The sequence below is a fragment of the Flintibacter sp. P01028 genome (genome assembly GCF_041925235.1).
Lineage (GTDB): Bacteria > Bacillota > Clostridia > Oscillospirales > Oscillospiraceae > Lawsonibacter > Lawsonibacter aceti.
Window position 1 is genome coordinate 1 of the sequence record NZ_JBHEVC010000006.1, and the last position, 115343, is coordinate 115343.

Annotated in this window: 106 protein-coding genes and 2 tRNA genes (1 of these 108 running past the window's edge); 77 read left to right on the forward strand and 31 right to left on the reverse strand. The window is 56.1% G+C overall.

Features of this window, described 5'->3' with window-relative positions; translation table 11 throughout:
- Nucleotides 1-797 precede the first annotated feature (797 nt).
- The 4 genes from ACEVJK_RS10275 (at nt 798) to ACEVJK_RS10290 (ending at nt 3573) form a co-directional block, all read left to right on the forward strand.
- Entirely contained in the window at nt 798-1232 is a 435-nt protein-coding gene (locus tag ACEVJK_RS10275; RefSeq protein ID WP_105310305.1) for an RNA polymerase sigma factor, read from the forward strand.
- Nucleotides 1217-1459, forward strand: a complete 243-nt coding sequence (locus tag ACEVJK_RS10280) for a helix-turn-helix domain-containing protein (RefSeq protein ID WP_118213098.1) — start codon at nt 1217-1219, stop codon at nt 1457-1459. Before ACEVJK_RS10275 ends, ACEVJK_RS10280 begins: the two co-directional genes overlap by 16 nt.
- 491 nt (nt 1460-1950) lie before the next feature.
- On the forward strand, nt 1951-2157 hold the full coding sequence (locus ACEVJK_RS10285; protein WP_105310303.1) for a helix-turn-helix domain-containing protein: 207 nt from the start codon (nt 1951-1953) through the stop codon (nt 2155-2157).
- Between the two features lie 24 nt (nt 2158-2181).
- The gene (locus ACEVJK_RS10290) at nt 2182-3573 is read left to right on the forward strand and encodes a site-specific integrase (protein ID WP_166462229.1); all 1392 of its coding nucleotides are present in this window, start codon (nt 2182-2184) and stop codon (nt 3571-3573) included.
- Between the two features lie 196 nt (nt 3574-3769).
- Here ACEVJK_RS10290 and ACEVJK_RS10295 read toward each other — a convergent pair.
- Nucleotides 3770-3846: transfer RNA gene (locus ACEVJK_RS10295), tRNA-Arg, on the reverse strand.
- Nucleotides 3847-3868: 22 nt separating this feature from the next.
- Between ACEVJK_RS10295 and ACEVJK_RS10300 the strand changes: the two genes are divergently transcribed.
- The 12 genes from ACEVJK_RS10300 to spoIIR all read left to right on the forward strand — a co-directional run bounded on the left by ACEVJK_RS10300 (nt 3869) and on the right by spoIIR (nt 16037).
- Nucleotides 3869-4237, forward strand: coding sequence for a hypothetical protein (locus ACEVJK_RS10300; protein ID WP_374740507.1), 369 nt, complete (start codon nt 3869-3871; stop codon nt 4235-4237).
- A gap of 288 nt (nt 4238-4525) precedes the next feature.
- On the forward strand, nt 4526-6139 hold the full coding sequence (locus ACEVJK_RS10305) for a recombinase family protein (protein WP_374740508.1): 1614 nt from the start codon (nt 4526-4528) through the stop codon (nt 6137-6139).
- Nucleotides 6140-6547: 408 nt separating this feature from the next.
- Nucleotides 6548-7603 (forward strand): TAXI family TRAP transporter solute-binding subunit, encoded by a 1056-nt coding sequence (locus ACEVJK_RS10310; RefSeq protein ID WP_147571449.1) that lies wholly within the window; start codon nt 6548-6550, stop codon nt 7601-7603.
- Nucleotides 7604-7636: 33 nt separating this feature from the next.
- A complete protein-coding gene (locus ACEVJK_RS10315; protein ID WP_147571448.1) occupies nt 7637-8134 on the forward strand; it encodes a DUF1850 domain-containing protein in 498 nt (165 codons plus the stop codon).
- Between the two features lie 162 nt (nt 8135-8296).
- Entirely contained in the window at nt 8297-10270 is a 1974-nt protein-coding gene (locus tag ACEVJK_RS10320; protein WP_262668844.1) for a TRAP transporter permease, read from the forward strand.
- A gap of 251 nt (nt 10271-10521) precedes the next feature.
- Complete coding sequence (locus ACEVJK_RS10325; protein ID WP_147571446.1) at nt 10522-11001, forward strand: Lrp/AsnC family transcriptional regulator; 480 nt, start codon at nt 10522-10524, stop codon at nt 10999-11001.
- The gene (locus ACEVJK_RS10330; RefSeq protein ID WP_374740509.1) at nt 10998-12188 is read left to right on the forward strand and encodes an aminotransferase class I/II-fold pyridoxal phosphate-dependent enzyme; all 1191 of its coding nucleotides are present in this window, start codon (nt 10998-11000) and stop codon (nt 12186-12188) included. The genes ACEVJK_RS10325 and ACEVJK_RS10330 overlap by 4 nt, the downstream gene beginning before the upstream one ends.
- A 92-nt stretch (nt 12189-12280) precedes the next feature.
- On the forward strand, nt 12281-12880 hold the full coding sequence (gene thrH / locus ACEVJK_RS10335; RefSeq protein ID WP_374740510.1) for a bifunctional phosphoserine phosphatase/homoserine phosphotransferase ThrH: 600 nt from the start codon (nt 12281-12283) through the stop codon (nt 12878-12880).
- Nucleotides 12881-12954: 74 nt separating this feature from the next.
- Nucleotides 12955-13146 (forward strand): hypothetical protein, encoded by a 192-nt coding sequence (locus ACEVJK_RS10340; protein WP_374740511.1) that lies wholly within the window; start codon nt 12955-12957, stop codon nt 13144-13146.
- Between the two features lie 15 nt (nt 13147-13161).
- Nucleotides 13162-14454: a DUF1015 domain-containing protein gene (locus ACEVJK_RS10345; protein ID WP_262668848.1), complete on the forward strand. Its 1293-nt coding sequence runs from the start codon at nt 13162-13164 to the stop codon at nt 14452-14454.
- Between the two features lie 38 nt (nt 14455-14492).
- Nucleotides 14493-15344, forward strand: a complete 852-nt coding sequence (gene ispE, locus ACEVJK_RS10350) for a 4-(cytidine 5'-diphospho)-2-C-methyl-D-erythritol kinase (RefSeq protein WP_262668849.1) — start codon at nt 14493-14495, stop codon at nt 15342-15344.
- Nucleotides 15345-15419: 75 nt separating this feature from the next.
- Nucleotides 15420-16037 carry a stage II sporulation protein R gene (gene spoIIR, locus ACEVJK_RS10355; RefSeq protein ID WP_262668850.1) on the forward strand — a complete coding sequence of 206 codons (618 nt, stop codon included), beginning with the start codon at nt 15420-15422 and terminating at the stop codon, nt 16035-16037.
- Nucleotides 16038-16103: 66 nt separating this feature from the next.
- Here the strand turns inward: spoIIR and ACEVJK_RS10360 are convergent, their stop codons facing one another.
- From ACEVJK_RS10360 to ACEVJK_RS10370, 3 genes are all read right to left on the reverse strand, one after another.
- The gene (locus ACEVJK_RS10360) at nt 16104-16832 is read right to left on the reverse strand and encodes an amino acid ABC transporter ATP-binding protein (RefSeq protein WP_147571702.1); all 729 of its coding nucleotides are present in this window, start codon (nt 16830-16832) and stop codon (nt 16104-16106) included.
- A 4-nt stretch (nt 16833-16836) separates the two neighbouring features.
- The gene (locus ACEVJK_RS10365; RefSeq protein WP_147571703.1) at nt 16837-17568 is read right to left on the reverse strand and encodes an amino acid ABC transporter permease; all 732 of its coding nucleotides are present in this window, start codon (nt 17566-17568) and stop codon (nt 16837-16839) included.
- Between the two features lie 129 nt (nt 17569-17697).
- Nucleotides 17698-18573 carry an ABC transporter substrate-binding protein gene (locus ACEVJK_RS10370; RefSeq protein ID WP_147571440.1) on the reverse strand — a complete coding sequence of 292 codons (876 nt, stop codon included), beginning with the start codon at nt 18571-18573 and terminating at the stop codon, nt 17698-17700.
- Between the two features lie 390 nt (nt 18574-18963).
- On the opposite strand from ACEVJK_RS10370, the gene ACEVJK_RS10375 reads away from it, so the two are divergent.
- Entirely contained in the window at nt 18964-20790 is a 1827-nt protein-coding gene (locus ACEVJK_RS10375) for an LTA synthase family protein (RefSeq protein ID WP_374740512.1), read from the forward strand.
- A 90-nt stretch (nt 20791-20880) separates the two neighbouring features.
- Nucleotides 20881-21567, forward strand: coding sequence for an RsiV family protein (locus ACEVJK_RS10380; RefSeq protein ID WP_374740513.1), 687 nt, complete (start codon nt 20881-20883; stop codon nt 21565-21567).
- Nucleotides 21568-21581: 14 nt separating this feature from the next.
- On the opposite strand, the gene ppk1 is transcribed toward ACEVJK_RS10380, so the two are convergent.
- The 3 genes from ppk1 to ACEVJK_RS10395 form a co-directional block, all read right to left on the reverse strand.
- The gene (ppk1, locus tag ACEVJK_RS10385; protein WP_374740514.1) at nt 21582-23744 is read right to left on the reverse strand and encodes a polyphosphate kinase 1; all 2163 of its coding nucleotides are present in this window, start codon (nt 23742-23744) and stop codon (nt 21582-21584) included.
- A complete protein-coding gene (locus ACEVJK_RS10390) occupies nt 23741-24646 on the reverse strand; it encodes a phosphatase (protein WP_262668854.1) in 906 nt (301 codons plus the stop codon). The genes ppk1 and ACEVJK_RS10390 overlap by 4 nt, the downstream gene beginning before the upstream one ends.
- A gap of 107 nt (nt 24647-24753) precedes the next feature.
- The gene (locus ACEVJK_RS10395; protein ID WP_374740515.1) at nt 24754-26157 is read right to left on the reverse strand and encodes an alanine/glycine:cation symporter family protein; all 1404 of its coding nucleotides are present in this window, start codon (nt 26155-26157) and stop codon (nt 24754-24756) included.
- 192 nt (nt 26158-26349) lie between these two features.
- Here ACEVJK_RS10395 and nrdR point away from each other — a divergent pair, with 192 nt between their 5' ends.
- Nucleotides 26350-26805 carry a transcriptional regulator NrdR gene (nrdR, locus tag ACEVJK_RS10400; RefSeq protein WP_147571434.1) on the forward strand — a complete coding sequence of 152 codons (456 nt, stop codon included), beginning with the start codon at nt 26350-26352 and terminating at the stop codon, nt 26803-26805.
- Between the two features lie 288 nt (nt 26806-27093).
- On the opposite strand, the gene ACEVJK_RS10405 is transcribed toward nrdR, so the two are convergent.
- Nucleotides 27094-29208, reverse strand: a complete 2115-nt coding sequence (locus ACEVJK_RS10405) for a glutamine synthetase III (RefSeq protein WP_374740642.1) — start codon at nt 29206-29208, stop codon at nt 27094-27096.
- A gap of 209 nt (nt 29209-29417) precedes the next feature.
- Here ACEVJK_RS10405 and dapF point away from each other — a divergent pair, with 209 nt between their 5' ends.
- From dapF to gdhA (ACEVJK_RS10435), 6 genes are all read left to right on the forward strand, one after another.
- Nucleotides 29418-30209, forward strand: coding sequence for a diaminopimelate epimerase (gene dapF, locus ACEVJK_RS10410; RefSeq protein WP_147571432.1), 792 nt, complete (start codon nt 29418-29420; stop codon nt 30207-30209).
- 92 nt (nt 30210-30301) lie between these two features.
- Nucleotides 30302-31525 (forward strand): LL-diaminopimelate aminotransferase, encoded by a 1224-nt coding sequence (locus ACEVJK_RS10415; RefSeq protein WP_374740516.1) that lies wholly within the window; start codon nt 30302-30304, stop codon nt 31523-31525.
- A gap of 132 nt (nt 31526-31657) precedes the next feature.
- Nucleotides 31658-32254, forward strand: a complete 597-nt coding sequence (locus ACEVJK_RS10420) for a sugar O-acetyltransferase (RefSeq protein WP_340405515.1) — start codon at nt 31658-31660, stop codon at nt 32252-32254.
- A 332-nt stretch (nt 32255-32586) separates the two neighbouring features.
- Entirely contained in the window at nt 32587-34422 is a 1836-nt protein-coding gene (gene glmS / locus ACEVJK_RS10425; RefSeq protein ID WP_147571429.1) for a glutamine--fructose-6-phosphate transaminase (isomerizing), read from the forward strand.
- Nucleotides 34423-34787: 365 nt separating this feature from the next.
- A complete protein-coding gene (gdhA, locus tag ACEVJK_RS10430) occupies nt 34788-36134 on the forward strand; it encodes an NADP-specific glutamate dehydrogenase (protein WP_147571428.1) in 1347 nt (448 codons plus the stop codon).
- Nucleotides 36135-36146: 12 nt separating this feature from the next.
- Entirely contained in the window at nt 36147-37490 is a 1344-nt protein-coding gene (gene gdhA, locus ACEVJK_RS10435; protein WP_186851963.1) for an NADP-specific glutamate dehydrogenase, read from the forward strand.
- A gap of 46 nt (nt 37491-37536) precedes the next feature.
- On the opposite strand, the gene ACEVJK_RS10440 is transcribed toward gdhA (ACEVJK_RS10435), so the two are convergent.
- The 3 genes from ACEVJK_RS10440 to ACEVJK_RS10450 all read right to left on the reverse strand — a co-directional run bounded on the left by ACEVJK_RS10440 (nt 37537) and on the right by ACEVJK_RS10450 (nt 39180).
- On the reverse strand, nt 37537-37956 hold the full coding sequence (locus ACEVJK_RS10440) for a hypothetical protein (RefSeq protein WP_374740517.1): 420 nt from the start codon (nt 37954-37956) through the stop codon (nt 37537-37539).
- A 150-nt stretch (nt 37957-38106) separates the two neighbouring features.
- Nucleotides 38107-38487, reverse strand: coding sequence for a DUF4363 family protein (locus ACEVJK_RS10445; protein ID WP_147571427.1), 381 nt, complete (start codon nt 38485-38487; stop codon nt 38107-38109).
- Nucleotides 38488-38499: 12 nt separating this feature from the next.
- The gene (locus tag ACEVJK_RS10450) at nt 38500-39180 is read right to left on the reverse strand and encodes a DUF421 domain-containing protein (protein ID WP_374740518.1); all 681 of its coding nucleotides are present in this window, start codon (nt 39178-39180) and stop codon (nt 38500-38502) included.
- Between the two features lie 237 nt (nt 39181-39417).
- Here ACEVJK_RS10450 and ACEVJK_RS10455 point away from each other — a divergent pair, with 237 nt between their 5' ends.
- The 4 genes from ACEVJK_RS10455 to guaA (ACEVJK_RS10470) all read left to right on the forward strand — a co-directional run bounded on the left by ACEVJK_RS10455 (nt 39418) and on the right by guaA (ACEVJK_RS10470) (nt 46166).
- Nucleotides 39418-40500 carry a carbamoyl phosphate synthase small subunit gene (locus ACEVJK_RS10455; RefSeq protein WP_147571425.1) on the forward strand — a complete coding sequence of 361 codons (1083 nt, stop codon included), beginning with the start codon at nt 39418-39420 and terminating at the stop codon, nt 40498-40500.
- Entirely contained in the window at nt 40500-43709 is a 3210-nt protein-coding gene (gene carB / locus ACEVJK_RS10460) for a carbamoyl-phosphate synthase large subunit (protein ID WP_186851966.1), read from the forward strand. Before ACEVJK_RS10455 ends, carB begins: the two co-directional genes overlap by 1 nt.
- Nucleotides 43710-43833: 124 nt before the next feature.
- Nucleotides 43834-44367 (forward strand): hypothetical protein, encoded by a 534-nt coding sequence (locus ACEVJK_RS10465; protein ID WP_262668862.1) that lies wholly within the window; start codon nt 43834-43836, stop codon nt 44365-44367.
- Nucleotides 44368-44624: 257 nt separating this feature from the next.
- Nucleotides 44625-46166 carry a glutamine-hydrolyzing GMP synthase gene (gene guaA / locus ACEVJK_RS10470; protein ID WP_374740519.1) on the forward strand — a complete coding sequence of 514 codons (1542 nt, stop codon included), beginning with the start codon at nt 44625-44627 and terminating at the stop codon, nt 46164-46166.
- Nucleotides 46167-46342: 176 nt separating this feature from the next.
- Here the strand turns inward: guaA (ACEVJK_RS10470) and ACEVJK_RS10475 are convergent, their stop codons facing one another.
- Nucleotides 46343-46900 carry a helix-turn-helix domain-containing protein gene (locus tag ACEVJK_RS10475; protein ID WP_227603260.1) on the reverse strand — a complete coding sequence of 186 codons (558 nt, stop codon included), beginning with the start codon at nt 46898-46900 and terminating at the stop codon, nt 46343-46345.
- Between the two features lie 166 nt (nt 46901-47066).
- Here ACEVJK_RS10475 and ACEVJK_RS10480 point away from each other — a divergent pair, with 166 nt between their 5' ends.
- From ACEVJK_RS10480 to ACEVJK_RS10520, 9 genes are all read left to right on the forward strand, one after another.
- A complete protein-coding gene (locus ACEVJK_RS10480; RefSeq protein ID WP_087225147.1) occupies nt 47067-47255 on the forward strand; it encodes a MarR family transcriptional regulator in 189 nt (62 codons plus the stop codon).
- Nucleotides 47256-47268: 13 nt separating this feature from the next.
- A complete protein-coding gene (locus ACEVJK_RS10485; protein ID WP_374740520.1) occupies nt 47269-48345 on the forward strand; it encodes a tyrosine-type recombinase/integrase in 1077 nt (358 codons plus the stop codon).
- Between the two features lie 3 nt (nt 48346-48348).
- On the forward strand, nt 48349-48669 hold the full coding sequence (locus ACEVJK_RS10490; RefSeq protein ID WP_087225153.1) for a hypothetical protein: 321 nt from the start codon (nt 48349-48351) through the stop codon (nt 48667-48669).
- A 3-nt stretch (nt 48670-48672) separates the two neighbouring features.
- Nucleotides 48673-49827: a helicase RepA family protein gene (locus tag ACEVJK_RS10495; RefSeq protein ID WP_227603259.1), complete on the forward strand. Its 1155-nt coding sequence runs from the start codon at nt 48673-48675 to the stop codon at nt 49825-49827.
- Between the two features lie 460 nt (nt 49828-50287).
- Nucleotides 50288-51451 (forward strand): plasmid recombination protein, encoded by a 1164-nt coding sequence (locus ACEVJK_RS10500; RefSeq protein WP_227603311.1) that lies wholly within the window; start codon nt 50288-50290, stop codon nt 51449-51451.
- Nucleotides 51452-51539: 88 nt separating this feature from the next.
- Nucleotides 51540-51854: a helix-turn-helix transcriptional regulator gene (locus ACEVJK_RS10505; protein WP_087232425.1), complete on the forward strand. Its 315-nt coding sequence runs from the start codon at nt 51540-51542 to the stop codon at nt 51852-51854.
- A gap of 92 nt (nt 51855-51946) precedes the next feature.
- Nucleotides 51947-52948 carry a permease gene (locus ACEVJK_RS10510; protein ID WP_374740521.1) on the forward strand — a complete coding sequence of 334 codons (1002 nt, stop codon included), beginning with the start codon at nt 51947-51949 and terminating at the stop codon, nt 52946-52948.
- Between the two features lie 19 nt (nt 52949-52967).
- Entirely contained in the window at nt 52968-53309 is a 342-nt protein-coding gene (locus tag ACEVJK_RS10515) for a thioredoxin family protein (RefSeq protein WP_087240027.1), read from the forward strand.
- A 3-nt stretch (nt 53310-53312) separates the two neighbouring features.
- The gene (locus ACEVJK_RS10520) at nt 53313-53726 is read left to right on the forward strand and encodes an arsenate reductase ArsC (protein ID WP_087225167.1); all 414 of its coding nucleotides are present in this window, start codon (nt 53313-53315) and stop codon (nt 53724-53726) included.
- 597 nt (nt 53727-54323) lie between these two features.
- Here the strand turns inward: ACEVJK_RS10520 and ACEVJK_RS10525 are convergent.
- Nucleotides 54324-55397, reverse strand: a complete 1074-nt coding sequence (locus ACEVJK_RS10525; protein WP_374740522.1) for a tyrosine-type recombinase/integrase — start codon at nt 55395-55397, stop codon at nt 54324-54326.
- 43 nt (nt 55398-55440) lie between these two features.
- Nucleotides 55441-56046 (reverse strand): helix-turn-helix domain-containing protein, encoded by a 606-nt coding sequence (locus tag ACEVJK_RS10530; protein WP_374740523.1) that lies wholly within the window; start codon nt 56044-56046, stop codon nt 55441-55443.
- Between the two features lie 203 nt (nt 56047-56249).
- On the opposite strand from ACEVJK_RS10530, the gene ACEVJK_RS10535 reads away from it, so the two are divergent.
- The 9 genes from ACEVJK_RS10535 (at nt 56250) to ACEVJK_RS10575 (ending at nt 62502) form a co-directional block, all read left to right on the forward strand.
- Nucleotides 56250-56456, forward strand: a complete 207-nt coding sequence (locus tag ACEVJK_RS10535; protein WP_374740524.1) for an ICEBs1 excisionase — start codon at nt 56250-56252, stop codon at nt 56454-56456.
- Nucleotides 56443-57615: an AAA family ATPase gene (locus tag ACEVJK_RS10540; protein ID WP_374740525.1), complete on the forward strand. Its 1173-nt coding sequence runs from the start codon at nt 56443-56445 to the stop codon at nt 57613-57615. Before ACEVJK_RS10535 ends, ACEVJK_RS10540 begins: the two co-directional genes overlap by 14 nt.
- Nucleotides 57616-57715: 100 nt before the next feature.
- Nucleotides 57716-57970, forward strand: a complete 255-nt coding sequence (locus ACEVJK_RS10545; RefSeq protein WP_374740526.1) for a complexin-2 — start codon at nt 57716-57718, stop codon at nt 57968-57970.
- A gap of 394 nt (nt 57971-58364) precedes the next feature.
- A complete protein-coding gene (locus ACEVJK_RS10550; RefSeq protein ID WP_374740527.1) occupies nt 58365-59594 on the forward strand; it encodes a plasmid recombination protein in 1230 nt (409 codons plus the stop codon).
- A 177-nt stretch (nt 59595-59771) separates the two neighbouring features.
- Nucleotides 59772-60089, forward strand: a complete 318-nt coding sequence (locus tag ACEVJK_RS10555; protein WP_374740528.1) for a hypothetical protein — start codon at nt 59772-59774, stop codon at nt 60087-60089.
- Nucleotides 60090-60181: 92 nt separating this feature from the next.
- Nucleotides 60182-61441 (forward strand): hypothetical protein, encoded by a 1260-nt coding sequence (locus ACEVJK_RS10560; protein WP_374740529.1) that lies wholly within the window; start codon nt 60182-60184, stop codon nt 61439-61441.
- Between the two features lie 214 nt (nt 61442-61655).
- Entirely contained in the window at nt 61656-61985 is a 330-nt protein-coding gene (locus ACEVJK_RS10565; RefSeq protein WP_178254828.1) for a DUF6442 family protein, read from the forward strand.
- Entirely contained in the window at nt 61982-62188 is a 207-nt protein-coding gene (locus ACEVJK_RS10570) for a helix-turn-helix transcriptional regulator (RefSeq protein WP_343248099.1), read from the forward strand. Before ACEVJK_RS10565 ends, ACEVJK_RS10570 begins: the two co-directional genes overlap by 4 nt.
- An 11-nt stretch (nt 62189-62199) precedes the next feature.
- A complete protein-coding gene (locus ACEVJK_RS10575; protein WP_374740530.1) occupies nt 62200-62502 on the forward strand; it encodes a hypothetical protein in 303 nt (100 codons plus the stop codon).
- Between the two features lie 166 nt (nt 62503-62668).
- Here ACEVJK_RS10575 and ACEVJK_RS10580 read toward each other — a convergent pair whose 3' ends face one another.
- The 4 genes from ACEVJK_RS10580 to ACEVJK_RS10595 form a co-directional block, all read right to left on the reverse strand.
- The gene (locus tag ACEVJK_RS10580; protein WP_374740531.1) at nt 62669-62917 is read right to left on the reverse strand and encodes a DUF6061 family protein; all 249 of its coding nucleotides are present in this window, start codon (nt 62915-62917) and stop codon (nt 62669-62671) included.
- Between the two features lie 391 nt (nt 62918-63308).
- Nucleotides 63309-66950, reverse strand: coding sequence for an S-layer homology domain-containing protein (locus ACEVJK_RS10585; protein WP_374740532.1), 3642 nt, complete (start codon nt 66948-66950; stop codon nt 63309-63311).
- Between the two features lie 40 nt (nt 66951-66990).
- Nucleotides 66991-68121, reverse strand: a complete 1131-nt coding sequence (locus tag ACEVJK_RS10590) for a zinc-ribbon domain-containing protein (protein WP_374740533.1) — start codon at nt 68119-68121, stop codon at nt 66991-66993.
- Nucleotides 68122-68571: 450 nt separating this feature from the next.
- Nucleotides 68572-69417, reverse strand: coding sequence for a tyrosine-type recombinase/integrase (locus tag ACEVJK_RS10595; protein WP_374740534.1), 846 nt, complete (start codon nt 69415-69417; stop codon nt 68572-68574).
- Between the two features lie 380 nt (nt 69418-69797).
- Here ACEVJK_RS10595 and ACEVJK_RS10600 point away from each other — a divergent pair, with 380 nt between their 5' ends.
- Complete coding sequence (locus ACEVJK_RS10600) at nt 69798-73895, forward strand: SdrD B-like domain-containing protein (protein ID WP_374740535.1); 4098 nt, start codon at nt 69798-69800, stop codon at nt 73893-73895.
- Between the two features lie 124 nt (nt 73896-74019).
- Here the strand turns inward: ACEVJK_RS10600 and hslO are convergent, their stop codons facing one another.
- The 3 genes from hslO to ACEVJK_RS10615 are packed head-to-tail and all read right to left on the reverse strand — an operon-like array spanning nt 74020 to nt 75949.
- Nucleotides 74020-74898 carry an Hsp33 family molecular chaperone HslO gene (hslO, locus tag ACEVJK_RS10605; protein WP_374740536.1) on the reverse strand — a complete coding sequence of 293 codons (879 nt, stop codon included), beginning with the start codon at nt 74896-74898 and terminating at the stop codon, nt 74020-74022.
- A gap of 5 nt (nt 74899-74903) precedes the next feature.
- The gene (locus ACEVJK_RS10610) at nt 74904-75656 is read right to left on the reverse strand and encodes a class I SAM-dependent methyltransferase (protein WP_262670144.1); all 753 of its coding nucleotides are present in this window, start codon (nt 75654-75656) and stop codon (nt 74904-74906) included.
- The gene (locus ACEVJK_RS10615) at nt 75656-75949 is read right to left on the reverse strand and encodes a YerC/YecD family TrpR-related protein (protein WP_147571416.1); all 294 of its coding nucleotides are present in this window, start codon (nt 75947-75949) and stop codon (nt 75656-75658) included. Before ACEVJK_RS10615 ends, ACEVJK_RS10610 begins: the two co-directional genes overlap by 1 nt.
- 237 nt (nt 75950-76186) lie before the next feature.
- Between ACEVJK_RS10615 and ACEVJK_RS10620 the strand changes: the two genes are divergently transcribed.
- Both ACEVJK_RS10620 and ACEVJK_RS10625 read left to right on the forward strand, forming a co-directional pair.
- Nucleotides 76187-76744: an RNA polymerase sigma factor gene (locus tag ACEVJK_RS10620; RefSeq protein WP_186851982.1), complete on the forward strand. Its 558-nt coding sequence runs from the start codon at nt 76187-76189 to the stop codon at nt 76742-76744.
- A complete protein-coding gene (locus ACEVJK_RS10625; RefSeq protein ID WP_374740537.1) occupies nt 76741-78417 on the forward strand; it encodes a hypothetical protein in 1677 nt (558 codons plus the stop codon). The genes ACEVJK_RS10620 and ACEVJK_RS10625 overlap by 4 nt, the downstream gene beginning before the upstream one ends.
- Nucleotides 78418-78453: 36 nt before the next feature.
- Here ACEVJK_RS10625 and ACEVJK_RS10630 read toward each other — a convergent pair whose 3' ends face one another.
- From ACEVJK_RS10630 to ACEVJK_RS10640, 3 genes are all read right to left on the reverse strand, one after another.
- Nucleotides 78454-79770: a helix-turn-helix domain-containing protein gene (locus tag ACEVJK_RS10630; RefSeq protein WP_374740538.1), complete on the reverse strand. Its 1317-nt coding sequence runs from the start codon at nt 79768-79770 to the stop codon at nt 78454-78456.
- A gap of 131 nt (nt 79771-79901) precedes the next feature.
- On the reverse strand, nt 79902-81230 hold the full coding sequence (locus ACEVJK_RS10635) for a putative ABC transporter permease (protein ID WP_147571412.1): 1329 nt from the start codon (nt 81228-81230) through the stop codon (nt 79902-79904).
- 9 nt (nt 81231-81239) lie between these two features.
- Nucleotides 81240-82388, reverse strand: a complete 1149-nt coding sequence (locus tag ACEVJK_RS10640) for an alanine--tRNA ligase-related protein (RefSeq protein ID WP_317246518.1) — start codon at nt 82386-82388, stop codon at nt 81240-81242.
- A 227-nt stretch (nt 82389-82615) separates the two neighbouring features.
- Here ACEVJK_RS10640 and ACEVJK_RS10645 point away from each other — a divergent pair, with 227 nt between their 5' ends.
- A complete protein-coding gene (locus tag ACEVJK_RS10645; protein WP_262670140.1) occupies nt 82616-82786 on the forward strand; it encodes a hypothetical protein in 171 nt (56 codons plus the stop codon).
- Between the two features lie 95 nt (nt 82787-82881).
- On the opposite strand, the gene ACEVJK_RS10650 is transcribed toward ACEVJK_RS10645, so the two are convergent.
- Entirely contained in the window at nt 82882-84210 is a 1329-nt protein-coding gene (locus ACEVJK_RS10650) for a sodium-dependent transporter (protein WP_147571411.1), read from the reverse strand.
- 124 nt (nt 84211-84334) lie between these two features.
- Here ACEVJK_RS10650 and ACEVJK_RS10655 point away from each other — a divergent pair, with 124 nt between their 5' ends.
- The 9 genes from ACEVJK_RS10655 to ACEVJK_RS10695 all read left to right on the forward strand — a co-directional run bounded on the left by ACEVJK_RS10655 (nt 84335) and on the right by ACEVJK_RS10695 (nt 92100).
- Entirely contained in the window at nt 84335-84769 is a 435-nt protein-coding gene (locus ACEVJK_RS10655) for a DUF5655 domain-containing protein (RefSeq protein WP_147571410.1), read from the forward strand.
- 79 nt (nt 84770-84848) lie between these two features.
- Entirely contained in the window at nt 84849-86231 is a 1383-nt protein-coding gene (locus ACEVJK_RS10660) for a DUF512 domain-containing protein (RefSeq protein WP_374740539.1), read from the forward strand.
- 172 nt (nt 86232-86403) lie between these two features.
- Nucleotides 86404-87729 carry a ribosome biogenesis GTPase Der gene (gene der, locus ACEVJK_RS10665; protein WP_186851989.1) on the forward strand — a complete coding sequence of 442 codons (1326 nt, stop codon included), beginning with the start codon at nt 86404-86406 and terminating at the stop codon, nt 87727-87729.
- A gap of 2 nt (nt 87730-87731) precedes the next feature.
- Nucleotides 87732-88421 carry a glycerol-3-phosphate acyltransferase gene (locus ACEVJK_RS10670; protein WP_374740540.1) on the forward strand — a complete coding sequence of 230 codons (690 nt, stop codon included), beginning with the start codon at nt 87732-87734 and terminating at the stop codon, nt 88419-88421.
- Nucleotides 88422-88558: 137 nt separating this feature from the next.
- The gene (locus tag ACEVJK_RS10675) at nt 88559-89560 is read left to right on the forward strand and encodes an NAD(P)H-dependent glycerol-3-phosphate dehydrogenase (RefSeq protein WP_340405543.1); all 1002 of its coding nucleotides are present in this window, start codon (nt 88559-88561) and stop codon (nt 89558-89560) included.
- A gap of 131 nt (nt 89561-89691) precedes the next feature.
- Complete coding sequence (locus ACEVJK_RS10680) at nt 89692-90087, forward strand: spore cortex-lytic protein (protein WP_147571405.1); 396 nt, start codon at nt 89692-89694, stop codon at nt 90085-90087.
- A gap of 9 nt (nt 90088-90096) precedes the next feature.
- Nucleotides 90097-91344 carry a peptidoglycan-binding protein gene (locus ACEVJK_RS10685; RefSeq protein WP_147571404.1) on the forward strand — a complete coding sequence of 416 codons (1248 nt, stop codon included), beginning with the start codon at nt 90097-90099 and terminating at the stop codon, nt 91342-91344.
- Complete coding sequence (locus tag ACEVJK_RS10690) at nt 91341-91910, forward strand: peptidoglycan-binding protein (protein ID WP_147571403.1); 570 nt, start codon at nt 91341-91343, stop codon at nt 91908-91910. Before ACEVJK_RS10685 ends, ACEVJK_RS10690 begins: the two co-directional genes overlap by 4 nt.
- Before the next feature lie 113 nt (nt 91911-92023).
- Nucleotides 92024-92100, forward strand: a tRNA-Pro gene (locus ACEVJK_RS10695).
- A 367-nt stretch (nt 92101-92467) separates the two neighbouring features.
- Here ACEVJK_RS10695 and ACEVJK_RS10700 read toward each other — a convergent pair.
- Both ACEVJK_RS10700 and ACEVJK_RS10705 read right to left on the reverse strand, forming a co-directional pair.
- Nucleotides 92468-93364 (reverse strand): ribokinase, encoded by an 897-nt coding sequence (locus ACEVJK_RS10700; protein WP_262670534.1) that lies wholly within the window; start codon nt 93362-93364, stop codon nt 92468-92470.
- A 57-nt stretch (nt 93365-93421) separates the two neighbouring features.
- Nucleotides 93422-94252: an IclR family transcriptional regulator gene (locus tag ACEVJK_RS10705; protein WP_186852134.1), complete on the reverse strand. Its 831-nt coding sequence runs from the start codon at nt 94250-94252 to the stop codon at nt 93422-93424.
- Between the two features lie 289 nt (nt 94253-94541).
- On the opposite strand from ACEVJK_RS10705, the gene ACEVJK_RS10710 reads away from it, so the two are divergent.
- From ACEVJK_RS10710 to ACEVJK_RS10745, 8 genes are all read left to right on the forward strand, one after another.
- Complete coding sequence (locus ACEVJK_RS10710) at nt 94542-95426, forward strand: dihydrodipicolinate synthase family protein (RefSeq protein ID WP_186852135.1); 885 nt, start codon at nt 94542-94544, stop codon at nt 95424-95426.
- Nucleotides 95427-95491: 65 nt separating this feature from the next.
- Nucleotides 95492-96520: a tripartite tricarboxylate transporter substrate binding protein gene (locus tag ACEVJK_RS10715; RefSeq protein ID WP_147571178.1), complete on the forward strand. Its 1029-nt coding sequence runs from the start codon at nt 95492-95494 to the stop codon at nt 96518-96520.
- Between the two features lie 80 nt (nt 96521-96600).
- On the forward strand, nt 96601-97065 hold the full coding sequence (locus ACEVJK_RS10720; RefSeq protein ID WP_147571177.1) for a tripartite tricarboxylate transporter TctB family protein: 465 nt from the start codon (nt 96601-96603) through the stop codon (nt 97063-97065).
- Between the two features lie 32 nt (nt 97066-97097).
- Entirely contained in the window at nt 97098-98627 is a 1530-nt protein-coding gene (locus tag ACEVJK_RS10725; RefSeq protein WP_262670533.1) for a tripartite tricarboxylate transporter permease, read from the forward strand.
- Nucleotides 98628-98705: 78 nt separating this feature from the next.
- Nucleotides 98706-99668: a bifunctional 4-hydroxy-2-oxoglutarate aldolase/2-dehydro-3-deoxy-phosphogluconate aldolase gene (locus ACEVJK_RS10730; RefSeq protein WP_374740541.1), complete on the forward strand. Its 963-nt coding sequence runs from the start codon at nt 98706-98708 to the stop codon at nt 99666-99668.
- A gap of 14 nt (nt 99669-99682) precedes the next feature.
- Nucleotides 99683-100675: a dihydroxyacetone kinase subunit DhaK gene (locus tag ACEVJK_RS10735; protein ID WP_374740542.1), complete on the forward strand. Its 993-nt coding sequence runs from the start codon at nt 99683-99685 to the stop codon at nt 100673-100675.
- Between the two features lie 12 nt (nt 100676-100687).
- Complete coding sequence (locus tag ACEVJK_RS10740) at nt 100688-101323, forward strand: dihydroxyacetone kinase family protein (RefSeq protein WP_186852137.1); 636 nt, start codon at nt 100688-100690, stop codon at nt 101321-101323.
- Between the two features lie 12 nt (nt 101324-101335).
- Nucleotides 101336-102358 (forward strand): sugar kinase, encoded by a 1023-nt coding sequence (locus ACEVJK_RS10745; RefSeq protein WP_186852138.1) that lies wholly within the window; start codon nt 101336-101338, stop codon nt 102356-102358.
- A gap of 214 nt (nt 102359-102572) precedes the next feature.
- Here the strand turns inward: ACEVJK_RS10745 and ACEVJK_RS10750 are convergent, their stop codons facing one another.
- Entirely contained in the window at nt 102573-102788 is a 216-nt protein-coding gene (locus tag ACEVJK_RS10750) for an integrase core domain-containing protein (RefSeq protein ID WP_374740543.1), read from the reverse strand.
- A gap of 450 nt (nt 102789-103238) precedes the next feature.
- On the opposite strand from ACEVJK_RS10750, the gene ACEVJK_RS10755 reads away from it, so the two are divergent.
- The gene (locus ACEVJK_RS10755; protein ID WP_374740544.1) at nt 103239-103403 is read left to right on the forward strand and encodes a recombinase family protein; all 165 of its coding nucleotides are present in this window, start codon (nt 103239-103241) and stop codon (nt 103401-103403) included.
- Between the two features lie 625 nt (nt 103404-104028).
- Here the strand turns inward: ACEVJK_RS10755 and ACEVJK_RS10760 are convergent.
- Both ACEVJK_RS10760 and ACEVJK_RS10765 read right to left on the reverse strand, forming a co-directional pair.
- Complete coding sequence (locus ACEVJK_RS10760; RefSeq protein ID WP_340405554.1) at nt 104029-104991, reverse strand: P1 family peptidase; 963 nt, start codon at nt 104989-104991, stop codon at nt 104029-104031.
- Nucleotides 104992-105004: 13 nt separating this feature from the next.
- A complete protein-coding gene (locus ACEVJK_RS10765) occupies nt 105005-105634 on the reverse strand; it encodes an ECF transporter S component (RefSeq protein ID WP_186853095.1) in 630 nt (209 codons plus the stop codon).
- A gap of 216 nt (nt 105635-105850) precedes the next feature.
- Here ACEVJK_RS10765 and guaA (ACEVJK_RS10770) point away from each other — a divergent pair, with 216 nt between their 5' ends.
- Entirely contained in the window at nt 105851-107140 is a 1290-nt protein-coding gene (gene guaA / locus ACEVJK_RS10770) for a glutamine-hydrolyzing GMP synthase (RefSeq protein WP_340405556.1), read from the forward strand.
- A gap of 177 nt (nt 107141-107317) precedes the next feature.
- On the opposite strand, the gene ACEVJK_RS10775 is transcribed toward guaA (ACEVJK_RS10770), so the two are convergent.
- Nucleotides 107318-107875 carry a helix-turn-helix domain-containing protein gene (locus ACEVJK_RS10775; RefSeq protein ID WP_004010378.1) on the reverse strand — a complete coding sequence of 186 codons (558 nt, stop codon included), beginning with the start codon at nt 107873-107875 and terminating at the stop codon, nt 107318-107320.
- Between the two features lie 166 nt (nt 107876-108041).
- On the opposite strand from ACEVJK_RS10775, the gene ACEVJK_RS10780 reads away from it, so the two are divergent.
- The 7 genes from ACEVJK_RS10780 to ACEVJK_RS10810 form a co-directional block, all read left to right on the forward strand.
- Nucleotides 108042-108230, forward strand: coding sequence for a hypothetical protein (locus ACEVJK_RS10780; protein WP_004010379.1), 189 nt, complete (start codon nt 108042-108044; stop codon nt 108228-108230).
- Nucleotides 108231-108243: 13 nt separating this feature from the next.
- Nucleotides 108244-109320: a site-specific integrase gene (locus ACEVJK_RS10785; protein WP_004010380.1), complete on the forward strand. Its 1077-nt coding sequence runs from the start codon at nt 108244-108246 to the stop codon at nt 109318-109320.
- A 3-nt stretch (nt 109321-109323) separates the two neighbouring features.
- Entirely contained in the window at nt 109324-109644 is a 321-nt protein-coding gene (locus ACEVJK_RS10790) for a hypothetical protein (RefSeq protein ID WP_004010381.1), read from the forward strand.
- Between the two features lie 3 nt (nt 109645-109647).
- Nucleotides 109648-110802, forward strand: a complete 1155-nt coding sequence (locus tag ACEVJK_RS10795; RefSeq protein WP_031474225.1) for a helicase RepA family protein — start codon at nt 109648-109650, stop codon at nt 110800-110802.
- A 467-nt stretch (nt 110803-111269) separates the two neighbouring features.
- Nucleotides 111270-112436, forward strand: coding sequence for a plasmid recombination protein (locus ACEVJK_RS10800; protein ID WP_004010383.1), 1167 nt, complete (start codon nt 111270-111272; stop codon nt 112434-112436).
- A gap of 372 nt (nt 112437-112808) precedes the next feature.
- Nucleotides 112809-114728 (forward strand): tetracycline resistance ribosomal protection protein Tet(W), encoded by a 1920-nt coding sequence (gene tet(W) / locus ACEVJK_RS10805; protein ID WP_031474227.1) that lies wholly within the window; start codon nt 112809-112811, stop codon nt 114726-114728.
- 50 nt (nt 114729-114778) lie between these two features.
- A protein-coding gene (locus ACEVJK_RS10810) for a class I SAM-dependent methyltransferase (RefSeq protein WP_004010385.1) crosses the window boundary here: on the forward strand, nt 114779-115343 show its 5' portion. 203 nt of this gene lie beyond the right edge of the window; 565 of the gene's 768 nt are visible here — the first part of the coding sequence; its start codon is at nt 114779-114781; its stop codon lies beyond the right edge, outside the window.

Sequence of the window (115343 nt, forward strand, 5' to 3'; positions counted from 1 at the left end):
CATTCAGCTGGAAAAGTATCGTTATCTTTTTCAATGCGCAAAGGAAAGCAATGATTTTGATTCATTTATGAAATTCGCAGTGTAGTTTTGTGCAATTTTTCAAATTTGCTCATTTATAGTATGATATAGCAATCGGATTATTTTACGCAGTTGGTATCTTTATCGGCATTGGTATTTTCTTTGTGGGTGGTCTGATGACAATGTCCGGTACAGGCTGGGGAGCGTCACTATTTGGAGGTTTTTGCTTTGCCCTTGTATTCGGTTTAATATGCCATGCTATTATTACATTAAAACGACATGATTAAAATGAAAAAAGCTGCTTGCGGTTAATAAAAAAACCGTTGTGTGGGCAGCAAAATTTTAATGCAATAAAGAAAAAGCCAAACGGCGGTTTTGACAAAATCAAAGCCGCTGTTTCTTTTTATCTTCTCAAGAAATGACGCGGTACCACTGGTAAAAGCGGCGGCTATAGGAGGAAGCCGCCATGAGCTATAAACCATATCAACAAATTCTTACATTCTTTGACTTATCAAAAAAAGCCCGACTACCACCGGGGATGTTTCTACCCCTGAATATGAACTTTTAAATCATCTAAATACTGCTGTTAATTCCTTTGCGTCTGTCTGCGTCTTGCAGTCAGGCGCTTTTTTCTGTTTATTCGGGACTTCGCAAAATAGCAGGGCCTTTTATAAAATTTTTCTCCGATCTTGGTTGCCAAATTGCGGTTTCCATGATTACCCCTGCGAAAGGGAGGAGAACTATCACCCGCCTTTGCGGCTGCGAAGGGAGGTGAGAAAATGAAAAACTCCTATGAGCAGCGTGTTCAAAATCAGTTTGGCGGTTTTTGTACCAGGGTTTTGAAGAACGAGGCCAACCGTATTCTGAATGAATACGCAAGGCAGCGTGACCGCGAGAAATCTCTGGATGAACTATCGCCGGACGAGCTGGCACAGGCCGCCTCCTATGACAAGTATTTTCAGGACGAATATGTCTTTGAAGTGCTTGGGCAGAAAGTGTTTGTGGTCGGTGATCTGCTGGCAGAGGCTCTGTCACAGTTGCCGGAGGACAAGCGGGATGTAATCCTGCTGTCCTACTTCCTGGGAATGACGGACCGTGAAATAAGCGAACAGCTTAATGTGGTTCGTCAGGCTATCAGTAAACGGCGCAGCGGTATCCTCAAAGAACTGCGTGAGTATTTGGAAAAGGAGGGATTTGAATGGCCCGAAACATAAGAGAGCCCATACCGCTGCCAGTGATCCTGGCAGCCTCAGAGGGTGACGAGAGAGCCTTAAATGCTGTACTCAATCATTACAAGGGCTATATTCGTTTCCTCGCCATGAGACCTATGAAAGATGAATATGGCAACGAACACCTCTATGTGGACGAAGATATGAGGCTTCGCCTGGAGGCTAAACTGCTGTATAGCATTGTAACAGGTTTCAAGGTTCTGCCGGTCTAAGGTACATATTACAGGCGTGTTTTGTCCTCTCTTTCCTCGCCTGGTATTTGAACCGGATCGGAGCCATAAATGCACCTTGACAAAGAAAGTCCGGACGATAACTCCGTGACAGCATAGGACAGGCAGATACATTCTCTTTCGGTGGAGCCATCTGGCAGGTGCGCCATGACCTTTTTAAGCGAGCGATCAATACCATGCCACAAAACAGCTTTGGCAGGCTGTGGGCCATGATACCCAAAGAGGACAATGATACTCCCTTACAGCCATCAGTTCGAGCGTTGATAGCGTCGCAAGCAATGGGTAGGGCCGGATGAGAACCATGCGGGGGTGAAATTCCCGTGGAGCCATGCTAATGGCCGTCTGTTTTGTCCTTTTTAATATGGATAAATCGAAAACTTTTTATTAGCAGCTGACAATTCATATAAAGCGCGGCATAATGATGATAGAAGTTATGTTTTGTATGATTGATCGGCTGCTGAAAGGAGGACATTATGAACCAGGCCGAAAATCGTACACCTGGCAATGTCCCCGAACAGAGAACTTACAAGGTTGAAGATATAGCCGTGATGTTAAATATCGGCCGTACTTCTGCATATAACCTTGTGAAAGAGGGACATTTCAAAACCGTTCGAGTTGGTAATGCCATACGAATTTCCAAAAAATCATTTGACGAATGGTTAGACGCTCAGGCGTTCTAACGGACAAAGAAAGGAAGATCGATCATGGCATCCATCATCAAACGAAAAAAAGCATATTCTGTTGTTTACAACTACATAGACGAAAATGGAGAAACGAAACAAAAGTGGGAAACCTGGCATACCCATAAAGAGGCTCTAAAACGGAAAGCGGAGGTTGAGAACCAGATCAACACCGGTACTTTTCTTCCTCCCAACAATCAGAAAGTATCTGATTTTCTGTATGATTTTGTTTCCACCTATGGGGCAAAACAATGGGGCGTGTCCATGTATGACAGTCAAACCGCCCTGATCGCCAACTACATCAATCCGATTATCGGTGATATGGAGGTTCAGGCAATTACTCCCCGTGTGGTAGATAAATACATTCAGACTCTCCAAAAGACCCCTCCTGTTTGTAAGAGGAACCGAAAACCGAAAACAGAGTTTATTTCCAATCAGAACATTGAGAAGATCATCAAACTTCTCCGCTGTGCCTTTAAGCAGGCTGTCCGCTGGGAGCTGATTGCAAAAAATCCCTTTGAGAATACCGTATTACCGAAAACAGAGTACAAGAAACGTGACATCTGGGACGCCGATACCATCCGTATCGCTCTGGACCAGTGTACTGACAGCAAATTGTATGTTGCTATGAACCTTGCATTTGCGTGTTCTTTGCGGATGGGAGAAATTCTTGGTCTGACCTGGAAGAATGTCCACATTGAGGATGAAAACATAGCGGCGGATAATGCCTATGTTTACATTGAGGCAGAGCTGATAAGGGCTTCCAAACAGGCGATTGAAATGATAGGAGAAAAAGATATTTTCCATATCTTCACTCCGCTTATGCCTAACACCAGCACACGGCTGATCTTGAAAAAACCGAAAACAAAATCAAGTGAGAGAAAAGTCTGGCTGCCGAAAACCGTTGCTTATATCCTCCGTGAATGGAAAAAAGCACAGGATGAGCTAAAGAGCTTCCTCGGTGAGGAATACCAAGATTATGATTTAGTGGTTGCCCTGCCTAATGGCAGGCCATGTGAGAACCGGATTATTGAGAAAGAATTTTCTCTGCTGAAAGAAAAAGCCGGATTGCCTAATGTGGTGTTCCACTCTCTCAGACATTCCAGCACTACTTATAAGCTGAAACTCAACCACGGCGATCTGAAAGCCACCCAGGGGGACACGGGCCACGCTGAAATTGATATGATTACAAAAGTGTACGCCCACATCCTCGACGAGGACCGTAAGATCAATGCCCAGAAGTTTGAGAGTGCCTTTTATGCTAATCCTGATCTGCGGAATGTAAAGCCTCCCCAGGAGCCGGAACAGCCTCAAGCACAAACCTTAGACCTGGCGGCATTGGTGGAACAGCTCCAAAAATCCCCGGAGCTTGCAAGCACCCTGGCAGCATTGCTTACCGCTCAAAAGGCTGGCTAAAATCTCAAATTAGCAAGAAGTCCATTTTTCTTAGCAAGCTCTCCATTTTAGTTCGTTTCCAATTAGCAAAAAATTCATTGTAACGCATAAACAAAAAAGTAACCCTCCAACCCTGGTAGATGGTTTTAACAAAAGGCTGCGGCTGAACAAAAAAAGCTGCAAACCCTTATGAATAAAGGCTTGCAGCGTTGTTCGCTGGCGTCCATGAGAGGATTTGAACCTCCGACCCCACGCTTAGGAGGCGTGTGCTCTATCCAGCTGAGCTACATGGACATTTATCAAAATATTAAGTTTTATGCAAGATTTAGACTCGAACCATCTACCGCTTAGGAGGCGACCACTCTATCCTAAACAACAAAGGAGGATAAAAATAGAAAATATTAAGCTCAATGATCTATCAGGGAGTATTACACTCCAGTTTTTTGAAGCGATGTCTCAGCGGGTACCCATTGCAGCTATCTACGAACTTTATCAGGTTTTAGAGGGGCTATATGAACTGGGGGCAAAGAACGAAGTGGCAATCGTTCTCGATATCTTGATTTTGTGGTCTGACATACAGTACCCGCAGCTGTTTGAGAAAGTTCAAAGAGAACGTTCTCTGACGAAAGATTTTGCGGGCGAAGTACTGACTGATTTGGGGGAGATTCTCAGCGAATACCTGTAAAATTTATAGGTGTGTACCAAGCCGATGGGCTTGGTTTTTTTATGCCTAAATTTTGGGACAAGCAAATCCTCTTTCTTGCAAACATAGGAATAGAGAAAGTATGTGAGAGGAGTGATCTGATTGAAAAGACAAGCGGTACAGGTGCGATACGAGTTTTCCAGAGAAGAGAATGCGAGAGAGATTTTTCTGCGATCCTTTCGACTTTTCCTTACCCGGAGCCTTGCGGAAGGAGTTCAAAACGCGGTACAATTGCAATGATGAATGGCAGCTTATCTCAGGAGGTAGCAAATGTACTTAGAGATAAGCAATCCCATGGAATACCATGCGGCTTTATACATCAGATTATCGAAGGAGGATGAGAGCGAGGGACCATCTCAGAGCGTCCAGAACCAGGAGTCTCTGCTGCGGGAGTTTGTGCAGCAGCACCGGCTGAGCGTCTACGACACCTATGTGGACGACGGTTGGAGCGGCACCAGTTTTGACCGGCCCAGCTTCCAGCGGATGATCGCCGACATCGAGGCCAAGAAGGTCAATATGGTCATTACCAAGGACCTCTCCCGCCTGGGCCGGGACTACATCCTGACCGGCCACTACATGGAGCGGTACTTCCCGGAACACCGGGTGCGGTACATCTCCCTGCTGGACGGCATCGACACCGGTGTGGACTCTACCGCCAATGACATCACCCCGTTCCGTGCCATCATGAACGACATGTACGCCAAGGATATTTCCAAGAAGATCAAGAGTGTCAAGCGGGATAAGCAGCGGAAGGGGCAGTTCATCGGCGGAAAGCCAGTGTATGGCTACAAGATGCACCCCACGGAGAAAAACAAGATTGTCATTGATGAGGAAGTAGCTCCGGTGGTGCGGCGGATCTTTGCATTGGCCCTTTCAGGTATGAGTTGCCGTAAGATTGCGACTACACTCAATAAAGAAGGTATCCCCACACCGGCCACCTACTGCGGCTGGAAGGTTGGAACCCCCGGACCTTACACCGGCTTATGGAGCGGCGAGCGGATTTCTGAAATGCTGAAAAACGAGACTTACATTGGCAATATGGTCCAGGGACGCAGTGTGAAGATCAGCTACAAGTCCAAGAAGTGCCTGAAACAGGACCCGGCCAACTGGGTGATCGTAGAGGGGACCCATGAACCTTTGGTGGATGCGGAGACCTTTCAGAAGGTGCAACTGCTGGTGAACAGCCGCAAGCACACACGGAGCCGGACCTACGATTTTCTTCTGAAGGGATTGATTTTCTGCCACGAGTGCGGCTACCCTTTGGCGGTACTCAACCGAAAAAACGCCAGGGGAGAGGATGTGCTGTACTTCGTCTGCCGGACCTACCAGCGCTTTACCAAAGCGGGTGTCTGTACCTGTCATTCCATCAAGGAGAAGACGGTCACTGATGCGGTCATTCGCAAGGTGAGGGAAGTCTGTCGGGCATATCTGGATCCAGACGAACTGTTGCCCATGGCCCAGGAAGCTGTGGAGCATGCCCAAAAGCAGAGTAGTCTGGAAACGGAGCTCCAGGCCATCCAGGCCAGGATCAACAGTCTTACGGCCAACCTGGACCGGATGTACACCGACCGGCTCAACGGATTGCTGCCCGAGGAGGACTTCCAGCGCATCTTCGGCAGGGTCAAACTGGAGCGGGAGCAGCTGGAGGAAAAGCGGCAGGCCCTGGAGTTTCAGAAAAAAAGCCCCGTCCGCAGTGAGGACAGGGCCAGGGAACTGGTACAGCGATTTATCGAGACGGCAGGAGAGAGCCGGGAACTGTTGGTCAGCCTTATTGAGCGGGTGGAGCTGACCGAGGATAAGGAAGTCATCATCAAATTCCGTTTCGCCCAACTGGATGAGGCAAGCCAGAATTCGCAAGGGATTGCGCCGTTTGAGACGGCGTAATTTTCCGGAGCCAATCGCTTACAGTAGGCGTGTCGCTATGTATCCCGCATTGAAAAGAGGGCTTTAGAAAAGCTGCAGGAGGGGATGGATGGCTGGATGCCATAAAAAAATATCCATAGAAATCATAGGCGTTTAGCTATGGAAATAATAAAGAAACAGGAAAAAATATAGGGAAATTAAGGAGTAAAAAGTAGATGTAATAAATAATTTTTTATACAAAATGTCAAGACAATTAGTGGAGGAGAGGGGGGAGGAAAAAATGATATTGCATTTTTGACATGAATGTAATATAATGGGACCGCAGTATAGGAAGCGGGTCTATGGACCAACCATGAAACGCCCTATAGGGCGTTTGCTCTTTCCAAGTGGAAAGAGCAAACGAAAAAATGGAATTGGAGGAAAGAGAACATGAAAAAGAAACTAGCACTTGCTCTGTCCATGGTCATGATCCTCAGTCTGGCACTGACCGGCTGTGGGAACAATGACAAGGGTAGCAACACCAGCTCCACTAGCGGTGGCAGCAATACCTCTGCCAGCACCTCTACTCCCAACAACGAAACTCCCTCTGGTGAGAAGGTGGATATCACCATCGCCACCGGCTCCACCAGCGCAAACTACTATGCTATCGGTAACGTAATGGCCACCGTCCTCAATCCCGTTCTGACCAAGGGGAACATCGGTGTTACCTCTACCGGCGCCTCCGCCGCTAACGTTCAGCTGCTCCAGGATAATGAGGTCAACTTCGCCATTATCCAGAACGACGTAGCTTACTATGCCGCTACTGGTACTGACCTGTTCGACGGCGAAGACCCCTATGAGGACTGGGGTGCCCTGTGTGCCCTGTATGACGAGGTGGTCCAGGTGTTCACCCTGAATCCCGACATCAAGACCTTCACTGACCTGAAGGGTAAGACCGTTTCCGTCGGCGCTTCCGGTTCCGGCGACAACTTCGCCGCTGGTCAGATTTTTGCTGAGTTTGGCATGACCTTTAACGACGTAAACCCCGTTTACCAGTCCTACTCTGACTCCGCCGAGGGCATGAAGGATGGCAAGATCGACGCCGCTTTCTGTGTGTCTGGCGCCCCCACCACCGCTCTGGTGGACTTGGCTGCGACTGCCAACAAGCCTCTGAATGTCATCACTCTGGAAGACGAGCACATTGAAAACCTGATGGCTGCTTACCCCTTCTATGCTAAGACCGTGATCCCCGCCGGCACCTATGACGGCCTGGACCGCGATACCACCACCGTCAGCATCCGCGCCATGCTGGTGTGCCGGAATGACGTGCCTGAGGATGTGGTGTATGAACTGATGACCGCTATGTTTGACAACCAGGCCAGCTTGGCTGACGGTCACGCCAAGTTTAAGGAGCTCTCCCTGGAAGGCGCTGTCGCTGGCGTCAGCATCCCCTATCATCCCGGCGCTGAGAAGTATCTGACCGAGCAGGGTGCCACTCTGAGCTGAGTGTCTGTTCTTAGACGCGACTGATAACGCTTTGTGAATAAGAACAAAGTTTTGGTAGCCGCGGCCGCGATAGTCTGTCTGGTTATCGCGGCCGCAGTGTTTATGCTCCGCCCGGAAGGCCATCTGGTCATTCGTGATGCGGAGACTGGGGAAACCTACATCTCTTATCCGTTGGAGCGGGGAGAGGAATTTTCCATCACCTTTATCCATTCCGTCAACAAGACGCCTGTGACGGATGTGTATGACGTGGATGAGAGGGGCATAATCATGCTGCGGAAGACCATCTACTATGGGTTTGGTGCCGGGGTGCCCTCTGACTTGGACCCTAAAATGGAGCTGACCTATGAAGAGGGAACAGGCGCCATGGTGGTCTCTAAGATTGATATGGAGCTTCCCAGCTTTTATCTTTTTGTGGGCACAGTATCCGATCACACGCTATCGATTGGCGGAGAGGAGATCAGTCTGCGGGATGTGTGCGGACGGAATACCAAGGTCCACATCAGCTACGAAAATTCGCGTATCTTTCCATAGCGTTTTGGAAGATCAAAGAAGCCCCCAGCTTTACGCTTTGTAAAAATTTGGTTGTGATCTCGGAGAGGGAATGGAAGACGTAGCCGAGTGCGGCCAAAGAGCGGACCTGAAGCAGAGTTTCTTTTATCAAAAGATACGATTTTTAGCAAAGGAGGCATCTCTGTGGAAGATCAGGATAAGAAAACTGTAAACACCGCACCGGCAGAAAATGGCGCAAATGTGCAGGCCGATGTTGATGAGATTATGAAAAAATACGACCGTGAGTCAAACGTTCGTATTTGGGAAGGTGTGCCGAAGTATGTGGTCAGTGGCCTGCTGATCGCATTCAGCCTGTTCCTGATGTGGATGAATCTGGTATCCACCTGGAGCGAAACCAAGCGCCGTCCCCTGTTCCTGGGTCTGGTGATTCTGCTGGTATTCATTGTGTTCCCTATGCGCAAGGGCGCTGTTCAGCGAGTCAACCGTATCCCTTGGTACGATATTATTCTGGCCATCGTTGGGGCCAGCCCCTACCTTTATTTCTTCTTCAATGAGCAGGATCTGATGATTCGCGCTACCCGCATCAACCAGCTGGAGGTTGTGCTGGGCATTGTGGGAGCCTTGATCCTCTTTGAATGCTGCCGGCGTGTGGTAGGCCTGCCCATCCTGGTAGTGGCCACCTGTTTCATCGCCTACGCTTTCTATGATGGAAAGTCGCTGAAGCGCATCGTCTATGACCTGTTTTATACTACCAACGGCATCCACGGCACCCCCATCGGCGTGTGCTCTACTTACATCGCGCTGTTCATCATCTTCGGTGCTTTCCTGGAGGCTACCGGAATTAGTAATTTCTTTATTTCCTGCGCCAATGCTCTGGCTGGCTGGGCCACCGGTGGTCCCGCTAAGGTGGCCGTTATTTCCTCCGCACTGTGCGGCATGGTGTCGGGCTCCTCTGTGGGCAACACCGTGACTACTGGTTCTGTTACCATCCCCATGATGAAAAAGACCGGCTATCCCCCCGAATTCGCGGGCGCTGTTGAGGCGTCGGCCTCCACAGGCGGTCAGATCATGCCGCCCATTATGGGCGCTGCCGCCTTCCTGATGGCGGAGATGGTGGGTGTACCGTACAGCGATATTATCAGACGGGCCATCCTGCCTGCTATTTTGTACTTTACTGGCATCTTCCTCCAGGTGCATCTGCGCGCTAAACGTCTGGATCTGAAGGGTATTCCCAGAAACGAGCTGCCCAAGTGGGGTCAGCTGCTCCCGAAGATCTACCTGCTGATTCCTCTGGTGGTACTGGTGGTCATCATTATGAGCGGTTATACCATGGCCCGCTCCGCTATTATCGCGACCATCCTTTGTATCGTTATCAGCCTGGTGGATAAAGCGGTAGACACCTTCTTCTATCATCAGAAGAACGATACCAGCATCTTCACCTTCCTTCGGGCTTTAGAGAACGGCGCCCGTAACTGTCTGTCCATTGGCATTGCCTGCGGTGTGGCCGGCATCATTGCCGGTGTGGTCACCCTGACCGGCCTGGGCCAGATCTTCATCAGTGCCATCGTGGGTGTGGCCAATGGCCAGCTGATGATCGCCCTGTTCTTCACCATGATCACCTGTATCGTCCTGGGTATGGGCGTGCCTACCACAGCCAACTACATCATCATGGCTACCACTTGTGCCCCCATCCTAGTTACTGGTATGAACATGGACCCCATCGCTGCCAATATGTTCGTGTTCTACTTCGGCATTGTGGCGGACATTACGCCTCCTGTGGCTCTGGCAGCTTACGCTGGTTCTGCCATCGCCAAGGCGAACCCCATGAAGACGGCCTTCCAGGCGACCCGTCTGGCTATCGCCGCTTTCCTGATTCCCTATATCTTTGCTTTGAATCCCGCAATGCTGTTCATTAACTCCACTCCCTTCCAGGTTGTTCAGATCATTATCACCAGCTTTATCGGCATGGCGGGTGTGGCCGCTGGCCTTGAGGGCTATCTGATTAAGAACATGAACGTACTGGAGCGGATCATGGTAGCCGCAGGCGGTCTGGCTATGCTGATTCCCGGCACCGTTACCGACCTGATCGGTGTGGGCTTAGTAGTTGTGGTCATTGTATTCCAGCTCCTGCACAAAGATAAGAAGGCCGTAGCCTAAGCTATCAAGTGATCCCAAAACGCAAGAAAACACGTCTCGGCTAGGATAGTCCATTTGGAAAAGGCCTTTGCCTGTTTGTTATCGCCAGTCAAAAGAACGCCGCCCATACGAAAGTATGGGCGGCGCCTTTTTATCCGCTATTTTTATTCGCAGGATTGTTTTTCTCTCCAGTTACATGTATAATAAACGGGTATTTTAATCTCACGCAGATCCTACCCGGTTGCGGGCAGAGAAACAGGAGGAGAGCGTTCATGGAAAAGCTGTTGGAACTGTTGGAACAGGACTGCACCATGCCGGTGGCCGCGCTGGCTGCGGCTGCTGGAGTGCCTGAGGCAGAGGCAAAGGCAGCCATTCAAACATACGAGGAAGACCGCACGATTTTGGGGTATCAGGCCATCATCGACTGGGACCGGGTACGCAGGGAGAATGTTACGGCTCTAATCGAGGTCAAGGTCACCCCACAGACTATCAGCGGTTTTGACCGTATCGCGGAGCGTATCTACCAATATGACGAAGTGGAGAGCATGTACCTCATGAGCGGCTCCTTCGACTTGACGGTTATCATTTCGGGCCGCACCCTGCGGGAGGTAGCCCAGTTTGTAGGCGAGCGGCTGGCCCCTATTGAGGGAGTCACCGGCACTGCGACTCACTTTATTTTGAAGAAATACAAAGAGAAGCACTTGGTGTTCCGGCCCCAGGATCCGGAGGAAAGGGAGTATATCTTTACATGAATTACGATCATATTCTGAATGAGAAGATCCAAGGGGTCAAGCCTTCTGGTATCCGCAAGTTTTTTGATATCCTGGAGGAGATGACAGACGCAATCTCTCTGGGCATCGGAGAGCCTGACTTTGTTACCCCTTGGCACATCCGGGACGCTGGTATCTACTCCCTGGAGCGGGGACACACCAAGTATACCTCGAACGCCGGTATGCTCCAGCTCCGGCGAGAGATCGCCGCCTATCTTAACCGCCGCTTTGATCTGCAATATGACTACACCGACCAGATTCTGGTCACTGTGGGCGGCAGCGAGGCCATTGACCTGGCCCTCCGGGTACTGGTCAACCCTGGCGACGAGGTCATCGTGCCTGTGCCCTCCTTTGTCTGTTATGGACCGTTGACTGAAATGGCCGGGGGCGTGCCCAAGTATGTGGAACTAAAGGTAGAAAACAATTTCCGCCTGACCCCGGAGGAGCTGAAAGCGGCCATCACAGATAAGACCAAGGTTCTGGTACTGCCGTTTCCCTGTAACCCCACAGGCGGAATCATGGAGCGCAAGGATTTGGAGGCCATCGCTGAGGTCCTCCGCGGCAGCGATATTATGGTCATCTCTGACGAGATCTACGCGGAGTTGACCTATGGCCAGCGCCATGTGTCCCCCGCAAACCTGACCGATATGTATGAGCGGACCGTAGTGGTCAACGGCTTCTCCAAGAGCCACGCCATGACCGGCTGGCGTATGGGCTACGTCTGTGCCCCCAAACCAATCATTGCAGCCATGACAAAGCTCCATCAATTCGGCATCATGTCCGCCCCCACCACTAGCCAGTATGCCGCGGTGGAGGCCATGCGCAACGGCGACGGAGACATCGAGCATATGCGGGAGGAGTACGACCGCCGCCGCAGATACCTGGTGGAAAACCTGAACCGGATCGGTCTGAGCTGCTTCGAGCCCAAGGGCGCCTTCTATGTGTTCCCCGATATCCGCTCCACCGGTCTATCCAGTGAGGAGTTCTGTGAGCGATTCCTCATGGAAGAGAAGGTGGCTGTCATTCCTGGAAACGCCTTTGGCCTTGGTGGCGAGGGCTTTGTCCGGGCCTGCTACGCGGCATCTATGAAGGACATTGCCGAGTCTATCTCCCGGCTGGATAACTTCCTGGTCAACCTGCGCCGCCGGCAGGGACATGTGGGGCAGTAAAGCCCGCTGACGGGGCCCTGGGTAGGTGGACAGATGAGAGCCCATGACTCCAGCGGCCTTCTGAAAAAATAAAAGAGAATGAGGAATCTGCCATGAATGTAGTATGTTTAGATATGGAGGGCGTCCTGGTTCCAGAGATCTGGATCGCCTTTGCCCAAGCCAGCGGAATCCCGGAGCTGAAGCGCACCACACGGGATGAGCCCGACTATGACAAGTTGATGACCTGGCGGTTAGGAGTCTTGAAGGAGCATGGTCTGGGCCTAAAGGAGATTCAGGAGGTCATCTCCACCATAGATCCCCTGCCTGGGGCCAAGGAATTTCTGGACAAGCTGAGGGCCCAGACCCAGGTAATCATTTTGAGCGATACCTTTGAGCAGTTTGCCAAGCCCCTGATGGCCAAGCTGGGCTGGCCCACTCTGTTCTGTAATACCCTGAAGGTGGGGCCGGATGGGGCCATCACCGGCTATCAGATGCGCTGTGAGAAATCCAAGCTTACCACAGTAAAGGCGCTGCAGTCCTGTGGCTTTGACACCATCGCTGCCGGCGACAGCTTCAACGACCTTGGGATGATACAGGCCAGTAAGGCCGGGTTCCTTTTCAAGTCCACGGATGCCATCAAGGCGGCCCACCCGGAGCTGCCCGCATTTGAGGAGTTTGACGAGCTGCTGTCCGCCATCGAGGCTGCCCTCTGATCCGAGGAAAGGAGCGTAGGGGGCGCCGCCCTCGCCGCCCCGCCGGAATGGTGGCCGCCTGTGGCGGCCCCTGCATGAGGAAGAGAGCGTGGACCTGTGTTTGCCAAGTGTGCCCTCGGCGTGCTCCTACTGCTGGCTGTGTTCAGCTGGGTTTTGAATTTAGGGAGATTCTGCTCATTTTCCTGGCGGCCGCAGCGGTGGCGCTGGCCATCTGGTATCTGAAAACAGATGTGATCGGCTGGAGGAAAAGCTGGACCTTCTGCTGAAAGAGATGAGAAAAGATGAAAAAGATTGATCTGCCCTTCCGCCCTGCCAACATCCTGCTGCCCAGAGACTGCGACATGACTCTGTGGTCGGTGGTGGCCTGTGATCAGTACACCTCCCAGCCCGAGTATTGGCAGCGGGTGGAGGAACGGGTGGGAAAAGCCCCCTCGACCTTACGGCTCATCCTGCCGGAGAGCTGCTTGGAGGGGCCCAATGTGGAAACCGATATCATGGAGATCAACAATACCATGACCCGCTATCTTCGGGAAAACCGGTTTGTAGAATACCCTCACAGCATGATCTATGTGGAGCGTGCCATGACCAGCGGCAGGACCCGCCGGGGACTGGTGGGCATGGTGGACCTGGAGCGGTATGACTATGAGCCCGGCTCTGGGGCCATGGTCCGGGCTACGGAGGGGACCGTCCTCTCCCGTATCCCGCCCCGGGTAGCGGTGCGGAAGAACGCCCCCATCGAACTGCCTCACATTATGCTGTTGTCGGATGACCCGGAAAAGACCGTCATAGAGCCCTTAGCTGGCCAGACAGGTGGAATGGAGCTCCTCTACGACTTTGAATTGATGGAGGGCGGCGGCCACATCAGGGGCTGGAAGCTGACTCAGGAGCAGCTGGAGCAGGTGGAACAGGCTCTGGTTGCCCTGGCTGACCCAGTTGCGTTCCGGGAGAGATACGCCCTGAAGGATGCGCTTCCAGTTATGCTCTTTGCTGCCGGGGACGGCAACCACTCCCTGGCCACAGCCAAGGAGTGCTACGAGCGGCAGAAGAAGCTGGTCCCCCAGGATCAGTGGGACAGCCTGCCCTCACGGTATGCCCTGTGCGAGCTGGTCAATCTCCACGATGAGTCCCTGGAGTTTGAACCTATCCACCGGGTGGTGTTCGGTGTGGAGCCGGAGGAGCTGTTGTCCGCCCTGGAGGGATTTTATCCCGGTGCGTTCAGAGGCGGGGAGGCGGATGGCTGTGCACATATCCTGCCCTATATCTGTGCCGATGGGCAGGGACAGGTGGTGGTCCCCCACCCAAGTGCCCAGCTGCCGGTGGCTACGCTTCAGACCTTCCTGGACCAGTACATAGCCGCCAGACCTGGGGTCAAGATCGACTATATCCATGGGGAGCAGGTGGCCAGGGAACTGGCCCGGAACCGGCGGGATGCCATCGCCTTCCTGTTGCCTCCCATGGCCAAGGAGTCCCTGTTCCCCACAGTCATCCACGACGGCGTGCTGCCCAGAAAGACTTTCTCCATGGGCGAGGCACAGGAAAAACGCTTCTATCTGGAGGCCAGAAAGATCCGCTGAAAAAAATGAGGGCGGCGGGAGCCGCCGGGGAGGAAACTATGGAGGTCCAGGCCAACGCAAAACTGAATCTTACCCTGGACGTGCTGGGAAAACGACCCGACGGCTACCACGACATGAGGATGGTCATGCAGTCCATCACTCTCTCTGATACCTTGACGGTAAAGGAGAATGGTGGCCGGGGGCTGCGGGTAGGGACCAACCTCCACTTCCTGCCCAACAACGAAAAAAATCTGGCAGCCCAGGCGGCTCTCCGCTTCTGGGAGGCCAGGGGGATCGGGGTAAAGGGGCTGGATATCACCATCGAAAAGCGCATTCCTGTTTGTGCCGGTATGGCCGGAGGGAGCAGTGATGCCGCTGCTGTCCTCCGGGCCCTGAATCAGATGGAGGGAGAGCCCTTTTCTATTCTGGAACTGGCTAGGATCGGGGAGCGGGTGGGGTCCGATGTGCCCTACTGTGTGCTAGGGGGGACCGCTCTGGCAGAGGGCAGGGGAGAGGTCCTCACCCCTCTGCCCCCTCTGCCCCACTGTTGGGTTGTGGTGTGTAAGCCGCCCTTTCCCATCTCCACTCCGGAGCTGTTCGCCCAGTTGGACCGGGTCAGGGTGACACGGCGCCCGGACACTCAGGGGGTGATGGACGCTCTGGCGGCGGAGGATCTGGAGGGGGTTGCTCGAAGAATGTACAATGTATTTGAGGATGTCTTGCCCGACCGGCAGCGAAGCCGGGTAGCGGACATCAAAAACACTCTGATCCACTGCGGGGCGCTGGGAGCGACCATGAGCGGGACAGGGCCCTCCGCCTTTGGCCTTTTTACCCAGCTTGAGAAGGCAAAGAGTGCCTGCGAGCTGCTGCGGGAGCAGTACCGGGAAACTTTTTTGGCGGAAACGGTTTAAGAACATCAGGGGCCGTCCATACTGTAAGCACTTACTTACAGTGTGGACGGCCTTTTAAGGCCCCAAGGAGGACCTATGGACAGAAAACTGAAGCGGTGGGAGATGGCCCTGATGCTGGGCCTGCTGTGTGCTCTGGTGGGAGGGAGCTGGCTGGGTCAGGAGCAGCACGAGCTGGCGGACAGCGTTATCCGCTTTCATGTGATCGCAAACTCAGACAGCGCCCAGGACCAGGCGTTGAAGCTGGCAGTCCGGGACCGGGTGCTGGAGGAGGCACAAGCGGTCTACCCCTCCAACGCGACCCTGGAAAGTGCCCGGTCCGCGTTGGAGAGCAGTCTGACCCAACTGGCGGATGCCGGGCGACAGGTGGTGGAGGAGCAGGGCTATGACTACCCGGTGTCCGCCCAGTTGACCCAGTGCTGGTTCCCTACCAAGGAGTACGACGGCTTCGCCCTGCCCGCCGGGAACTATACGGCTCTCCGGGTGGTTATTGGGGAAGGCGAGGGGCAGAATTGGTGGTGTGTGGCCTTCCCGCCCCTGTGTCTGGGGGCGGCCAGCGAAACCGTAGATACCGCCGCACAGGCTGGCTATTTCAGTCAGGACCAGGTCAAACTAGTCACCGGCGAGAGCGAGGGCTATGTGCTAAAATTCAAGGGTATGGAGCTGCTGGGACAACTGGAAGCCTTTTTCAGCTAGTAAGAAACCACATTCTCGAAAAGGAAACGAAGTCCGGGCTGTAAACAGCCCGGACTTCGTTTATTCTTATAGTACCTTGGACAAAAAGAGCTGGGTGCGGGGATGCTGGGGATGGTCAAAAAAGGCCTTGGGCTCATTTTCCTCCAGGATCTGTCCGCCGTCCATGAACAGCACCCGGCTGCCCACCTCACGGGCAAAGCCCATCTCATGGGTGACCACCACCATGGTCATACCATCCTGCGCCAGCTCCTTCATAACGTCCAGAACCTCGCCTACCATCTCCGGGTCCAAAGCGGAGGTGGGCTCGTCAAAAAGCATGACCTCCGGGTCCATACAAAGTGCCCGGACAATGGCGATCCGCTGCTTCTGGCCACCGGAGAGCTGGCTGGGGTAGGCGCTGGCTCGGTCCGCCAGCCCTACCCGTTCCAGCAGGGTCATGGCCTGGGCCTCGGCCGCCTCCCTGCTCTTTTTCAGAAGCTGTGTAGGGGCCAGAGTCATATTTTTCAGGATGGTCATGTGAGGAAACAGGTTGAAATGCTGGAATACCATGCCCATTTTTTGACGGTACAGGTTGATGTCCGCCTTGGGGTTCGTGATATCGGCACCTTTGAAGAATATTTTACCTCCAGTGGGGAGCTCCAGGAGGTTTAAGCAGCGCAAGAAGGTGGACTTCCCTGACCCGGAGGGGCCGATGACCACGACTACCTCGCCCTTTTGTATTTGGGCGGAAACGCCGTCTAGGGCCTTGATCGCACCGCCGTTGAAGTACTTTTGCACCTTTTCGGCTTGGATGATCACATTATCGTTCACTGTTTCTCAACCTCCTCTCCAGCTTTCCTACCAGGAAGGTGAAGAACATGACCAGAGTTAGATAGACCAGCGCGGAGATGAGCAGGGGGAAGAGGTAGTCATAGGCGTTGCCGCCAATGATATTGCCCACATAGGTCAGATCATTCAGCCCCACATAGCCAGCCACGGCTGTTTCCTTCAACAGGACAATAAATTCGTTGGCCAGAGTCGGCAGTACATTCTTAAAGGCCTGGGGCAGGATGATGTGCCGCATGGTGGCCACATACCCAAAGCCAAGGGAGCGGCCCGCCTCCATCTGGCCGGGGTCGATGGACATGATGCCGCTGCGGATGATCTCTGCCACATAGGCGCCGGAGTTGATGCCGAAGGACAGGGCGCCTACCAGCAGCTTGTTCCGGCTGGAGGCAAAGACCACATAGTACAAAATGAGCAGCTGGACGATCACGGGGGTGCCGCGGATGACGGTCAAATAGACTTTGGCGGCGAAATTGGCAATGGCCAGGACGATCCGCCGGGGCCCACGTATCTCCAGGCAGGTCTTATCCCAGGTGACCCGGATCAAGGCCACGACCACGCCCAGGATCACGCCCAGGATCAGGGCCATGGCAGTGAGCTTCAGTGTGTTGATCAGACCGTCCACAAACATCATGTAGCGGTCGTCAAAAATCAGGCTTTTATAGATGTCATAGCCCAAATCATTGAGCCATTCCGGGCCGTTCATGATCCAGTCCGGGGCTACAGTAGGCCACAACTTAGATGCCGATGGTCCCATTCTGCTCCTCTCCTCACTTGAAAAGCAAGGGGTCCAGTGTCCTGGGCCCCTTGCCGGTCTATGTATTTATCACGAAAATCAGTCGGCGGTGATGTACTTGTCGATGATGCTCTGGATGGTGCCGTCGTCCAGCAGCTCCTGCATCGCGGTATTCACAGCATCGTACAGGGCGGTATTCTCCTTATTCATGGCGGCGGCGTAGTCCTCGGTGATGTACTCAGTGTCCAGGATCTTCAGACCGTCGATCTCGGACACGAAGGCCTTAGCGGGCTCGTTGTCGATAATCACGCAGTCCACTTTGCCGGACACCAGGGCCTGCACGGTGTCAGAAGCCTTGCTGTACCGGTCGATGGTGCCCAGGCCGGCGTCCTCGATATCCTGAGTGGCGTAAATGTCGCCGGTGGTGTTGCGCTGTACGCCGACCACATAGTTGGCGCCCTCAGCGAACAGGTCGTCTACGCTGGTAATGGCGGAATCTTCCGTCACGATGACGACCTGAACACCGGTAGCATAGCTGACGGTGAAGTCCACTTCAGCGGCACGGTCGGGGGTGACGGTCATACCGGCCAGGCCGATGTCGGCCTTGCCGCCCTTGACAGCCTCAATAACAGCGTCGAACTCCATGTCCTCGATGACAGGCTCCAGGCCCAGCTTCTCGGCCACAGCGGTGATGATCTCGGCGTCGATGCCGGCTACCTGACCGCCCTCGATGTACTCATAGGGAGGGAAGGTGGCGTTGGTGGCCATGATCAGCTTGCCCTCCTCCACAGTGGTGAAGGAGGCGTCACCGGCGCTGCTGGCATCGCCGGTGGAGGTGCTGGCGTCAGACTGGGAGGTGGAGGCGCTGCCGTTGGAGCTGGCAGAGCCAGGGGCGCTCTGGTCACCACTGTTGCCACAGGCGGCCAGAGACAGGGACATGGCCAAAGCCATGGTCAAAGCAAGCAGTTTTTTCATGTTTAAAAATCTCCTTTTCAATGGGGCCCCGGACTGATTCGGGACGTTGTGATGAGTATACCCCAGAGACTATTTTTCGTCAATAGATAAATATGCAAAATTGTGAATGAAACTTTTTAATTTTTGGGTAAAAAATTGATTATTAAGACACGATATATCAAAATTTCAAAAGAAGTAGACCGAGTGATGAGACAAAATGAATATTCAAAATCAAATGAATAAAAAATCTGCGGCCTCTGCGCAACATTTCGTTCTGGCCTGCGTCTATATACTTGGGCGCCTGAAGAAAAAATCTAAATTTTTTATGAAATTAGGAACAGAACCCTTGCATTTTCCCACGAGGGAGTTATGCTATAAAATAGCGGTTTTGAGGGCCGTTGGAGGAACATAATGAAAGCACTGCTGTACAAAGATACTTTTCCCCGTCTGCTGGCTGACATGAGGGAGCGGCCCGGCAAATGGCTGTCCCGGCTGGTATTTCTGCTGGGTCCCTGGGCCTGTCTGTGGATGGTGGAGATCCTGAATGAAAACGACATATTTTCCGATCTGGATGGCTGGCAGGTCCTGATGAACCTGGTGTGGTACTACGGCCTATTTTTCGTTCTGCGGCTTGTCCTGGGCAGAAACCGCCGGGCCGCCGCTCTGGGGGCCTGCCTGGCCTTCACTTTCGGGCTGGTCAACCACTATGTCCTACGGTTCCGGGGCCGTATCCTGTTTCCAGCGGATATCACCGGGTGGCGCACCGCCGCCAATGTGGCGGATGGCTTTGACTACTCTCCAGACCTCTATATTACCCAGGCGGCTATCCTGCTGGTGGCCTATCTGGCACTGGTGTTTTTCTGCGTTCCCCAGACAAGACGGGCCAAGATACGCCTGCCCTTCGCCCTGGTCCTGTGGACGGCCGTGCTGGGGTACAGTTATGCCTTTTTCTTCACTGGTATGCTCCCGGCCTTGGGAATCTATACCCAGCAGTGGGTCACTCAGCGCAACGGCTTTTTACTTAACTTCACCATCGCTCTGCGCTACTCCTCGGTGGACGAGCCGGAGGGATACTCGGAGGAAACTGTGCTCCAACTGATGAAGGAGTATCCAGGGACAGACGGGACATCACAGGGGGAGCGGCCAGTAAACATCATTGGCATCATGAACGAGTCCTTTGGTGACTTCTCCATCTTCGACGGCTTTGCGCCCTCGGAGGACCCTCTGCCCTTCCTCCATTCCATGGAAGAAAACACCATCCAAGGCTGGATGTACTCCCCGGTGACAGGCGGAGGGACCGCCACTGTGGAGTTTGAGTTCTTGACTGGCTTCACCAGCCTGTTCCAGCCTCCGCACACCGTGGCCTACCAGCTGTATGTGGAGGAGGACATGCCCTCCTTGGCTGCCCTGGCTGGGAGCCAGGGCTATGACACTACGGCTTTCCATCCCTACAAGTCCTCCGGGTGGAACCGAGTGCTGGCCTATGACTATCTGGACTTTGACAGCCAGCTCTATGAGGAGGACGTGGTCCAACCCTGCTATATCCGGCACTATGTTTCCGACCTGTCCGACTACCGGACCATTTTCCAGACCACGGAGGAGGAGGATAGGAGCTTTTTCTTCAACGTGACCATGCAGAACCACAGCGGATACGCCCAGGGATGGAACAATCTGGAGCGGACTATCCTCCTGCCGGACGAACTGAAACAGGCGGACAGCACAGCGGAACAGTATATGGCTCTGGCCCGGGAGAGTGACAAGGCCCTGGAGGAGCTGATCGCTTATTATAGTCAGTGTGAGGAGCCCACATTAATCGTTTTCTTCGGTGACCACCAGCCCCCTTTGAAAAATGCCTTTTATGAGCAACTGTACGGCAAGAAGCTGTCAGAGCGGACCACCGAGGAGGTCATGCGGCAGTATGCTGTTCCCTTCTTCATCTGGGCCAACTACGATATCGAGGAGCGGAGAGACGTGGTCATCAGCCCCAACTATCTGGGAGTGCTGACTGCCCAGACCGCTGGACTGCCGCTGACGGGTTATATGGAGTTTTTGGCCGACTGCTACGAGGTGCTGCCGGCAGTCACTCCGGTAGGCTTTTGCACGGCGGGTGGAGAATTTTTGGAGGAAAAGGAATTGAACGAGGAGCAGCGGGAGTGGCTCCGAAAGTACGAGGTATTGAATTACTGCGGCATGGTGGACCTGTTTGACGAAGCACGCCCCATGTTCTGCCTGAACTGACCAAGAGGGGGGCGCTGCGGCGCCCCCCTCTCTCACCCTTCGCTCTGGTGGTACATAGGATGTACCAAGAAGGATAGAGGAGGGACCGCTATGAAGGAAAGGGGAGCGGGGCGGACAGAGCCCCAGGTCCTGTGGCATGAGGAGAAGGGGAGCCTGACCCTGGAGGGGGAGCCGGTGCTGGAATATACCCTGTCCTGGCCGGAGGTCCAAAACGCCGGCCTGAGCGGCCGGTGGATCAGTCGTTACTACGACCGGCTGGCCCGATCCTGGAAACAGCGGTGGCAGAGAGAGGTGTACCTAGCCGCCTGCCTCTCTTTCGCCCAGAAGCGGGAGCGGTCCCGTCCCTTCCAGTGCTGGACGGGGCGGCTGGGAGGAGAGGTGACCGCCTTGGAGGGTGGGCTGCTGTCCATCCGGCTGGAGGGAGAGGAGGTCCGTGGGGACGGAAAGCCCTGCCGGGTGACCTGGGGAGATGTGTGGAAGGTGAGAGAGGGGAGGCCAGAGCCCCTGAAACGCTTTTTTCCTGGGGAGAGGCGGTGGAAAGGCAGGCTGACCGCCGCCATTCGAGAGCAGGGAGAGGCCCGCCGGACAGGTGGAGATTGCTTTCTGGACCAGGGCTGGGAGAAATACATAGGAAAGCTGCTGCCCAGCCGTGACTTCTGGCTGCAGGATGGGGAGTTGGCATTTGCCTTTCCCCAGTGCGCCATCGCCCCGGCGGCCGAGGGAACCCCGGTGTTCCGTTTCCCACTGGCAGAACGGGAGGAGCGGCCGGAAGCATAAGCAGAGGGCCCAGGTCACTCGGACCTGGGCCCTCTGCGTTCCCTTTTTCTGGGAAGGAGCCGACGAAGCCAGGCGGGGAGCCTGTTCCGATTTGCCCTTGAGCTGCTGCTGTGGAGGGGAGGGAGGACAGGGGGAGAAACGGTTTCCTGCTGAAATACCTCCTGGCAGTTGACCGGCTCCTGTCCGTTTGCCTCACGGGGATGGTAGCCGCCGCCCGGCTTCAGTTCCCGGGCCTTGGCGTTGTCCCGCTGGAGCAGGTCAATGATGTGGAACAGCCGCCCTCGAACCCAGGGGTCCAGAACCGGACAGGCCAGCTCCACTCGGCGCTCTGTATTCCGGGTCATGAAGTCGGCAGAGGAGATGTACAGGTCCGCCTCCTCACCCCGGCCGAATTGATAGATGCGGCTGTGTTCTAGATACCGACCAACGATGGAAAAGACAGTGATCCGGTCAGTCAGTCCCGGTACCCCCGGCATCAGGCAGCAGATGCCCCGGACGTTCATGACGACCTCCACCCCGGCCTGGGAAGCCTGGGCCAGCTTGTCAATGAGCGTTCGGTCGGTGATAGAGTTGAGCTTGAAAAAGAGGTAGCCTTGGCTGCCCTTGGCGATCTCTCGGTCGATGAGGGCCATGACTCTGTCCCGAAGGCCAAGGGGAGAGGCCAGCAGGCGCTGGTATTCTCCATGGAAATTGCCGATAGCCATGTTCTGAAAGAAGGCGGCGGCGTCCGCCCCAATGACCGGGTCAGCGGTTATGAGGGATAGGTCGGTATAGAGTTTGGCGGTCTTTTCGTTGTAGTTGCCCGTACCAACTTGGGTGATATATTGGACTCCGGCTTTGGTCCGGCGGGTGATGAGACAGATCTTGGAGTGGACCTTGAGCGCCTCGGAGCCGTAGAGGAGGGTGCAGCCTGCCTCCTCCATCCGCTCGGCCCAGCGAATGTTGTTCTGCTCGTCGAACCGAGCCCGCAGTTCCATGAGTACGGTGACATCCTTGCCGTTCTCCGCGGCGGCGGACAGATATTCAGCCAGTTTGGCTCGGGAGGCCAGACGGTAGATAGTGATTTTGATGGAGGCTACCTGGGGGTCAAAGGCAGCTTCCCGAATCAGGTGGAGAAAGGGGTCCATCTGCTCGAAGGGATAGAAAAGAAGGACGTCCCGTTCCAATACCTGGGGCAAGATGGGTCTCTGGGGGTCCAGGCAGGCGGGAAAGCGAGGGGAGAAGGGCGGGTCACACAGGGCGGCCGCGCTTTCAGCCGGCAGGAGGGCGGCCAGGGCATAGGCATACTCCAGGCGGATGGGACAGCGGGTCTTAAAGACCTGATCCCGGTTTAAGCCCAGGCGCTGGCAGAGAAATGGGATGAGCTTATCCCCCTTTCCCCCCTGGAACTCCAGCCGGACCGGAGAGAGGCGGGCCCGCTTTTTGACCAGTTTTCGCATGTGCTGGCGGAAATCCTCATCTACATCATAGCTCTCGTCCTCCGGGCTGATATCCGCGTTCCGGGTGACGGCCACCACGGCCTTTTCCGTGACTGTGAACTGGTCGAAGATCTGGTCAGCGTAGGAGAGAAGAAGATCCTCCAGAAGAATGTAGTGCAAGCCCCGCTCCTCCAACCGCAGAAAGGGGGGCAGGCTGGTGGGGACAGGGAGAAAGCCAAAGGAGTCCCGGCCGTCCCGCTTTAGGCATAGGGCCACCGCCAGCCCCTTGTTGGGCAGGTGGGGGAAGGGGTGGTGCAGGTCTACCACCAGTGGGGAGAGGATGGGGCGCACCTGGCTTTGAAACCAACTGTCCGCCTGCTTCCTGGCCTTGCTGTCCAGCTGTTCCATAGACAGCCGGCAGATGTTACAGGAGCGCAGCCGCAGGTCTAACTGGTCAAAGACCTTGTCCCGCTGCTTGTACAGGGGAGGGACCGCCTTGAAGATGGCCTCCAACTGCTGCTGGGGGGTGCGGCCGCTCTTATTGTCTATGTGCTCCTCTTTCACCAGGGCCATATCAGTAATAGAACCCACCCGAACCATGAAGAACTCGTCCAGGTTGCTGGTAAAAATGGCGGCGAATTTCAGCCGCTCCATCAGGGGAACGGACTCGTCCCTGGCCTCAGCCAGTACACGCTCATTAAATTTCAGCCAGGACAGCTCACGGTCCTGGGTATACCGGTAGTCCGTTGGAAGGCTCATCCCGCTTCCCCCTTTAGTACCCTGTGGTGGAGGTAGCCCTCCCGGACGCCACAGGAACTGACCAAAATCTCTTGAAGCTGGTAGGCCTGCGCCACTGTGTCCAGCACTAGAAGGCCGGGGATCAGCGTGTGGATGCGGTCAGGGGCGGCCTTGAGCAGCAGATGCAGGTGGTCGTGGTCCGGCTTTTTCAGAGTTTTCAGCAGGCGGCGAAGCTCCTGGGCGGACAGGGTATGGCAGTTCTGAGGGCGGCCAAACAGGCGGTTTGCCACCTTACAGGCCGCACGGGCCGTACCGCCCACCCCGCAGGCCTGGGGGATAGAAGGGGGAGCGGGGACAAAGTGGTCCAGCTGCTCCCTGATATGGGCCCGGATGGCCTTCCGCTCCTTCCCTGTGGGATGTAGGTGAGCGACATACTGGCTAAACAGGGATAGGGAACCCAGAGGGAGGGAGCAGGAGGACAAGATCTGTCCCTCCCGATAGTGGACTAGCTCGGTGGAGCCGCCGCCCAGGTCGATGAGCAGGCCGCTGTTAGGCCCAGTGGGGCTGACAGCCCCCAGGTAGGAGAGACGGGCCTCCTCCGCTCCAGACAACACATCCACGGACAGGCCGGTGTCCCGCTGGAGCTGGGCCACAGCGTCCTCGGTATTGGAGATGTTGCGCAGGGAGGCGGTGGCAAAGACATGAGGCTGGTCAAAGCCCAGGTTTTTCATCAGATCCTGATATTCCATCAGGATTTGGCTGGCAGTCTGAATGCCCTGGGGCGTCATGGTGCCCCCCTCTACATAGTCGGCCAGACCGGCGGTCACCTTGCGGTTCATCAGCAGCCTGGCGCTGCCCTCCTCGCACTGATAGATGGACAGTCGAACCGTATTGGAGCCAAGGTCTACTACGCCGTGTATCATGGCAGATACCCCTTTCCCATATGAAAGATCGATGGGTACAGTGTTCCCAGATCTGACAAAAATAAAGCGATCCTCTCTGCCAAACCGGGGCAGGCGGATAAATTTTATTATAGCATATCATGGTGGGGTTTTCTTTGATGAAATGGTAAAATGGAGGTTAAATTTGCGTGCCGCAGCTCTGTCCACTGCCGCAGGGTGGAGAGAGCCTCAGGGGCCAGCATAAGGAGGGCGGCCAGATTGGGAAGGGCCATCAGGGCGTTGGACAGGTCCACCAGCAGCCAGATAGCGCCCGGCTCCCACAGAGCGCCGGCCAGAGTACAGGCCAGAAAAACCGTCCGATAGGCCGGGAGTAGGCGATCACTCCCTGAGAGATAGCGCAGGCACTGCTGTCCGTAGTAGCTCCAGCCTAGGATAGAGGAGAAGGCAAAGAGGAGGAGGGACAGGGCTACCACCCCCTCCCCGGCCCGGCCTAGTACAGAGCCGAAGGCGGCGGCGGTAAGCGGGGCACCCGTCAGCATGGATGGATTCGCCGGTTCCCACGCGCCGCTGACCAGGATGGTAAGAGCGGTGACGGTACATACCACCAGCGTAGATAGAAATACCTCAAAGATACCCCACATTCCTTGTCGGGCAGGGTGGTCCACCTGGGCGGCCCCGTGGGCCATGGCAGAGGTGCCCAGCCCCGCCTCGTTGGTAAACACTCCACGTGCCACCCCGTACCGCAGGGCGGAGGCCACCGTCCAGCCGGCTCCGCCGCCCAGAGCGGCGGAGGGGGACAGGGCGCAGGTAAAGATGAGCTCCACAGCTTCAGGGATAGCCCGCCAGTTGCCGGCCAGTACAAGAGAGCCGCTGCCCAGATAGAGCAGAGCCATGGCTGGGACCAGGGCGGAGGATACCTTGGCGATGCGGCCGATGCCGCCCACCATCACCAGTCCTGCCAGCAGGGTGGTGACCACGCCTACCCAGACCCGCTCCAGGCCGAAGGCGGCCTCCAGGGAGAGGGCGATGGAGGAGGACTGAACTAAGTTGCCCCCGGCCAGGGTAGCGGGCAAACAGGCCAGAGCAAACCAACCTGCAAGCAGAGGAGAGCCCACGCCGTCCCGCAGGTAAAACATGGGCCCGCCCTGGAGTCCCCCGCCGGGAGCCGGCCGCTGATACTTTACGGCCAGCAGCTTCTCACCACAGCCTGTCATCATAGCCAGCAGGGCTGAGATCCACATCCAGAAAACGGCCCCAGGCCCGCCCAGGGTCAGGGCGGTGGCCACCCCGGCGATGGAGCCCGTTCCCATGGTGGAGGCCAGGGCGGTGGCCAGAGCTTGGAGGGAGGACAGGCCGCCCCCCGCTTTTTTCCTACCATGGAACAGGGAACCGAGCGTGGAGCGCAGCCACAGGCGGAAACCGAAGATTTGAAAGAAACCGGAACCCAGAGAGTAGACCAGGCCGGTAAGAAGAAACAGCCCCAACAGCCAGGGCGACCAGATGAAGTCTGTCAGACGGGCTAGAAATTCCATATCGTATCACCTCGCTCTACCACAGATATGCCGGAAAAGAGGGGGACAGTCCTGTTTTTTACCCTTGTCTAGTTCTGGCCTGCTGTGTTATAATAACCATATAATGGTTATAAAAACTTGATTTTGCCCTGCTCCTTCGTCGGGACCGCGAGAGATGGCGGAGAGAAAGACAATACCTGGGAGGTATGTGGTATGAAGTGTCCCTACTGTGCCTATTTGGAGAGCAAGGTCGTGGATTCCCGCCCCGCGGACGAGGGGGCCAGCATCCGCCGCCGCCGGGAGTGTCTATCTTGCCACAAGCGGTTCACCACCTATGAGACTATGGAGAGCCTTCCCCTGATGGTGGTGAAAAAGGACGGCAGCCGCCAGAGCTTTGACCGGAACAAGGTACTCAGCGGCCTGATCCGGGCCTGTGAGAAGCGCCCAGTGCCCTACCATATGCTGGAGGAGATGGTCAATGAGATCGAGCAGGTCCTCCAGAACAAGATGGAGCGGGAGATCAGCTCCTCCGAAGTGGGCGAGCTGGTCATGGAGCGGCTGAAGAAAATCGACGAGGTGGCCTATGTCCGCTTCGCCTCGGTGTACCGTCAATTCAAGGACATCAACACCTTCATGCATGAGCTGAACAAGCTGCTGGAGGACAAATAGGGATGTCCGCTACCCAGAAAAAAACGACAAGATGACCCATAAAAACCGGATAGTCGCAGGAAAGCGGAGCCCGGGGCGCAGAGGAAGAGCGCCTCGGGCTTTTTTGTTTGAATGTCCATGAATAGGAAGGATACAACAACGATATCCGCCCCCTCCGCACCTTTATCCACCCCATTCAGTACCACACTTTTCGTGGCTCATTATGACGGTTTTTGTTGGGACGGGAACAAGGGAAATAAGAGACCTCCCCGCCGGCGGCGGGGAGGTCTCTTCATGTTGCGGACAAGATCATACTTCGAAAAGGAGGTCACCGTAGGTGGGGACAGGCCACAGGTCCTTATCCACCAGAAGCTCCAGCTCATCCACCGGGTGGCGGAGGGCGGCCATAGCGGGCACAACAGCGTCGTGATAGGCGTGGGCCATCTCCTTGATGTCCTGGATGGTGTCCACACGGTCCATCAGAGGTTTGAGCTGGTCCAGGGCGGCGGAGGCGTCGGCCAGATAGGAGCTGACTTGGATGAGCAGCTTGCGTTGGACGGTGAGGTCGGCCTGGGGACAGCCGGAGGCCACAGCGGCTATGGACTGGCCCAGCCGGGTGGTATAGGCGATAGCGGTGGGGATGTAGTGCTTGGAGGCCATATGGATCATGGTGTTGGCTTCGATCTTGATCATCTTCACATAGGTTTCGTACATGATCTCCGCCCGGGCCTCCAGCTCGGTCTTGGTGTAGATGCCGAACTTGGAGTACAGCTCCTCGGCCTTGGGGGTGGTGAGGGCGGGGATGGCATCCACCATAGAGGGGAGGTTGGGCAGGCCCCGGCGGACAGCCTCGGCCACCCACTCATCAGAATAGCCGTCGTCGTTGAAGATGATGCGCTGATGCTGGCTCATCCAGTCGTGGATCAGCCTGGAGCATGCCCCGTGAAAGTCCTCGGCCCCCTCCAGGATATCGGCAGCCTGGCAGAAAGCCTCGGCCACGATGGCGTTCAGGGCCACATTGGCCTCAGCGATGGAGTCGGAGGAGCCCACCATGCGGAACTCAAACTTGTTGCCAGTGAAGGCGAAGGGGGAGGTGCGGTTCCGGTCGGTGCCGTCCTTGTCCAGGACAGGGATAGTGGATACGCCGGAGTCCAGCTTGCCGCTGGCCAGCAGCTTGATGGATTCAGAGTTGGACACGATCTGTGCCACCACGTCGTCCAACTGGTCCCCCAGGAAGATAGAGATGATGGCGGGCGGGGCTTCCTGAGCGCCCAGACGGCTCTCGTTACCCACGCAGGAGGCGGAGCAGCGCAGCAGGTCGGCGTGGTCGTCCACCGCCTTCATGATACAGGCCAGCACCAGCAGGAACTGGAGGTTTTCGTTGGGCGTGTCGCCTGGAGCCAGCAGGTTCTCCCCCTGATCGGTGGAGATGGACCAGTTGTTGTGCTTGCCAGAGCCGTTGACCCCCACGAAGGGCTTTTCGTGGAGCAGGCAGACCAGGCCGTGGCGAGTGGCCACCCGCTTCATGGTCTCCATGGTCAGTTGGTTCTGATCAACGGCCAGGTTACAGGTGGTATAGATGGGGGCCAGTTCATGCTGGGCGGGGGCGGCCTCGTTGTGCTGGGTGGTGGCGGGAATCCCCAATTTCCACAGCTCCCGGTTCAGGTCAGCCATAAATTCGCCCACCCGTGGGCGGATCACGCCGAAATACTGGTCGTCCATCTCCTGCCCCTTGGGGGCCGGAGCCCCGAAGAGCGTTCTGCCGGTATAGATCAAGTCACGGCGCTTGAGGTACTTGTCCCGGTCTACCAAGAAATACTCCTGCTCGGCCCCTACGGAGGGGGTAACTTTTTTTGCCTGGGTGTTGCCGAACAGCCGCAGGATGCGCAGAGCCTGGGTGTTGATGGCCTCCATGGACCGGAGGAGGGGGGTCTTCTTATCCAAGGCATCGCCGGTGTAGGACACGAAGATGGTGGGGATGCACAGGACGGTGCCGCAGGACATCTCCTTGACAAAGGCGGGGGAGGTCATGTCCCAGGCCGTGTAGCCCCGGGCGTAGTGGGTGGCCCGGAGGCCGCCGGAGGGGAAGGAGGAGGCGTCTGGCTCTCCCATGATCAGCTGCTTGCCGGTGAACTGAAGCAGGGTTCTGCTGTCCTGCGGCGGCGTGAGGAAGGAGTCGTGCTTCTCGGCGGTGATGCCGGTAAGGGGCTGGAACCAGTGGGCGTAGTGGGTAGCGCCCTTTTCCACGGCCCAGTCCTTCATGGCAGTGGCCACGATGTCAGCGGTGGCCATGGAGATGTTGCCGCCGTTATCCATCACATCTACCAATTCGGCGTATACCTTTTTGGGCAGGCGTTCCTGCATGACGGTTCTGCTGAATACGTTGGAAGCAAAAATTTCAGTGATACAGTCGCTCAAGCTGATCAGCCCCTTTCAAATTACTACCATAATAGCCTATCTCTCCCCCCTATGGCAAGAAAAAATCTTGCAAATATCCCGTCGGAGCCAAAAGAAGTTGTAGAGAAAATCCACAAAGGGGCCACCCGGAGGGCGGCATGAGAGGAGAGGGGGACGCATAGGCTGGACCGGGGTGGCGGCGCTTGCGCACCTTCACCCCAGAAAGGGGCGAGAATATGCGTTTTACAAAGATGGAGGGGCTGGGCAACGACTATATTTATGTAAACTGCATGGAAGGGGAGCCGGAGGATTTACCGACTCTGGCAGTCCGGTTGTCTGACCGGCACTTCGGAGTGGGCGCGGACGGACTGATCTGTATCAAACCAGGGCGGACCGGAGATTTTACCATGGAGATGTACAATGCCGACGGTTCTCGGGGGGCCATGTGTGGGAACGGCATCCGCTGTGTGGGCAAGTACGTCTATGACAGGAAGCTGACCCGGAAGACCTGCCTGACTATTGACACCGATGCCGGCCCCCGTGGGCTAGAGCTGGCGGTGCGGGGAGGGAAGGCGGAACAGGTCACCGTAGACATGGGGCAGGCGATTCTCTATCCAGAGGTGGAGCTGGAGGCGATGGGGGAGCAGTACACGGTCCACCAGGTTGGAGTGGGGAACCCTCACGCCGTCATTTTCTGCCCAGACCCAGAGAGGGTCAGGCTGGAAGAACTGGGCCCGGTGCTGGAATGTCATCCCAATCTGCGGGAGCGGTCCAATGTGGAATTTGTGTCCTGTCAGGATGGGCATGATCTCCGCGTCCGGGTGTGGGAACGAGGGAGCGGGATCACCCTAGCCTGCGGCACCGGGGCCTGCGCCGCTTTTGAGGCGGCCAGACAGCAGGGATTGTGCGGAAGTCGGGCGGAGGCTCGTCTACCCGGAGGGACGCTGGGATTGGAGTGGAGGGAGGGACGGATCTTTATGACCGGCCCAGCCCGGACGGTGTTCGAGGGAGAGATAGAGATGGGATGAAAATTTCAGTTTTCCATTGACAACCCCCTGTACATCAGGGATAATATCAACCATTAAGACCTTAGAAACTGCCATACGAAGGAGTTGGTACCATGGTAAAGATCAATGAGAACTATCAGAAGCTGCCCGGCAGCTACCTGTTTTCTGAGGTAGCCCGGCGCATCTCTGTCTATTCCGCCGCCCACCCGGAGGCCAGGATTATCAAGCTGTCTATCGGAGATGTGACCCGGCCGCTGGCCCCAGCGGTCATCCAGGCCATGCAGAAGGCCGTGGAGGAGATGGGGACTTTTGCGGGGTTCCACGGCTATGGTCCGGAGCAGGGCTATGACTTCCTGCGGCAGGCCATCGCCCAGCATGATTATGCCGCCCGCGGGGTGGATATCAAGCCGGAGGAGATCTTTGTGTCCGACGGTGCCAAGAGTGACTGCGGCAACATCGGGGACATCTTTGGAGTAGACAACATTGTGGCCGTCTGTGACCCGGTCTACCCCGTCTATGTGGACACCAATGCCATGGCTGGCCGGGCCGGCAGCTATCAGGAGGAGTTAGGCAAGTGGGATCGGCTGGTCTACATGCCCTGTGTGGAGTCCAACGGTTTTTCCCCGGAGCCCCCCAAGGAGAAAGCGGATATCATTTATCTCTGCTTCCCCAATAATCCCACTGGCGCTGTGGCCAGCCGGGAGCAGTTGAAGGCCTGGGTGGACTACGCCAACAAAAACGGATCTGTCATCCTCTATGACTCGGCTTACGAGGCATTTATCACCGAGGAGGAGATTCCCCACACCATCTTTGAGATCGAAGGCGCCCGGACCTGTGCCATTGAGTTCAGGTCCTACTCCAAGACTGCCGGCTTTACCGGCAACCGCTGCGCCTACACCGTGGTGCCCATGGAACTAGAGCGCCAGGGCGTCAAGCTGAACAGCCTGTGGAACCGCCGTCAGTGCACCAAGTTCAACGGTGTCCCCTATGTGATTCAGCGGGGAGCCGCGGCCATCTATACCCCAGAGGGCAGAGAGCAGACCCGCGCCGCCATCGCCTATTACCAGAACAACGCCAAGGTCATCCGGGAGGGGCTGTCCGCCGCCGGGCTGGAGTGCTTTGGCGGAGTCAACGCCCCCTATATCTGGCTCAAGACGCCGGATGGCATGGGCTCCTGGGACTTCTTTGACCTGGTGTTAGACCGGGCCAATGTGGCCACTACCCCAGGCGCCGGGTTTGGTCCCAGCGGCGAGGGCTATATCCGTTTGACCGCCTTCGGAGACGCGGACGCCACCCAGGAAGCGGCGGACCGCATCCGAGCCATGCTGGACAAGTAAACGCACAGAGGGAGAACGCACGCGGGGGAGTCATCTTCCGCGCGCGTTTCCCTGTCCACGGCAATTTTTTCTTTACGGGACAGGTGACCGCGTACTATAATGCAGAGGACGGCTTGGAAAGGAGGGTGAACCATGACGGAAAAGGAGAAGATGCTCTCTGGCGCCCTGTATAACGCCGGAGACCCGGAGCTGGTCTGGGAAAGGGACAGGGCCAAGGCTTTGTGTGAGAAGCTCAACGTCCTGCCCAGCGGGGACGGTCCGGCCAGAGAGCGGGTACTTTCCCAACTCTTTGGACACACCGGAGGAAATATTGTGGTAAATTCGGTCTTCTGGTGCGACTACGGGTATAACATCCGAGTGGGAGATAATTTTTATGTCAACCATAATTGCGTCATTTTGGACTGTATGCCTGTCACCTTTGGGGACAACGTGATGATCGGCCCCAACTGCGGCTTTTACACGGCCAGCCACCCGATGGACGCGGAGCGGCGCCGGGCCGGCTGGGAGTATGCCGCCCCCATCACTGTGGGCAGCGATGTATGGTTCGGCGGCGGAGTGACGGTGCTGCCTGGAGTGACCATCGGGGACGGGGCGGTCATCGGCGCGGGAAGCGTGGTCACCCGGAACATCCCGCCCCATGTGCTGGCGGCAGGCAATCCCTGCCGTCCGGTTCGGCCTATCACCCAGGAGGACGGGACGATTCAATTTCCAAGGGAATCAAAGACTTGATATGAGAGCTGAATAGGCTTTTATATACCAAATGTCGCAGAAAGAAAGGAGGACTATGGGCTTGGGCCCATCAGAAGCGCCAGTGCCCCCGGCTGAACTGGGGGACGACGAGGAGAGGGGAAAATGGCTGGGAAGGACTGTTTCCTTCAATATCCGGCCATGATCGAAAGATTCGGCGGATGCCCCTCCGTGCGGGCTCCGGGTGCGTGACACAGTCAGAAATATGCGGGCGACCGCAAAACAGAGGGGCTGTGACCGGGGGACGAGGCAAATGGCTGCGAGTTTGTCCTCTTGAAGAAATCAAACGTGTGAAATCAGGAGGAAAACAGAATATGTGCGGAATTGTAGGCTATATTGGCAAGGAGCAAGCGGCTCCCATTCTTCTGGAAGGACTGTCCCGACTGGAGTACCGGGGCTATGACTCGGCAGGGATGGCGGTCTATGACCAGGATCGGGACACCCTTTCTGTCCACAAGGCTAAGGGCCGGCTGAAGGTGCTGGCCGACCAGCTCCAGAACGGGGCGGCGGTCAAGGGCACCGTGGGCATCGGTCACACCCGCTGGGCCACCCACGGGGCGCCCAGCGATGTCAATTCCCATCCCCAGGTGAGCCAAAGCGGCAAGATCGCCGTGGTCCACAACGGGATCATTGAAAACTATGGGGAATTGAAGTCCTTTTTGATGGGTAAGGGCGTTTCCTTCCTGTCCGATACGGATACGGAGGTGGTGGCCCAGCTCATTGAGTATTTCTATCAGGGGGATCTGCTGAAGGCGGTGGGGCAGGTGCTTCACCGGATCCAAGGGGCCTATGCCCTTGGCATCCTGTGTGCCGACTATCCGGACCAGATCATCGCTGTCCGAAAAGATAGCCCGCTGATCTTGGGGTATGGAGACGGATGCAATTTTCTGGCCAGCGACGTCACGGCCATCATCAAGCATACCCGGCGGGTGGGCTATATGGAGGATGGAGAGCTGGCCGTCCTGACCCGGGAGGGCATCCAGTGCTATGACCGGCTGTTGGAGCCTGTGGACAAAGAGATATCCTATGTGGACTGGGAGATCGACGCGGCGGAGAAGGGCGGTTATGAGCACTTCATGTTCAAGGAGATCATGGAGCAGCCCCAGGCTCTGCGTCGGGCTATCCTGCCCCGTATCCGGGAGGGAGAGGTCTGCTTTGAGGACTTTGGACTCAGTCAGGACTATGTCCGGGCGATGAGCAAGGTGTACATTGTGGCCTGTGGCTCCAGCTACCATGTGGGCATGGTGGGCAAATATGTGCTGGAGCGGCTGACCCGCAGGCCGGTGGAGGTGGCGCTGGCCTCTGAATTCCGGTATATGGATCCCATCGTAGACGGGAGTACGCTGGTGGTAGTCATCAGCCAGTCGGGAGAGACTCTGGACACCATGGCCGCCCTGCGGGAGGCCAAACGGCTTGGGGCCAAGGTTCTGTCCATCGTCAATGTGGTGGGCAGCTCCATCGCCCGAGAGTCTGACGAGGTGCTGTACACCTGGGCGGGTCCGGAGATTGCCGTGGCCACCACCAAGGGTTACTCCACCCAACTGGCGGTGCTGGACCTGCTGGCCCTGTGGTTTGCCAGAGTGCTGGGCACTGTCGCCCCAGAGGAGTACCACACGATCTTGGATGAGATGACCCGCCTGCCAGACAAGATGGAGCGGGTACTGGCTGAACGGGACAGCATCCAGTACTTTGCCTCCCACTGGTTTAACCACAACTCCATTTTCTTCATGGGCCGCAACCTGGACTATGCTCTAGGGCTGGAGGGGTCGCTGAAGCTGAAGGAGATCTCCTACATCCACTCGGAGGCCTACGCCTCCGGTGAGCTGAAACACGGTACCATCAGCCTGGTGGAGGAGGGGACCCTGGTGGTGGCACTGGGGACATACGACAGGCTTTTTGAAAAGGCTATGAGCAACGTGGTGGAGGTAAAGGCCCGTGGGGCCGACGTGTTGGCCCTCACCACCGAGAGCCACAGCGGGGAGATGGAAAAGACCGCCGACGGCGTCATGACCATCCCGGATACCCATGAGCTGCTCCTGCCTTCTCTGGGCGTGGTGCCCCTCCAGCTTTTCGCGTACTATGTGGCGTTGATGCGGGGCTGTGACATCGATAAGCCCCGGAATTTGGCTAAGAGCGTTACAGTGGAATAGGCTGCTGTTTGGACAACAGCGGGCTGATATTAAGTTAAAAGAGCTCCCCTGTGTAAAAACACAGGGGAGCTCTTTTGAATGTAAAAAGGAAAAAATGAAAATTTTGGGACATAAAAAATGAAGGGATTCTGTTAAAAAGGAACCATCTTGCAGGATAATTTTCAAGTTAGTTAAAAAATAAACGAAAAATATTGAGAGATGCATATGAAATGTGAATGATCCTACAAAGATTAAAAATGCAAGAAAACAATCATTGACTTGCAAAACAGAGAAGTGCTATAACGGTATCACACTAAAGCGCCAAAGAGCAGAGAAGGGGGACATGAGGAGCGGAGCTCTGCAAAAAATTTTTAGGAGGTAACGATATGGGCATCCGAAATGAGTATTTGAATGGTCTGATGGAGCGGGTGGTAAGCAATAACCCGGCCCAGCCAGAGTTTCACCAGGCGGTGCGGGAGGTGCTCTCCTCCCTGGCACCTGTGGTAAACGCCCGGCCGGAGCTGATTTCCCAGGGTGTGATGGACTGCCTGGTGGAGCCGGAGCGTACCATCTCCTTCCGGGTGCCCTGGGAGGATGAACAGGGGAAAATCCATGTAAACCGGGGTTACCGCATCCAGTTCAACAGTGCCATCGGCCCCTATAAGGGCGGGCTGCGGTTCCACCCCTCAGTCAATGAGAGCATCATCAAGTTCCTGGGCTTTGAACAGACCTTCAAAAACAGTCTGACCGGACTGCCCATCGGTGGCGGCAAGGGCGGCGCCAACTTTGACCCAAAAGGCAAGTCGGACCTGGAGATCATGCGGTTTTGCCAGTCCTTCATGAATGAGCTGTTCAAATACATCGGGCCGGACACCGATGTTCCGGCTGGAGATATCGGTGTAGGGGCCAGGGAGATCGGCTATCTCTTCGGACAGTATAAGAAGCTGCGCAATGAGTTTACCGGAGTTCTTACTGGCAAGGGGTTGACCTATGGCGGCTCCTTGGCCCGCAAGGAGGCCACCGGCTATGGACTGTGCTATTTTGCCGACAATATGCTGCGGGAGGCGGGGCGGTCCTTTGACGGGTCCACCGTGGTCATCTCCGGCTCGGGCAACGTGGCTATCTACGCCTGCAAAAAGGCCCGCCAGATGGGAGCCAAGGTGGTGGCCATGTCCGACTCCAACGGCTATATTTACGATCCGGAGGGCATCGACCTGGACTTGGTCAAGCAGCTCAAGGAGGTGGAGCACACCCGGATCCGAGAGTATGTTCAGCGCCGGCCTTCCGCGCGCTATCAGGAGGGCTGCTCCAACATTTGGCAGATCCCCTGTCACATTGCCCTGCCCTGCGCCACCCAAAATGAGCTCAACGGGGAGGCGGCCAAGGCACTGGTGGCCAACGGCTGCTTCGCCGTGGCGGAGGGGGCCAATATGCCCTGTACGCCTGAGGCGGTGGAAGTTATCCAGGGCTCCGGCCTGCTGTTCGCCCCCGCTAAGGCGGCCAACGCCGGCGGCGTGGCCGTGTCCGCCCTAGAGATGAGCCAAAATTCCATGCGCTTCTCTTGGACCTTTGAGGAGGTGGACCAGCGGCTCAAGACCATTATGGATGACCTGTACCGCAACGCCTCCAATGCCGCCGCCCAGTACGGCATGGCAGGCGACCTGGTGGCGGGGGCCAATATCGCGGGCTTCCTGAAGGTGGCCGACTCCATGCTGGCCTACGGCATCGTGTAAAGGAGGAATACGATGAATGAGTACGCTGTCCGGGTGGCCGCCCAGCTGCGGCGGCGCTACGCCCACGAGCCCGAGTACCTCCAGTGTGTTTTGACCTGGCTGGAGATGATCGATCCAGCCCTTGACGACCCCAGGTATGAGAAGCTGGACCTGCTCACCAGGATGGTGGAGCCGGAGCGGATGTTTACCTTTCTTGTCCCCTGGGTGGATGATAGGGGTGTGGCCCACACCAGCCACGGCTACCGCGCCCAGTTCAGCAGCGCCATCGGTCCTTATAAGGGCGGGCTGCGCTTCCATCCGGGGGTGACCTCCTCGGTGGTGAAATTCCTGGGCTTTGAGCAGACCTATAAAAACGCCCTTACTGGATTGCCCATTGGCGGCGCCGCGGGTGGCGCTGACTTTGACCCAAGGGGAAAGAGCGACCGAGAGATCATGCGTTTCTGCCAGTCCTTCATGAATGCGCTGTACCGCTATATCGGCGCGGACACCGACGTGCCCGCCGGGGATATTGGAGTGGGCAGCCGGGAGATCGGCTACCTCTATGGCCAGTATAAGCGCCTGATGGGAAAAGCGGAGAGCAGCGCCCTGACCGGCAAGGGACTGACTTACGGGGGCAGTAAGGTCCGCCAGGAGGCCGCCGGTTCCGGCACTATCTATTTTCTGGCCAGAATGCTGGAGCATCAGCGGGATACCCTGGAGGGCAAGACCATTGCGGCCTCCGGCTTTGGCAACATGACCTGGGGCGTCTGCCGTAAGGCGGCCCAACTGGGTGCTAAGGTGGTTACCCTGTCCGGCCCGGACGGCTATATCTACGACCCGGAGGGTGTGTGTACCCAGGAGAAGCTGGATTTCCTGCTGGAGCTCCGGGCCAGCGGCCGGGACAAAGTGGCGCCCTATGCCCAGCGGTTCGGAGTAGAGTTTTTCCCAGGCAGAAAGCCCTGGGAGATAAAGACAGACATAGTCATCCCCTGCGCGACTCAGAACGAGCTGGATGTGGAGGATGCGGTACGCATCCTGGCCAACGACGTGGGCTTTTATGTAGAGGGGGCCAATATGCCCGCCACCGCCGAGGCGCTGAAGCTCCTCCGGCTCAGTCCCAAGATTTTGACAGCCGGGGCCAAGGCCTCGGGCTCTGGGGGCGTGGCCGTGTCCGCCCTGGAGATGGCCCAAAACTCCATACGGTACAACTGGGACCGGGAAGAGGTGGACAATAAGCTGCGAGAGATCATGAGCGGCATCTATGACGCCTCTGCCGCCGCAGCCCAGGAGTATGGGCTGGGCTATGACCTGATCGCCGGCAACGACATCGCCGCGTTCAAGAAGATATCGGAGGCCATGATTGCCCAGGGGCTTTGATACCGGAACAAGCAGAAACGAGGGACAGCGCTGCTGTCCCTCGTTTTTATGCGTGCTCCGAAAGCCGCTGGTAGGCGAGATAGAGAAAGACAAGGATCAAAGCCGACAGAATAAGAGCCGGAGGAAAGCGGCCGAAGAAGGTCATCCACAGCCCATACCAGAGGCTGTACAGGACATGGGGCGTGAACAGCAGGAAAAACCAGCGCCTCCAGTTTCTCCGCCAGGGGGGAGAAACGGTGATCAGATGCTCCCGCCGGACAAAAATGGTGGAGTAACTCAGGATTTCACACAGGATGCTGTACGAAATGAAGATGACAACAGCGGCTCCCTCCCAGCCGGGCTTAAACAGCCGGAGCCGGACGCCGCACAGCCAATAGAAGAGCTGCGATGCCAGGACGAGGAGCTGGACGAGCATAAGAAAATACTCCGGGCGAAGAAGTTTTCTCCCAGCTTTGTGGGTCTCCATACAGCACTGCCCCTTTTCTTCTATAATAGGGTTGATAACTATTTTTAGTAATTTAATTTTACCATATTAACATAAAATTGTAAATATCGAACATAAAATCATTGATATAAAAGTGGATTTTATATATATTTGTGAATTTTTGAAAGCAAATCACAGCACATTGACCAGGCTGGCCTGCTCCATCTCGGCCAACAGCTGGATCTGTGCCGCCAGGTCGGCGTTGGCCGCGGCATACTGGTCCAGCTCCTGGAGCTCCAGATATTGGAGGACAGATTGAAAGGTCCGTAAAATCTGATCGGTGTCCGAGTGGCGCATGACCACATGGAGATAAAAGTGGCTGTCCTGCCAGTCCTGGTAGACTTGCCGGGTCAGCTCCTCCGCCTGGTCCCACTGCTCCCGCTCCACCAAAGTCTGGGCCTGGTTCAGCCGGCCGGACAGGCTGTCTGCCAGCTGTTGGCAGTAGTAGGCGTTGACCAGGGTTGCCCCGCACATGGCCGCCAGCAGGGCGACGGCGATCCAGAGCCGCTTCATGGCGATCCCTCCTTATACGCTCATATCCTTCCGGGCCAGGTAGATGCTGCCCGTTTGATCCACCAGCAGCAGAAAGACGGCCTCAAGGCCGGAGCAGCCCCGCTCCTCCAGACGCTGGTCCAGCCACTTCCGGTCCCGGCCCAGAGCCCGCAGGTTATGCTCCAGCAGTCGGCCGTCGCTGATTACCACCAGGGGCAGGCCCGATTCCTCCACCGACACCTGCAGCTGCTGGGCGGTGGGGGGCTTCTGGTTGGCATAGGGCAGGACGGACAACTGTCCATTGGTTTCCAGGATTGCGTATTTCACTGTGGCCGGATCGGTGTAACCCTTGGCCCGCAGCTCTTCCAAAAGCTCATCTATGGTCAGCCGGTTTCGGGCCATCTCCCGCTGGTCTACCAGCCCATCCCGGATGACGATGCTGGGTCGGCCACACATGAGGGCCCGGAACCGGACGCTTTTCATAGTGAGGACGGACAGGATCATGGTCATGGCCAATAGGGCCAAAATGGGGAGGATGCCGGTGAGCAGAGGGATGCCGTAATCCTGCATAGGGACGGAAGCCAGGTCGGCGATGATGAGGGACAAGACCAGCTCGGAGGGCTCCAGCTCCCCAACCTGGCGCTTGCCCATCAGGCGGATTCCTATAATAATGAAGATGTATAGGATGATAGTGCGGATCAGTCCTGTGAACAAAAGATCACCTCGCGGTATCGATGTCCGCGCCCTTTGGGGAGGGCCGCGGGATATGGACGGCTCTTTCTTTCAGTCTTTCCCCGCCGGATGGAAAATATCCTGCAAATTGCCCAAAAGCTCCCCCGAAAATTCTGCTGAAAAAAGGAAAGATACATCTTGCCAACCAGACGATTTTTCGATAAAATAACTTGATTTAACCAAACAATAGAACTGGAACGGAAGGCGTGTGAGAATTCAATGAAAGCGACTTTGATCCTGGCCAACGGAAGCGTATTTTCCGGCACCAGCATCGGCAGCACCTCCGACCGGATCTGTGAGATGGTGTTTAACACCTCCATGGCCGGGTACCAGGAGATCCTGACCGACCCATCCTACGCGGGGCAGGGCGTGGTCATGTCCTATCCCCTCATTGGCAACTATGGTGTCAACAGCGAGGACAACGAGTCCAGCCGCCCCTGGGTGGAGGCTCTGGTGGTCCGGCATCTGTCCCCCCGCGGGAGCAACTTCCGCTGTGAGGACACCTTGGATGATTTTTTGAAGCAGCATAATATTTCCGGCATCCAGGGTGTGGACACTCGGGCGCTGACAAAGATACTCCGCAACCAGGGGAGCATGAATGGTATGCTCACCTGTGCGGAGCATTTTAATGTCGCTGAGGCCCTGGAAAAGCTGAAAGCCTATAAAGTGGAACATGCCGTGTCCAAAGTCACCCGGACTCAGCCACAGGTGTTCCCCGCCCAGGGAGAGGAGAAATGCCGCCTGGCGGTGATGGACTACGGCGTCACTCAGGGCGTGGTGGACAGCCTGACCCGCCGGGGCTGCGCGGTGACCGCTCTGCCCGCCTCCACCCCGGCCGAGGAGGTGCTGGCCGGCGGGTATGACGGAGTGCTGCTGTCCAACGGTCCGGGCGACCCGGCCGAAAACACCGCCCTCATCGCCCAGGTGAAGAAGCTGTATGACAGCTCCCTGCCCCTCTTTGGGCTGGGGCTGGGCCACCAGCTGCTGGCCCTGGCCACCGGGGCCAGGACCGAGAAGCTGCCCTACGGACACCGGGGAGGCAACGTGCCTGTCCGGGATCTGGAGCTGGGCAGGGTATTCATCACCAGCCAGAACCACGGCTATGCCGTGGTCCGGGACTCTGTGGACCCGGCGGTGGCCCAGGTGTCCCTGGAGAATGTGAACGACGGAAGCTGCGAGGGATTGAGATATGCCCGCCCCAACTGCTTCTCCACCCAGTTCCACCCCGAGGGCAATACCGGCCCCAAGGCTGTGGAGTATCTGTTTGACCGCTTTGTTGGATCCATGGGAGGTGCCAAGTAATGCCGAAATATACGGACATAAAGAAGGTACTGGTGCTGGGCTCCGGCCCCATCGTCATCGGTCAGGCCGCCGAGTTCGACTACGCCGGGACCCAGGCCTGCCGGGCCCTGAAGGAAGAGGGGCTGGAGGTGGTGCTGGTCAACTCTAATCCCGCCACCATCATGACGGACAAGGATATCGCCGACCATGTGTATATCGAGCCAATGAATATCCCCTCTATCACCCAGGTCATCGAGAAGGAGCGCCCTGATGCCCTGCTGCCTAACATGGGCGGCCAGACCGGCCTGAACATGGCTATGGCTCTCCATGAGAACGGGACTCTGGCGAAATATGGGGTACGCCTGCTGGGCACCAGCCCTGCCTCTATCCACAAGGCGGAGGACCGCCAGGGTTTTAAGGACTGCATGGAGTCCATCGGGCAGCCCTGCGTGGTGTCCAAAGTGGTCAACACCGTTCAGGACGCGGTGGACTTCACCAATGAGATCGGCTATCCCGTCATCGTCCGTCCCGCCTATACCCTGGGCGGAACCGGCGGCGGCATCGCCTATGACGAGGCATCCCTGCGGGAGATCTCTGAGCGCGGCATCGCCCTGTCCCGGGTGAACGAGGTGCTCATCGAGCGGTGCATCTCCGGCTGGAAGGAAATCGAGTTCGAGGTCATGCGGGACTCCGCCGGCAACGTCATCACCATCTGCTCCATGGAGAACATCGACCCCGTGGGCGTTCACACCGGCGACTCCATCGTGGTGGCCCCTACCCAGACCCTGGCCAACCGGGAGTTTCAAATGCTCCGCTCCGCCGCCTTGGACATCATCACCGCCCTGGAGATCGAGGGGGGATGTAATGTTCAGTTTGCCCTGAATCCGGACAGCTATGAGTACGCGGTCATCGAGGTCAACCCCCGTGTGTCCCGTTCCTCCGCCCTGGCCTCTAAGGCCACAGGCTACCCCATCGCCAAGGTGGCCGCCAAGGTGGCTCTGGGCTATACCCTGGATGAGATCCCCAACGCGGTGACCGGCACCACCATGGCCTGCTTTGAGCCCACCATTGACTACTGTGTGCTGAAGATTCCCCGCCTGCCCTTTGACAAGTTTACCACCGCCAGCCGCACTCTGGGTACCCAGATGAAGGCCACGGGCGAGGTCATGTCTATCGCCAACTCCTTCGAGGGCGCTCTGATGAAGGCCATCCGCTCCCTGGAGCTGAATGTTCGTGCCCTGAAGCTGGACAAGCTGGAAGGACTGTATACCGACGAGATCGAGGATATGCTGGTCCAGGTCACGGACGAACGCCTATTCGTGGTGGCCGAGGCCCTGCGCCGGGGCTTCTCTCCCCAGAAGATCAATCACATCACCAAGATGGATGTCTGGTTCCTGGACGGCTTCAAGCGCATCATCGACATGGAGGAGGAGCTGAAGGCCTGCAAGGGCGTTCCTGACGCCGACCTGCTGAAGCGGGCCAAGGAGATGTGCTTTGCCGACAGCTATATCGGCACCCTCTGCGGCATGAAGCAGGCGGAGGTCAAGGCCCTGCGGGAGAAGTACGGCATTATTCCGGCCTTTAAGAAGGTGGACACCTGCGCCGCCGAGTTCGACGCCGCCACCCCCTACTACTACTCCTCCTATGACGGGGAGAATGAGGCTGTGGACAACGGGGGGGACCGCAGGAAGGTGCTGGTGCTGGGCTCCGGCCCCATCCGCATCGGCCAGGGCATCGAGTTCGACTACTGCTCTGTCCACTCTGTTTGGGCCTTCAAGCGCCTGGGCTATGAAACCATCATTATCAACAACAACCCGGAGACCGTATCCACCGACTTCGACGTGGCGGACAAGCTCTACTTTGAGCCCCTGACCGCTGAGGACGTGCAGAACATTGTGGAGCAGGAGAAGCCCTGGGGAGCTGTGGTTCAGTTCGGCGGGCAGACCGCTATCAAGCTGGCTAAGGCCCTGACTGACATGGGAGTGCGCATCCTGGGCACCCCCGCCGACGGCGTGGACGCGGCCGAGGACCGGGAGCGGTTCGACGAGATCTTGCAGAAGTGCAACATTCCCAGGGCCAAGGGCCGCACCGTCTATACCACCGAGGAGGCTTTGGCCGCCGCCCATGAGCTGGGCTATCCTGTCCTGGTCCGGCCCTCCTATGTGCTGGGTGGACAGGGGATGGAGATCGCCTACTCTGACCGCAACATCGAGGAATTCATGCGCATCATTAATATGACCGTTCAGGAGCACCCCATCCTCATCGACAAGTACCTGATGGGCCGGGAGCTGGAGGTGGACGGCGTATTCGACGGGGAGGATATCCTTATTCCCGGTATTATGGAACATGTGGAGCGGGCCGGCGTCCACTCGGGCGACTCCATCGCCGTGTATCCCCCCCTTCATCTGGAGCAGAAGCACCGGGATCTCATCCTCCAGCACACCCGGAACATGGCCCAGCACCTGGGTGTCATTGGCCTGATCAACGCCCAGTATATCCTCTATAACGACGACATCTACGTCATTGAGGTCAACCCCCGCTCCTCCCGCACCATCCCCTATATCTCTAAGGTCACCGGCGTGCCTATCATCGACCTGGCCACAAAGGTCATGCTGGGCCAGAAGCTGAAGGACCTGGGCTATGGCACGGGCATCTATAAGGAGGCCAGCTACTTCGCCGTGAAGGCCCCCGTCTTTTCCTTTGAAAAGCTCACCGACGTGGACACCGGCCTTGGCCCTGAAATGAAGTCTACCGGTGAGGTGCTGGGACTGGCCGAGACCTTCCCCCAGGCGCTGCTCAAGGCGTTCAAGGGCTCCGGAATGCGGGCTCCCAAGAAGGGCGGCCGGGTCATCCTTACGGTCAAGGATGAGGACAAGAGCGAGGTGATCTCCATTGCCCGGGGCTTTGAGGACATGGGAGTGGAGCTCTATGCCACCTCTGGGACCTGTGACGCACTGAACGAGGCTGGTATCGAGTGCAAGCGGGTGAACCGGGTATCCCAGGCCCACCCCAATATCCTGGATATGATCGCCTCCGGGACTGTGGACCTGGTCATCAACACCCCGACGCGGGGCCGGAAGCACGACTCTGACGGATTCCGGATCCGCCGCTCCGCCGTGGAGCATGGGGTGGGCTGTGTTACCGCCATCGACACCGCCCGGGCCCTTCTCACCGTCCGGCAGCAGAGCCGCAGTGAGGACCTGACACCCATAGACATCACCAAGATCTAAGCTCCCCGCGGGGGAGGGAAATTCCCTCCCCCGCTCATCTTTTTCAAAATCTTTTTCATCTGTCCGCAACTCCGCCCTATGATTTCCGTCTTATACAATAGAAAGGATTTGGGAGGCGTAAAGGATGAAAAACGCGGTCAAAAAATGGGGATCCTTCTGTGGGGTGCTGGCTATCCTTCTGGGAGGGCTGGCGGCCTTTGCCTGGTTTACCTCCCGGCCCGTGTCCCTGCGGGCGGAGGAGCTGACCCCGGCAGAGACGATGGAAGCCTATTCTGGCGCGGAACTGACCCTGGAAACCACCGGGTATCAGCTGTATCTGACCTTTTCCAATTTCAGCGATGCGCGGCTGGAGTCGGGGGCCTCGGTGGACCGGGAGGGGAAGCTCTTGTTCGATGCCGGGCTGACTGCCCTGCTGGACGGACAGTGGTACTGGGTCCCCCATAAGGAATACGACACTGCCGGGGTGGGACTGGAAGCGGAGCCGGGGGATACTGTTCAGGGACAGGTATTTCTGTCGCCCTATGGAAAACTGCCCGACGGACAGTACCGGATCACCTTCGGCTATTGGCACAGGAGTTCCGACGGCCCCCTTCAAGAACAGGACTATTATGAGTCATATGCCCAGTTCCGCGTAGAGGGCGGGAGATACATCCCATAAAACAAAAAACCCACACCCTTCGGTGTGGCTTCTTGCACAGATCTGTTCGTGTTACCGCTCACTGGCGACGGTCTGCTGGTCCTCATAAATCAGATCCTCCAGATCAGAGCGGCTGTTCCAGTAAAAATCATTCATGGCATGACCTCCTTTCCTTGTGTTCTGCGTTTATCATAGCGCCGCTGGAGGTAAAAAGCAAGGCGGGGACGGTTAAATCTTTGTAAATTATTCCATTTTATGAAGCAAGGAAGGATGTTTCCATGTCCCATCAGACTGTCATCGTTCTGGACTTCGGCGGACAGTATAACCAACTCATCGCCCGCCGGGTCCGTGAATGCAATGTGTATTGCGAGGTAAAGCCGTACACGACCCCCTTGGCCGAGCTGAAGGCCATGGACCCCATCGGCATCATTTTCACCGGCGGTCCCAACTCTGTGTACCTGGATGATTCCCCCCATGTGGATCCGGACATTTTTACCTGGGGCGTGCCCATCCTGGGCATCTGCTATGGCTGTCAGCTGATGGCCCACGCTCTGGGTGGACAGGTCACCGAGGCCCAGGACGACTCCGCCCGGGAATACGGCAAGACCCAGACCTACTACGATACGGCCTGCAAGCTGTTCCACGGACTGTCGGCCCAGGGCATTTCCTGGATGAGCCATGGGGATTATATGGCCAAAGTGCCAGAGGGCTTCGCCTTGGTAGCCCACAGCGATGCCTGCCCCAACGTGGCTATCGCCGATGAAACGCGGGGATTCTACGGCGTTCAGTTCCATCCGGAGGTGAATCACAGCGAAAATGGTGTGGCGATGATCCGCAATTTCCTCTACGAGGTGTGCGGAGCCAAGGGCGACTGGACTATGGAGGATTATAAGAACACGGCTATCTCCGCCGTCCGGGAAAAGGTGGGGCAGGGAAAGGTTTTGCTGGCCCTGTCCGGAGGGGTAGACTCCTCGGTGGTGGCCGCCCTGCTGGCTGAGGCGGTGGGAAAGCAGCTCACCTGTGTCTTTGTGGACCACGGACTGATGCGCCTGAATGAAGGCGACGAGGTGGAGGCCGCTTTCTCCAAGTGGGATATCAACTTCGTCCGGGTGGACGCCGAAAGCCGTTTCCTGCTGAAGCTGGCCGGAGTGGACGAGCCGGAGCGCAAGCGGAAGATCATCGGCGAGGAGTTTATCCGGGTTTTTGAGGAGGAGGCCAAAAAGGTGGGGGCCGTGGACTTCCTGGCCCAGGGTACTATCTACCCCGATGTCATCGAGTCGGGAGCGGGGGACGCCGCCGTCATCAAAAGCCACCACAATGTGGGTGGGCTGCCTGACTATGTGGACTTTCGGGAGATCATTGAGCCGCTGCGCCTGCTGTTTAAGGACGAGGTCCGCCAGCTTGGGCGTGAGCTGGGTCTGCCGGAATATCTGGTGTCCCGGCAGCCCTTCCCCGGCCCCGGCCTGGCCATCCGCATCATCGGGGATATTACCAAAGAGAAAGCCGATATGCTCCGGGAGGCGGACTTCATCTTCCGGGACGAGATTGCCAAAGCCGGTGAGGACAAGAACTTGAACCAGTATTTCGCCGTCCTTACCAATACCCGCTCTGTGGGAGTCATGGGAGACGGCCGGACCTACGACTACACCCTGGCGCTCCGCGCCGTGACCACCAGTGACTTTATGACCGCCGACTGGGCCAGAATCCCTTACGACGTGCTGGACAAGATCTCCACCCGAATTGTCAATGAGGTCAAGGGTATCAATCGCATCTGTTACGACATCACGTCCAAGCCCCCCGCCACCATCGAGTGGGAATGACGCTCAAAACGGCGCAAACCCGCATGAATACAGGCTTTTTTGCCCGTCCATAAGGCTCTTGATACTGGATTGATACTATTTGTGTCCGCCCGGTACTCTCAAGAGAATAATCCCAAAAGGACAAGCAAAACCGCCCTGCTGAACGACAAATTCAGCAGGGCGGTTTTTTGCTTGTCTTATTTGTTTTTCCGCCAGGGGATATAATACTCGCTTTCCTTGCTGTCGTCACAGGTATGGGGCCAGTTGAGTTTCCATTCAAAATACTCGTCCCTGGTGATCTCCCCGGCGTGTAACTCCTGCTGGCGCAAAAGCCATTCCCGCATAAACTCGTCCACAAGGCCGTACTGGAAGTACATACCCACGGGAGGATGTGCGGGCCAGTCGTCGCCGTCATTGTACCGTACGGAGGTATCATCAGCAGCACCCGCCCTGCCCGGATTGCGGACAAGTTGGAACAGGCGGATAGAGCCGGGGCTGTCCTCGTCGAGCCAGAAGAATGTCCGCATGAAGTCCTCGGCGGAGCCGGGGGCGATGGTGTAGAAATTCTGGCGGTCTACCCGCAGCGCCTCCGCAATCTTGTCCAGCAACTCCCGCTTGGGGACACGGTAATTCGTTTCGTACTGTGCGATACGGTTGTCCGCTCCCTTTTCCTCAAAGCCGACGGCAAGACCCAATTCCTTTTGTGTCATACCTCGAAAGGTGCGGATTTTCTTTATCTTATCTCCGACTGTCATAATATCTCACCGCCTTTGCCAATAGTATAGCGCAAAAAAGCGAAATATGCAAGATAAAGTTTAACAAAAATGCGAAATAAATTCTTGACATTAACACTTGTGTTAATGTATAATGAGGGTGGAGGCATTAACATATTTGCGAAACAGGAATAAGGAGGTGAAACGCATGAGCAAGGAACTGTTTGTAAAGGCGGAGGAAGTAGCCAGGGAACTGGGTATCTCCAAGCCATACGCCTACAAACTGGTGCGGGAGATGAACGAGGAACTGAAACAGAAAGGCTTTATCACTATTCCCGGACGGGTGAGCAGACGCTACTTCGAGGAAAAATTCTACGGACTGCGGGACGAGCAGTAAGGAGGGAACAACAATGCCAGCGTACAAAGACAAGGAGAAGGGCACATGGTATGCGTCCTTTTACTACGAGGACTGGACGGGCAAAAAGGTCAAGAAGATGAAACGGGGCTTTCCCACCAAGCGGGAGGCGCTGGAGTGGGAGCGGACATTCCTGCAACAGCAGACCGCCGATCTGGAAATGACCTTTGAGAACTTCGTGGCCGTCTATGTGGCGGACATGAAAGGCCGTATCAAGGAAAATACCTGGGGCACGAAAGAACATATCCTCTACAAGAAGTTGGTGCCCTACTTCGGCAAGCGGAAGATGTGCGACATTCACTCCAAAGAGGTCATAGCGTGGCAGAATGAAATGCTCAATTACCGGGACAAGAATGGCAAGCCCTATTCCCCGGTGTACCTGAAAACGCTCCATAATCAGTTGAGCGCCGTGTTCAATCATGCGGTGCGGCACTACAATCTGAAAGTCAACCCCGCCGCCCAGGTGGGGAACATGGGCAAGCCAAAGAGCCGGGAAATGCTGTTCTGGACAAAGGCGGAGTACCTAAAATTTGCGGAGGCCATGATGGACAAGCCCCTCTCCTACTACGCCTTTGAAATGCTCTACTGGTGCGGTGTGCGGGAGGGGGAACTGCTGGCCCTCACCCTGGCGGACTTCGACTTTGAGAAACAGACTGTCACTATCTCCAAGTCATACCAGCGTATCAAGGGCCGGGATGTTATCACCGACCCCAAGACGCCCAAGAGCAACCGGGTCATTCAAATGCCCGCTTTCCTCTGTGATGAAATGCAGGACTACATCAAGAGCCTGTACGCCGTAGAGCCGACAGACCGTATCTTCACGGTAACAAAATCCTACCTCCATCGTGAGATGGACAGGGGAGCAAAAGAGGCCGGGGTCAAGCGGATCAGAATACACGATCTGCGGCATAGCCACATCTCCCTGCTGATTGACATGGGCTTTACGGCCCTGGCAATCGCTGACCGGGTGGGGCATGAGAGTATCGACATTACTTACCGTTACGCCCACCTGTTCCCCACCCGGCAGACGGAGATGGCGGACAGGCTGGACATGGAGCGAAAGGGGGCCTAAATCATGTCGCTGAAGAACAGGGACAACAAGAACCGATGGAGAAACAAGACTGTGGCGTTTCGGGTGTCCCCGGAGGAGGACGCACAAATTGAAACCGCTGTGCGGCTCTCCGGGCTGACGAAACAGGACTACATCACCCGGCGGCTCCTGTGCCGGGAAGTGGTGGTGCAGGGCAATCCAAGGGTCTACAAGGCCCTGCGGAACGAACTGGCCGCTGTGCTGGCCGAACTGCAACGGATAGAGGCCGGGGCCGGGGTGGACGAGGAACTGATGGACAACATTGAACTAATCGCCGCCATCATGGACGGCATGAGGGAGGATTGATAGATGGATAGATTACAAGAGAAAACGACCGTCCCATATCCGCCTGTTGGCGCAGACGGGGGACAGTCGCTCTCACAAAAACCTAACCAAAGTATAGCAGAGGAACAGGCCGAACACAAGCCCCAAGAGCGGGATTTTAGGGAAATCCTGCGGCAGATAGACCGGGTCAACGACCCGGCCTATCTGCCCTCCCTCTCCATGAACGAACTCTACGAAAAGGTGTACCCCGGCAAGCCCCCCGTGGTGGAGGGTCTACTCTATCCGGGAGTGTACCTCTTTGTGGGCGCTCCCAAGGTCGGCAAGTCCTTTCTCATGGCGCAACTGGCCTATCATGTGAGCAAGGGCCTCCCTCTGTGGGGGTATGAAGTCCGCCAGGGGGCTGTCCTCTATATGGCCCTGGAGGATGACTATCCCCGCTTGCAGGGACGGTTGTACCGGATGTTTGGGGAGGACAGCGCCGCAGACCTCCACCTCTCTATTTACGCCAAACAGTTGAACAGCGGCCTGGAGGAACAACTAAAGAGGTTTGTCCGGGAACACCAGGACACCCGGCTTATCATCATCGACACCCTGCAAAAAATCCGGGAGGCCGGGGCAGAGAAGTATAGTTACGCAGACGACTATAAGGTGATAACCAGTCTGAAACGCTTTGCCGATGGAACGGGGGTCTGCCTCCTGCTGGTACACCATACCCGCAAGCAGCAGGCCGACGACAAGTTTGATATGATCTCCGGCACCAATGGCCTGATGGGTGCGGCGGACGGGGCCTTTCTGCTCCAAAAGGAACGGAGGACGGACAATGCCGCCACACTGGACATTTCCGGGCGTGACCTGCAAGACCAGCGCCTCTATCTGAAACGGGACGAAGAACGGCTGGCGTGGGAGTTGGAGCGGCGGGAAACAGAACCGTATAAGGAACCGCCTGACCCGGTTTTGGAGGCCGTTGCCGCCCTGGTGACGGCGGAGCGGCCAGAGTGGAGAGGAACGGCCACCGACCTTACCGCCGCCTTGGGGGTGGATATGAAAGCCAATGCCCTGGCGATGCGGTTGAATGTTCGGGCGTGGCGGCTGTCCTATGAGTACCATATCCGCTACGAAAGCACCCGTACCCACGCCGGGAGAAGTATTCGGCTGACGCTGGAACCTCCCCAGGCGTGACGACCGTGACGGCCGTGACAACCTCTGCACCACCGCCCCGATATCAAAAAAGCCGTCACGGTCGTCACGGCTGTCACGGGGAGCGGGGGCGAAAGTCAAGGGGGCATACCTGCGGGTGGAGATTGCCGCAAGGCAATACAACCCGAACCCCTTGACTTTCACCCCACGGAGAACACTTGCCGGGTGGGAGGAAAGCCGCTGGCCTTTCCTCCCTGCCCCACGGCGAGTGAAAAAGTTTAGGCGGGGTGCAGGGTGCCCTTTTCAAAGGGCAGCCCTGCTGGGGGAGCCGTCCGCAGACGGCGGGGGCAAAGCCCCCACACCACCCCGTAGGGCGCAAATGCGCTTTTGATGGCCGATAGGCTGTCAAAAGTGCTTTTGCGTTACTTTCGCAGAAAGTAACAAAGGCCCGCCGCTGGCGCGGCGGAAAAGGAGGGATTGATTGAAAAGGACGATTAGCGCCATGGTGGGGCATGGGTCGGTGAACCACAACAGCAGGAAGTTTCACGCTAAGAACACCGACCCGGAACGCTCCCCTTTGAATGTCACCTACTGCCAGGAGAATATCAAGACGGTGTACCATGAACTCTTTGACGAAGCTCTGGAACGCTACAACGCTAAACAGACCAGGGCCGACAGAAGGATTGAGGATTACTATGAGAAAATCCGCTCCGGCAAGCAGGAAAAGCCGTTCCATGAAATCATCCTGCAAGTGGGCAATAGAGACGATATGAGTGCCGACAGCGAGGAGGGGCAGCTTGCGGCAGCGGTTTTGGACGAGTACATGAAAGGCTTTCAAGAGCGCAACCCCCAGCTCCGTGTGTTCTCCGCCCACCTCCACATGGACGAGGCCACGCCCCATCTGCACATTGACTTTGTACCATTCACCACCGGGAGCAAGCGAGGGCTGGACACCAGGGTATCTCTGAAACAGGCGTTAGCGGCCCAGGGCTTTCAGGGCGGCACCAGAGGAGACACGGAGTGGAGCCAATGGGTGCGCTCGGAAAAGGAGCAGCTTTCCCTGGTTATGGAGCGCCACGGGATTGAATGGGAGGATAAGGGCACCCATGATAAGCACCTGTCTGTACTGGACTATAAGAAGGAACAGCGGGCAAAGGAGATCGCCGTCCTGGAGACAGTCAAGGCGGAGAAAGAAAGCCAGGTGGAGAGCCAGGAGCGGCGGCTGAAAGAACTGGCCCCGGCGGTGAAGAACATGGAGCGGCTGGCGGCGGATTTCTCCGCCGACCCGGAGGAAATTCTGCCGGAGGCCGGGACGCTGGAGAGCGCCAAGTCCTACCGGGAAAAAAAGGCAAAGCCCCTGCTGGCGAAGATCGTCAAGGTGCTGCGCTCCCTATACCGGGCCTACATCGACCTAAAGGGGAAGTTTGACCGTCTGCAAGGAGACTATGACCGGGTGCGGGAGGGCAACGCCCGCCTGTCTGACCGCTTGATGGAGGTGAAGATGGAGAATAAAAAACTGCGGCAGATATCCGCCGACTATACACGTGTCAAGCGGGTCTTTGGCCCGGAACAGGTGCAGGCGGCTGTGGAGGCCGACAAGCAGAGGGAACAGGCGGAGAAAGGCCGCAAACGGCCCCGGCGCTCCCTTGACCGGGGAGGGCGGTGACTTCAAAAAATTTTGATTGAACTGTTGACAAACGAGACGTTGCTGCATATACTAGTCATATCAAAATTATTTGATGTGAGGTGAGAACATGGGGACAGCGTATCAGGAACAGGCAAAAGTATTCAAGGCTCTCTGCGATCCGAAGCGGCTTGCAATCCTGGAACAGTTAAGGAGCGGTGAAAAGTGTGCTTGTGTCCTGCAAGAGCCGTTGGATTTAACGCAGTCCGGCCTTTCCTACCACATGAAAATCCTCTGCGATTCCGGCATTGTCGTCAGTCGTCAAGAGGGCAAATGGACGCACTACCGACTGAGTTCTTCCGGTAGGGACTATGCAATAGAACTGCTGAAAAAATTGACAACTCCAGATGTAGAACAAGAGAGTACCTGTCCCCGTTGTGGATAGAAACGCCATCTAATTTAGATGGCGTTTCCTTCGGCACAATACATCAAAAAGTTTTGATATGTTGTCCATGAAATGGAAAGTGAGGTTTTTGTATGGGCGTATGGGACTTTATCCAAGATCAGGTACTTGGCATGAAATGGCTGAACGAACTTCTCGGCGTAGGGCTGTCGGCACTGGGCTTGGATGTAAATGGGCGCATTGGCGGCAGCGTCCAGTTTTTTATCTACGATGTCTTGAAAATCACGGTGCTGCTCTGCGTATTGATTTTTGCAATCTCCTATATTCAAAGTTATTTTCCGCCAGAGCGAAGTAAGCGCATTTTAGGTCGTTTTCATGGGATCTGGGCGAACATCATCTCCGCTCTGCTGGGAACAGTGACCCCCTTTTGCTCCTGTTCCTCTATCCCGCTGTTCATCGGTTTTACCAGTGCGGGACTTCCCTTGGGTATGACGTTCTCCTTTTTGATTTCATCACCGATGGTCGATTTAGGAAGTCTTGTCTTGTTAATGAGCATTTTCGGTGCAAAAGTGGCGATCGTCTATGTGATCCTTGGGCTTGTGATCGCGGTGATCGGCGGCACCATGATCGAGAAACTGCATATGGAAAAGTACGTTGAAAGTTTTGTGCTTTCGGCTGGCAGCGTTGATATTGAGTCTCCTGACCTGACGATCCGGGAAAGGCTCACCTATGCAAAGGAACAAATGCTTGGCACCTTCAAGAAAGTGTTCCCCTATATTCTGGTTGGTGTCGGGATCGGTGCGCTGATCCACAACTGGATACCGGAAAGTTGGATCGAAACCGTACTTGGCAGCAACAATCCTTTTGGCGTGATCCTCGCTACAATCGTTGGGATCCCCATGTACGCAGATATTTTTGGCACCATTCCTGTTGCAGAGGCTTTACTTTCTAAGGGGGCACAACTGGGGACAGTTCTTTCCTTTATGATGGCGGTTACTACCTTGTCCCTGCCGTCCCTTATCATGCTCCGCAAGGCTGTGAAACCCAAACTGCTGGCGCTGTTCATTGGCGTTTGTGCGGTTGGCATTATTTTGGTCGGCTATCTGTTCAATGCGTTTCAATTCATTTTGATTTAATTTAAGGAGGTCATTCACAATGGGATTGTTTGGTAAGAAGAAAGAGGAAAAAAGTTGTTGCTGTGGCGATAGTTGCACACCTGAAAAGATGGCGCAGGCAGAAGCCGCAAAAACAACTGCCGGGGTCAAAGTGCTGGGGTCTGGCTGTGCGAAGTGCCATGCGTTGGAAGATGCCACCAAAGCGGCGCTCGCGGAACTGAATATGGACACGACCATAGACCATGTAACAGACTTCTCGCAGATCGCCGCCTTTGGCGTGATGACCACCCCTGCCCTTGTGGTAGATGGCAAGGTCGTGTCCTATGGCAAGGTTTTGAAAAAAGATGAGGTAAAAGCCCTCATTCAGAAGGTCAGGGGATGACGTATGGGTCAAAAACCCAAGGTGGCGTTTATCTGCGTCCACAATTCCTGCCGGAGCCAAATCGCCGAGGCACTCGGAAAGTATCTGGCCTCCGATGTATTTGAAAGTTACTCCGCTGGCACAGAGACTGTGCCGCAGATCAACCAGGACGCAGTTCGGCTGATAAAACAACTCTATGGTATTGACATGGAGCAGACGCAATATAGCAAATTGCTGAACGAACTTCCGCCCGTAGACATTGTCATAACGATGGGGTGCAATGTGGCCTGCCCCTATCTGCCCTGCAAGCACCGGGAGGATTGGGGGCTTGACGATCCGACAGGAAAATCAGACAAAGCATTTTTGGAGATAATCCAGTCTATCAAAGAAAAAATTGATAATCTAAGAAATCGAATAGAACACAACGCACTTCTTTAGATGGATAGCAAATCCAGTCGGGGCTGTCAATGGTCGAGATGAACGGCGCACAAGTGCGCCGCCATTGGCCGCCCCGCCCGGCCTTGCTCTGCGGTTATCAAGGCGGGCAAGCACCAGAAGTGCTTGCCCGCCTCCTTTGATTTTAGGTCGAATTGCGTCCCATGGTGGGATTGATTTCCGCCGGGGCGGAAATCAATCCCCTATTGCCTGGGAGCGTTTACGCTCCCAGGCGGTGGTCGAAATGGGTCTCGATTTGAGACCCATTTCGACAGAAACTTACATCAAATTGAGGGAAGTTTTGATTGTGGCCGTTTATGGCCTGAAACCCTTGCAATTTCTCGGTTTTTGTGATACTATTTTGATACTAAGAAAGCGTACTGCCTCAAATAAGCAGGCAAAACATTAACATATTTGCGAATGTTTTGCCTGCAAAATCACCCTAAATACGCTCCCATATATCTGAATTTGCCGAGTGGGAATAAATATTTAGTGCTTTCTGAATCCTGAAAAGCGTTGGCAATACAGCGTTTTTCAGGATTTTTCTTTTTTAGCGGCTACAAATTGGCTACATTTGCAGCGTTTTTTGTAGCCAGAGGCTCACGGCATAATGCCGTCAAGCTGTCTGGCTACCTCCACCTGCTTGTTGGGGTATAGGTGACTGTACGTGTCCATCGTGGTCTGCACCTTCTCGTGTCCGAGCCGCTCCGCGATCAGCAGCGGGGAGAAGCCCATCTCCACCAGCAGGCTGGCGTGGCTGTGTCGAATGTCATGCACCCGTATCCGCTTCACGCCCGATGCCTTGCAGCCATACTCCATTTCGTGATACAGAAAGCTCTTGGTGTAGGGAAACAGCCGATCATCATTTTGCAGTCCGTAGCAATGGGACATATACTCCTGCAAACAGTTGCAAAGACCGTCGGGAATAGGGATAGTACGGATGCTTTTCGGTGTTTTCGGAGTGGTGATAATATCCTCTTTGCCGAGGCGCTGATAGCTCTTGTTCACCGTCAGGGTCTTCTTCTCGAAGTCGATGTCCGACGGCGTGAGCGCCAGCAGCTCTCCCTCCCGAATTCCCGTGTAGTACATGGTCATGAATACCGTGTAGCTGGCGGGGCGGTCTTTCATGCTCTCGATAAAGGTCTGAAACTCGTCCTTTGTCCAGAACAGCATCTCGTCGGCTTTCTTCTTGCCCATGCTCCCCGCCTTGTGGCAGGGGTTTTCTTTCAGCCCGTAATACTTGACTGCGTAGTTGAAAATCGCCGTGAGCTGGTTGTTGATGCACTTGAGATAGGTCTGGGCGTAAGGCTTGCCGTTTTCATCCCGATAGCTGGTCAGTAAGTTCTGCCATTGGCGCACATGAGTGGGCTTGATCTCGTTCAGCGGGATTTTCTTGAAGAAAGGCGTTACCTTCAGGTCAATCAGCCATTTCTTACTGGCAACGGTGGAGGGCTTGAGGCGGTGCTCCATATCCTTGACATACAGAGAGATGAAGTCACCGAAGGTCATGCCGAGGCTGCCCGTGGATTGGCTGATGAAGTCCCGTTCCCATTGCAGGGCTTCCTTCTTGGTGGCAAAGCCACGCTTCTTCTTGTGGATGGTCTTGCCCGTCCAGTCCGTCACGCGGATCTGGGACATCCAGCGACCGGTGTCGCCGTCTTTTGTTACTGACATTTTTACCTCCTTCCCTCAAGAATCAGGCTTTGATAGGGGTTATTTACTCGTTACTCTCGCTTTTGCCGTATTCCTTTTCCAGAAACTCCGTCCGCTTTGCGATTTGCTCATCGCGGTCAAGCTCCTCCGGCTCTGTGCATTTGACTGCGTTCGCGGCATAGTATGCAAGCGTCTGCTCCTTCCAGCGCTTATATGCTGCCTGCGTGGAGTTATAGGCGCGAAGCTCGCTGCGTTCGTCCTCCCACTGCTCAAGGAACAGGCACATATCGGCGTTGAACTCTGCCATGCTTTTTCCGTCAAAGGAAATGGAACATTCCCACTGCTTGCTGCGGGGTGGCTTCTGCACGTCGATTCTGAAGTCGATGCCTTCTACCGTTTCCAGCTTAAAGAGAAAGTCCATCACGTCGGAAAGCGTTCTGATCTGCGTTGTACTGGATTCATACCCAAGAATATAGGTTGAGGTCGTGTCCAGCAGGTCTGCGATCTGATTGACAACGGCAATCGACACTTCAATCTCTCCGGTTTCGTACTTCTGTACGGTGCGGAGAGATTTTTTCAGCATTTGTGCCAGTTCGGTCTGGTTCAGCCCCTTGCGTTTTCGGAGCTGCTTGATTCTCTGCCCAATGGCGGGATAATCGAAATTGTCCATGTTTGATTCACCTCGTCCATATCATATCACAGAATAAAGCGAATTGCAAGTACATATTTTTATTTTCTAAAGGCTTGACAGATGTATCTTGTGTGCGTATAATAGAATATGTACTCAAGATGCGTATTACGAAGAATTTGGAGAAGGGAGTGCGAATAGAAGATACGCAGACCGAGGCAGATCACTTTGAAACAGGAGGTACTATGAGAGCACAGTTTATCACAGCGGCAGAGGTGGCAGAGATCATGGGCATCAGCCGCAGCAAGGCGTATCAGATCGTCCGGGAAATGAACAGGGAGCTGAAAGCCCAAGGCTATCTGACCGTTGCCGGAAAATGCCCTGCCCAGTATTTCAAGCAGAAGTTCTACGGCTTCCAGATTTCCGGAGGTGAGCGCAATGACGGAAAATGAGAAAACGACCGCCCTCATCTCATCTGTTGGCGCAGATGGAGGGCAGCCGCCTCACAATTCAACTAACCAGAGGATACCACATGAAACCTGCGAAAGCAATCCCCCAGAGGAAAATATTGAGGAAATGCGCGAGAAAATCCGGCGCATGAACGACCCGCATTATCTTCATACGGTTTCCATGACAGAGCTGTATCAGACCGCCTACAAGAGCAGACCGCCTGTCATAGACGGTCTGCTCTACTCCGGGGCATATATCCTCGCAGGAGCGCCCAAAATCGGAAAATCATTTCTGGTAGCGCAGCTTGCCTACCATGTCAGCACAGGGCAAAGGCTGTGGGGCTACGAAGTCCATCAGGGTACGGTTCTATACCTCGCGCTGGAGGATGATTTCCAGAGAATCCAGAGCCGGATGTTTATGATGTACGGCGTGGCGGATACCGCCAGCCTGCATTTTGCAACGGCAGCAAACAAAATCGGAAACGGTCTTGACGAGCAGCTTGAGAATTTCATAAAGGAACACCCCGACACGAAGCTGGTTATCATTGACACCATGCAGAAGATTCGGGAAGCCGGAGGTGAGGCTTACAGCTACGCCAGCGACTATGAGATCATCGGCAAACTCAAGCGTTTTGCAGACAGGCACAGCATTTGCATCGTTACCGTCCATCACACAAGAAAACAGCCAGCCGGGGACAGCTTTGAAACGATCTCCGGCACAACAGGACTTCTCGGTTGTGCAGACGGAGCACTCCTGATGCAGAAGAAGAAACGGACAGCATTGGAGGCCACGGTCGATGCGGTGGGGCGAGATCAACAGGATCAGATTCTATATCTGAAAAAAGATGCCGACACGCAGATATGGAGCCTTGAACGGACAGAGAACGAGCCGTATCAGGAGCCGCCCGACCCGGTATTGGATACGGTTTCCCAGCTTGTTTCCTCCGAAAGCAGAGAATGGGCAGGCAGTCCGACCGAGCTTGCGGAAGCGGTGAATACGGGCATGGCGGCAAATGCCCTCACCAAATACCTGAACGTTAAATCCGGCAGGCTGCTGGACGAGTACCATGTGAGGTATGAGAACAGGGCCAAACACTCCGGGCGGCAGGTGAAGCTCACCTATATGATAATTGACAATGTTGAGTACGAAGTAATCGACTGAGGACAGCGCGACGGCTGCGACGGTCGCGACGGTGGAAATGATGCCATCAAAGCAACCGTCGCAATCGTTGCGACCGTCGCGGATAGGAAAGGATAGGAAAATGAAAAGCGTACAAATCCCCTATGATCTGTTCATCGACCTCGCCATGTATCATCTGCGGGGCGAGGATGATTTTGAAGAAGAAATCCGGCAGGGCTTGGAGAAGAAGCTCGACGCCATGCTGAACCGGCAGCTCTATTCCCGGTACAAAACCGCTCCCAACGAAGAAGAACGGGAGCAGGCGCGGCAGGAGTATCTTGACCGGCGTGGAGTGCCGCGAAGCTATCGCTGGACTACTCCTCCATGGGAGCTGTGACAGGAGCGTGCCACGCTCCTGTTGCTGGAGGACAAGGCAAAGCATTGGCTGACACAGCCCCTCGCATCCCCGTCCCCATCGAAAAACCCGCAGATTTTGAGATGGATGGCGGAGAGGATTTTCAAAATTCTCTCTGCCTGTGGGCGGCAGCGTTGAAGCAAATTCGATTGCTGAAAGGCTGGCGGTCACGCCGTGGATTTTGCAGAGTGGGTACTACTTGCAAGCCACGGCAGAGGCTTCCGCAGAAGCCGCATTCCCCGTTCCCCCTCGGAGAGCCCACGATACTTTGCAGCCGCAGGATGAAAGTATCATAGTGGGTTATTACACTTCCGCAGAAGTGCTCCCTCGGAAGCTACCCCATCCTGCGCAATCTGAAATCAGGAGGTAATTGCCCATGGCAAGAGGCGACGGTATTCATCGTACCAACGCAAGAAATATGAGGTTGACCGCTGCCAAAATCGGCAACGCGCAGCAGCACAACGAACGGGAAAAGGAATCCTATGTCAATCAGGATATTGTCCCGGAGAGAACGCACCTCAATGTCCATTTCAAGAAACCGACTGCCGGATATGTGGAGATGTTTGAGCAGTTGAAAAAGGACGGGATCATCTCCACCCGTGGATTGAAAGAGGATGCCTTTCTCTACGGCGAGCTGGTCTTTGACGTAAACACCGCCTACTTTCACAACCACGGCGGCTATGACTTCGCAAAACAATTCTACACCGATGCCTACAAAGCTGCAATCAAAATCGTCGGCGGCGAGCAGTACATCCTTTCGGCAGTCATGCACGCCGACGAGCGCAACCGCGCCATGTCCGACGCGCTGGGGCAGGACGTGTACCACTATCACCTTCATGTGGTCTACATTCCCGTCGTGGAAAAGCAAATCCTGTGGTCGAAACGCTGCAAGGATAAATCGCTGGTGGGCACGGTCAAGGAAACGATACAGCAGGTCAGTATGAGTAAAAAGTGGGATTCCAAGCCCGCGCTGGACGAGAACGGCGAGCCGGTCTTGAGTGCAAAGGGCAAGCCTGTTCTCAAGAAATCCTACAGCGTTTTGCAGGACGATTTCTTCCGGTATATGCGCGACGCCGGGTACGACGATGTAGAGCGCGGCGAACGCGGCAGCTCGGAGGAACATTTGACGGTCACGCAGTTCAAAGTGCAGCAGGAACAGGCGCGGCTGGAATCGATTGAGGATAAGATTGACAGGAGGAAGCAGACGCTTGAAAAATACAACGAGAAGATCAGGGAGCAAAAGGGCGCGGCAGCTTCCTTCCACGAAATCGACAGCATTGGGAAAAAGACCATTTCCGGCAATATCTCCATGACGCCGCAGGACGCGCAGTTCCTCAAGGAGCTTGCCAAGGAGGGCATCGCTTCTCGCGGGCTGATCGGGGGTTTGCAGAATAAAGTTGAGACGCTCAAGCGCGATGTCAGCGTATGGAAACGCAAATATGAAAAGCTGCAAGAGCAGACAAAGGATTTCATGGCGGCACTCAAACGAGCGCCCCGCAAGGTCAAGGAGTTCATACAATTCATGCTCCACACTGAGCCGGAGAAGCCGGAGCAGTCCAGAAGCCGTGATATGCCGCGCCGAAAAAATCACGGAATGGAGTTGTGAGCAGTTGCGGTGTAGAGCCGTAAAAATCCGAAAATAGCCAACGGGAACGCGTTGGACGGGCTGCGCATCGTCTGGCGCGTTCCTGTTTGAAATTCTTCGTTTTTTCAAAGTCATGAGCCGGAGAAAATACCCGAAAAAAGCCACTCTTGCGCGACAGAGCGCAGAAAGGAGCCTCGTATGAAAACAGGATTGACAAAAAGCCAGAAAACCACAGAAATTTGGTTTGACGAGAAAGAAACGCTGATCCATATCCGCACCCACAACACCGACCTCAAGAACAGGCTGACCGCCTATGCCGCAGCTCACCCCGGCGAGTGCCGCCAGACCGACGCAGACCCGGAAACGGGCTGCATGGAGTTTGTGATTCGCAAGGGGCGTTTCTCCTTTCGCCTGACCGTCCCATACAGCGCAGAACGCCGCAGGGCGGCAAGCGAGGCGGCGAAAAAGTGCGGCGTTCATAGAAAAGTTGCACATTTGTATGGAGACAGGAATTGAAAAGATCGTGTTTTGCATGGTATAATCATATTGGATAAGTTTATCCGCGCAAAGTGAAAGATGATGATATGCCCGAAAGGAGGAACACTTTTATGAAACGACTGCCAATTATTGTGCTGACGCTTGCGCTCTGCCTGCTGACAGCGGGCTGCGGCGCAAAGCCAAACGAGCCAGCCGACGGGGACTCTGCAAAAGCGGGGATCGTCGAGCGGATGGCAACGATAAAAGCAGAGGAAATCAAATATATCTCATCATTCTTTTCTCGTGAGCATGTAAGCGCCGAAGACATGGCCTCCGTCCTAAATGCCGCAGCGGAACACCATAGCGAGCAGCCCGGTCAAGGCTTGGACCATTATACGATGGAGATATACCTCTCCGGGGGGCCTGACGCATACAGTTCATCTGACGAACACTTCGTTTTCTTTGCCGGATTGGATGAAAACCATATAAACGGCATTTATTTCAACGGAAAAGGAGACAGCCATCGCATGAGCTTTGAGGACAAAACGCTCTACTGGCTGATCCGCAACAGCTACCGCACCGAAGTACAGGTAGACAAAGACGCTTATGAATACCATCAGGCCATTCTTGACCAGCGGGCGCAGCGATTGGCCGCGCAGTGCGCCTCTCCCTCTCAAACGGATATCCTCACCGGCTATGAGGTTGTGCAGTTTTATCAAAAAGAAGTCCTTACGGATGAAAGCGGCAGCTACACGGTCTATTGTTGGGAACCCGCGTTTCTGGCGGATTCTACCGACGCTGTCCCGTGGGTGGGAGGGATGTACCTCGATGCCGACGGCAGAGTCTGCGCCTATGAGCAGTACACCTATTTTGTGACAAAAGGTGAATCCGGAGACTTCCCACCCTACCGTTTCCTGTTCTGGGATTTGTATAACGGAGAAACCGAAGAAGCGGGAAAAGAGCACGCGTTGCAGCGTATCCGGCAGGCGTTTGAACCGGCGGTTCAGGCGCATTGGGCGGAGGATGTGTTGGTCGGCCTTTCCGATTACCACGAGGTTTCCGTCAGTACGGCAGAGCCGCTGGCCAGGGTGCTGCTTTCCTGCGAGTATGCCGTAAAGGACTTCAAGGTGCTGGGAATCGAGGCTTCTATGAGCAGCAGCCTATCGTTTTTCACAGAAGAGCTGTACGCTCTGGACGAGCTGTCACCGGATCGTCCGCTGCTGCTGAATATGACATTCTATGGTCTGCTGCCGTATTACGGGGTATCCTACGTCGATGACAGCGGCGAAACCATAAGCTATTCCATCAATATGAGCGGCAAAGACGGCTCTGTGATTTTAACCGAGTTTTTACCGTGCACACAGTGCGGTACAGCCTCGAACGGTCGATAATCAAAAACACCAAAGCGCAATCGACAAAAATCGGTTGCGCTTTTTCATTGCCTTCCCCATACAGCGCAGAACGCCGCAGGGCGGCAAGCGAGGCAGCGAAAAAGTGCGGCGTTCATGGAAAAGACGCCGGACGGTAAGATAATTGCGCTTGACAAGTTTACTTGGCAACGATATAATAATGACAAGAAAACTTGGAAAGGAGCGATTCTGTTCAATGAATAAAGAGAAGATTTTGGAAAGCAGCCGCAGAGAGAACAAAAACAGGGATTTAGCAGAAATGGAAGTGACCGCGCAGGCAGGAAATATTGCCGGTCGCGTTGGTGCTGCGGTCTGCGTTGTTCTCACGCTTATCTTTCGTATCTTTACAAAAACATACTTTCTGAGTCCGTGGGTTGTTTATTTTAGCATCCTTACCACCCACACTCTTGTAAAGTATGCAAGGCTAAAGAGAAAAACCGACTTGATCCTCGGTATTCTCTATTTAGCGATGTGCCTTACATTTCTTGCCTTTTTTGTCCTGCGGCTTGTGGAGGTCAAGGGATGAATGACGAGCTGAAATTGAAAAACAACCTCAAGGAAGCACGCGCAGAGAAAAAGCTATCTCAAACACAACTGGCGGAACTGATTGGTGTATCGAGAAACACAATCAGTTCCATTGAAACAGGGCAATTCAATCCGACCGCAAAGCTGGCATTGATCCTCTGCATTGCTCTGGACAAGAAATTTGAAGAACTGTTTTATTTTTAAGGAGGAAACGAATGGATAATATTGCTCTGTTGATCTTAGGCATATTCATCTCCGTTATTGGAATCGTGAATATGACTGGAAATATCAGCACAATACATTCCTACAACCGAAGAAAGGTCAAGGAAGAAGATGTACCGAAGTATGGGAGAGCCGTCGGCACAGGTACACTTATCATCGGTGCATCTTTGATAGCGGCATTTGTCACAGCTTTCTGGAGTGAAAAGGCAATGTCTTTCATTGTTATTCCGGCGCTCGTCATCGGCTTGGGCTTTATCTTGTATGCACAGTTCAAGTACAACAAGGGAATCTTTTAAGAGTAATCTTGCAAAGTAATTCAACAAACTTGAATCTGACTGGCAGGCACAGTCTGTGCTTGCCCGCCTTGTTTGCCAAACAGCGAAACGGGCGGCGGCAGTCAATGGCGCGAAGCGTTCATCTTGACCATTGACAGACGCAACCCGTTGCGCTATATTCTTCCCGTCAGCTATCGAGAGGTTTGTAATCCGTCACAGCGTTCAGGTAGGCTTCGGGATCGCCGTTCAGAACCAGATCGGCATACGCAAGCGGATCATTGTAAATCAGATAATCCATCTCTGATCGCTGGAAGCGATTGTCGGCAACTTCGTTTTCAACGGCGGTGCAGTCAATGGAAATCTGGCCTCCATCATCAAAAACCAATTCCACGCAGGCTGTGTCTATGTTGAATTGACAGGATATAAGTTTGCTCATGGTCATACCTCCAAGATGTTTTTTGAGGTGAATCAGGCGGTCAATTTCCGGGTGATTATTGGCGGGAATCATATCAAAACCTGTCGCAAATCATTCAAAACAAGTCGTTGCGAACGGTTAGTACGTATAAAATAGCTGGCTACAAAACGGCTACAAAATTCGTAAGGAACCTATGTACAGCCCGAAATACGTGGATTATTTGGACAAAATGCGTATCGAGAGTGCATTTTATAACCCTAAATCAAAGCCCAAGACTTGAGTGGGAGTAATTGTGGCAAAAGTCAGCGATAGTGAAATTTTATCTAAATTTAGGAGGGAGCCGTTCCAGTTAGAACGGCTCCCTCCTTTGTGCTCCTTAATTAGAAGGCGGGCAGGGGATAGATGGGTGCTGTTACTTCAACCTAGTCCAATCCTCCATGCCGTCGGACTTGGTATAGTTGTGGCTGTTGACAGCCTCCATGATCTGGTAGTAACCCCAATAGCCCTCGGCCACGTCGGGGAACTGACGGAGGCTGTCGGCGTGGGCGTCCACATAGTCCTTGTCTGCCGCCCGAGCCAGCATATTGTTTACGATGGTGGTCACTTCCGACCGGGTGATGGTGTTGTTGGGGCGGAAGGTGCCGTCACTGTACCCGCCGATCCATCCATATTGGGAGGCGCTCATCACATAGGGATAGAACCAGTCGCTCTCGGATACATCGGAGAAGCCGGCTTCTCCTTCGCTCACAGAGTGAGCGAAGCCCATGGCGATGGTAGTGAACTCCGCGCGGGTAATGGCCCGGTCTGGGTCAAACCGGCCGCCGCCTACGCCGTCCACCATACCCAGGGAAGCCAGGGTGTTCACCGCCTTGGCGTACCACGCCTCGGTGGGCACGTCGGAGAAGGATACGGTAAGCTTCACATCCTGGTCCAGAAGCAGGGCGTAGAACATCTGGGCCACCTCCGCCCGTGTCATGCTCCGGTTGGGTCCAAAGGTGCCGTCAGGGTAGCCGGTCAGATAGGCCATGTGGTCCTCCGCATTGAGCCAGTTGGATACGCCGGTGTGGTCAGGGTCAGCCACCGGCTTGACAGCCCGGAACTGGGCCTGAATGGTGTGCTTCTCCCGGACGTTCTCAAAGGTGTAGGAGCGAACGGCCCCCACGCTTTCTCCGTCCACCAGCACGTCGGCGATCTCATACCCGCTGTCCGCCCGGATGGTGAAGGTCTTGTCGCTGCCGCGGGCAACACGGACGGAACCGCTGGGGCTGATGGAGCCGCCATCCTCCGCACTGGCCGTGATGGTGTAACGGGTGGTGCCGCCGCCTCCGCCGGAGCTGCCGCCGCTCTCCTTCGTCCAGGCCAGGGCGAAGGGGGAGAAGCTGCCGTTAGCAGCGTCCCCGCTCAGGCTGAATTTCACGCCCTTGTCTGTCTTGGCGGCGGAAATAGAAACCACGTTGGAGGCATCGATCAGATTTTCCATATCCTCCGCTGTATCGATCTGGTACTCCCGGTGCAGACCCTCGAAGTGCAGGACGCTAAAGGTGTAGTCGTTATAACTGCTCTTGACCGCATCGGGATAGGGCCAGAAGATGGTGATATCCTGGTCTGTGCTTACCCAGGCGTTGCCGTCGTGCTCGTTGATGAGGTCCAGATACTTGAACTCATACTGATTTTCTGTGAGGGCATGGCCTGTTTCAGCCGCGCGCTCTGCCAACAACGCTTGCGTGTCGGCCTGGGCCGCAGCGTCCCGTTCGAGAATATCGTCAAAGAGCAGGGCAATCTGTGGGTTGGCGTCGGGATCGGTTGTATCCGTGCCCAGCACGCCCAGGTCCTCCTGGCCGTTGGTATAGAAATGCGCGCCATCGGGAATCACGGCCACAGCGATTCCGTCGTCGGTATCCACGTCGTCCTCGCTGTGGACCACGGGCTGGGCAATGTCTACGGTGTTGTCCAGAACTTTGTCCGGATCGGATACGTTGCGCACGGTCAGGGTGCCGGGGTAGAAGTCGATATCCACCGGGTCCCCGTCCTTAGTTTTCACAGTGAGCTCGTTCAGGTTGGTGGCGACGATGTCGTACAGGCCGGCCTCACGGTCATCATCTGCGGTATCGAAGCCGTCGTCTGACAGAGCGTTTGCCTCTGCCTTTGGGACAAAGCCCTCCTCCAGCCAGGGCAGAAGGACGATTTCTCCCTCCTCAATGTCAGACAGGACGTACTCTACGCCCGCTTTGTCAGTGACAACGATTTCATCCAAGGTGACGTTTTCCGCACCCGTCACCTTGTAGCGGGCCGTGGGGAAGGAGTCGTCGTTGATGGAGTCGCCGCCGGTATAGGCCGTAATGTCCTGGGATTCAATCGTGATGGTCTTGGGCTCTATGACCGTCACCTGGAAAACGTAAGAATTGGTTACTGTCGCCTCGTAATCGTTGTCGCTTCCGAAGTCGATAAAATTATAATGTGATTTATAGAAGAGTTCTGGCTCTCCACCATTCCTGACGATATAGCCGTAAATCTCTACCATGTACTGGTTGGGGCTGATTCTCTCATGGTCTTTACTCTCAATGGGAATTTCTGAACGTTTTGTCTTTACACGATTCAGGATGCCGCTTCCCTCGCTGTTAGAGAAGATATCTGGCTCCGCAATGCTGCGCGGGCCATTTGGGGTCTGGTCGTACTCGTCCCACCAGCAGTATTGGAAGTAGACATATTCATCTTCCGTGCTGCCCTGTTTTTCCAGAAGCAGCGGATGGGACACCAGTACCCCGGCGGTGTGTTCCTGGTCATCTAGCTCTACGGTCAGGTTCCCGTTTGCCTGAGCGACGCCGTCCACCGAAAACTGGACTGTGGGGTTTTGCAGGGAATAGGACACCTTGGCCTGCGGGTTTGTCTGATTGGTATCCACTTTCCCCGTGTTTGTCAATGCGCTGCTGCCCAACATCCATTGTATATCGTAGCCAGGCTTTTCATCCGGCGTATTTTCCAGAGTGGGGAGTGTATATGCTGTATCCTTCTCCCAAAAGTCAGTACCCTCAATCCGGATATACTGAATAGACTGATAGTTCAGCTTTTCCTGCTGAATATCTGTGTCGCCAAATCGAATCGTCAGGGGATGGGTCATGGCATTGATAATGGAAGAGCTTGTGGGTCTGCGGTTGAGTCTGTAATCCTGATAGCTCGTGTTGTCATTAAAAAGGATTAACAGGTTGCTGTTTCCGGTAAAGAACGCTTTGCTGTCATAACCGGTGTAGTTCGAGTCCCAGCCGTCTCCCTGCCGTTTTACCACGATCTGGGAGATGCGTCCGCTGTAGAATGCCTCGCTGCCGATGGTCTCCACGGATTTTGGGATGACGACCTTCACATCCATTCCGGCGGAAAAGGCATCTTTGAAAGCCTGCTTTCCGATGGCTTTCAGGCTGCCCGGCAGTTCAAAGACCGTACTCTCCTCGCTGTTCGCTGTGCGGACAAACTCCAGCCCTGAACACCCATTGAAAACACTGCCGCTGCTGCCGTCAGCCGCCCCCAGGACCTCAAGGGTATCGGGCAGGATCACGCCGGTCAGGCCTGTACACCCGCTGAAGGCGCTCTTTTCTATCGTCTGTACCTGTGTCTTGGATAGATCCAGCACGCCGGTGAGGGGCGCACCCATCGCCGCCTGACTTTTGATGGTGGTCAAATTGGCGGCTTCGGAGAAGTCAATGGTGACTACGTTGTAGTGCGCCCAGTCAGTTTTCCGACTGCCGCTATAATAGGTAGCGGCGCCATTGTTTTCTTTCTCTGAACTCCATGAATCCCGGAACCCATTAGCAATGACAGTGGTAACATTTTCAGGCAATATAATAGAAAAATACATGGTGTCTTTGTTGGGGTTGATGCCTTTAAACCATTCGTAGGAAATACCGTAGTAGGTCCCGCCATTGATGACCATGCCCTCCTCCGGCACCGCCATCGGATCATCCGGCGAGAGCCCGCTCCCGCCTACCGCCCAGACTGACACCGGACCCAGGGAGAGGACCAGCGCCAGAGTGAGCAGGATCGCTGTCAATCGTTTCTTCATGTACTCATTTCCTCCTTGCGTTTTAGGGTGTTTCATAGGTTCAAATGCGGCCTATACCGCTGTTTGACTGATTGGCCGCCCAGGCGGCTGGGGCTGGGGCCCGCCGGCTTCGGGCTTTGCCCGCGCAGACGGGACAGCCGCTGTGCTGCTCTCCCGTCCGGGAGTAGATGGCCGCCTTCCACACGTGGCCATAGGGGCACTCCCACCATACCTTCCGCCGGCTCCCGGCCGTAACCTGCTCCGGCGTTAGGCTGCCGTTGAGCGTCCAGTACCACTGGGCCGCCACCTCCGGCGCCAGAGTAGACAGGTCGTTGAAGCCCGCCAGCGCCTTCCGCCCTGCACAGTAGGGGCAGCCGCTTCCACCCATGGTCCGGGCCGCCGCCACCGCCTGGTAGTCGTGGCCCTTTTCGCACCGCCACCACACCTTCCGGTTGCTGTACGGCGACACCTGAGTTGGGGCCAGGGCGCCGTTCCGCATTGGGTGCCACTGGGCGGCTACCTCCGGGTAGAGGCTGGCCAGGTCGTTCTCCCCAGGGATTACCCGCTTGCCCGCGCAGTAGGGGCAGCCTGTGCCCCCAAAGGATCGAGACAGGACTCTGGCTTGCCACTCATGCCCCCGACAGCATTTCCACCATACCCTTCGGCGGCTCCCAGCCGTCACTTCCTGGGGCGTCAGCGACCCGTTCCTCGTGGGGTGCCATTGGGCGGCCAGCTCCGGGTGGGTGACAGCCAGATCGTTCTCCCCAGGGGCAGTTACCCGGTTGCTGCACACCGGACAGCCGCTGCCGGCTGTCCGGGACTTGACCACGGCCTGCCACTCGTGCCCTTTTTTGCATAGCCACCAGACCAGCCTGTGGCTGCCGGGGAGCACCTGGTCCGGGGTGAGAGGGGCGTTTTTCGTGGGGTGCCATTGGAAAGCCACCTCCGGAAAGCGGGATGCCAAGTCGGTCTGGCCGGGGACGGCCAGCTTCCCAGAGCAATAGGGGCACCCGGCCCCCGCGCTCACCCGGGCGTACACGGCGCTCTGCCACTCATGCCCCTTCCCGCACCGCCACCAGACCCGGCGGCTGCTCCCGCCACTTACTGTGTCCGGCGTCAGCGGCAAGTTTTTCGTGGGGTGCCACTGATCCAGTAGTTCCTCACGGCCCGTTTGCCGACACAACTGATACATCGTTTGCCGAATATCCTCATCCCCTTTCCGCACGGGACAAAAAGGCCCAGCCTACAAGAACCTTCTCGGCCTTCAGGACAGAATCAGCCTTCTGTCATAATAGGATAAGGTGTTAAAAATGCTGCTTTGTCCATTAACACTTGGAAGGATGACAAAATCAGCCTTCTGTTCTGGATAAGGTCGGGGAGAGCGGCCCTTTTGTCCTCAATAGCCGCTTCATGGGGCGGAAAAAATAAAAAAGCCGCTCTGGAGAGCGACTTTTTGTCAAATCATGGGCATGGAAACACAGGCCGGCGAAAAAATGGATTCGTCGGTCCTGATTTTCATGCCTTGGAAGGCAAAAACACTTGCTTTTTCGGCCTTCCCCTGATATGATTATTGTTATGTAATGGATGTATCAGCCTTTTCCTCTCAATTTTTTGGGACAGAAGGCTGATTCTGTCTATAAGGCTAGGACACCAGCCTCAACCGCTCCAAGGCGCGGGCGTGCTCGGCGCCAGTAGAGATGAGGTAGATACGGGTCGTTTCAATGGAGGAGTGGCCCAACACATCGGCCAGCTTGGCCACGTCCCGGCATGCCCGGTAGAAGGTTCGGGCGAATAGGTGGCGCAGATTATGGGGAAAGACCTTGGAGGAGGCTACCCCAGCTTTCTGGCAGAGCCCCTTCATCTCCGCCCAGATCTGTTTCCTGGATAAGCTCTTTCCGCCTCTGGTGAGGAATATCTCACCGGAGGCGATTTTTTGTTTCCTGGCGTATTTCAGCAGCTTGCGGCACAGCTTGCCAGGGATGAGAATGGCACGGATCTTGCCCTTGAGAGATATCTCTGTTCTGCCCCGCTGGGCGGCCTCCACAGTGAGATATCTTACCTCGGACACCCGGACCCCGGTGGCACAGACGCTCTCCAGCAGCAGCTCCAGCCGCTCCTTTCCGGCCGCGCCCGCCGCCGCTACAAGACGGCCGTACTCCTCCCGTGTCAGCTCCCGGTCCGAGTCCCGGAACAGCCGCCGCTGCAGCTTCAGGTGACGCACCCGGCAGTCCGCCCAGCCGGCAAAGGCCAGAAAGCGGTCCAGCGCCGTCAGCTTGCCGTTCACCGTAGAGGGAGACTGGCCCTCCTCTAGCAAGCGCTCCTTCCACCGGGCAACGGAGGCCTTGGTTACTACGCCGCCCGCCAGAAAGGACGCGAACTGCGCCACATCCCGCAGGTATTTCTCTACAGTCGCCGCGCTTCGCTCCTCATCTTCCAGCTGCTTCCGAAACCGGATCAGATGCTCTCCGCTGATACTCCTGTTTTTCATGTCCCGCTCCTTTCCATGTTTCCTCTTAGTGTAACCGTTCAGGGTCGGTTCGTATCCTCTTTTGCAGGGCTTATGTTGCAAATTGATACCAAACTTACCAAAGGGACAGGAACCTTGTGCCCTGGAACGACAAAACGCTCTCTTACATGAAAAGATGTTTCCATGTGAGAGGGCATTTCATCCATCGTGTATTGCTCAGGAGAAAATAGAGCCTGGGCTATTGCTGGCAGGAAAAAAGATCGCTCCTTTTGAAGCCGTTTCTGAGGCGGGAGCCTTCGAATACCCGGTCCAAGTGCCCTAAGAAGGCGGCATGGCATAATATGGAGTGGCGGCGTAGGCCAATTTTCAGCCGCCAATTTTAACAGGGAGATGTATTTCAAATGCCAGCCACCATCACCGGGGTCGTCTATGACGACCTGGACCGAAATGGTCAGTTTGACGGGGGCGAACCGGGGATCCCCGGCGTTTCCATGACATTATACAGGGCCGTAGGCAGCTGTACTACTGTGCAGACCGACGCCTTTGGCCGCTATTCCTTCTCTGTGGCGGCCGCCGGCAGTTATACGATATATGAGCCGGTGGTCCAACCCACCTCATGTCCGCCCTCAGCTTTTCCACAGCCGGCGGGCTATCTTCACTCCAATACTCCGCGCAAAGCGGATGTTACCGTGACTGCCGCTCAAGTGGAATCCAATGCGGAGATCTCCGGACAGAGCTTCGGACACGACGCCCTGAGCGCGCCGCTGCCCTGCTCCAGCCGGATGATTCAGTTTGTAGGGCGGCCCACCAACTGGTACGACATCGATCTGGTCACGGGGCAGTCGGTGCTGCGCGGGGCGGTAGACCCAGCCCACGATGTAAACGCCATTGGGTACAGTCCCCTGGACAACTATCTCTATGGCTATGACCAGACGACCAACAACCTGGTGCGTGTAGATGGGGACGGGACCCTGACCCAACTGACTCGCCCTAACGGACTGCCGGCTGCCGGCTACAACACCGGGACCTTTGACGCGGCCGGATTCTTTTACCTGTATATCAATGACGCGGCCCGCTACTACACAGTGGACCTGCGTCCCGGTTCGGCCACCTATTTGAAGCTGGTAGACCCCAGAGCGGGCCATGTGGAGCAGACGGCAAACTTTGGCACGCCCCTGTCCTCCGCGGTCAACATCAGTGACTGGGCCTACGACCCGGCGGACGGAAACCTGTACGGGGTGCAGCGCAACGGAGTGCTCACTCGAATCGTCCCCACCACTGGCCAGGTCACGGCCCTGTCCACCACCGCCCCCAATCCAAATGCGTCTTTCGGCGCGGTGGTCATAGACAGCACCGGGACTGTCTACGCCATCGCCAACAACGACGGAACGGTATACCGCTATACCCACAGTGGCAACACTGCTGTAGGAGTGCCCTTCTCCACCACCTTTTTTGCCTCCTTTAACGACGGGGCCATCTGCCCCCGGACAGTGGTGGAGCCCACAGCGGACTTGCAGGTGACCAAGACGGCGGACCCCAATCCCGCTACTGCGGGGGGACCGCTGACGTACAGCATCAAAAACTATAACAATGGCCCCGACCCGGCACAGGATGCCCAACTCACTGACACAGTTCCCCCAGAGATGCTGTCCCCCCAGTTCTCCCTGGATGGGGGAAGCACCTGGCAGCCCTGGGCCGGCTCGACCCCTCTGGGTGACATCCCGTCAGGGGACAGCGTCACAGTGTTGATCCGTGGGACCGTGGACCCAGCGGCCACGGGGAGCATCGTCAATACCGCCGTAGTCAGTTCTCCTACCTTTGACCCGGACCTGTCCAATAACACAGACACCGTGGAGGTGCCGGTGGGGGAGGAGGCGGACCTGTCTCTGCTGAAGCTGGGCGCGCCCAAACCCGCCCGTCCGGGGGACCTGGTGACCTATACTTTCGCGGTGGGCAACGCCGGCCCCTCCAGCGCGGTAGATGTCACCTTAGAGGATCAGCAGCCCGCTGGACTGGACGGCCTGGAGTGGTCGCTGGACAACGGAGCCACTTGGCAGCCGTGGAGCCCAACTCTCCCCCTGGGGACTTTGATACCAGGGGTGGCCAGAGTGGTGCTGCTGCGGGGCGTAGTCAGCCCTGCGGCCGGCCAGACCATTGTCAACACGGCTGCCGTGACCAGTCCCACCCCGGACCCGGCCCCCAGTAACAATACCTCCACGGATATTACACCCGTTGACCTGGCCGCCGACCTGGCGGTTACCAAGACCGGGGCGCCCAGTCCGGTATCTGCGGGCGGGGTACTGACCTATACCGTGGAAGTTTCCAATCTGGGGCCGGCGGACGGACAGAACGTCCGCCTTACCGACCCCCTACCTGACCAGCTGTCCAACGGGGAGTATTCTCTGGATAGTGTGACCTTCCAATCCTGGACCGGGTCTCTGTCCCTGGGCACCCTGCCGGCGGGCGGCGCACGGACCGTTGTCCTCCGGGGGACGGTGAGAGCGGATGCCGCTGAGACCATCCAGAACACCGTGACCATTACCAGCGACACTCCAGACCCAGATCCCACCAACAACACAGCCACGGAGCTGACCCCAGTAAACACTGCCGCCGACTTGGCAGTAACTAAGATCGCTTCCCCGAATCCGGCTATCCATGGTCAGTTGCTGACTTATTCTATCCTGGTCCAAAATCTGGGCCCGGACCCGGCGGTGGATGGCCAGATGACCGATATGCTGCCCGCCCTTCTGCTGGGGCAGGAGTTCTCTCTGGACAACGGGGCCAGCTGGCAGCCGTGGACGGGAAGCTATGCCCTGGGGACCATCGCCAATGGGCGGCAGATACAGGTGCTCATCCGGGGGACGGTGAGCATGGACGCGGAGGGCCTGGTGGAAAACACCGCGACCGTGTCCAGCAGCACCCCGGACCCGGACCCCGGCAACAACAGTGACACGGTACGGATCCCGGTAGACGTTTCCGCTGACCTGGCGGTGGTCAAGACGGGGCTGCCGGTGGCGGTGCGGGCGGGGGAGCCCCTGGTCTATACCATGATAGTGACCAATGCGGGCCCCTCCGCTGCCCAGAACGTGGAACTGGCGGACCAGACGCCGGGTGCCCTTCTGGGGCCCGAGCTCTCCGTGGACGGAGGGATCACTTGGGCACCCTGGTCCAGCCCCTATCCGCTGCGTACCCTGCTGCCGGGGGACAACAGGACAGTCCTTATCCGAGGGACAGTGTCCCCCTCGGCCCAGGCTGGCCCCCTGTCCAACACCGCGGTAGTATCCAGCACTACACCGGACCCAAATCCGGACAACAACACGGATACCGCACCGGTGGAGGTGGAGCAGTCCGCCGATCTGAGTGTGGTAAAGGAGGGCGGGACCTCTCCCGCGGTGCCCGGCCAGCAGTTCCAGTACACCATCACGGTGGGAAACAGCGGCCCCTCGGACGGACAGAATGTGATTCTGACCGACTCGGTTCCGGCCGCCCTGCTGGGACAGGAGTTCTCGTTGGATAACGGGGCCACCTGGGCACCCTGGTCCAGCCCCTATGGGTTGGGCATCCTGCCCGCCGGACAGAGCCGCTCGGTCCTGCTGCGGGGCACTGTAAGCACAACTGCGGGAGATACCCTGGTCAACACAGCGGTGGTGGCCTCTACTACCCCGGACCCGGACCCCAGCAACAACAGTTCCACTGATGTGACTCCGGTGCTCCAGACGGCTGACCTGGCGGTGGTCAAGACGGGGCCCGTGGACCCGGTCCAGCCCGGTCAGAGCTTGACCTATACTATCTTGGTGACCAACCGGGGGCCGAGCACTGCCCAAGGGGTAATATTGGCGGATATCACTCCGCCGGAGCTGTCCAATGTAGAGTTCTCCCTGGATGGCGGAGCCACCTGGGGCCCCTGGAGCGGGAGCTATCCTATTGGAGAACTGCCGGAGGGTGGGGCGCGGTCCTTCCTGATCCAGGGTGGATTGGCGGTGGAGGCCCGAACCAGTGTCACCAACACGGCCGTCGTGTCCAGCACTACGCCGGATCCAGATCCCACAAATAACTCATCCACCAGCGTGGTACCCATCGCGGGCGGCACGGATCTACAGTTGAGCAAGTGGGCGCCAGGTTACGTCCAGCCTTGTCAGACGCTGGTCTATGTGCTTCAGGTGACCAACCTGGGGCCAGAAACGGCGCTGCAAGCGGTAGTGACAGACCAACTGCCGGCGGAGTTGAATGGGGTGATGGTGTCACCCGACGGCGGCGGCACCTGGCAGCCCTGGATTGGCAGCTACGAGCTGGGGGATATCCCCTCCGGGCAATCCCGGTCCTTGCTGCTGGCCGGGCAGGTGGATGCCTGTGCCCAGGGCGTCCTTGTCAACCGGGCGGCGGTAACTGCTCTGTCCCTGGAGTTGAGGCCCGAGGACAACGAGGCATCGGCGGCCACGGTGGTGTGGAGGCCCTGGTGCCAGGGCCCGATGCCCCGGCACCGCCAACTGCCCTGCTGAAAAGAGAGATGCCGGAAGGATATCCTTCCGGCATCTTCTAAAATTAAAACAGAGTCCTGGAGCCTCACAAGCTGTTTACGAAAAGAGAAGATCAGGGCTGACCCGCCTGGGCCAGCCCTGATGCTCACATATTGGCCAAAATGTCCTCCAGTTCCTCCCTGGAGTAGCGGTACACTTTGTCGCAAAACTGGCAGGACAGCTCCGCCTGGCCCTGCTCGGCGATTAGTCCGGACAGCTCTTGCCGCCCCATGCTGATGAGGGCGCGGGTCACCCGGTCTCGGGAGCAGTAGCACCGGTACTCCACCGGATGCTTCTCCAGGATCTCCAGCTCAAAGTCCTTTAGTACCGCTTTCAGCAATCCCTCGCCGTCCAGTCCATCGGCTAGAGCGTGGCTGACCGAGCCCATGGCATGGACCCCGGCCTCTATCTTGGATATCATCTCCTCGTCGGCGCCAGGCAGAAGCTGGATGAGATAGCCGCCAGCAGCGGTGACAGACTGGTCCAGCCCTACCAGTACACCCAGGGCACAGGCGGTTGGGATCTGCTCGCTCTCCACAAAGTACATGGCCAAGTCGTCAGCGATTTCACCGGAAAACAGACCGATAGACCCCACATAGGGCTCCTTCAGTCCGATGTCCTTGATGACGGTAAGGGTGCCGTCGGTTCCCACCGCGGCCCCCACGTCCAGCTTGCCCCGGTACTTCTCCATCAGGTCCACCTGGGGGTGCTGGACATAGCCCCGGACGTTGCCCTCATAGTCGGACACCGCCAAAATGGTGCCCAGGGGGCCGCCCCCCTTGATTTGAAGGGTGAGGGAGCCCTGCTCCTCCTTGAGCATGTCGCCCATCATAGAGGCCCCCAGCAGAGCCCGCCCCAGGGCGGCGGTGGACATGGGCAGCAGCTTGTGGATGTTTCGAGCCCACTCCACCACGTCCCGTCCGGTGACAGCGACAGCTTTGACCAGGCCGTCGCCGGTTATTGCTCTTACGATTTCGTCGCGCATAGATATTACTTGTCCTTTCTCGCAGTGAAAAAAACGCGCTGTTCCCCGTCCACGGGGGGACGCATTTTCAATTCTCCGAATATCCTGATCTGGGAAAAACCCGCCTGCCGGAGCATGGCCGTCAGCTCCTCCGTGGTGTAGGCCCGCTCCCGGTGGAGCTCCTCCCCCCGCTCCCACTGGCCGGTCCTTTCGTCCAACTGGAAAATATCCATGAAATAGGAACAGATGCGGCCGCGCCGGGAGTACTCCGCCCGCCAGACGCAGTAGGCGTCCTCAGTTTCATCTAAAAAGACCTGACCATCCAGCCCCTCCAGTTTTTCCACCGTGTTTACGTCAAAGAGAAACAGACCCCCAGGCATGAGAAACAGGTGGACCCGCTCAAAGGCCCGCTGGAGCTTTTTCGGGTCGGTAACATAGTTGACGCTGTCCAGGCAACACACACAGGCGTCGATGGTGCCGTACAGGTCCAGCCTCTCCATGGGCTGGCACAGGAAGATGGGCTCAATGGGGGCGGCACCCCGGTTTTTCTCCGCCGCCTCGGCCAGCATCTCCGGCGACTGGTCCACTCCGATCATCTCATAGCCCCGCAAGGCCAGCTCCCGGGTGAGGGAGCCCGTGCCGCAGGCCAGGTCCAGCACCGTCCTGCCTGGCAGGGGCTGGCGGCGGAAGTGCTTTTCGATATAGTCGGCCCAGGCGGGATAGCGGACATCATAGGTCAGCTGGTCATAGCAGCCGGCCAGAAAGCGGTAGCTGTTCATCACCGCCGCTCCTTCAGGCGGGGGATGACCCGCTGATAGCCCTCCGCCCCGTAGTGGAGGCACCGGTTCACCCGGCTGATGGTGGCGCTGGAGGCCCCAGTCTTTTCCAGAATGTCGCTGTAAATCAGGCCCTCATCCAGCAGCATGGCCACTTCCATCCGCTGCTCCATGGCCTTCAGCTCGGACACGGTACACAGGTCCTGGAGAAAGCGGCGGCACTCGTCCTCGTCCTTCAGGGTCAAAATGGCGCGATACAGGGTATCGCTGGCCTCTTTATCCAAAAATTTTGACATAACAGGCTCCTTTCTCCCGATGATTCCAAGGGTGGGGGATATCTCCACACTTCTATATTTTAACAGGCTACCATGTGAAAGTAAACAAAAAAATACAGCCAGAGGACCGGCACCCGAGGTCCGCCCCTCGTAGCTTTTTTCACCGGCCCATGATAAAATAAAAAATCAATCCGATGTCATATCGCGCGTTCTTTTACGTCTAGAAGGATGAATAGGATTTTGGAAGGAGGTGCGGCCGTGGAGGACACAGACATCATCCAGCTGTATTGGGCCCGGGACGAGGGGGCCATTGCGGCCACCGACGAAAAATACGGCACGCTGTGCCGCTCTCTGTCCCATAATATCCTGGCCAGCCGGGAGGACGCGGAGGAGTGTGTCAACGACACCTGGCACCGGGCCTGGAATACCATGCCGCCCCAGCGGCCTGCCTCCCTGCGGGCCTATCTGGTCCGATTGGTCCGCAATTTGTCCATCGACCGCTGGCGGGCCCGGAAGAGCCAGAAGCGGGGAGAAGGGCTGGAGGCGCTGGTACTGGAGCTGGAGGACTGTGTGCCAGCCGTCCCCAGCGCCGAGGAGGAGACAGAGGCGCGGGAGCTCTCCCGGACCATTGACCGCTGGCTGGACGGTCTGCCGAGAGAGGACAGAGTTCTGTTTGTCCGCCGGTACTGGTACGGACAGCGGCTGGATGAGCTGTCCGGTCAGCTGGGCTGGTCCCCAAACCGGGTGAGCCAGCGGCTGCTCCGCCTGCGGACGGGTCTGAAGCGGTATCTGGAGCGAGAGGGGGTAGTGCTGTGAGTGACAAGAGTGAGAGGATCTTTCAATCTCTGAGCGACATTTCAGACCAGAAGGTAGATGAGGCGGCCCGGAGACCGGCCGGAAAGCGGCCCGTCCCCCGTTGGAGGCGGTGGACCGCCCTGGCCGCCTGTCTGTGCCTGGTGGCGGGGGCGGCAGTGTGGTATCTGCCCCGGATGGGGGGGAGCTCCTCCAACAACGGCCTGGGCGGGAGCGGAGCGGACGGGGTGACCAATTTCATGTCCTATGCAGGCCCGGTGTTTCCCCTGACCTTGGCGGAGGAAAACGGGGCTGTCACCGCCCAGCGGGAGATTACTCTGGACTTTCAACCCTGGGTACCCCGGTGGATCTCTAATGAGGAGATGGCCGCCGAAGAAGCGGCCTGGGGGGAGGAGAGCTACGATAAGATCCTAAGTGATCTCCGGGAGAGCTTCCCCGATGGGGGTTACTCCAGCCGGTCCACGGATCTTCTGATCCGCGACCGCTATGTACTGACCAATCACTCCGACCAGGAGCAGAGGGTCCAGGTGCTCTACCCCTTTGTCAGCTCCCTGAGGGACCTGACGAAGCGGATGCCAACCCTGTCTGCGGACGGCGAAGAACTGGAAACTGTCCTTCACCCCGGCGGATACTCCGGCGGGTTCCAGGACACCGAGGGACAGACAGATGGGGAGCGGCTGAACCTGCGGGGGCTGGACTCCTGGGAGGCGTACCGGGATCTTCTGTCCGACGGCTCCTATCTGGAGGGAGCCCTGGGGGATTACCCAGACCTGACAGGCGTGCCGGTGACGGTCTATCGATTCACCGATTCCTGGGGGCCGGAGCAGGACGAGAAGGCCGACCTTCCAAACCCTACCCTCCGGGTGGAGTTTGAGCTGGACTATGACAGGACTACTGTTCTCTCCTACGGCTTCCATGGCGGCTTCTACGATCGGGAGGCGGGGATCATGGGCCAGAGCTTCTCCATTCCTCAGGAATGGGAACGGGATCACGACCGACCCTATTATTTAATTGTCCTGGGGGACGACGTGGCCAATATGACCACCCAGGGCTATAACACCGGGGGCTGGGACACGGACAAAAAGATAGAGGCCGGGGTGGATATCCAGCGGTATGAGAGCGATCTGGATACCGCCCTTCGGGATGCGGCCGCCCTGCTCTATGAGACGGATATGGAGCGGTGGAGCAAGGACCTGTGGGGCCTGCGCCACCCCGCCCAGGCTACGGTGGACTTTGAGATGTACTACGGCCTGCTGTGCGGCTATCTGATGAGCTACGGCCTGCTGTCAGAGGACCCGGCGGAGCGGTATGAAACCGGCTGGCTGGAAGAGGTGGACTTTGAAGTGGCAGACCGTGTATGTTATCTGGAGGGGGAAGTGACTATCCCCGCTGGCGGGACAGTGGAAGTGACTGCCCAACTGGTCAAGAATGCCAGCTTCGATTTCTACTGTGCCCACACCGAAAACGAGGGCGTATACGGCTATGACCTGGTGACCAGGCTGGGCTCCGCCCTCACCTTTACCGGCCAGAGCGCCGTTCTGGAGGACCGGGAGCAGATCGAGATCGTTCGGCAAAACTTTGGATTTGAGCCGGAGAGCGGGATACGGACCGTGGAGCTGAATCCGGAGGAGGAGCACTACTATCTGGCGGTCCGGCGGGTGGAGACAGAGGAATAGGAAAAGACAGCGGACTGTGACCAGTCCGCTGTCTTTTTATCCCGCAAGCCCCCAGCCGTCCGGCTCGCTGGGGAAGTCAAAGCTGGTGCTGAACCAGGTGATCTCATCCCCCTCTACTCGGGAAGCGGGGAGAGAGGGGGTGACTATCTGCCGGCCGTACTGGTCGGTGACCAGGGCGGCGAAGACCAGCTCATCCCCCTCCTGGAGATCCAGCTCCACGGAGGGAAGGTGGAACCACTGCTCCGCCTTCTCAAAGCCGTGATGATTGTCTGGACGGCTACATGGCTCCAGCCAAAAGAGCAGTGCTCGGTTTCGGAACAGTCCGAGCTGGACCTGCTTGACCTGGGATTGACCAATATCCTCGTTGACCGCAGAGACGGAGGCGGACAGCCCTGTGAGGAAGCCATAATTCTCTCTCACATGGAACAGGCCGTCCTCTCCACGGGGAATATTTAACAGGGCACTCTCCAAAAGAGAGATATCTACCGCTGGTAGACTGCTGCCGTAGAGAGAGGAATAGTTACCCAGTAGTTGAGTCTGGCGTGTTCCCTGGTCCACCAGGACTGCAGATAAGGTGATGCTGTCTGTCAGAGGGCAGGTGATCTGGCCGGAGAACTCCTGCCCCGGTCCAGGAACGGCGGGAACGTCCACCAACCCATCCCCGGTATCAGCATGGAGAAGGATCTCCAGCCCCTCAGTATAGGTCTTGGGCACCACACGGACCGAAAAGGTGACAGTATTGGACGCCAGGTCGGCCGACTGGATATTGGTAGCGTAGTCGGCCACCAGACTGTTCTGGGATTTTAGGATCTCCTCCACCCTGCTGGTAATGGAGCCGATTTGACTATTGACCGAGTAGGTAATATTGCCCACGGAATTGGCCAGGTCGGTGTATTGGCGGTCCAGCTCCTTCAACCGGGCGAATAGGGAGCGCCCGGCCAGAAGGACAAGCAGCAGGGCCAGACAGGCGGCGCCGTAACGCAAGCGCCTGTGGCGGGGGGAGCGGCTTTCCCGAACCTTCTGCTCCACCAATTCCGACACCCGCTCCTGCTGTTCCGCGGTGAGCTGGTTGGACTGCTGATAGCGGGACAGGATCTCCTCGACCAGTTTCAACTGGGCAGGGGAAAGATCGTTGGAGATGTGCTCCTCCTGGTCCTCCTCCACACCGAGCAGCCAGCCGACGGATACATGGAACAGGCGGCTGAGAGCCACCAGTTTGTCCACATCGGGCAGACTGGAATCAGATTCCCATTTATAAATAGACTGTCGGGATACGCCGAGAGCCTCGCCCAGCCCCTCCTGGGACAGATCCAGCTCCCGGCGCTTGGCGGCGATACGTTGTCCGGTCGTCATGGTCATCGGCCTCCTTTGCATTCACCCTAGCAAAAAGGGGAGAAAAAGACCACCCCCTCGCGGTTTGAATCCTGCTAACCACCGGTTTACATTCTCCGGAATCCATTGGGGCGCAAGGAGTTTAGAGGACCTCAGTCCACCAAAATAGCATTGGGATAGATGCGCTCCATGCGGCTGTCTGGGAAACGGCGGTCCAGAAGCTGTCCCAGCGCGGTGTCGGGCGGAGCGTCCATAGTCTGACGCTGGGTGTACCGTCCCATGGCCAGACAGGACACGGCGATGTTGACCACCATAAAGAGGATGAGGACCCAGGAGAGGACCCGGCCGATCCGGAGAGGGAGCCGCTCGATCCACTGGGAGAGCCGGGGGTAGATGGACTTGAGCCACACGACAGCGGCGATGCCCCAGAAAAAACAGTATAACAGATTGATGCGTCCGCCCAGATTGAAGGGCAGGTGGCTGTAATCCCAAAACACCGTGCCGAAGACCAACTCGGTAAAAACGGAGCAGAGATACTCATAGACGCCGCCCACCACGGTTCCAACAAGAAAGACGTAGCTGTCGCTCTTGTGCCGGTACTTGTACAGAACAGCGGTGAGCAGGACGGCCCCCAGCCCCCAGACAATGGAGAAGGGGCCGTAGACCACGCTGCTTCGGCTCATCCACACCCCGGCCGTGATACGGCAGAAGATGGTTTCAATCATGTCGCCCAGAAAGGCGCCGATCAAAAACAGCCACAACAGCTTGTAAAAGCAGCAGCCCTGGGCAAAGACTCCGGACGTTCCTTTTTTAGCGGCTCTGCGGCGGGCCTGTTCCTCCAGCCGCTCCCGCCGTAGGCCGTAGGCCCTGGCCATACGGCGCTGGATATACCGGGTGACGGCGTTATCCAGATGGTCGGTGAGACGACGGAGCCGGAGGGAGAGCTCACTGGGCTCCTTCAGACTGGTATTGAGCTGGAGCAGGGCGGCCAGAGAGGTAAGCAGGTCGCCGGCCAGCAGACAGAACAGGACCAGCAGGATGAGCTGACCGACAGAGCGGGGAATCAGTCCGGCCAGCCTGACCAGCAGGGGGTTGCCAAAATAGAGGCACAAAAGGGCCATCCCGCCCCAGAGAAGGGAGTATCCCAAACAGATGTGACCCTCGAATTGAAAGCGGTATCTGGAGTAGTCCCACCACTTCTGGCCGGAGAGATGTTCCAGTAGAATGCCGGTGAACAGTTCAAGGCCGGTGGCAATAATCAGGCCAAAGAGAAAGAGAAAAAAGGGCGTATTTTTCAGTTCGGGCAGAAAGATGGCGAACAACACAGCCGCCAGGCCGTAAACCGGGGAGAAGGGGACATTCAAAAACCCCCGATTGATAAGCCGCCGCCGTTTGGCGGCCGCCAGAGCGGTTTCACCCAGCCACCCCAAAAAGGAGTAGGCCAGAAAGAACCAGAGAAGCTGATATACTGTATATTCCATAGAAACTCCTTATCCAGCGGCGGAAAAGAATGCCTGGATAGCCCCATGGTCCGCCTGGACCGAGCCCTGGACAAAGCCGGGCTTGCCGCCACCACGGCCGTTGAGGCTTTGGTTCATCTCCTTGGCAAAGGTACGCAGGTCGCCCTCCAGTTGGCCAACGGCGTACTTGTAGCCCTGACCATCCACGCCGGAGAAGCAGGCGCACCGCCCGCCACAAGTCTGGAGGACGGCATCGCACAGGCGGCGCAGACTATCAGGGGTCAGGCCCTCCTCAAAGAGAAGCACATCTCCTGCCCCAGTGAGCTGACGGGCCAGGGAAGCAAAGCGATCCTCCTCCATGGATAGAAGCCGGGACTTCAGAGCGGCGTTCTCCTCGGTCAGCCGCTGGACCGCTGCCCCAGTTTCAAAGGCCTTGGCAGACAGAAGGGTAGACACCTGGTGGTTCTGCGCTAAAATACTGTTTACATAACGCAAGGCCCGACTGCCGCACACCAGTTCGATGCGTACCCCCTCACGAAACTTCTGAACGGACAGGAGCTTCACAAAGCCCACCTGGCCGGAGGAGGCCACATGGGTGCCGCAGCAGGCGCAGGTATCAGCGCCGGGGAAAGAAACGATTCTTACCCGGCCAGTCAGCGCCTTTTTGCTCCGGTATTCCAGTGTTGCCAGCTGTTCCGGAGAAGGGAAGGTGATGGAGATGGGGTGGTCTTCCCAGATATAGCGGTTGGCCGCCTCCTCCAGCTCCTGGAGCTGGTCTCCGTCCAGCAGTACGTTTAAATCGATGGTAATGAAGTCGTTCCCCATATGAAAACCAACATTGTCGCACCCCCACTTAGCGTGGGCGATGCCGGACACGATATGCTCGCCGGAGTGGTGCTGCATCAAATCGAAGCGGCGTTCCCAGTCAATCTGCCCCTCCACCTGAGCGCCGGGCTCCAAAGGGCCGTCACAGGTGTGGACTACCCGGCCCTCACGCTCGTGGACCTCCAATACCTGGACCGGCCCAAGGACGCCCAGGTCATAGGGCTGACCGCCCCCCTCGGGGTAGAAAGCGGTCTGGTCCAGTATTACGTCATAGCCTCGCTTGCCCTGTATGCAGGACTCTACATGGGCGGAGAATCGGGTCAGAAATGGGTCTTGTTCGTAGAGCTTTTCCATGGTCATGTCCTCTCTCTATATTTTTTGTATCATAGCACACTGGGGTTGGAAAGGCAAATTGGAAAGATGTTTCGTTTGAGAATATGATTTCAGGTGGGCGGCAGGAAAGTTTAATGCGGATTTAATGCGGCGGCATTTTGCTTAATCCCATTTTTTTATGAAATGGAATAGGATAGGCTCATCCGAAAGGGCAGGATTCGGACAATAAAGTACAGAGGTGAGTCGTTATGATAGCTGATTATATGTTGCTTCGACTGGTGATTGCCGCTATCGTTATTTTAGTAGCGTCTGTTCTGGCTCTGTCCGTGAAGCTGGTATCTAGGATAGTCCGGTCTGCCGCCCATAAGAAGTCTGTAAAGGCATATTCCTGGGACAGGAGTAAGACTGCTGCTCGTTAAAGAAGCGGCCTCCACATTTGTTTTCCCCATTTGGTCAGAGAGCCGGGACACAAGCCTGTGTTCCGGCTCTCTGTATTTGTGAGTGGGGAGAGCGTTCAACCAATACTGCCGAAGACAGCCCCCAAAACCAGAACCAGCAGGGTAACGCCGCAGAACAGATATTTTGCCATTGGATAGAACCAGGACCCAAGAGGCTTGTGGCGGGCCAGGTTTACCTGCTTGAGTACATAGTCCTTGCCGCATATCCAGAAGAACATGACCGCGGCCAGCAGGGCGCCGATGGGGCAGATATAGATGGAGCACACGTCCATCCACTGGGAGACGATAGGGGCGATGAGCAGGCCCACTCCAATGCCGATGGCCCCGATGATGCCGACGGCAGCGGGCCTTGGCAGGTGGAACAGCTCCTGGAGGGTGGCGGTGGGGGCCTCAAACAGATTGACTAGAGAGGTCAGAGCAGCGAAAACCACCGCGACAAAGAATACCACCAGGATGACTGGCCCGCCGGGGATTCCGCGGATCACATTGGGGAGGTAGATGAACATTAGGCCCGGACCGCTCTCGTTGAGCTGCTGGCCCGCCACCGCCATTGCGGGAATGATGACCAGAGCGGCCAACAGGGCGGCACAGGTGTCAAAGAGGGCCACCATCTTGGCGTCAGAGGGGATGTCGGAGTCAGGGCTCAAGTAGGAGCCGTAGATCAGTGTTCCATTGCCGGCAATGGACAAGGAGAAAAATGCCTGGCCCAGGGCATAGACCCATACCCAGGGGTCCAGGAGCCCTTCAGGGCGGAGGACGAAGATGTACTGATAGCCGGCGGAGGAGCCGGGCAGAGTGACCAGGTAGACGGCCAGACCGATAAACAGTAGAAAGAACAGGGGCGTCATGACTTTATTGGCCTTCTCGATGCCCCGTCCCACGCCGAAGGCCATGATGGCGATGGTGACCGCCATGCCGGCGATCTGCCAGCCCAGGTTTCCAGAGGCGGTGGCGCCAAAATTGGCGCTGAAGGCGTCTACTCCGTCCAGGGCGGACAGAGCGCCGGTGATGGACTGGGCGGTGTACTTGAAGATCCAGCCGGTGACCACAGAGTAACCGATGGCCAGGGCCAGGGATCCCAGGACCGGGATAAGGCCCAGTAGCTTGCCAGGCTTATCGGTGCCGAAGCGCAGCTTGGTGGCCTCGCCAAAGGCGTGGACAGGACCGGACCGGGTGGCCCGGCCGAAGGCCATCTCCCCGATGACGCCGGTGGAGCCGATGATAACCACAAAGATCAGATAGGGGATCAGGAAGGTGGCTCCGCCGTATTTTGACACCCGAGCCGGAAAGAGCCAGATGTTGCCCATGCCGACCGCGGAGCCGATACAGGCCAGAATGAAGCCCCACTTAGAGCCCCAGGAATCTCGTTTCTTCTCATGTTTCATGGATGTTCGATCACGCCTCTCTCTTTTTGACAGGGAAGGTCCTGCGCAGATGTAAGCATACCATATTATAGGAAAAAAACAAAGGGGTGAATTTTCGTTGACAGAGGGGAGGGATTGGGATAGGATGGAAGTAAAAGGTGCCCAAATTGAGAGAACGGAGGATGGAGCGGTGAACGACCTCTCGGTGGACCTGTTTTTTATGAAACAGCCTGAGTTGCTGCCCCTCTATTTGGAGATTGAGAGGGCTGTCCGGGATAGGCTGGGTGACTTTGAAGTGGTGGTACAGAAGAGCCAGATTACCTGGAAAGGCCCAGGCTCTTTCGCCGCCCTATGGCTGCCCCGGTGGAAAAGGCCGGACGGGCGGATCTATGTGGGGCTGTCTTTTTTTCTGGAATTTCAGGTGGAAAGCCCCCGCATTCCCTACTCGACAGAGCCCTACCCCAACCGCTGGACCCACCACACCTCGGTGGCCGATCTTGGCGAGCTGGATGAGGAGCTAATGGGCTGGCTCTATCTGTCCAAGGAATTTTCCGGGCGCAGGCGGCGGAGAAAGAGCTGAAAATCTTGCAATACCGGGCAACCTATTGTAAAATGATTCGAACGCCCTACGATAGACCCCATAAGGAAGGTGAGCATCCATGAGCATGACGGCTGTGAAGTCAGTAGACCCTAGAAGTCCGGCCCACCGGGCGGGTATCCGGGTGGGGGAAACGCTGACCCACATCAACGGCCACATGATCGTGGACGTGCTGGACTATAAATTTTACAGCTATGATCCCAGGCTGGAAGTGACCCTCCGGGAGCGAGACGGCTCCACCCGCACCCTGCGGATCCGCAAGGGGGAGGGGGAGGACCTGGGGCTGGAATTTGAGACCTATCTGATGGACCGGGCCCGCTCCTGTGCCAACAACTGTATCTTCTGCTTTGTGGACCAGATGCCCCCTGGGATGCGACCCTCTCTCTATTTTAAGGACGACGATGCCCGGCTGTCCTTCCTGATGGGCAATTACCTCACCTTAACGAACCTGTCCCCTCGGGAGGTGCAGCGGATTATCGACCTGCGGATCTCCCCCATCAACGTGTCCGTCCACACCACAGACCGGGCGCTCCGGGCGGAGATGCTGAAGAACCGGCGGGCGGGGGAGAGCATCGATATCATGGAGCGGTTTGCCCAAAACCACATCACCATGAACTGCCAGATCGTATCCTGCCCCGGCATCAACGACGGCCCCGCTCTGGATAAGACATTGCATGACTTGGCGGGGATGTATCCGGCGGTGAACAGCATCTCGGTGGTCCCCGTAGGCGTGACGAAATACCGGGAGGGGCTGTATCCCCTGTCCATTTACAACACAGAGACCGCCGGAGCGGTCATCGACCAGGTGGAGGGCTTTGCCGCCCACCATCTGGAGAGGGCGGGGACCAGGCTGGCGTGGTGCTCGGATGAGTTTTATCTCCTGGCTGGCCGGGAGCTCCCGCCGGAGGAGTATTTTGAGGAGTTTACCCAGCTGGACAACGGGGTGGGGATGCTCACCCTGCTCTCCCGGGAGTTTGGCCGGGCGCTGGACCTGATGGAGCCGGAGGAGATGGCGGGCGCCACCCCGTTTTCCATCGCCACCGGGGTGTCCGCCGCCCCATATTTGGAGAGATTGATTTCCCAGGCCAGGGAGAAATGTGGTACAATAGAGGGCAGGGTCTATCCCATCGTCAACCACTTCTTTGGAGAGACCATCACGGTGGCCGGACTGGTCACCGGAGGCGATCTGATCCATCAGCTCAAGGGGCGGGAGCTGGGAGAGCGCCTGCTGATCCCGGCCAATATGCTCCGCTCCGGGGAGCGGGTCTTTCTGGACGACGTGTCGGTGGACGATGTGGAGCGGGAACTTGGTGTTCCTGTGACGGCAGTGGAGCAGGACGGCTATGAGCTGTGCGACGCAATCTGCGGACTGGAGATTACCCCTATGGCCCAACGCCAGAGCCAGGAAGAAACAGAATACTATCAATACAATCAAAGAGTATAGCGGGGAGCCGAATGTGGAAAGACCGGCATATTTCAGGCCGCCCCTCGCCGCCGCGAAGGCCGCTTCTCCCATAACGACGTCTGGGCATTTTTTGCTGCATTCTCTTGCGCCTCCTCCCCACATCAAACCCGCTTTGCTGGGCTTTGATAAGGGCATATGAAAGGATGATTACATGAAACCTCTTGTTGCTATTGTAGGCAGACCAAATGTCGGTAAGTCCATGCTCTTTAACAAGTTGTGCGGCCAGCGGCTGTCTATCGTGGAGGACACCCCCGGCGTCACCCGGGACCGGCTGTACGCCCAGTGTGAGTGGAGAAATCGCACCTTTGATATTGTGGATACCGGCGGCATCGAGCCGGGCACCGACGACCAGATCCTGGCCTTCATGCGGGAGCAGGCGGAGATCGCCATCTCCACCGCCACGGTCATTGTCTTTGTGTGCGACATCAAGACCGGAATGACCGCCTCCGATCAGGAGGTGGCCAATATGCTCCTCCGATCGGGCAAGCCGGTGATCTTGGCAGTCAATAAGGCAGACCAGACCGGGCGGGAGAACCCGGATATCTATGAATTTTATAACCTTGGGCTGGGCGATCCCATTGCCGTGTCCGCCCTCCATGGCCACGGCACCGGCGATCTGCTGGACGCCTGCTTCCAGTTCTTCCCCGAGGAGGAGGACGAGGAGGAGGACGACGACGTCATCAAGGTGGCAGTTATCGGAAAGCCCAACGTGGGAAAATCCTCTCTGGTCAACCGCATTTTGGGAGAGGAGCGGGTCATTGTATCCAACGTGGCAGGCACCACCCGGGATGCTGTGGACAGCGCGTTTGAGAACCAGCATGGAAAATATCTCTTTATCGACACCGCCGGGATGCGGAAGAAGTCCAGGGTGGATGACCGGATCGAGAAGTTCTCCGTCCTGCGCTCCACCATGGCCATCGAGCGCAGCGATGTGTGCCTGATTATGATCGACGCCCAGGAGGGAGTCACTGAGCAGGATACCAAGGTGGCCGGATTGGCCCACGAGGCGGGTAAGGCGTGCATTATTGTGGTCAACAAGTGGGACGCCATCGAGAAGGACGGCAAGACCATGGACAAGATGCGTCAGGAGGTCATGCGGGACCTGTCTTATATGACCTACGCCCCTATTGTCTTTATTTCCGCATTGACCGGCCAGCGGGTGGACCGGCTCTTTGAGCTTATTAACTATGTCAACGACCAGTCCGCCATGCGCATCACCACTGGAATGCTCAACTCGGTCCTGGCCGACGCCACCGCCCGGGTCCAGCCTCCCACAGACAAGGGGCGGAGGTTGAAGATCTATTATATGACACAGGTGGGCATCCGTCCGCCCCACTTCGTCTGCTTCTGCAACGACGCCCGGCTGTTCCACTTCTCCTATCAGCGATATCTGGAAAATCAGATCCGCTCCACCTTCGGCCTGGAGGGCACCCCTGTCCGGCTGACCGTGCGGCAGCGCAGCGATAAGGAGGAGTGATAATGGGTTACGCGATTTTATTGTTCCTCACCCGGATGGATTTTTGGATCGTGGCAGTCATCTCTTATTTCTGCGGCTGCTTCAATGGGGCGGTGATTGTATCCAAATATATCCTGCGGGACGACGTGCGAAACCACGGAAGCGGCAACGCGGGGCTGACCAATTTCTACCGTACCTTCGGCGGCCCATTGACCTTTGTGGTTATTCTCACCGATGTGCTAAAGGCAGTGGTGGCCATTCTGATCGCGGTTAAAATTGGCGGCGGATATGACCCGCGCATCATGCCGGACTTCCCTTTGGATGGTGCTACGGTCTCCTATTATGTAGTCCTGTTCAAGTATTGGGCGGGCCTGTTCTGCCTGTTGGGCCATATGTTTCCCTGTATGTTCCACTTCAAGGGGGGTAAGGGCATCCTGTCCGGAGGAACCATCGCCATCATGATCGACTGGCGGATCGCTCTGGTCGTGTGGGGCGGCTTTCTCATCCTGGCCGTCCTCACTCGATATGTGTCCCTGGGTTCGGTGTGGGCTGGGGCCTCCTTCCCTGTGGCCACTTGGTTTGTTTACCAAGACTGGGTCATCACCCTGTTGGGGCTGCTGCTCGGCGGGCTGGTGGTCTATATGCACCGGGCCAATATCAAGCGGCTGCTCTCCGGAACGGAAAATAAGTTTTCTCTGCGTAAAAAGAAATGATATGACCGCGGGGGCGGCCCCATGGAGCTGCCCGCCCGGGGGGCGCATCGTGCTGTGCCCCTACGAAATGAGACCGTGAACTGGAGGGCCGTCGTGGACACTGGCCCCTACAATATTACATTGGGAGGTAAACTCTGATGAAGATCACCGTAGTAGGCAGCGGCGCCTGGGGGACTGCCCTGGCCCTGCTGTTACTGGAAAACGGAAACGATGTCACTCTCTGGTCTTATCACCAGGAGGAGTCTAACCGGATGCGGGACACCCATGAGAACCCCATGCTCAAGGGAGTGCCTCTGCCGGAGGAACTGAAACTGACCACCGACCTATCCTCGGTCAAGGGATGTGGTCTGGTGGTGCTGGCAACGCCCTCCTTCGCTGTTCGAGCCACCGCAGCCCAGCTGCGGGAGCTGGTGGACCCAGGGACCATTGTTGTATCGGTGTCCAAGGGAATTGAAAAGGATACCTCGCTCCGTCTGAGTCAGGTCATCGAGGAGGAGCTTCAGGGCAAATGCCCTGTGGTGGTGCTGTCTGGGCCCTCCCACGCGGAGGAGGTGGGGCGCCGTATCCCTACCGGCGTGGTGGCGGCGGCGGACGAGCTGTCTATAGCCCAAAAGGTCCAGGACCTGTTCATGAACCCCCGCTTCCGTGTCTATACCAGCGACGATAAGGTGGGCACCGAGATCTGCGCCGCCCTGAAGAACGTCATCGCCCTGTGCGCTGGCTGCTGTGACGGGATGGGCTATGGGGACAACACCAAGGCCCTGCTTATGACAAGGGGACTGGCCGAGATGGCCCGGCTGGGCGTGGCCCTGGGGGGCAGAAAGGAGACGTTTACCGGCCTGGCTGGCGTAGGCGATCTCATCGTCACCTGTACCTCCATGCACTCCAGGAACCGCCGGTGCGGTATCCTGTTGGGCCAGGGCAAAGAGATTCATGAGGCCATGCAGGAGGTGGGCGCCGTGGTGGAGGGCTACTACGCTGCTGCTAATGCCCAGGCCCTGGCGGAAAAGGCCGGAGTGGAGATGCCGATTGCCCAAGCCGCCTATGAGGTGCTCTACCAGGGCCGAGATGTCCACGCGGTCATCACGGACCTGATGGGCCGCGCCAAGCGGTCCGAACTGGATGAGAGCTGGAGCTAAGATCAAAAGCTAAAAGCCGCCTGTTTTTATAACAGGCGGCTTTTTTTACCACCCCGAAGCACAACAACCTGTACGCCGACATAGTATGGGGAAAACAGAAGCGGGCAGAACCCGCGGACAGGAGGGCGCATATGGACGATATTGGTACATTGATTATCAGGGTTTATACCTCGCGGGCACAGATTCCAATTAGCGGAGCCACCGTGGTGGTCACCCATGAGGGGAAGGGGGGCAGGCGGGAGCTGCTCTCCCTCCAGGTCACGGACAGCAGCGGAGCCATTCTTCCGCTCCAGATATCGACTCCGCTGCTGGGAGAGAGTACCGCCCCGCATACAGATGGCCCCGTTCCATTTGCCATATGCAGCGTGTGGGCGGAGCATCCCGGATACGCTATGCTCCAGGTAGATGGAGTCCAGATATTCCCAGGGGTGGAAACGACCCAGGACATGGAGCTGATCCCGCTGGCCGAGGGCCAGTCCAGCCTCCAGGTAAGGGACCAGCGGGAGATCACCGCCCAGAGCCTGTGAGGTGGAACAATGCCGGTCATCATCACTCCTTATATCCCAACCAACATTACGGTCCATCTGGGGCTGCCCAGCCAGTGGGCGGAAAACATTACGGTCAGCTTCCCGGACTATGTGAAAAATGTGGCCTCCAGCGAGATATACCCTACCTGGGAGCTGTCGGCCATCCGGGCCAATGTGTTGGCAATCATCTCCTTTGCTCTCAACCGGGTGTACACGGAGTACTACCGTAGCCGGGGCTATGAGTTTGATATTACCTCCACCACCCAGTACGACCAGAAATTCATCCGGGGGCGCAACTTCTTTGACAGCATCAGCCGGGTAGTGGATGAGATCTTTAACGACTATATCCGCCGTCGGGGGTTTGTAGAGCCTTTGGCCGCCAAATTTTGCAATGGGACCACCAGCACCTGCGACGGACTGTCCCAATGGGGCAGCCAGGACATGGCGAAGCAGGGAGCAAACTCTATGGAGATCCTCTACCGCTACTACGGCGACGATATCGAACTGGTGGTGGAAGCGCCGATCCAGGATATGACTCGCTCCTATCCCGGCTACCCCCTGCGGTTGGGGTCAGCGGGGGAGGAGGTCGTAGCGATCCAGACCATGATTAACCGCATCTCGCAAAATTATCCCGCGATTCCCAAAATTAGGCCGGTTACCGGCGCTTTTAATGAGAAGACAGAGGAGGCCGTCAGAAAATTCCAGCGGATATTCAATCTAACCGCGGACGGAATCGTGGGAAAGGCAACCTGGTATAAAATGGTCTCTCTCTATGTGGGTGTCACTAAACTGGCTGAACTTATCAGCGAGGGCCAGACCTTTTATGGGATCGAGTTTCAGTTCCCTGGGACTCTGCGGGAGGGGGATACTGGTCCTGAGGTCCGAGTCCTGCAATATATGCTGGCCGTGATGGCGCAGTTCGACGAGGCGTTGCTGCCCATCGAGGTAGACGGGGACTTTGGACACAACACAACCCAGGCTGTCCGGCAATACCAGGGCCTGGTTGGGCTTACGATTGATGGGGTGGTTGGGGAGGTCACTTGGAACTCCATCTATGGCCACTTTGCTCTGGCGGACCAGTTCATGCGCCGGGATATGGTCCGTTTCCCCAGAACAGCCACTGAGATTATGCCGGCCTCGGTTATCAATGTAGGCTCGGATGCCAGCAGCTATGCCGACACCCCACGGGTCGGGCAATTTCCAGGGGAAACTGTGCGGTTTGGCCAGACGGACCGGAGAGGAGAGGTGTTGGTATGACACGAGATGAACTGGAGCGGGAATTGCTGGCACAGCCGGTCAGAAGTCTGCAGTATATGCTGCGGAGGCTGTCGCTGCAATATCCCTTCCTGCCTGAGATTGTGGCGGATGGTGTGTTTGGCGAACGGACTCTGGAGGCGGTGATGCTCTTTCAACGGGAGCTCCATCCTCCTGTGACCGGCATGGTGGACGAGGAAACTTGGAACGACATCCGGGAGCGGTGGATCCTTCTCGAGCGGAAGCTGGCAGAGCCCCGGCCGGTGCGCCTGTTCCCCGGACAGGAAGCCCGGGTCTATCCAGGAAATGAGCAGGAGTTCCTAATCATTCCACAGGCGATGCTCCGGATACTGGCCCGATATTTCGATGGGATTACGGCGGATCAGGCAGACGGGCTTCATGGGCCTGCTTCGGTGGCCAATACCCGCTGGCTCCAGAGGGCGGCGGGGCTAGAGGAGAGCGGGATTATGGACCGGCAGACCTGGGAATTGCTGGGCCGCCTGTACGAGATGTTTGTGGTCAAAGAGAGAAAACAGCAGGACAGCAGCCGCTATCAGGGCAGGGGGTGAGCTCCTTGCCCCAAAAATAAAATGAAAAAAGTTGAAAAAGGGGCTTGCTTTTTTTTCTCCGGTATGCTAATATATACAAGCTGTCTGACTGATAAAAATTCTGGCAGCTCTTTCCGGGTGTGGCGAAGTTTGGTATCGCGCTTGAATGGGGTTCAAGAGGCCCCGAGTTCGAATCTCGGCACTCGGACCAAAGTAGACAAAACCTGTGTATAGCTATTGTTATACACAGGTTTTGTGTTTATTAGTGAAGATGCATAAAAATTAGGATAGTACTTACATATAATTACTGAAAGTATCGTTAAGCAGGTATGAGGAGACTGGCTCTCATTCAAACCTGCTTTTATTTATGCTTTATAAAGTCAGAAAGCGATGAAACTTTTATATAGCTATGATTTGTTGAATGGAGACACATCGAAGCAAAGCGGGAGTCTGCAGAATATTTCCATAACAAGTTTTCTGGCACAAAATGAGGCAGTACACAAGGGTGGGGCAGGAAAAAACGCAGGCGTTTTGCCTGCGTTTTTCAAACAGATGAGAATCAGATAAAGTTTGCGGCATCATGCCAGAGAGAGGGTGGAGCCGCGCACCTCATCCATTGTAGGGATAGAGGGAGCGGCACCTGGACGGGAGACAGCAATGGCGGCGGCACGGGAGGCGAGGTTCAGACAGGACGGCGCATCCATACCGGCAGCTAAACAGGCTACAAAGTACCCCGTGAAGGTATCTCCGGCAGCTGTGGTGTCTACAGCCTTGGTGCGGTAAACGCCTTGGGTGATTCGCTGTGTGCCGTCATCATATATGCATCCACGGCTCCCTAGCGTGAGCAGCAGCTGGCAGGAGGGCCAGCGGCTGCGCAGTATATCCAGAATCTGCCCCTCCTCGCTGGTGCCGGCTAGGGCGGCCCCCTCAATTTCGTTGAAAACCAGAAGCGAGACAAGATGCAGGGGGAGGGTGGAGATATGTTCGTCAATGGGGGAGGGGTTGAATACGATGGACAGGCCCTTTTTGGCGCCCTGTTCCATGATGTAATCCAGGCAGTTGATTTCGTTTTGCACAATCAGGTAGTCACCGGGACCAAAGCCTTCCAGCGCCAGGTCCACCTCCTGGTGTGTGATCTTCTGATTGCTGCCGCCATATAGCAGGATACAATTTTGTCCCTGGGAATCCACCTGGATAATAGTGTGGCCGCTGGGGCCGCTGCTGAGTGAGATGAGGGAGGTGTCGACACCGCTGGAAGCTAGTGTGTCGGCCAAAAGCTGTCCATCCGGCCCAATTTTTCCAGCGTGACAGACGGTGGCCCCTGCCCGGGCAGAGGCGATTGACTGGTTAAGTCCTTTCCCGCCGCAGTTGACATCCCGGCTGCAGGAGGCGAGGGTCTCTCCTGGAGCAACGAAGTGGGGGACATGATAGACATAATCCAGATTTAGGGAGCCGTAACTGAGGATACGAGACATAAGCGACCATCCTTTCAGAATTCAAAGGTACAGATCGACCAGACAACATCCGGCCATTCAGTTGGAGGCCAACTGAATGGCGGGAAATAGGTGGGCGCACTGGGTCAGTGTGTTGCAGGCCCTGGCCAGTAGGTCGGAGTATTGATCTACTACTTCGGGTGTGATAGAGATGGCGGGGCCGGAAATACTGATGGCACCCGCCACGTCTCCACGTCCGGTGCGGATGGCCATGGCTACGCACTTTACACCCATGGTTTCCTCCTCATTATCCAGTGCATATCCCTTACGGCGGTATGTGGCAAGTGCCTCCATCAGTTGGTCGTGGTCGGTGATGGTGTTCTGTGTGATGGGAGGCAGGCCATGCTTGCGAATGATGGCTTCCACCTGTTCGGTGGGCATTTGACTGAGCATGGCCTTCCCGCAGCCGGTACAGTGCATGGGGAGTGTTTTGCCGGAGACGGAGTATGAGATGGAGCGCCGGCTGGGATAGACGCACTCCATATAGAACACCTTGCCGTCAATATGGGAGGTAAGGTAGATGATGTCTCCGGTGGCGGATTGCAGGTCCTCCATCACAGGGATGGCATACTGGGCCACAGGACTGCCTGCCTGGGCGCAGTAGCTGAGCTGCATGACCTTGTACCCAAGGCGGTAGGCCTGGCCGTCCCGGATACGCAGCAGATAGCCGGCTTCCTCCAGCGTGCGAATCTGGTTGAGCAGTGTGCTTTTGGGCATGGATAGCAGCCGACTGATCTGGGCCAATGTCAGTTCAGTCCTGGCAGGAGAAAAACAGTCTAGAATCCGCAGCGCTTTGGCGGTAGACGTGACTCTACTGCTGACAGTAGAGGCGGATTCCATCTCAGCGGAATCCCCTTTTAAAAGAATCATGGTGCAACATCCTTTGCAATCCATATTGAAGAAAAATGCCCGCGATTGGTCCAAATAAAATACAGATGCAGAGGCATTTACATCTGCTATCGTATATTATCCTAACCTCCATTGACGTATTTGTCAAATGGAAAGTGAAAAAGAGAACAAATATTCCAAAAATAATAAAATTATATTGACAATGATAACTAGCCGTGCTAAAATCCAAATAAAGTGTGAAATAACTGAATAATCATTCAGCAATACTGAACACAAAAGCATTTTATCCTATTGTTGGGAGGAGAGAAACTTGAAGAAACTATATGGTGTCATCACCGCCATGACTACCCCCTTTACCGCAGACGGGAAGGTAGATACGGCGGCGCTGGAGGAGCAGACAGAATACCTGATTGAAAAGGGCATTCAGTGTCTGTATCCCTGCGGAACGACGGGGGAGATGTACCTCATGTCCGCGGAGGAGCGAGAACTGGTGGCCGAGACCGTTGTGAAAAAGGCTGCGGGACGAGTTACAGTGTTCATCCACGTGGGTGCAATGACGGTGGACGAGACCATTCGCCTGGCCCAGCACGCCCACAAAATTGGTGCCGACGGCGTGGGCGTCGTTACCCCCAGCTACTTTACGGTAAACGATCGGGCCATGGTGGAGTACTACAAGACCGTGTGCGCCGCCCTGCCTGATGACTTCCCGGTATATGTGTACGTCATTCCCCAGCTGGCGCATAACGACATCAGCGCTGCCACGATGGAGCAGATTGCGGCTGCCTGCAAGAATGTGGTGGGCGTCAAGTACAGCTTCGCCGATATGCGTCGCATCAACGAATATCTGCAAGTGCGAAATGGAAACTTCTCTGTGGTGCCCGGCGCGGACGACCTGTTCCTGCCTGCCCTGGTGTGCGGCTGCGACGGTGTTGTCTCCGGCTGCTCCGGCCCATTCCCCGAAGCCTTTGTAGCGGTCTACAAGGCATTCCAGAGCGGTGATCTGGAGGGAGCCCGCAAGGCGCAGGTGGCCGCTACCGAGTTGGTCAAGCTGATGCAGTTTGGCGGAGACATGTCCATCTTTAAAAACATCCTTACCTTCCGCGGTGTGACAGGAGGACATATGCGCAAGCCCCTGCTGGACCTGACCGACGAGCAGGTTGCCCAGCTGAAGCAGCAAGTTGCTCCCTACATTTAATTCTTACCTTGTATTCCACTGCGTAAGCGTGTGAAATAACTATGATCTAGAAAAGGAGCAGAAAAATGAAAAAGATTCTTTCACTTGCCTTGGCAGCGGCGATGGCCCTGTCACTGGCCGCCTGTGGTAACAACGGCAGCCAGACCTCTCAGAGCAGCAATTCCGGCAGCGCTTCCAACTCTGGAAACACCAGCCAGCAGGAAGAGGTCAATTTCCCCAACGGAAAGCAGATCTCTCTGATTGTTCCCTACGCTGCTGGCGGCGCCTCTGACACCGTGGCCCGTATTTACGCCTCTGAGCTGGAGCAGTCCCTTGACACCAGCGTCATCGTCTCCAATGTTGAGGGAGCTTCTGGCGCCATCGGCCTGGAGCAGGTCCGCAACGCCGATCCCGACGGCTATACCATGGCCTATATGCCCGTTGAGTCCACCATGCTTAGCGCCTTGGGCTTCACTGACCTGTCTACCAACGACTTCAAGTTTGTGGGCCGTGCTATGACTATCCCTGCCGCCGTCACTGTCCGTGCTGACGCTCCCTGGGATACCTTTGAGGACTTCCTGGCTTATGCCAAAGAGCATCCCGGTGAGGTCCAGGTCGGCAACTCCGGCACTGGTTCCATCTGGCATATTGCTGCCGCTTCCATTGAGAAGGAGTGCGGCGTAGAGTTTACCCATGTGCCCTTCGACGGCGCGGCTCCCGCTGTGGCCGCTCTGTTGGGCAAGAATATCCAGGCTGTTACCGTCAGCCCCTCTGAGGTAAAGAACAACGTGGACTCCGGTGACTTCAAGGTGTTGTGTATCCTGGGCGAGAGTCGTTCCTCCGTAGTGCCTGAGGTTGAGACAGCGCAGGAGATGGGCTACGACATTACCATCCAAGGCTGGGGCGGCTTCGCTGTTCCCAAGGACACCCCTCAGGCTATCGTGGACATCCTGGAGGAAGCTTCCGAGGTCGCTATCAACTCCGACTCCGTTAAGCAGACTCTGGCCGACCGCGGCTATGAGCATGCCTATCTGAACGGCGCCGACATGGACGCTAAGGCCGCGGAGGAGCTGGCCTACTACAGCGAACTGATTCCTGAACTGGGCATTGCCTAACCTATAACTGTTGCAAGCCGCGCTCAGGCCTTCGGGCGTGAGCGCGGCTTTTCCTCGCTGATAAAAAAAGGAGGGTTCCCATGCATAAGGGCGATACAATTCCCGGCCTGATTACCGCCATTTTTGGATACTCGGTGGCGATTTATACGCTTTTGGAGGATACCATGCGAGTCAACGCCCAGTCCTCCGACGGTGTGCCCGGTGCGGGCTTCTTCCCAGTGCTGCTGGGCTTTGCTGTGGGCATTCTAGGTACCATCTTGTTTGTGCGCGGAATCCTGCAAAAAGGATCCGTGCAGTATTTCCAAGTCGACCCCGAAATCAAGTTTAACCTCAAGCGCCTGGGCCTGACTGCTGTGTCCATTGTAATCTTTTTCATCCTGTGGCAGACCACAAAGCGGTTTATTGTCTGTGTGCCCATTTTGTGCTTTGCCCTGAACGCCATTTTCGGCCGAAAGCTGAAGTACAACATCATTTATACCGTGGTCTTTACCGCGTTTATCTACCTGGCCTTTGTTGTCGGCTTCTCCATCCAGTTCAACCGATAAGGCAGTAGAGCAGTAAAAGGAGATGAACCCGAATGTCTGCTGAAGTTTGGCTCGGCGCACTACAGCTGTGCCTGCAGCCCTCTGTTATCCTGTTTTTGTGTATCGGCGTTTGTATTGGAACGGTCATCGGTGCTCTGCCCGGCCTGTCTGCCACCATGGGTATTGCCATCATGACGCCCATCACCTTCTGGTTTGAGCCGGCGGACGGCTTCGCCATGCTGATGGGCCTGTGGAACGCTGCCATCTTTGCCGGCGGTATTTCCGCAATTCTGGTCAACACCCCCGGCACCCCTGCGTCCATTACCCAGTCCTTTGACGGCTATTCCCTCTACCGTCAGGGTAAAGGTGGTCTGGCGCTGGGCATCAACGTCATTTACTCCTTCATTGGAGGCATTTTCTCCACCTTTTGCCTCATTCTGTTTTCTACCCCCATTGCCAACTTTACCATTTCCTTTAATGCGCCCGAATACTGTATGCTGGCCCTGTTTGGCCTGTCGATGATGGTGGCTGTCTCAGAGGGCAGCGTGCTCAAGGGGCTGATCCTGGGTATGGCCGGCATTCTGCTTTCCTGTGTAGGCCTGGACCCCATCCTGTCCATCAAACGGTTCACCTTCGGCCAGACTGCTCTGCTGGGCGGTATCTCCTTCATCCCAGTCATGATTGGTATGTTCGGCATCGGTGAGGTGTTCTATCAGATTTACACCTTCCGCAAGGCCGACCAGGAGAAGGAGTTGGAGGCTCGGAAAGTCAACTTGGCCCTTGGCCGCGTCCTGCCCACAGCCAAGCAGGCTAAGGAGCTTGCAGTTCCTACCCTGATTGCGGCAGTTGAGGGCACCATTATTGGCGCCATCCCCGCGGCGGGCGGCGACATCGCCTCCATTATCTCCTGGGGCAACGCCAAGAAAATGAGTAAGCACCCCGAGGAGTACGGCAAAGGCTCGCTGGAGGGCTTGGCCGTCAGCTCCACCGCCAACAATGCCGTCATCGGCGGCGCCATGACCACCATGATGACCCTGGGTATTCCAGGCGATGCGGTGACCGCCATCCTGATTGGTTCTTTGACCATGTACGGAATGCAGCCCGGCATCAAGATGTTCACTGAGAACTCCTCCTTTACCGCCCAGATTATGCTGATGATGCTGCTGGCCAACGTGGTATTCCTTATCTTCGGCCTGGCTACTGCTAAGATCTCGGCCAAGGTGCTCAATGTCTCCCAGCCCACCGTCTGGACCGCCGTGTGTATCCTGTGCGTGGTGGGGTCTTTCGCCCTGAACAACACCTTCTTTGATGTGGCTATTATGTTTGCCGCCGCCGTTCTGGGCTTCTTCCTGAAGGTATTCAAATTCCCCAATGGCCCCTTCGTTCTGGGCTTGCTGCTGGGTTCCATGCTGGAGTCCAATATGCGCCGCGCCCTGGTCATGAGCCACGGCAGCTGGGCCACCTTTGTGACCCGTCCGGTGTCCTGTGTGCTTTTCATCGCCATCATCCTCACCTTGTGCTGGCCCGTTTTGAAGGCTGTCCTGCGCAAGCGCAAGGAGGCCAGCGCTCAGAAGGCTGGCTGAGTTAAATCGAATGTATGTGGTCCGTGATGAGCTGCCCGCGGCAGCTCATCACGGCCATTGGAAAGGAATTTTCTTCATATGGATGCAATAAAAATCATCAAGGAGCACGGGGTCGTTCCCGTTCTGGGCCTGAAGGACCCGGACACCGCGCCCCAAGTCGCCGCCGCCCTGCGCCGCGGCGGACTGCCTCTCATCGAGGTCACCATGCGGGCGGAAAAGGCCATGGACTGTCTGCGGGCCATCAAATCAGCTGACTCCCAGATGCTGGCTGGTGCCGGTACTATCCTGCGCTGCGAGCAGGTGGACCAGGCCAAGGAGGCCGGAGCGGACTTCGTTGTCACACCAGGCTTCAATCCCAAGGTGGTAGCCCGCTGCCTGGAGCTGGAGATGCCTGTAGTTCCGGGCTGCATCACCCCAACTGAGATTGAAGCGGGGCTGGAGATGGGTCTGACCACCTTTAAGTTCTTCCCCTCCGAGCCCATGAACGGCATGGCCACCATTAAGCAGTTGTGCGGCCCTTACGGCAGCATCCAGTTCATTCCCACCGCCGGCATCAACCTGAGTAACATGGAGGAGTATCTCTCCAGCGACAAGATCGCCGCGGTGGGTGGCAGCTTCATGGCTCCCGCCGCCATGGTGGAAGCCCAGGACTGGGAAGGAATCACCGCCCTGTGCCAGAAGTCAGTGGAGAAATCCCTGGGCTTCTCCCTGGCCCACATCGGCATCAACGGGGATAGCAAGGAGGAGGGGCTGGCCACCGCGCGTTGGTTCGCCGAGCGCTTCGGCTTCCAGGTCAAGGAGGGCGGCCGCTCCAACTTCGCCGGTACCTATGTGGAGTGCTGCAACCAGCAGTTCCCGGGCAAGTTCGGACACATCGGCATCTTTACCTATTCCCCCAATCGGGCCTTGGCTTATTTCAAGGCCAAGGGTATCCCTACGCGGGAGGAGTTTAAGAACGTGGACGCCAAGGGCAACCTGGTGGCGGTCTACCTGGAGGAAGAAGTCGGCGGCTTTGCCGTCCACATTGTAAAAAAAGCTTGAAGGAGGTCTGTTCCATGAAAAAGATCATCAACGATCCCGCCCAGTACACCGACGATATGCTCAAGGGTATCTACCGTGCCCACAGCGACCAGGTGGGATATGTCAATAACGATCTGCGCTGCTACTGCACAAAGAAAAAGGTTCCCGGTAAGGTTTCCATCATCACTGGTGGCGGCACTGGCCACCTGCCCCTGTTCCTGGGCTATGTGGGGGAGAACCTGTTGGACGGCTGCGCTGTAGGCAGCGTGTTCCAGTCACCTAGCGCCGAGCAGATTTTTGAGATCAGCAAAGAGGTCAATAACGGCGGCGGCATCCTGTACCTCTATGGCAACTATACCGGTGATATCATGAATTTTGACATGGCCGCCGAGATGTGCGACCTGGAGGATATCAAGACTGCTTCCATTGTGGGCGCGGACGACGTCAACTCCAACGCCGATCCGGTCGCCCGCCGGGGTGTGGCCGGCATCTTCTTTATGTACAAGTGCGCCGGCGCCAAGGCCGCCCAGATGGGCACTCTGGACGAGGTGCTGGCTGCGGCCCAGAAGGCCAAGGACAACACCCGTACTGTGGGCTTTGCCCTGACCCCCTGTGTCATTCCTGAGGTGGGTCACTCCAACTTCACCCTGGGCGAGAACGAGATGGCCATGGGCATGGGTATCCACGGAGAGCCCGGCGTGTGGAACGGCCCCATCAAGACGGCCGACGAGCTGGCCGCTGAATCTCTGGACACCCTGCTGAAGGATATGCCCCTTGCCTCCGGCGATGAGGTCGCCCTGCTCATCAACGGCCTGGGCGCCACCTCTATTGAGGAGCTGTACATTCTGTCCAACAGCGTTTCCCAGCAGCTGGAGGACAAAGGCATCTCCATCTACCGCACCTTTGTGGGCGAGTTCGCTACTTCCATGGAGATGATGGGGGCGTCCATCTCCATCATGAAGGTGGACAGCGAGACTAAGGCCATGCTGGATATGCCCGTCAGCACCCCCTTCTACTGCCAGAAGTAAGGAGCGTCGACCATGAAAGTCATTCAAGCGAAGGATTGGACCGCTGTTATGGAGGCGGTAGCTCAGATAATGACCGAGCAGGCAGACCACCTGTGCGAGATGGACGCCCGCATGGGCGACGGGGACCTGGGCCTGACCATGAAGAAAGGCTACTGTGCCCTGCCGGAGATTTATGCTGGCTTGGAGGAAGCAGACATGGGCAAGCGCTTGTCTAAGGCCGGCATGAAGATGTCCAGCGTAGTTCCTTCTACCATGGGTACACTGATGTCCTCCGGATGGATGGAGGGCGGTAAGCGCCTGATAGGGAAGGAAGAGGTGGACGCCTCCGCCTTTGCGGCATTCCTGCGTGGCTTCGCGGATGGAATTGCCAAGCGGGGCAAGTGTGTCCCCGGAGAGCGCACTGTGCTGGACGCCATCTTCCCGGCTGCCGATGCGGCGGAGCAGGCGGCCACATCTGGAAGCGGATTGGAGGACACCGCCGCTGCGGCCCTGGAGGGGGCAAAGCGGGGCCTGGAGTCCACCAAAGAGATGACGCCCAAATACGGCAAGGCCGCCGTCTTTGCGGCCAAGGCCCTGGGAACTGAGGACCAGGGCGCCACTGCCGGGATGCTGCTCGTTCAGGGCCTGTATAACGGTATCCAGAAATAAGGAGAGATCACAATGAAGAAAATGGTAGGCTTCGGAGATTATCTGCTCCGTCTCAATCCAGAGGGGTATCTGCGCTTTATCCAGGCGGACCACTTCCAGATCAATTATACTGGTGCGGAGGCCAACGTGTGCGTCTCCCTGGCGATGATGGGGATGGACACGGAATTCGTGACTCGGCTGCCTGACAACGATATTGCCGCCTGCGGTGTGGCGGAGCTGCGCAAGTTCAATGTGGGGACCAGCCATATCGCCTACGGCGGGGAGCGGATGGGTGTGTTTTATGCGGAGAAGGGGGCATCCCAACGCCCCTCCAAGATCGTCTATGACCGCAAATATACCTCTATCGCCACCTGCGCCTATGAGGATTTTGACTGGGAAGATATTTTTGCCGGGGCCACCCATTTCCACATGACGGGCATCACCCCCGCCTTGAGTAAAACCATCCCCTCGGTGTGTATCAAGGCGTGTAGAAAGGCCAAGGAGATGGGACTGACCGTCAGCTGTGACCTGAATTACCGCAAAAATCTGTGGACTGAGGCTGAGGCCAATGCGTGCATGGTCCAGCTGATGCCCTACATCGACGTGCTGGTGGCCAACGAGGAGGATGCAGAGAAGGTGTTGGGCATTAAGGCCCGTGATACTGATGTGACCCAGGGCAAGCTCAACCGGGAGGGCTACATAGATGTGGCGGAGCAGATCTGCCAGACCTACGGAACCAAGATGGTAGCCGTCACCCTGCGGCGCAGCATCAGTGCCTCGGACAATGAGTGGAGCGCAATGCTGTATACAAACGGTAAGCCCTACTTCTCCAAGCAGTACATGATCCACCTAGTAGACCGGGTGGGGGGCGGAGATTCCTTCACCGCTGGTCTGCTCTACGGAATCATGAACGACTACGGCCCCCAGGAGACTATTGAATATGCCGCCGCCGCATCCTGTCTCAAGCAGACCATTGAGCTGGACTTCAACCTGTCCACCGCTGACGAGGTCGAGCGCCTGGTGGGCGGAGACGGCTCCGGCCGTGTACAACGGTAAACTGCGAATGAACACCCCCATCCGATCTGAACAAATGCTTGTCATGGTTTCGATCAGTTGGGGGTGTTTTATGCCAGAACCTCTTTCGGCAAGGGGTTCTGGCATTCTTATGCGGAGTGCCACTCTTACCAATCATATAAATCGAGTAAAATAAAAACGCAAAACGTCTAAATGGCGAGATTTGAACCCCCGTTATGTCAGCAAGCTGCTCTCTTTATTTGTCGCTCATGAACGTATCTTCCATCTGACAGGGCGTTCGGTTTTTCAATGTGCGATGTGGCCTCTGTGTGTTGTAAAACTCGATGAGAGATGCAAGGCATTGTTTAAAATCTTCCTTGAAACAGTCATAAATGGTCATCATGAGGAAATTATCTTTGATGTTCTCCGCCAAGAAAAAAGTCGTAGAAACAGGGCGAAAAGTCATTCTCATGCAGCGTGGACTTTGATAGGAAAGTCATGGGGCCTGTCAGAATAATACCGCCGAATGATCTCATACTCACACCAACACAGCCAAAGGTGGCAGTATACTGCCGCATCAGTACGAACGGCTTAGAACAACGAACCTGTTTATTCTTACAGGAACAATACTATGAGGAATGGATTAAGCGAATCCTTCATTGGACATTCGCCGGCATTTTTCCGGCATCGGAAGCAGGACACAGGCGAAAGGCTGACATTTATTTTGGGCTGGAGGAAATTCATTTTCTCTACGAAAGCTCGGAGTTTCTTCTGACAGTGATCTGCGCTAGAGCGCAGCAAGAAGGCCGTTCCAAAAGCGGAGATATCAAATGGGGGGCTGAGAAAAGCATTGGGGACCCCAGAGTCCAGGTATTATCAAAGAATCTGTTATGGGTACACTCATGACAAAGACGGCTGACTCGTGATCAATGAAGAGGAGGCGCAAATCATTCGGCTCATTTATGATATGGCCCGTAAGGGAGAAAGTCTTTCAAAGATATCCCTTAGACTGAAAGAAATGGATATCCCATCTCCGCAAGGAGACAAGGAACGGAAAGATTCTGAAAAACGAAAAATATACAGGTAGTGTGAAACTACAAAAGACCTATGTACAGAATTTTTTGGAACATAAACAGGTATGTAATGAAGGACAATTGGATCTATATCAGATAGATAATAATATAAACATCAAATATTACATGGGGATTCCATTTACTGGAGAATAAGTTCTCTTCCGATGGCTATATAGAATACAAGCTGGAAAACAATGAAATCCCATGGCGAACCTTTGCCGGACAGGTATTTTTTGAATATGCGAAAGATTTTCGCAGCCGTAAACAGATGTTGGAACAAGAAATGGGCGATATTTCCGATAGTCAAAGGGGATTATTATGCATTGGTATTGCGCTGGAGCGTTTTAGAAAATTTTATTGAGCTATCTTTATTAAACATTATAATTTTTGAAAATCCTAAATAAATACTATTATTCAAAAAAATACTGCTTTATGAAAAAATGGGAACACCATTAAAATGATGTTCCCGCCTTGTACGTTAGTCCTTTTTCGCTTTGTCCTGTTCCTGCTGCGCTTTCCACTCGACAGACTTCAGCCGTGCTTACTTACTCTCAAAAAACTTATATCTCTGGGAATAGCGGCAATCCTCTCCTAAAAGAGCCATTTCCCTGGTGGAAATACAGAAGGGAGGCCCCATGGTCAGTGGGAAAGGTCAGACAAACCAATCAGTCCATAGGCGGATTTCGCCGTCTGGACAGCTCGAAGGATCGCCATCTCCATGGCCTGAGCGGCCAGGGCACCCACCAGATTGACGTCACCCGGAACAGAGCCCACGGAGAGAGCATAGATGCTGTCTCCGTCAGCGGTGGTGTGAACCGGGCGAATGGCCCTGGCATAGCCGTTGTGGGCCATACCAGCAATCTTGGTCAGAGGGGTTTTGGAAAATTGTGCGTTGGTGACGATAATGCCTAACGTAGTATTGCCAGTAAACAGATTCCCGGTTGGAGAAGCATCGGAAAACAGCTCATCCAAGGTGCAGGACAGCCCTGATTTCTTCTTATCAAGCAGCCCGGCGACCACTTTTCCGTCGGGGCTATACACATCACCCAGCGCATTCACCGCCACCAGGGCGCCCACCTTAACAGGGCCGGCCTGAAGGGCAAAGGTGCCGAAACCTGATTTCATCGCCCTGTCCATTCCACGGTACTTTCCAATGGAGCAGCCGGTGCCGGCGCCCACATTCCCAAGGGCGGGGGCGGACCGGCTGGCGTTCTCACAGGCCTGATAGGCCATGTCCGCAGTGGGCCGCACCTCCTTGCTGCCAACACCCAGGTCAAACAGGCAAGACTGACTTACCAGGGGGACTTTGGCCACCCCTGTGTCAAAGCCGATGCCTCGCTCCTCCAGATACCGCTGGACTCCGCCGGCGGCATCCAGACCAAAGGCGCTGCCACCGGACAGCAGTACCGCGTTGATCCCCTCGGCGGCAGCCACAGGATTCAATATTTGGGACTCGCGGGAGGCCGGGCCGCCGCCCCGGACATCCAGTCCGGCGGGGCTCATCCGGTCGCAGAGGATGACAGTGCATCCAGTGGCTCCCTCCAAATCTTGGGCGTGACCGACCTGAAAGCCGCCCACATCCATAATCCCGATCTCTTGCATGACCTCTCCCCCTTCACTGTTTCAGCACGACGCGCAGAGCCTTACAGACAGAGCCACTGATGACGCAGCCCAGCGCGGCTTCGATCAGGGCCTGGACCCCCACGTAGGCGGCCACAAATAGCAGGATGTTATCCTGGAACTTAGCCATCAGCTCCTCGCCCAGAAGCGCTTGGAGGGTGGGGGCGTTCAAAAAGATCAGGACCAGCACCGTCATGTAGAAAAGGGTGTTCAGCAGCGGAGCCGCAATGCCGCCGATGTAATAGGAAATCGTGTTTCCCCGGTCCAGTCTGCTGGCGGCCCGGTATACCCAGCCCACGCAGATACCCATCAGGATGCGAGGAATGATAGTATTGATGAAGCTGAGAACTACCACTATACCGCCGGTGTAGCCCGCAAGGAACAGGGTGCTGAACCCAGTTTTGATGGCGGTATAGAAGCTGATACAGCCCATCACACCGCCCAGAACTCCCCCAGCTAAAGGCCCAAGCATCATCGCGCCCACAGCCACTGGTACAGTCATGATCGACGCGTACTGTCCAGGTAGAGGGATCATCGCCAGTCCTGTAATGTTCATCATCAGCAGGATCCCGACGAGCAGGGCCAATTCGATCAGGTACGTGAGATTGGTTTTTGCCTTTTCCATATTCAGTTCCTCCTGCTGCCGCTCCGCCATATTGCGGATGCAGCGCAATTTTTTGGGCGTTCTTCATATCAAGAAGAACGCTGGAATGCCAAGGGCAGTATACCCTACTTTGTACTCTTTTGCAAGAGGCGAGGGACCTTTTTACGATTTACTCTTGCGGGAAGGGACGCGGCATGATAGGATATTTGAGAGAGAAAAATAAGGAGGCATTTGCCAATGAAACAGGATATGATCGTCATTCTGGATCTGGGCAGTGAGGAAAATCCTAGACTGGCCCGTGAAATCCGTGCCCTTGGCGTGTACAGTGAGATACACCCCCACGACATCACGCTGGCCGAGCTGAGAGCCCTGCCCAATGTCAAGGGTATCATCCTGAACGGGGGCCCCAACCGGGTGGTGGATGGTGTGGAGATTGACGTGTCCCAGGACATCTACAACTGCGATATCCCTGCGTTGCTGGTAGACCACAAGGGAGATGCCCCTTGGCCGGAGAATGCAGAGGAACGCAAGCAGGCTCTGTCCAACTTTATTTTTACCATCTGTGGGGCAGAAGCCAACTGGAATATGGAGAACTTTATTGCCGACCAGGTGGAGCTCATCCGCCAGCAGGTGGGCGGTAAAAAGGTGCTGCTGGCCCTGTCCGGAGGAGTGGACTCCTCTGTGGTGGCCGCTCTGCTCATTAAGGCCATCGGCAAACAGCTCACCTGTGTGCATGTGAACCACGGCCTGCTGCGTAAGGGGGAGCCCGAACAGGTGGTCAAGGTCTTCCGTGAGGAACTGGGCGCCAATCTGGTCTACGTGGACGCGGTGGACCGCTTCCTGGACAAGCTGGCCGGGGTAGCTGATCCGGAACAGAAGCGTAAGATCATTGGAGCGGAGTTCATCCGCGTCTTTGAGGAGGAGGCCCGAAAATTGGAGGGTATCCAATTCCTGGGTCAGGGGACCATCTACCCTGATATCATCGAGAGCGGAACCAAAACCGTCAAGGCGGTCAAGAGCCACCACAACGTGGGCGGTCTGCCGGAGGATCTGAACTTTGCGCTGGTAGAGCCGCTAAAGATGCTGTTCAAGGATGAGGTGCGGGCCTGTGGTAAGGCTCTGGGCCTACCCGATTCCATGGTGTACCGCCAGCCCTTCCCCGGTCCTGGCCTGGGAGTGCGCTGCCTGGGCGCGATTACTCGAGATCGCCTGGAGGCTGTCCGGGAGTCGGATGCCATTCTTCGGGAGGAGTTCGCCAAAAACGGCTTGGAGGGGAAGGTATGGCAGTACTTTACCGCCATTCCCGACCTGAAGAGCGTGGGCGTCCGGGAGAACAAGCGGGCCGACGAGTGGTGCGTCATTATCCGGGCTGTCAATACCGTGGACGCCATGACCGCCACAGTGGAGAATGTGCCCTTCGACTTGCTCCAGCATATCACAGCCCGCATTACCAGCGAGGTAAAGGGAGTCAATCGAGTGCTGTTTGACCTGACACCAAAGCCTACTGGCACCATAGAGTGGGAATGACGCTCGAAACGGCGAAAACCCGCATGAATACAGGCTTTTTTGCCCGTCCATACTGCTCTTGATACTGGATTGATACTATTTGTGTCCGCCCGGTATTCTCAAGAGAAAAATCCCAAAAGGACAAGCAAAACCGCCCTGCTGAACGACAAATTCAGCAGGGCGGTTTTTTTGCTTGTCTTATTTATTTTTCCGCCAAGGGATATAATATTCGCTTTCCAGGCCATCGTCGCAGGTATGGGGCCAGTTGAGTTTCCATTCAAAATACTCTTCCCTGGTGATCTCCCCGGCGTGTAACTCCTGCTGACGAAAAAGCCATTCCCGCATGAACTCGTCCACAAGGCCATACTGGAAGTACATACCCACGGGAGGGTGTGCGGGCCAGTCATCGCTATCATTGTACCGTACAGCGGTATCATCAGCGGCCCCTGCTCTGCCCGGATTGCGGACAAGTTGGAACAGGCGGATAGCGCCAGGGCTGTCCTCGTCCAGCCAGAAGAATGTCCGCATGAAGTCCTCGGCAGAGCCGGGGGCGATGGTGTAGAAGTTCTGGCGGTCTACCCGCAGCGCCTCGGCCATCTTGTCCAGCAGTTCCCGTTTCGGAACACGGTAATTCGTCTCATACTGGGCGATCCGGTTGTCCGCTCCCTTTTCCTCAAAGCCGATAGCAAGCCCCAATTCCTTTTGTGTCATGCCTCGAAAGGTGCGGATTTTCTTTATCTTGTCTCCGACTGTCATAATATCCCACCGCCTTTGCCAATAGTATAGCGCAAAAAAGCGAAAGATGCAAGATAATCTTTAACAAAAATGCGAAATAAATTCTTGACATTAACACTTATGTTAATGTATAATGAAGATGGTGACATTAACATATTTGCGAAACTAAAATAAGGAGGTGCTGACCATGGAAAAGGAGCTGTTTGTGAGAGCAGAGGAGGTCGCCAGGGAGCTGGGCATTTCCAAGCCCTACGCCTACAAGCTGGTGCGGGAGATGAACGAGGAGCTGAAGAAAAAAGGCTTTCTCACCATTCCCGGACGGGTAAGCAGGCGCTACTTCGAGGAAAAATTCTATGGGCTGCGGGACAGACAATAAGGAGGGAACCACAATGCCGGCATACAAAGACAAGGCAAAGGGCACATGGTATGCGTCCTTTTACTACGAGGACTGGACGGGCAAGAAAGTAAAGAAAATGAAACGGGGCTTTCCCACCAAGCGGGAGGCTCTGGAGTGGGAGCGGACATTCCTGCAACAACAGACCGCCGACCTGGAAATGACCTTTGAAAACTTCGTGGCTGTCTATGTGGCGGACATGAAAGGCCGTATCAAGGAAAACACCTGGGGGACGAAAGAGCATATCCTCTACAAGAAGTTGGTGCCGTACTTCGGCAAGCGGAAGATGTGCGACATTCACTCCAAGGAGGTCATCGCCTGGCAGAATGAAATGCTGGGTTACCGGGACAAGAACGGCAAGCCCTACTCTCCGGTGTACTTAAAAACGCTGCACAATCAGTTGAGCGCCGTGTTCAACCATGCGGTACGGCACTACAATCTAAAGGTCAATCCCGCTGCCCAGGCGGGCAATATGGGAAAGCCAAAGGGACGGGAAATGCTGTTCTGGACAAAGGCGGAGTATCTGAAATTCGCCGAGGCCATGATGGACAAGCCCCTTTCCTATTACGCCTTTGAAATGCTCTACTGGTGCGGCGTCCGGGAGGGGGAGCTGCTGGCCCTCACTCCTGGCGACTTCGACTTTGAGAAACAGACCGTCACCATCTCCAAGTCCTACCAGCGGATTAAGGGCAAGGATGTGATTACCGACCCCAAGACCCCTAAGAGCAACCGGGTCATTCAAATGCCCGCTTTCCTCTGTGAAGAAATGCGAGACTATATCAAGAGCCTGTATGGGGTGAAGCCCACCGACCGCATTTTCACGGTGACAAAATCCTACCTCCACCGGGAGATGGACAGGGGTGCGAAAGAGGCCGGGGTAAAGCGGATCAGAATACACGACCTGAGGCACTCCCACATTTCGCTGCTCATTGACATGGGCTTTACGGCCCTGGCAATCGCTGACCGGGTGGGACATGAAAGCATTGATATTACCTACCGCTACGCCCACCTGTTCCCCACCCGGCAGGCGGAGATGGCGGACAAACTGGACATGGAGCGAAAGGGGGCCTAAATCATGTCAGTGAAAAATCTTGACCGACACAACCGCTGGAGAAACAAAACTGTGGCTTTCCGGGTGTCCCCGGATGAGGACAGGGAAATTGAAACCGCTGTGCGGCTCTCCGGCCTTACCAAACAGGACTACATCACCCGACGGCTGCTGTGCCGGGATGTGGTGGTACAGGGCAACCCCAGGGTGTATAAGGCCCTGCGGAACGAGCTGGCCGCCGTTCTGGAAGAACTGGAGCGTATCGAGGCCGGGAATGGCGTGGATGGGGAGTTGCTGGACACCATCCGGCTGATCGCCGCCATCATGGACGGCATGAGGGAGGATTGATAGATGGATAGATTGCAAGAGAAAACGACTGCCCCATATCCGCCTGTTGGCGCAGACGGGGGACAGTCGCTCTCACAAAAACCTAACCAAAGTATAGCAGAGGGCGTGACAGAACACAAGCCCCCGGAAAGAGATTTGGAGGAAATCCTGCGGCAGATAAGCCGGGTCAATGACCCGGCCTATCTGCCTACCGTGTCTATGAATGACCTCTACGAACAGGTGTACCCCGGCAGACCTCCTGTGGTAGACGGTCTGCTCTATGCGGGGACATATCTCTTTGTGGGCGCTCCCAAGGTGGGCAAGTCCTTTCTCATGGCCCAGCTTGCCTATCATGTGAGTATGGGCCTTTCCCTGTGGGGGTATGAGGTGCGCCAGGGGACAGTCCTCTATCTGGCCCTGGAGGACAACCACCGTCGCTTACAGGAGCGGTTGTACCGGATGTTTGGAGTAGAGAGTACCGGAAACCTGTTCTTTGCCATCGGAGCTAAGCAGCTCGGCGGTGGCCTGGAGGAGCAGCTAAAGGGCTTTGTCCGGGAACACACGGACACCCGGCTTATTATCATCGACACCCTGCAAAAAATCCGGGAGGCCGGGGCAGAGAAGTACAGCTATGCCAACGACTATGAGGTAATCACCAAACTGAAACGGTTTGCCGATATAAGCGGGGTTTGCCTCCTGGTTGTACATCACACCCGCAAGCAGCAGGCCGATGATAAGTTTGATATGATCTCCGGCACCAACGGCTTATTGGGTGCGGCAGACGGGGCCTTTCTGCTCCAAAAGGAGCGGCGGGCAGACAACGCCGCCACCCTGGACATTTCTGGGCGGGATCAGCAAGACCAGCGCCTCTACCTCAAGCGGGACGAGGAACGGCTTGTGTGGGAGCTGGAGCGGCGGGAAACGGAGCTGCGGCAGGAGCCGCCTGACCCGGTGTTGGAGGCTGTTGCCGCCCTGGTAACGGCGGAACGGCCAGAGTGGAGAGGGACGGCCACGGAACTTGTCGCCGCCCTGGGGCTGGATATGAAACCCAATGCCCTGGCTATGCGGCTGAATGTCCGGGCGTGGCGGCTGTCCTATGAGTACCACATCCACTATGAAAGCGCCCGAACCCATGCCGGGCGGAGTATCAAGCTCACGTTGGAGGAACCCCAGGCGTGACGACCGTGACAGCTGTGACAGCTTTTCGGAGTGCGGAGGCGGTGTGTAAAACATCGTCACGGTCGTCACGGCTGTCACGGGGAGCGGGGGCGAAAGTCAAGGGGGGCATACCTGCGGGTGGAGATTGCCGCAAGTCAATACAACCCGTACCCCTTGACTTTCGGCCCACGGAAAACACTTGCCGGGCGGTGGAAAGGCCCCTGGCCTTTCCACCCTGCCCAACGGCGAGTGACAAAGTTTAGGCGGGGTGCAGGGTGCCCTTTTCAAAGGGCGGCCCTGCTGGGGGAGGCAACCGCAGTTGCCGGGGGCAAAGCCCCCACACCACCCCGTAGGGCGCAAATGCGCTTTTGATGGCCGTCAGGCTGTCAAAAGTGCTTTTGCGTTACTTTCGCAGAAAGTAACAAAGGCTCGCCGCTTGCGCGGCGGAAAAGGGAGGAGGGATTGATTTGAAAAGGACAATCAGCGCCATGGTGGGCCAAGGATCGGTGAACCATAACAGTAGAAAATTCCACGCCAAGAACACTGACCCGGAACGCTCCCACTTGAATATAACCTACTGCCAGGAGAATATCAAGGCGGTGTACCATGAACTCTTTGACGAGGCTCTGGAACGGTACAACGCTAAACAAACCAGGGCCGACAGAAGGATAGAGGATTACTATGAGAAGATCCGCTCCGGCAAGCAGGAAAAGCCGTTCCATGAAATCATCCTGCAAGTGGGCAATCGAGATGATATGAGCGCCGACAGCGAGGAGGGACAGCTTGCGGCAGCGGTTTTGGACGAGTACATGAAGGGCTTTCAAGAGCGCAACCCCCAACTCCGGGTGTTCTCTGCCCACCTCCACATGGACGAGGCTACGCCCCATCTGCACATTGACTTTGTACCATTCACCACCGGGAGCAAGCGAGGGCTGGACACGAGGGTATCTTTGAAACAGGCGTTAGCGGCCCAGGGTTTCCAGGGCGGCACCAGAGGGGACACAGAGTGGAGCCAGTGGGTGCGCTCGGAAAAGGAGCAGCTTTCCCTGGTCATGGAGCGCCACGGGATTGAGTGGGAGGACAAAGGCACCCACGACAAGCACTTGTCTGTGCTGGACTACAAGAAAGAGCAGCGGGCAAAGGAGATCGCCGTTCTGGAGACGGTCAAGGCGGAGAAAGAAAACCAGGTGGAGAGCCAGGAACGGCGGCTCAAAGAACTTGCCCCGGCGGTGAAAAATATGGAGCGGTTGGCAGCGGATTTCTCCGCCAATCCGGAGGAGATTTTGCCGGAGCCGGGAACGCTGGAAACAGGCCGGGCCTACCGAGAGAAAAAGGCAAAGCCCCTGCTGGCCCAAATCGTCAAGGTGCTGCGCTCCCTGTATCTGGCCTATGTGGAGCTGCGGGGGAAATTTGAGCGTCTGCAAGGGGACTATGGCCGGGTGAGGGAGAGCAACATCCGCCTGTCTGATCGATTGCAGGAGGTCAAGTTGGAAAACAAGGCCATGCGGCAAGTCTCCGCTGACTATGAGCGGGTCAAAAGGGCCTTTGGCCCAGAACAAGTGGACAGAATATTAGAGGCAGCTTACCAGCAGGAACATGCCGAAAAGGAACGGAAACGGGCCGCAAAGTCAAAAATTCGGATAGACGCACGATAATCACCAAAACCGGAGGGTATTCCAGTGAATACCCTCCGATTTTATTTGTGGAATCGGTAAAATGATTTCTTGTTTTTTAGAGCGTACTATGATATACTGCTATTATCCTGATTTGAGGAGTCTATCAAATATGCGGCAAGGTATTCTTAAATAAAATTTGATAATGGGCGCAAAAATGATTGCCCCTTGCAGGGGCTTGGTTTTTGTACCCAATTTTAAGAATACTTTTGCCTTTTTAGTAAATATCGTGACGGACCGCGGCTTATGTAAGTCGTGTATGTTTCTGTGTGTCCGAAGTCATGATCCCCAGCGGTAAAAGTATTAGCCGCTGGGGATTTTTGCGCCCATTCGGGCCTTGTATGGAGGATAGACATGAACATTATCAATATCGGGATTCTTGCCCATGTAGACGCTGGAAAGACGACCTTGACGGAGAGTCTGCTATATGCCAGTGGAGCCATTTCAGAACCAGGGAGCGTCGAAAAAGGGACAACGAGGACGGACACCTTGTTTTTGGAGCGGCAGCGTGGGATTACCATTCAAGCGGCAGTCACTTCCTTCCAGTGGCACAGATGTAAAGTTAACATTGTGGATACGCCCGGCCACATGGATTTTTTGGCGGAGGTGTACCGCTCTTTGGCTGTTTTAGATGGGGCCATCTTGGTGATCTCCGCGAAAGATGGCGTGCAGGCCCAGACCCGTATTCTGTTCCATGCCCTGCGGAAAATGAACATTCCCACCGTTATCTTTATCAACAAGATCGACCAGGCTGGCGTTGATTTGCAGAGCGTGGTTCAGTCTGTTCGGGATAAGCTCTCCGCCGATATTATCATCAAGCAGACGGTGTCGCTGTCCCCGGAAATAGTCCTGGAGGAAAATACCGACATAGAAGCATGGGATGCGGTCATCGAAAATAACGATGCATTATTGGAAAAGTATATCGCAGGAGAACCAATCAGCCAGGAAAAACTTGCGCGGGAGGAACAGCGGCGGGTTCAAGAAGCCTCCCTGTTTCCGGTCTATCATGGCAGCGCCAAAAAGGGCCTTGGCATTCAACCGTTGATGGATGCGGTGACAGGACTGTTCCAACCGATTGGGGAACAGGGGAGCGCCACCCTATGCGGCAGCGTTTTCAAGGTTGAGTACACCGATTGCGGCCAGCGGCGTGTCTATCTGCGGCTATACAGCGGAACGCTGCGCCTGCGGGATACGGTGGCCCTGGCCGGGAGAGAAAAGCTGAAAATCACAGAGATGCGCATTCCATCCAAAGGGGAAATTGTTCGGACAGACACCGCTTATCCGGGCGAAATTGTTATCCTTCCCAGCGACAGCGTGAGGTTAAACGATGTATTAGGGGATCAAACCCGGCTCCCTCGTAAAAGGTGGCGCGAGGCCCCCCTCCCCATGCTGCGGACGACGATTGCGCCGAAAACGGCAGCGCAAAGAGAACGGCTGCTGGACGCTCTTACGCAACTTGCGGATACTGACCCGCTTTTGCGCTGCGAAGTGGATTCCATCACCCATGAGATCATTCTTTCTTTTTTGGGCCGGGTGCAGTTGGAGGTCGTTTCCGCTTTGCTGTCGGAAAAATACAAGATTGAAACAGTGGTAAAGGAACCCACCGTCATTTATATGGAGCGGCCGCTCAAAGCAGCCAGCCACACCATCCATATCGAGGTGCCGCCCAACCCGTTTTGGGCATCTATCGGACTGTCTGTTACACCACTCCCGCTTGGCTCCGGCGTACAATACGAGAGCCGGGTTTCGCTGGGATACTTGAACCAGAGTTTTCAAAACGCTGTCAGGGATGGTATCCGTTACGGGCTGGAGCAGGGCTTGTTCGGCTGGAACGTAACGGACTGTAAGATTTGCTTTGAATACGGGCTTTATTACAGTCCAGTCAGCACGCCGGCGGACTTCCGCTCATTGGCCCCGATTGTATTGGAACAGGCATTGAAGGAATCGGGGACGCAGCTGCTGGAACCTTATCTCTCCTTCACCCTCTATGCGCCCCAGGAATACCTTTCCAGGGCTTATCATGATGCACCGAAATACTGTGCCACCATCGAAACGGCCCAGGTAAAAAAGGATGAAGTTGTCTTTACTGGCGAGATTCCCGCCCGCTGTATACAGGCATACCGTACTGATCTGGCCTTTTACACCAACGGGCAGAGCGTATGCCTTACAGAGCTAAAAGGGTATCAGGCCGCTGTCGGCCAGCCGGTCATCCAGCCCCGCCGTCCAAACAACCGCCTGGACAAGGTGCGCCATATGTTTCAGAAGGTAATGTAAAGATACATAATCGTCAAGACGGCAACAATCAGAAGTTATGGAGGGTAACAATGGAATATCGTAAGGAAGATTTAATGGAAGCAAAAAAGCAAATTTTGGGAGTGGGAGAGAACATGGGAACAGAGGAAAGTAAAAAAATCTGGGAGGAGAACGCACAATTTTGGGATAATGCAATGGGTGACGAATCTAATGAATTTCACAGAGAGGTAGTGCGTCCCAAAGTAACGGAACTTCTATCTCCTAATCCTGCGGATTATATTTTGGATATTGCGTGTGGCAATGGAAATTATTCTTCGTATCTTGCACAAAGAGGCGCTTCGGTTGTCGCTTTTGATTACAGCAAAAAAATGATAGAATTGGCTAAAAGACGGCAATCACAATATGCAAAACAAATTGAATTTTGTGTGGCGGATGCGACCAATAGAAAAAGTATATTAGAATTAAAAAGAAATCGAGCCTTTACGAAAGCAGTTTCTAATATGGCAATTATGGATATTACGGATATTGAACCACTTCTTATGGCTGTTTATGAACTGTTGCAGGAAAGCGGAATTTTTGTCTTTGCAACGCAACACCCTTGTTTTGTCACGTTGACTGAAAAATATATGACACCGC

Excerpts from the sequence above, each read along its gene's own strand:
- ACEVJK_RS10275 (WP_105310305.1), top strand. The coding sequence starts at position 798 with ATGAAAAACTCCTATGAGCAGCGTGTTCAAAATCAGTTTGGCGGTTTT.
- ACEVJK_RS10280 (WP_118213098.1), top strand. The coding sequence starts at position 1,217 with ATGGCCCGAAACATAAGAGAGCCCATACCGCTGCCAGTGATCCTGGCA.
- ACEVJK_RS10285 (WP_105310303.1), top strand. The coding sequence starts at position 1,951 with ATGAACCAGGCCGAAAATCGTACACCTGGCAATGTCCCCGAACAGAGA.
- ACEVJK_RS10290 (WP_166462229.1), top strand. The coding sequence starts at position 2,182 with ATGGCATCCATCATCAAACGAAAAAAAGCATATTCTGTTGTTTACAAC.
- ACEVJK_RS10300 (WP_374740507.1), top strand. The coding sequence starts at position 3,869 with ATGCAAGATTTAGACTCGAACCATCTACCGCTTAGGAGGCGACCACTC.
- ACEVJK_RS10305 (WP_374740508.1), top strand. The coding sequence starts at position 4,526 with ATGTACTTAGAGATAAGCAATCCCATGGAATACCATGCGGCTTTATAC.
- ACEVJK_RS10310 (WP_147571449.1), top strand. The coding sequence starts at position 6,548 with ATGAAAAAGAAACTAGCACTTGCTCTGTCCATGGTCATGATCCTCAGT.
- ACEVJK_RS10325 (WP_147571446.1), top strand. The coding sequence starts at position 10,522 with ATGGAAAAGCTGTTGGAACTGTTGGAACAGGACTGCACCATGCCGGTG.
- ACEVJK_RS10330 (WP_374740509.1), top strand. The coding sequence starts at position 10,998 with ATGAATTACGATCATATTCTGAATGAGAAGATCCAAGGGGTCAAGCCT.
- thrH (WP_374740510.1), top strand. The coding sequence starts at position 12,281 with ATGAATGTAGTATGTTTAGATATGGAGGGCGTCCTGGTTCCAGAGATC.
- ACEVJK_RS10340 (WP_374740511.1), top strand. The coding sequence starts at position 12,955 with ATGAGGAAGAGAGCGTGGACCTGTGTTTGCCAAGTGTGCCCTCGGCGT.
- ACEVJK_RS10345 (WP_262668848.1), top strand. The coding sequence starts at position 13,162 with ATGAAAAAGATTGATCTGCCCTTCCGCCCTGCCAACATCCTGCTGCCC.
- ispE (WP_262668849.1), top strand. The coding sequence starts at position 14,493 with ATGGAGGTCCAGGCCAACGCAAAACTGAATCTTACCCTGGACGTGCTG.
- spoIIR (WP_262668850.1), top strand. The coding sequence starts at position 15,420 with ATGGACAGAAAACTGAAGCGGTGGGAGATGGCCCTGATGCTGGGCCTG.
- ACEVJK_RS10365 (WP_147571703.1), bottom strand. The coding sequence starts at position 17,568 with ATGAACGGCCCGGAATGGCTCAATGATTTGGGCTATGACATCTATAAA.
- ACEVJK_RS10370 (WP_147571440.1), bottom strand. The coding sequence starts at position 18,573 with ATGAAAAAACTGCTTGCTTTGACCATGGCTTTGGCCATGTCCCTGTCT.
- ACEVJK_RS10375 (WP_374740512.1), top strand. The coding sequence starts at position 18,964 with ATGAAAGCACTGCTGTACAAAGATACTTTTCCCCGTCTGCTGGCTGAC.
- ACEVJK_RS10380 (WP_374740513.1), top strand. The coding sequence starts at position 20,881 with ATGAAGGAAAGGGGAGCGGGGCGGACAGAGCCCCAGGTCCTGTGGCAT.
- ppk1 (WP_374740514.1), bottom strand. The coding sequence starts at position 23,744 with ATGAGCCTTCCAACGGACTACCGGTATACCCAGGACCGTGAGCTGTCC.
- ACEVJK_RS10390 (WP_262668854.1), bottom strand. The coding sequence starts at position 24,646 with ATGATACACGGCGTAGTAGACCTTGGCTCCAATACGGTTCGACTGTCC.
- ACEVJK_RS10395 (WP_374740515.1), bottom strand. The coding sequence starts at position 26,157 with ATGGAATTTCTAGCCCGTCTGACAGACTTCATCTGGTCGCCCTGGCTG.
- nrdR (WP_147571434.1), top strand. The coding sequence starts at position 26,350 with ATGAAGTGTCCCTACTGTGCCTATTTGGAGAGCAAGGTCGTGGATTCC.
- dapF (WP_147571432.1), top strand. The coding sequence starts at position 29,418 with ATGCGTTTTACAAAGATGGAGGGGCTGGGCAACGACTATATTTATGTA.
- ACEVJK_RS10415 (WP_374740516.1), top strand. The coding sequence starts at position 30,302 with ATGGTAAAGATCAATGAGAACTATCAGAAGCTGCCCGGCAGCTACCTG.
- ACEVJK_RS10420 (WP_340405515.1), top strand. The coding sequence starts at position 31,658 with ATGACGGAAAAGGAGAAGATGCTCTCTGGCGCCCTGTATAACGCCGGA.
- glmS (WP_147571429.1), top strand. The coding sequence starts at position 32,587 with ATGTGCGGAATTGTAGGCTATATTGGCAAGGAGCAAGCGGCTCCCATT.
- gdhA (WP_147571428.1), top strand. The coding sequence starts at position 34,788 with ATGGGCATCCGAAATGAGTATTTGAATGGTCTGATGGAGCGGGTGGTA.
- gdhA (WP_186851963.1), top strand. The coding sequence starts at position 36,147 with ATGAATGAGTACGCTGTCCGGGTGGCCGCCCAGCTGCGGCGGCGCTAC.
- ACEVJK_RS10440 (WP_374740517.1), bottom strand. The coding sequence starts at position 37,956 with ATGGAGACCCACAAAGCTGGGAGAAAACTTCTTCGCCCGGAGTATTTT.
- ACEVJK_RS10445 (WP_147571427.1), bottom strand. The coding sequence starts at position 38,487 with ATGAAGCGGCTCTGGATCGCCGTCGCCCTGCTGGCGGCCATGTGCGGG.
- ACEVJK_RS10455 (WP_147571425.1), top strand. The coding sequence starts at position 39,418 with ATGAAAGCGACTTTGATCCTGGCCAACGGAAGCGTATTTTCCGGCACC.
- carB (WP_186851966.1), top strand. The coding sequence starts at position 40,500 with ATGCCGAAATATACGGACATAAAGAAGGTACTGGTGCTGGGCTCCGGC.
- ACEVJK_RS10465 (WP_262668862.1), top strand. The coding sequence starts at position 43,834 with ATGAAAAACGCGGTCAAAAAATGGGGATCCTTCTGTGGGGTGCTGGCT.
- guaA (WP_374740519.1), top strand. The coding sequence starts at position 44,625 with ATGTCCCATCAGACTGTCATCGTTCTGGACTTCGGCGGACAGTATAAC.
- ACEVJK_RS10475 (WP_227603260.1), bottom strand. The coding sequence starts at position 46,900 with ATGACAGTCGGAGATAAGATAAAGAAAATCCGCACCTTTCGAGGTATG.
- ACEVJK_RS10480 (WP_087225147.1), top strand. The coding sequence starts at position 47,067 with ATGAGCAAGGAACTGTTTGTAAAGGCGGAGGAAGTAGCCAGGGAACTG.
- ACEVJK_RS10485 (WP_374740520.1), top strand. The coding sequence starts at position 47,269 with ATGCCAGCGTACAAAGACAAGGAGAAGGGCACATGGTATGCGTCCTTT.
- ACEVJK_RS10490 (WP_087225153.1), top strand. The coding sequence starts at position 48,349 with ATGTCGCTGAAGAACAGGGACAACAAGAACCGATGGAGAAACAAGACT.
- ACEVJK_RS10495 (WP_227603259.1), top strand. The coding sequence starts at position 48,673 with ATGGATAGATTACAAGAGAAAACGACCGTCCCATATCCGCCTGTTGGC.
- ACEVJK_RS10500 (WP_227603311.1), top strand. The coding sequence starts at position 50,288 with ATGGTGGGGCATGGGTCGGTGAACCACAACAGCAGGAAGTTTCACGCT.
- ACEVJK_RS10505 (WP_087232425.1), top strand. The coding sequence starts at position 51,540 with ATGGGGACAGCGTATCAGGAACAGGCAAAAGTATTCAAGGCTCTCTGC.
- ACEVJK_RS10510 (WP_374740521.1), top strand. The coding sequence starts at position 51,947 with ATGGGCGTATGGGACTTTATCCAAGATCAGGTACTTGGCATGAAATGG.
- ACEVJK_RS10515 (WP_087240027.1), top strand. The coding sequence starts at position 52,968 with ATGGGATTGTTTGGTAAGAAGAAAGAGGAAAAAAGTTGTTGCTGTGGC.
- ACEVJK_RS10520 (WP_087225167.1), top strand. The coding sequence starts at position 53,313 with ATGGGTCAAAAACCCAAGGTGGCGTTTATCTGCGTCCACAATTCCTGC.
- ACEVJK_RS10525 (WP_374740522.1), bottom strand. The coding sequence starts at position 55,397 with ATGTCAGTAACAAAAGACGGCGACACCGGTCGCTGGATGTCCCAGATC.
- ACEVJK_RS10530 (WP_374740523.1), bottom strand. The coding sequence starts at position 56,046 with ATGGACAATTTCGATTATCCCGCCATTGGGCAGAGAATCAAGCAGCTC.
- ACEVJK_RS10535 (WP_374740524.1), top strand. The coding sequence starts at position 56,250 with ATGAGAGCACAGTTTATCACAGCGGCAGAGGTGGCAGAGATCATGGGC.
- ACEVJK_RS10540 (WP_374740525.1), top strand. The coding sequence starts at position 56,443 with ATGACGGAAAATGAGAAAACGACCGCCCTCATCTCATCTGTTGGCGCA.
- ACEVJK_RS10545 (WP_374740526.1), top strand. The coding sequence starts at position 57,716 with ATGAAAAGCGTACAAATCCCCTATGATCTGTTCATCGACCTCGCCATG.
- ACEVJK_RS10550 (WP_374740527.1), top strand. The coding sequence starts at position 58,365 with ATGGCAAGAGGCGACGGTATTCATCGTACCAACGCAAGAAATATGAGG.
- ACEVJK_RS10555 (WP_374740528.1), top strand. The coding sequence starts at position 59,772 with ATGAAAACAGGATTGACAAAAAGCCAGAAAACCACAGAAATTTGGTTT.
- ACEVJK_RS10560 (WP_374740529.1), top strand. The coding sequence starts at position 60,182 with ATGAAACGACTGCCAATTATTGTGCTGACGCTTGCGCTCTGCCTGCTG.
- ACEVJK_RS10565 (WP_178254828.1), top strand. The coding sequence starts at position 61,656 with ATGAATAAAGAGAAGATTTTGGAAAGCAGCCGCAGAGAGAACAAAAAC.
- ACEVJK_RS10570 (WP_343248099.1), top strand. The coding sequence starts at position 61,982 with ATGAATGACGAGCTGAAATTGAAAAACAACCTCAAGGAAGCACGCGCA.
- ACEVJK_RS10575 (WP_374740530.1), top strand. The coding sequence starts at position 62,200 with ATGGATAATATTGCTCTGTTGATCTTAGGCATATTCATCTCCGTTATT.
- ACEVJK_RS10580 (WP_374740531.1), bottom strand. The coding sequence starts at position 62,917 with ATGAGCAAACTTATATCCTGTCAATTCAACATAGACACAGCCTGCGTG.
- ACEVJK_RS10585 (WP_374740532.1), bottom strand. The coding sequence starts at position 66,950 with ATGAAGAAACGATTGACAGCGATCCTGCTCACTCTGGCGCTGGTCCTC.
- ACEVJK_RS10590 (WP_374740533.1), bottom strand. The coding sequence starts at position 68,121 with ATGTATCAGTTGTGTCGGCAAACGGGCCGTGAGGAACTACTGGATCAG.
- ACEVJK_RS10595 (WP_374740534.1), bottom strand. The coding sequence starts at position 69,417 with ATGAAAAACAGGAGTATCAGCGGAGAGCATCTGATCCGGTTTCGGAAG.
- ACEVJK_RS10600 (WP_374740535.1), top strand. The coding sequence starts at position 69,798 with ATGCCAGCCACCATCACCGGGGTCGTCTATGACGACCTGGACCGAAAT.
- hslO (WP_374740536.1), bottom strand. The coding sequence starts at position 74,898 with ATGCGCGACGAAATCGTAAGAGCAATAACCGGCGACGGCCTGGTCAAA.
- ACEVJK_RS10610 (WP_262670144.1), bottom strand. The coding sequence starts at position 75,656 with ATGAACAGCTACCGCTTTCTGGCCGGCTGCTATGACCAGCTGACCTAT.
- ACEVJK_RS10615 (WP_147571416.1), bottom strand. The coding sequence starts at position 75,949 with ATGTCAAAATTTTTGGATAAAGAGGCCAGCGATACCCTGTATCGCGCC.
- ACEVJK_RS10630 (WP_374740538.1), bottom strand. The coding sequence starts at position 79,770 with ATGACGACCGGACAACGTATCGCCGCCAAGCGCCGGGAGCTGGATCTG.
- ACEVJK_RS10635 (WP_147571412.1), bottom strand. The coding sequence starts at position 81,230 with ATGGAATATACAGTATATCAGCTTCTCTGGTTCTTTCTGGCCTACTCC.
- ACEVJK_RS10640 (WP_317246518.1), bottom strand. The coding sequence starts at position 82,388 with ATGGAAAAGCTCTACGAACAAGACCCATTTCTGACCCGATTCTCCGCC.
- ACEVJK_RS10645 (WP_262670140.1), top strand. The coding sequence starts at position 82,616 with ATGATAGCTGATTATATGTTGCTTCGACTGGTGATTGCCGCTATCGTT.
- ACEVJK_RS10650 (WP_147571411.1), bottom strand. The coding sequence starts at position 84,210 with ATGAAACATGAGAAGAAACGAGATTCCTGGGGCTCTAAGTGGGGCTTC.
- ACEVJK_RS10655 (WP_147571410.1), top strand. The coding sequence starts at position 84,335 with ATGGAAGTAAAAGGTGCCCAAATTGAGAGAACGGAGGATGGAGCGGTG.
- ACEVJK_RS10660 (WP_374740539.1), top strand. The coding sequence starts at position 84,849 with ATGAGCATGACGGCTGTGAAGTCAGTAGACCCTAGAAGTCCGGCCCAC.
- der (WP_186851989.1), top strand. The coding sequence starts at position 86,404 with ATGAAACCTCTTGTTGCTATTGTAGGCAGACCAAATGTCGGTAAGTCC.
- ACEVJK_RS10670 (WP_374740540.1), top strand. The coding sequence starts at position 87,732 with ATGGGTTACGCGATTTTATTGTTCCTCACCCGGATGGATTTTTGGATC.
- ACEVJK_RS10675 (WP_340405543.1), top strand. The coding sequence starts at position 88,559 with ATGAAGATCACCGTAGTAGGCAGCGGCGCCTGGGGGACTGCCCTGGCC.
- ACEVJK_RS10680 (WP_147571405.1), top strand. The coding sequence starts at position 89,692 with ATGGACGATATTGGTACATTGATTATCAGGGTTTATACCTCGCGGGCA.
- ACEVJK_RS10685 (WP_147571404.1), top strand. The coding sequence starts at position 90,097 with ATGCCGGTCATCATCACTCCTTATATCCCAACCAACATTACGGTCCAT.
- ACEVJK_RS10690 (WP_147571403.1), top strand. The coding sequence starts at position 91,341 with ATGACACGAGATGAACTGGAGCGGGAATTGCTGGCACAGCCGGTCAGA.
- ACEVJK_RS10700 (WP_262670534.1), bottom strand. The coding sequence starts at position 93,364 with ATGTCTCGTATCCTCAGTTACGGCTCCCTAAATCTGGATTATGTCTAT.
- ACEVJK_RS10705 (WP_186852134.1), bottom strand. The coding sequence starts at position 94,252 with ATGATTCTTTTAAAAGGGGATTCCGCTGAGATGGAATCCGCCTCTACT.
- ACEVJK_RS10715 (WP_147571178.1), top strand. The coding sequence starts at position 95,492 with ATGAAAAAGATTCTTTCACTTGCCTTGGCAGCGGCGATGGCCCTGTCA.
- ACEVJK_RS10720 (WP_147571177.1), top strand. The coding sequence starts at position 96,601 with ATGCATAAGGGCGATACAATTCCCGGCCTGATTACCGCCATTTTTGGA.
- ACEVJK_RS10725 (WP_262670533.1), top strand. The coding sequence starts at position 97,098 with ATGTCTGCTGAAGTTTGGCTCGGCGCACTACAGCTGTGCCTGCAGCCC.
- ACEVJK_RS10730 (WP_374740541.1), top strand. The coding sequence starts at position 98,706 with ATGGATGCAATAAAAATCATCAAGGAGCACGGGGTCGTTCCCGTTCTG.
- ACEVJK_RS10735 (WP_374740542.1), top strand. The coding sequence starts at position 99,683 with ATGAAAAAGATCATCAACGATCCCGCCCAGTACACCGACGATATGCTC.
- ACEVJK_RS10740 (WP_186852137.1), top strand. The coding sequence starts at position 100,688 with ATGAAAGTCATTCAAGCGAAGGATTGGACCGCTGTTATGGAGGCGGTA.
- ACEVJK_RS10745 (WP_186852138.1), top strand. The coding sequence starts at position 101,336 with ATGAAGAAAATGGTAGGCTTCGGAGATTATCTGCTCCGTCTCAATCCA.
- ACEVJK_RS10750 (WP_374740543.1), bottom strand. The coding sequence starts at position 102,788 with ATGAGAATGACTTTTCGCCCTGTTTCTACGACTTTTTTCTTGGCGGAG.
- ACEVJK_RS10760 (WP_340405554.1), bottom strand. The coding sequence starts at position 104,991 with ATGCAAGAGATCGGGATTATGGATGTGGGCGGCTTTCAGGTCGGTCAC.
- ACEVJK_RS10765 (WP_186853095.1), bottom strand. The coding sequence starts at position 105,634 with ATGGAAAAGGCAAAAACCAATCTCACGTACCTGATCGAATTGGCCCTG.
- guaA (WP_340405556.1), top strand. The coding sequence starts at position 105,851 with ATGAAACAGGATATGATCGTCATTCTGGATCTGGGCAGTGAGGAAAAT.
- ACEVJK_RS10775 (WP_004010378.1), bottom strand. The coding sequence starts at position 107,875 with ATGACAGTCGGAGACAAGATAAAGAAAATCCGCACCTTTCGAGGCATG.
- ACEVJK_RS10780 (WP_004010379.1), top strand. The coding sequence starts at position 108,042 with ATGGAAAAGGAGCTGTTTGTGAGAGCAGAGGAGGTCGCCAGGGAGCTG.
- ACEVJK_RS10785 (WP_004010380.1), top strand. The coding sequence starts at position 108,244 with ATGCCGGCATACAAAGACAAGGCAAAGGGCACATGGTATGCGTCCTTT.
- ACEVJK_RS10790 (WP_004010381.1), top strand. The coding sequence starts at position 109,324 with ATGTCAGTGAAAAATCTTGACCGACACAACCGCTGGAGAAACAAAACT.
- ACEVJK_RS10795 (WP_031474225.1), top strand. The coding sequence starts at position 109,648 with ATGGATAGATTGCAAGAGAAAACGACTGCCCCATATCCGCCTGTTGGC.
- ACEVJK_RS10800 (WP_004010383.1), top strand. The coding sequence starts at position 111,270 with ATGGTGGGCCAAGGATCGGTGAACCATAACAGTAGAAAATTCCACGCC.